105 protein-coding genes, 6 tRNA genes, 1 pseudogene and 2 riboswitches (2 of these 114 cut by a window edge) are annotated in these 115343 nt (G+C 53.1%); of the genes and pseudogenes, 52 read left to right on the top strand and 60 right to left on the bottom strand.

The genetic code is table 11. From position 1 onward, the window contains the following. Both ACZRKO_RS11480 and ACZRKO_RS11475 read left to right on the top strand, forming a co-directional pair. A protein-coding gene (locus ACZRKO_RS11480; protein WP_463737295.1) for a DUF1007 family protein crosses the window boundary here: on the top strand, positions 1-347 show its 3' portion. Its footprint begins 325 nt before the window's first position; the window shows 347 of its 672 coding nt (coding positions 326-672); its start codon lies off the left edge, out of view; it ends in the stop codon at positions 345-347. Beyond that, positions 338-1354, top strand: a complete 1017-nt coding sequence (locus ACZRKO_RS11475) for a nickel/cobalt transporter (protein WP_463737294.1) — start codon at positions 338-340, stop codon at positions 1352-1354. The genes ACZRKO_RS11480 and ACZRKO_RS11475 overlap by 10 nt, the downstream gene beginning before the upstream one ends. An 84-nt stretch (positions 1355-1438) precedes the next feature. Here the strand turns inward: ACZRKO_RS11475 and suhB are convergent, their stop codons facing one another. Then, positions 1439-2242 (bottom strand): inositol-1-monophosphatase, encoded by an 804-nt coding sequence (gene suhB, locus ACZRKO_RS11470; RefSeq protein WP_463737293.1) that lies wholly within the window; start codon positions 2240-2242, stop codon positions 1439-1441. Between the two features lie 127 nt (positions 2243-2369). Between suhB and trmJ the strand changes: the two genes are divergently transcribed. From trmJ to sseB, 5 genes are all read left to right on the top strand, one after another. Then, entirely contained in the window at positions 2370-3098 is a 729-nt protein-coding gene (gene trmJ / locus ACZRKO_RS11465; protein ID WP_463737292.1) for a tRNA (cytosine(32)/uridine(32)-2'-O)-methyltransferase TrmJ, read from the top strand. Between the two features lie 104 nt (positions 3099-3202). Then, positions 3203-3697: a Fe-S cluster assembly transcriptional regulator IscR gene (gene iscR, locus ACZRKO_RS11460; RefSeq protein ID WP_140470973.1), complete on the top strand. Its 495-nt coding sequence runs from the start codon at positions 3203-3205 to the stop codon at positions 3695-3697. A gap of 174 nt (positions 3698-3871) precedes the next feature. Beyond that, positions 3872-5041, top strand: coding sequence for an IscS subfamily cysteine desulfurase (locus ACZRKO_RS11455; RefSeq protein ID WP_463737291.1), 1170 nt, complete (start codon positions 3872-3874; stop codon positions 5039-5041). Positions 5042-5143: 102 nt separating this feature from the next. Beyond that, the gene (gene pepB, locus ACZRKO_RS11450; protein WP_463737290.1) at positions 5144-6454 is read left to right on the top strand and encodes an aminopeptidase PepB; all 1311 of its coding nucleotides are present in this window, start codon (positions 5144-5146) and stop codon (positions 6452-6454) included. 70 nt (positions 6455-6524) lie between these two features. Beyond that, positions 6525-7382, top strand: coding sequence for an enhanced serine sensitivity protein SseB (gene sseB, locus ACZRKO_RS11445; RefSeq protein WP_463737289.1), 858 nt, complete (start codon positions 6525-6527; stop codon positions 7380-7382). On the opposite strand, the gene ACZRKO_RS11440 is transcribed toward sseB, so the two are convergent. The 3 genes from ACZRKO_RS11440 to ACZRKO_RS11430 form a co-directional block, all read right to left on the bottom strand. Beyond that, positions 7365-8204, bottom strand: coding sequence for a MurR/RpiR family transcriptional regulator (locus ACZRKO_RS11440; RefSeq protein ID WP_463737288.1), 840 nt, complete (start codon positions 8202-8204; stop codon positions 7365-7367). The genes sseB and ACZRKO_RS11440 overlap by 18 nt on opposite strands. 104 nt (positions 8205-8308) lie before the next feature. After that, on the bottom strand, positions 8309-9697 hold the full coding sequence (locus tag ACZRKO_RS11435; RefSeq protein WP_463737287.1) for a 6-phospho-alpha-glucosidase: 1389 nt from the start codon (positions 9695-9697) through the stop codon (positions 8309-8311). Positions 9698-9719: 22 nt separating this feature from the next. Beyond that, entirely contained in the window at positions 9720-11297 is a 1578-nt protein-coding gene (locus ACZRKO_RS11430; protein ID WP_463737286.1) for a PTS transporter subunit EIIC, read from the bottom strand. A gap of 427 nt (positions 11298-11724) precedes the next feature. Between ACZRKO_RS11430 and ndk the strand changes: the two genes are divergently transcribed. From ndk to ACZRKO_RS11380, 10 genes are all read left to right on the top strand, one after another. Then, positions 11725-12150 (top strand): nucleoside-diphosphate kinase, encoded by a 426-nt coding sequence (gene ndk / locus ACZRKO_RS11425; RefSeq protein WP_463737285.1) that lies wholly within the window; start codon positions 11725-11727, stop codon positions 12148-12150. Between the two features lie 259 nt (positions 12151-12409). Next, a complete protein-coding gene (gene rlmN, locus ACZRKO_RS11420) occupies positions 12410-13618 on the top strand; it encodes a dual-specificity RNA methyltransferase RlmN (RefSeq protein ID WP_463737284.1) in 1209 nt (402 codons plus the stop codon). 112 nt (positions 13619-13730) lie between these two features. Beyond that, positions 13731-14492 (top strand): type IV pilus biogenesis/stability protein PilW, encoded by a 762-nt coding sequence (pilW, locus tag ACZRKO_RS11415; RefSeq protein ID WP_463737539.1) that lies wholly within the window; start codon positions 13731-13733, stop codon positions 14490-14492. Continuing rightward, entirely contained in the window at positions 14482-15474 is a 993-nt protein-coding gene (gene rodZ, locus ACZRKO_RS11410; RefSeq protein WP_463737283.1) for a cytoskeleton protein RodZ, read from the top strand. The genes pilW and rodZ overlap by 11 nt, the downstream gene beginning before the upstream one ends. A 41-nt stretch (positions 15475-15515) precedes the next feature. Beyond that, on the top strand, positions 15516-16637 hold the full coding sequence (ispG, locus tag ACZRKO_RS11405; RefSeq protein ID WP_463737282.1) for a flavodoxin-dependent (E)-4-hydroxy-3-methylbut-2-enyl-diphosphate synthase: 1122 nt from the start codon (positions 15516-15518) through the stop codon (positions 16635-16637). Positions 16638-16770: 133 nt separating this feature from the next. Further along, positions 16771-18045: a histidine--tRNA ligase gene (gene hisS, locus ACZRKO_RS11400; protein ID WP_463737281.1), complete on the top strand. Its 1275-nt coding sequence runs from the start codon at positions 16771-16773 to the stop codon at positions 18043-18045. Positions 18046-18058: 13 nt separating this feature from the next. After that, the gene (locus ACZRKO_RS11395; protein ID WP_463737280.1) at positions 18059-18679 is read left to right on the top strand and encodes a YfgM family protein; all 621 of its coding nucleotides are present in this window, start codon (positions 18059-18061) and stop codon (positions 18677-18679) included. Between the two features lie 11 nt (positions 18680-18690). After that, a complete protein-coding gene (bamB, locus tag ACZRKO_RS11390) occupies positions 18691-19872 on the top strand; it encodes an outer membrane protein assembly factor BamB (RefSeq protein WP_463737279.1) in 1182 nt (393 codons plus the stop codon). Positions 19873-20087: 215 nt separating this feature from the next. Beyond that, entirely contained in the window at positions 20088-21578 is a 1491-nt protein-coding gene (gene der, locus ACZRKO_RS11385; RefSeq protein WP_463737278.1) for a ribosome biogenesis GTPase Der, read from the top strand. Positions 21579-21656: 78 nt separating this feature from the next. Continuing rightward, positions 21657-21884: a zinc ribbon domain-containing protein gene (locus ACZRKO_RS11380; RefSeq protein ID WP_463737277.1), complete on the top strand. Its 228-nt coding sequence runs from the start codon at positions 21657-21659 to the stop codon at positions 21882-21884. On the opposite strand, the gene ACZRKO_RS11375 is transcribed toward ACZRKO_RS11380, so the two are convergent. From ACZRKO_RS11375 to ACZRKO_RS11365, 3 genes are all read right to left on the bottom strand, one after another. Then, the gene (locus ACZRKO_RS11375) at positions 21881-22213 is read right to left on the bottom strand and encodes a protealysin inhibitor emfourin (protein ID WP_463737276.1); all 333 of its coding nucleotides are present in this window, start codon (positions 22211-22213) and stop codon (positions 21881-21883) included. The two genes, ACZRKO_RS11380 and ACZRKO_RS11375, sit on opposite strands and share 4 nt — an antisense overlap. After that, the gene (locus ACZRKO_RS11370) at positions 22214-23248 is read right to left on the bottom strand and encodes a M4 family metallopeptidase (protein ID WP_463737275.1); all 1035 of its coding nucleotides are present in this window, start codon (positions 23246-23248) and stop codon (positions 22214-22216) included. 134 nt (positions 23249-23382) lie between these two features. After that, entirely contained in the window at positions 23383-24465 is a 1083-nt protein-coding gene (locus ACZRKO_RS11365) for a LacI family DNA-binding transcriptional regulator (protein ID WP_463737274.1), read from the bottom strand. A gap of 221 nt (positions 24466-24686) precedes the next feature. On the opposite strand from ACZRKO_RS11365, the gene ACZRKO_RS11360 reads away from it, so the two are divergent. Both ACZRKO_RS11360 and ACZRKO_RS11355 read left to right on the top strand, forming a co-directional pair. Then, the gene (locus tag ACZRKO_RS11360) at positions 24687-26000 is read left to right on the top strand and encodes an MFS transporter (RefSeq protein WP_463737273.1); all 1314 of its coding nucleotides are present in this window, start codon (positions 24687-24689) and stop codon (positions 25998-26000) included. Continuing rightward, positions 25997-28360: a glycoside hydrolase family 31 protein gene (locus ACZRKO_RS11355; protein WP_463737272.1), complete on the top strand. Its 2364-nt coding sequence runs from the start codon at positions 25997-25999 to the stop codon at positions 28358-28360. Before ACZRKO_RS11360 ends, ACZRKO_RS11355 begins: the two co-directional genes overlap by 4 nt. Before the next feature lie 78 nt (positions 28361-28438). Here ACZRKO_RS11355 and xseA read toward each other — a convergent pair whose 3' ends face one another. After that, complete coding sequence (xseA, locus tag ACZRKO_RS11350; RefSeq protein ID WP_463737271.1) at positions 28439-29815, bottom strand: exodeoxyribonuclease VII large subunit; 1377 nt, start codon at positions 29813-29815, stop codon at positions 28439-28441. A 169-nt stretch (positions 29816-29984) separates the two neighbouring features. Between xseA and guaB the strand changes: the two genes are divergently transcribed. Then, the gene (guaB, locus tag ACZRKO_RS11345; protein WP_463737270.1) at positions 29985-31448 is read left to right on the top strand and encodes an IMP dehydrogenase; all 1464 of its coding nucleotides are present in this window, start codon (positions 29985-29987) and stop codon (positions 31446-31448) included. Positions 31449-31556: 108 nt separating this feature from the next. Continuing rightward, positions 31557-33134, top strand: coding sequence for a glutamine-hydrolyzing GMP synthase (guaA, locus tag ACZRKO_RS11340; protein WP_463737269.1), 1578 nt, complete (start codon positions 31557-31559; stop codon positions 33132-33134). A 121-nt stretch (positions 33135-33255) separates the two neighbouring features. Here guaA and ACZRKO_RS11335 read toward each other — a convergent pair whose 3' ends face one another. Beyond that, the gene (locus ACZRKO_RS11335; RefSeq protein ID WP_463737268.1) at positions 33256-33927 is read right to left on the bottom strand and encodes a DUF3313 domain-containing protein; all 672 of its coding nucleotides are present in this window, start codon (positions 33925-33927) and stop codon (positions 33256-33258) included. Between the two features lie 560 nt (positions 33928-34487). Here ACZRKO_RS11335 and ACZRKO_RS11330 point away from each other — a divergent pair. From ACZRKO_RS11330 to ACZRKO_RS11310, 5 genes are all read left to right on the top strand, one after another. After that, positions 34488-34997: a sugar dehydrogenase complex small subunit gene (locus tag ACZRKO_RS11330; protein ID WP_463737267.1), complete on the top strand. Its 510-nt coding sequence runs from the start codon at positions 34488-34490 to the stop codon at positions 34995-34997. A gap of 17 nt (positions 34998-35014) precedes the next feature. Next, a complete protein-coding gene (locus ACZRKO_RS11325) occupies positions 35015-36622 on the top strand; it encodes a GMC family oxidoreductase (RefSeq protein WP_463737266.1) in 1608 nt (535 codons plus the stop codon). A gap of 26 nt (positions 36623-36648) precedes the next feature. Next, positions 36649-37887, top strand: coding sequence for a c-type cytochrome (locus tag ACZRKO_RS11320; protein WP_463737538.1), 1239 nt, complete (start codon positions 36649-36651; stop codon positions 37885-37887). A gap of 372 nt (positions 37888-38259) precedes the next feature. After that, positions 38260-39321, top strand: coding sequence for a VENN motif pre-toxin domain-containing protein (locus ACZRKO_RS11315; protein WP_463737265.1), 1062 nt, complete (start codon positions 38260-38262; stop codon positions 39319-39321). Then, complete coding sequence (locus ACZRKO_RS11310) at positions 39318-39812, top strand: hypothetical protein (RefSeq protein WP_463737264.1); 495 nt, start codon at positions 39318-39320, stop codon at positions 39810-39812. Before ACZRKO_RS11315 ends, ACZRKO_RS11310 begins: the two co-directional genes overlap by 4 nt. A gap of 41 nt (positions 39813-39853) precedes the next feature. Here ACZRKO_RS11310 and ACZRKO_RS11305 read toward each other — a convergent pair whose 3' ends face one another. Continuing rightward, a complete protein-coding gene (locus ACZRKO_RS11305) occupies positions 39854-40093 on the bottom strand; it encodes a SymE family type I addiction module toxin (RefSeq protein ID WP_463737263.1) in 240 nt (79 codons plus the stop codon). Between the two features lie 82 nt (positions 40094-40175). Further along, the gene (locus tag ACZRKO_RS11300) at positions 40176-40601 is read right to left on the bottom strand and encodes a helix-turn-helix transcriptional regulator (protein WP_463737262.1); all 426 of its coding nucleotides are present in this window, start codon (positions 40599-40601) and stop codon (positions 40176-40178) included. 438 nt (positions 40602-41039) lie between these two features. Between ACZRKO_RS11300 and ACZRKO_RS11295 the strand changes: the two are divergent. Next, positions 41040-41274, top strand: a pseudogene (locus ACZRKO_RS11295) (glycoside hydrolase family 10 protein); the annotation flags it as partial. Between the two features lie 201 nt (positions 41275-41475). Here the strand turns inward: ACZRKO_RS11295 and ACZRKO_RS11290 are convergent. Continuing rightward, a complete protein-coding gene (locus tag ACZRKO_RS11290) occupies positions 41476-41901 on the bottom strand; it encodes an N-acetyltransferase family protein (protein ID WP_463737261.1) in 426 nt (141 codons plus the stop codon). Between the two features lie 71 nt (positions 41902-41972). Further along, a riboswitch (TPP riboswitch) is annotated at positions 41973-42075 on the top strand. Positions 42076-42110: 35 nt separating this feature from the next. On the opposite strand from ACZRKO_RS11290, the gene thiM reads away from it, so the two are divergent. After that, positions 42111-42905 (top strand): hydroxyethylthiazole kinase, encoded by a 795-nt coding sequence (gene thiM / locus ACZRKO_RS11285; protein ID WP_463737260.1) that lies wholly within the window; start codon positions 42111-42113, stop codon positions 42903-42905. Next, positions 42902-43720, top strand: a complete 819-nt coding sequence (gene thiD, locus ACZRKO_RS11280) for a bifunctional hydroxymethylpyrimidine kinase/phosphomethylpyrimidine kinase (RefSeq protein ID WP_463737259.1) — start codon at positions 42902-42904, stop codon at positions 43718-43720. Before thiM ends, thiD begins: the two co-directional genes overlap by 4 nt. A 5-nt stretch (positions 43721-43725) precedes the next feature. Here thiD and ACZRKO_RS11275 read toward each other — a convergent pair whose 3' ends face one another. From ACZRKO_RS11275 to ACZRKO_RS11225, 11 genes are all read right to left on the bottom strand, one after another. Then, positions 43726-44604, bottom strand: a complete 879-nt coding sequence (locus ACZRKO_RS11275; RefSeq protein WP_463737258.1) for a hypothetical protein — start codon at positions 44602-44604, stop codon at positions 43726-43728. A 99-nt stretch (positions 44605-44703) separates the two neighbouring features. After that, positions 44704-45558 carry a tagatose bisphosphate family class II aldolase gene (locus ACZRKO_RS11270; protein ID WP_463737257.1) on the bottom strand — a complete coding sequence of 285 codons (855 nt, stop codon included), beginning with the start codon at positions 45556-45558 and terminating at the stop codon, positions 44704-44706. Between the two features lie 31 nt (positions 45559-45589). After that, positions 45590-46774: an SIS domain-containing protein gene (locus ACZRKO_RS11265; RefSeq protein WP_463737256.1), complete on the bottom strand. Its 1185-nt coding sequence runs from the start codon at positions 46772-46774 to the stop codon at positions 45590-45592. Continuing rightward, positions 46771-48072: a D-tagatose-bisphosphate aldolase, class II, non-catalytic subunit gene (locus tag ACZRKO_RS11260; protein WP_463737255.1), complete on the bottom strand. Its 1302-nt coding sequence runs from the start codon at positions 48070-48072 to the stop codon at positions 46771-46773. The genes ACZRKO_RS11265 and ACZRKO_RS11260 overlap by 4 nt, the downstream gene beginning before the upstream one ends. A 32-nt stretch (positions 48073-48104) precedes the next feature. After that, on the bottom strand, positions 48105-48875 hold the full coding sequence (gene agaR, locus ACZRKO_RS11255) for a transcriptional repressor AgaR (protein WP_463737254.1): 771 nt from the start codon (positions 48873-48875) through the stop codon (positions 48105-48107). 344 nt (positions 48876-49219) lie between these two features. Next, positions 49220-50128 (bottom strand): ROK family protein, encoded by a 909-nt coding sequence (locus ACZRKO_RS11250; RefSeq protein ID WP_463737253.1) that lies wholly within the window; start codon positions 50126-50128, stop codon positions 49220-49222. Positions 50129-50151: 23 nt separating this feature from the next. Next, positions 50152-51444 (bottom strand): Gfo/Idh/MocA family protein, encoded by a 1293-nt coding sequence (locus tag ACZRKO_RS11245; protein ID WP_463737252.1) that lies wholly within the window; start codon positions 51442-51444, stop codon positions 50152-50154. Between the two features lie 31 nt (positions 51445-51475). Beyond that, positions 51476-52597 (bottom strand): ABC transporter ATP-binding protein, encoded by a 1122-nt coding sequence (locus tag ACZRKO_RS11240; RefSeq protein ID WP_463737251.1) that lies wholly within the window; start codon positions 52595-52597, stop codon positions 51476-51478. 31 nt (positions 52598-52628) lie between these two features. Continuing rightward, positions 52629-53411: a carbohydrate ABC transporter permease gene (locus tag ACZRKO_RS11235; protein WP_463737537.1), complete on the bottom strand. Its 783-nt coding sequence runs from the start codon at positions 53409-53411 to the stop codon at positions 52629-52631. Between the two features lie 115 nt (positions 53412-53526). Continuing rightward, positions 53527-54501, bottom strand: a complete 975-nt coding sequence (locus ACZRKO_RS11230) for a carbohydrate ABC transporter permease (protein WP_463737250.1) — start codon at positions 54499-54501, stop codon at positions 53527-53529. A gap of 66 nt (positions 54502-54567) precedes the next feature. Beyond that, complete coding sequence (locus ACZRKO_RS11225; protein ID WP_463737249.1) at positions 54568-55848, bottom strand: ABC transporter substrate-binding protein; 1281 nt, start codon at positions 55846-55848, stop codon at positions 54568-54570. 493 nt (positions 55849-56341) lie between these two features. On the opposite strand from ACZRKO_RS11225, the gene ACZRKO_RS11220 reads away from it, so the two are divergent. After that, the gene (locus ACZRKO_RS11220) at positions 56342-58000 is read left to right on the top strand and encodes a DUF4091 domain-containing protein (RefSeq protein ID WP_463737248.1); all 1659 of its coding nucleotides are present in this window, start codon (positions 56342-56344) and stop codon (positions 57998-58000) included. A gap of 7 nt (positions 58001-58007) precedes the next feature. On the opposite strand, the gene ACZRKO_RS11215 is transcribed toward ACZRKO_RS11220, so the two are convergent. After that, positions 58008-58694 (bottom strand): GntR family transcriptional regulator, encoded by a 687-nt coding sequence (locus ACZRKO_RS11215; protein WP_463737247.1) that lies wholly within the window; start codon positions 58692-58694, stop codon positions 58008-58010. A 420-nt stretch (positions 58695-59114) separates the two neighbouring features. Here ACZRKO_RS11215 and ACZRKO_RS11210 point away from each other — a divergent pair, with 420 nt between their 5' ends. The 6 genes from ACZRKO_RS11210 (at position 59115) to ACZRKO_RS11185 (ending at position 66036) form a co-directional block, all read left to right on the top strand. After that, a complete protein-coding gene (locus ACZRKO_RS11210) occupies positions 59115-59294 on the top strand; it encodes a hypothetical protein (RefSeq protein WP_463737246.1) in 180 nt (59 codons plus the stop codon). A 238-nt stretch (positions 59295-59532) separates the two neighbouring features. Further along, positions 59533-60858 (top strand): PTS sugar transporter subunit IIC, encoded by a 1326-nt coding sequence (locus tag ACZRKO_RS11205; RefSeq protein WP_463737245.1) that lies wholly within the window; start codon positions 59533-59535, stop codon positions 60856-60858. Between the two features lie 33 nt (positions 60859-60891). Then, entirely contained in the window at positions 60892-61215 is a 324-nt protein-coding gene (locus tag ACZRKO_RS11200; RefSeq protein ID WP_463737536.1) for a PTS lactose/cellobiose transporter subunit IIA, read from the top strand. Between the two features lie 49 nt (positions 61216-61264). Further along, a complete protein-coding gene (locus ACZRKO_RS11195; protein ID WP_463737244.1) occupies positions 61265-62707 on the top strand; it encodes a glycoside hydrolase family 1 protein in 1443 nt (480 codons plus the stop codon). A gap of 161 nt (positions 62708-62868) precedes the next feature. Further along, the gene (locus ACZRKO_RS11190) at positions 62869-63897 is read left to right on the top strand and encodes a Ppx/GppA phosphatase family protein (protein WP_463737243.1); all 1029 of its coding nucleotides are present in this window, start codon (positions 62869-62871) and stop codon (positions 63895-63897) included. A gap of 60 nt (positions 63898-63957) precedes the next feature. After that, positions 63958-66036, top strand: coding sequence for a prolyl oligopeptidase family serine peptidase (locus tag ACZRKO_RS11185; RefSeq protein ID WP_463737242.1), 2079 nt, complete (start codon positions 63958-63960; stop codon positions 66034-66036). Positions 66037-66057: 21 nt separating this feature from the next. Here ACZRKO_RS11185 and ACZRKO_RS11180 read toward each other — a convergent pair whose 3' ends face one another. Then, positions 66058-67122 carry a LacI family DNA-binding transcriptional regulator gene (locus ACZRKO_RS11180; RefSeq protein WP_463737241.1) on the bottom strand — a complete coding sequence of 355 codons (1065 nt, stop codon included), beginning with the start codon at positions 67120-67122 and terminating at the stop codon, positions 66058-66060. Positions 67123-67403: 281 nt separating this feature from the next. Here ACZRKO_RS11180 and ACZRKO_RS11175 point away from each other — a divergent pair, with 281 nt between their 5' ends. From ACZRKO_RS11175 to cspE, 7 genes are all read left to right on the top strand, one after another. After that, entirely contained in the window at positions 67404-68579 is a 1176-nt protein-coding gene (locus ACZRKO_RS11175; protein ID WP_463737240.1) for a Gfo/Idh/MocA family protein, read from the top strand. A gap of 2 nt (positions 68580-68581) precedes the next feature. Further along, positions 68582-69649 carry a Gfo/Idh/MocA family protein gene (locus ACZRKO_RS11170; protein WP_463737239.1) on the top strand — a complete coding sequence of 356 codons (1068 nt, stop codon included), beginning with the start codon at positions 68582-68584 and terminating at the stop codon, positions 69647-69649. A gap of 14 nt (positions 69650-69663) precedes the next feature. Next, positions 69664-70686, top strand: coding sequence for a Gfo/Idh/MocA family protein (locus ACZRKO_RS11165; protein ID WP_463737238.1), 1023 nt, complete (start codon positions 69664-69666; stop codon positions 70684-70686). A gap of 40 nt (positions 70687-70726) precedes the next feature. Beyond that, the gene (locus tag ACZRKO_RS11160; protein WP_463737237.1) at positions 70727-72265 is read left to right on the top strand and encodes an MFS transporter; all 1539 of its coding nucleotides are present in this window, start codon (positions 70727-70729) and stop codon (positions 72263-72265) included. Between the two features lie 252 nt (positions 72266-72517). Continuing rightward, positions 72518-73648 (top strand): ABC transporter substrate-binding protein, encoded by a 1131-nt coding sequence (locus tag ACZRKO_RS11155; protein WP_463737236.1) that lies wholly within the window; start codon positions 72518-72520, stop codon positions 73646-73648. A 244-nt stretch (positions 73649-73892) separates the two neighbouring features. Continuing rightward, complete coding sequence (locus ACZRKO_RS11150; RefSeq protein WP_463737235.1) at positions 73893-74672, top strand: DUF2076 domain-containing protein; 780 nt, start codon at positions 73893-73895, stop codon at positions 74670-74672. A 168-nt stretch (positions 74673-74840) separates the two neighbouring features. Next, the gene (gene cspE, locus ACZRKO_RS11145; protein WP_463737234.1) at positions 74841-75050 is read left to right on the top strand and encodes a transcription antiterminator/RNA stability regulator CspE; all 210 of its coding nucleotides are present in this window, start codon (positions 74841-74843) and stop codon (positions 75048-75050) included. 79 nt (positions 75051-75129) lie between these two features. On the opposite strand, the gene ACZRKO_RS11140 is transcribed toward cspE, so the two are convergent. The 3 genes from ACZRKO_RS11140 to crcB form a co-directional block, all read right to left on the bottom strand. Further along, a complete protein-coding gene (locus tag ACZRKO_RS11140) occupies positions 75130-76326 on the bottom strand; it encodes a multidrug effflux MFS transporter (protein WP_463737233.1) in 1197 nt (398 codons plus the stop codon). Positions 76327-76365: 39 nt separating this feature from the next. Then, on the bottom strand, positions 76366-77019 hold the full coding sequence (locus ACZRKO_RS11135) for a TetR/AcrR family transcriptional regulator (RefSeq protein WP_463737232.1): 654 nt from the start codon (positions 77017-77019) through the stop codon (positions 76366-76368). A gap of 411 nt (positions 77020-77430) precedes the next feature. After that, a complete protein-coding gene (crcB, locus tag ACZRKO_RS11130) occupies positions 77431-77814 on the bottom strand; it encodes a fluoride efflux transporter CrcB (RefSeq protein ID WP_463737231.1) in 384 nt (127 codons plus the stop codon). 69 nt (positions 77815-77883) lie between these two features. Next, a riboswitch (Fluoride riboswitch) is annotated at positions 77884-77946 on the bottom strand. A 74-nt stretch (positions 77947-78020) separates the two neighbouring features. On the opposite strand from crcB, the gene ACZRKO_RS11125 reads away from it, so the two are divergent. Beyond that, positions 78021-78455, top strand: a complete 435-nt coding sequence (locus ACZRKO_RS11125; protein ID WP_463737230.1) for a GNAT family N-acetyltransferase — start codon at positions 78021-78023, stop codon at positions 78453-78455. 2 nt (positions 78456-78457) lie between these two features. Here the strand turns inward: ACZRKO_RS11125 and ACZRKO_RS11120 are convergent, their stop codons facing one another. Further along, positions 78458-79801 carry an aminotransferase class I/II-fold pyridoxal phosphate-dependent enzyme gene (locus ACZRKO_RS11120; protein ID WP_463737229.1) on the bottom strand — a complete coding sequence of 448 codons (1344 nt, stop codon included), beginning with the start codon at positions 79799-79801 and terminating at the stop codon, positions 78458-78460. Between the two features lie 178 nt (positions 79802-79979). On the opposite strand from ACZRKO_RS11120, the gene ACZRKO_RS11115 reads away from it, so the two are divergent. The 5 genes from ACZRKO_RS11115 to ACZRKO_RS11095 all read left to right on the top strand — a co-directional run bounded on the left by ACZRKO_RS11115 (position 79980) and on the right by ACZRKO_RS11095 (position 84675). Then, complete coding sequence (locus tag ACZRKO_RS11115) at positions 79980-80951, top strand: substrate-binding domain-containing protein (RefSeq protein ID WP_463737228.1); 972 nt, start codon at positions 79980-79982, stop codon at positions 80949-80951. Positions 80952-80966: 15 nt separating this feature from the next. Then, positions 80967-81767 carry a deaminated glutathione amidase gene (locus ACZRKO_RS11110; RefSeq protein WP_463737227.1) on the top strand — a complete coding sequence of 267 codons (801 nt, stop codon included), beginning with the start codon at positions 80967-80969 and terminating at the stop codon, positions 81765-81767. 237 nt (positions 81768-82004) lie between these two features. Beyond that, positions 82005-82913, top strand: a complete 909-nt coding sequence (locus ACZRKO_RS11105) for an ABC transporter substrate-binding protein (RefSeq protein ID WP_463737226.1) — start codon at positions 82005-82007, stop codon at positions 82911-82913. Further along, entirely contained in the window at positions 82910-83893 is a 984-nt protein-coding gene (locus ACZRKO_RS11100) for an amino acid ABC transporter permease (RefSeq protein ID WP_463737225.1), read from the top strand. The genes ACZRKO_RS11105 and ACZRKO_RS11100 overlap by 4 nt, the downstream gene beginning before the upstream one ends. Further along, positions 83890-84675 (top strand): amino acid ABC transporter ATP-binding protein, encoded by a 786-nt coding sequence (locus tag ACZRKO_RS11095; RefSeq protein ID WP_463737224.1) that lies wholly within the window; start codon positions 83890-83892, stop codon positions 84673-84675. Before ACZRKO_RS11100 ends, ACZRKO_RS11095 begins: the two co-directional genes overlap by 4 nt. Before the next feature lie 29 nt (positions 84676-84704). Here the strand turns inward: ACZRKO_RS11095 and ACZRKO_RS11090 are convergent, their stop codons facing one another. Then, the gene (locus tag ACZRKO_RS11090) at positions 84705-85769 is read right to left on the bottom strand and encodes a diguanylate cyclase (RefSeq protein ID WP_463737223.1); all 1065 of its coding nucleotides are present in this window, start codon (positions 85767-85769) and stop codon (positions 84705-84707) included. Between the two features lie 296 nt (positions 85770-86065). Between ACZRKO_RS11090 and tatA the strand changes: the two genes are divergently transcribed. Further along, positions 86066-86266: a Sec-independent protein translocase subunit TatA gene (tatA, locus tag ACZRKO_RS11085; protein WP_463737222.1), complete on the top strand. Its 201-nt coding sequence runs from the start codon at positions 86066-86068 to the stop codon at positions 86264-86266. 133 nt (positions 86267-86399) lie between these two features. Here the strand turns inward: tatA and lipA are convergent, their stop codons facing one another. The 13 genes from lipA to leuS form a co-directional block, all read right to left on the bottom strand. Continuing rightward, positions 86400-87365, bottom strand: a complete 966-nt coding sequence (gene lipA, locus ACZRKO_RS11080) for a lipoyl synthase (protein WP_463737221.1) — start codon at positions 87363-87365, stop codon at positions 86400-86402. A gap of 171 nt (positions 87366-87536) precedes the next feature. Continuing rightward, entirely contained in the window at positions 87537-88214 is a 678-nt protein-coding gene (lipB, locus tag ACZRKO_RS11075; RefSeq protein WP_463737220.1) for a lipoyl(octanoyl) transferase LipB, read from the bottom strand. Positions 88215-88296: 82 nt separating this feature from the next. After that, on the bottom strand, positions 88297-88560 hold the full coding sequence (gene ybeD / locus ACZRKO_RS11070) for a DUF493 family protein YbeD (RefSeq protein WP_095921148.1): 264 nt from the start codon (positions 88558-88560) through the stop codon (positions 88297-88299). 142 nt (positions 88561-88702) lie between these two features. Further along, positions 88703-89911 carry a D-alanyl-D-alanine carboxypeptidase DacA gene (gene dacA, locus ACZRKO_RS11065; RefSeq protein ID WP_463737219.1) on the bottom strand — a complete coding sequence of 403 codons (1209 nt, stop codon included), beginning with the start codon at positions 89909-89911 and terminating at the stop codon, positions 88703-88705. A gap of 176 nt (positions 89912-90087) precedes the next feature. After that, positions 90088-91182: an endolytic peptidoglycan transglycosylase RlpA gene (gene rlpA / locus ACZRKO_RS11060; RefSeq protein ID WP_463737218.1), complete on the bottom strand. Its 1095-nt coding sequence runs from the start codon at positions 91180-91182 to the stop codon at positions 90088-90090. Positions 91183-91191: 9 nt separating this feature from the next. Continuing rightward, positions 91192-92304 (bottom strand): peptidoglycan glycosyltransferase MrdB, encoded by a 1113-nt coding sequence (gene mrdB / locus ACZRKO_RS11055; RefSeq protein ID WP_463737217.1) that lies wholly within the window; start codon positions 92302-92304, stop codon positions 91192-91194. Between the two features lie 6 nt (positions 92305-92310). Next, complete coding sequence (gene mrdA, locus ACZRKO_RS11050; RefSeq protein ID WP_463737216.1) at positions 92311-94212, bottom strand: peptidoglycan DD-transpeptidase MrdA; 1902 nt, start codon at positions 94210-94212, stop codon at positions 92311-92313. A gap of 39 nt (positions 94213-94251) precedes the next feature. After that, complete coding sequence (rlmH, locus tag ACZRKO_RS11045) at positions 94252-94722, bottom strand: 23S rRNA (pseudouridine(1915)-N(3))-methyltransferase RlmH (protein WP_140470523.1); 471 nt, start codon at positions 94720-94722, stop codon at positions 94252-94254. 3 nt (positions 94723-94725) lie between these two features. After that, a complete protein-coding gene (rsfS, locus tag ACZRKO_RS11040) occupies positions 94726-95043 on the bottom strand; it encodes a ribosome silencing factor (RefSeq protein WP_463737215.1) in 318 nt (105 codons plus the stop codon). 215 nt (positions 95044-95258) lie between these two features. Further along, the gene (nadD, locus tag ACZRKO_RS11035; protein WP_463737214.1) at positions 95259-95924 is read right to left on the bottom strand and encodes a nicotinate-nucleotide adenylyltransferase; all 666 of its coding nucleotides are present in this window, start codon (positions 95922-95924) and stop codon (positions 95259-95261) included. A gap of 45 nt (positions 95925-95969) precedes the next feature. After that, positions 95970-97010 (bottom strand): DNA polymerase III subunit delta, encoded by a 1041-nt coding sequence (gene holA / locus ACZRKO_RS11030; RefSeq protein ID WP_463737213.1) that lies wholly within the window; start codon positions 97008-97010, stop codon positions 95970-95972. Then, positions 97007-97654, bottom strand: a complete 648-nt coding sequence (gene lptE, locus ACZRKO_RS11025; protein ID WP_463737212.1) for an LPS assembly lipoprotein LptE — start codon at positions 97652-97654, stop codon at positions 97007-97009. The genes holA and lptE overlap by 4 nt, the downstream gene beginning before the upstream one ends. A gap of 14 nt (positions 97655-97668) precedes the next feature. Beyond that, complete coding sequence (leuS, locus tag ACZRKO_RS11020; protein ID WP_463737211.1) at positions 97669-100251, bottom strand: leucine--tRNA ligase; 2583 nt, start codon at positions 100249-100251, stop codon at positions 97669-97671. A 271-nt stretch (positions 100252-100522) separates the two neighbouring features. Here leuS and ACZRKO_RS11015 point away from each other — a divergent pair, with 271 nt between their 5' ends. Then, positions 100523-101023: a zinc ribbon-containing protein gene (locus ACZRKO_RS11015; RefSeq protein ID WP_463737210.1), complete on the top strand. Its 501-nt coding sequence runs from the start codon at positions 100523-100525 to the stop codon at positions 101021-101023. Between the two features lie 66 nt (positions 101024-101089). Here the strand turns inward: ACZRKO_RS11015 and ACZRKO_RS11010 are convergent, their stop codons facing one another. The 9 genes from ACZRKO_RS11010 to miaB form a co-directional block, all read right to left on the bottom strand. After that, on the bottom strand, positions 101090-101815 hold the full coding sequence (locus ACZRKO_RS11010) for an amino acid ABC transporter ATP-binding protein (RefSeq protein ID WP_463737209.1): 726 nt from the start codon (positions 101813-101815) through the stop codon (positions 101090-101092). After that, on the bottom strand, positions 101812-102489 hold the full coding sequence (gene gltK, locus ACZRKO_RS11005) for a glutamate/aspartate ABC transporter permease GltK (protein WP_463737208.1): 678 nt from the start codon (positions 102487-102489) through the stop codon (positions 101812-101814). Before gltK ends, ACZRKO_RS11010 begins: the two co-directional genes overlap by 4 nt. A 2-nt stretch (positions 102490-102491) precedes the next feature. Continuing rightward, positions 102492-103232, bottom strand: coding sequence for an amino acid ABC transporter permease (locus ACZRKO_RS11000; RefSeq protein WP_140470514.1), 741 nt, complete (start codon positions 103230-103232; stop codon positions 102492-102494). Between the two features lie 200 nt (positions 103233-103432). After that, positions 103433-104329 (bottom strand): glutamate/aspartate ABC transporter substrate-binding protein, encoded by an 897-nt coding sequence (locus tag ACZRKO_RS10995; protein ID WP_463737207.1) that lies wholly within the window; start codon positions 104327-104329, stop codon positions 103433-103435. Positions 104330-104688: 359 nt separating this feature from the next. Continuing rightward, complete coding sequence (gene lnt, locus ACZRKO_RS10990; protein WP_463737206.1) at positions 104689-106224, bottom strand: apolipoprotein N-acyltransferase; 1536 nt, start codon at positions 106222-106224, stop codon at positions 104689-104691. 7 nt (positions 106225-106231) lie between these two features. Next, positions 106232-107110 carry a CNNM family magnesium/cobalt transport protein CorC gene (gene corC / locus ACZRKO_RS10985; protein ID WP_463737205.1) on the bottom strand — a complete coding sequence of 293 codons (879 nt, stop codon included), beginning with the start codon at positions 107108-107110 and terminating at the stop codon, positions 106232-106234. 85 nt (positions 107111-107195) lie between these two features. After that, positions 107196-107687, bottom strand: a complete 492-nt coding sequence (gene ybeY, locus ACZRKO_RS10980) for an rRNA maturation RNase YbeY (protein WP_463737204.1) — start codon at positions 107685-107687, stop codon at positions 107196-107198. Then, positions 107684-108760, bottom strand: coding sequence for a PhoH family protein (locus ACZRKO_RS10975; RefSeq protein ID WP_463737535.1), 1077 nt, complete (start codon positions 108758-108760; stop codon positions 107684-107686). Before ACZRKO_RS10975 ends, ybeY begins: the two co-directional genes overlap by 4 nt. Before the next feature lie 281 nt (positions 108761-109041). Then, the gene (miaB, locus tag ACZRKO_RS10970; protein ID WP_463737203.1) at positions 109042-110466 is read right to left on the bottom strand and encodes a tRNA (N6-isopentenyl adenosine(37)-C2)-methylthiotransferase MiaB; all 1425 of its coding nucleotides are present in this window, start codon (positions 110464-110466) and stop codon (positions 109042-109044) included. Positions 110467-110672: 206 nt separating this feature from the next. On the opposite strand from miaB, the gene ubiF reads away from it, so the two are divergent. Continuing rightward, the gene (gene ubiF, locus ACZRKO_RS10965; RefSeq protein WP_463737202.1) at positions 110673-111857 is read left to right on the top strand and encodes a 3-demethoxyubiquinol 3-hydroxylase; all 1185 of its coding nucleotides are present in this window, start codon (positions 110673-110675) and stop codon (positions 111855-111857) included. 98 nt (positions 111858-111955) lie between these two features. On the opposite strand, the gene ACZRKO_RS10960 is transcribed toward ubiF, so the two are convergent. The 8 genes from ACZRKO_RS10960 to ACZRKO_RS10925 all read right to left on the bottom strand — a co-directional run. After that, positions 111956-112030, bottom strand: a tRNA-Gln gene (locus ACZRKO_RS10960). A 40-nt stretch (positions 112031-112070) separates the two neighbouring features. After that, positions 112071-112147 (bottom strand) — tRNA-Met (locus tag ACZRKO_RS10955). Positions 112148-112230: 83 nt separating this feature from the next. Further along, positions 112231-112305 (bottom strand) — tRNA-Gln (locus ACZRKO_RS10950). 65 nt (positions 112306-112370) lie between these two features. After that, a tRNA-Gln gene (locus tag ACZRKO_RS10945) sits at positions 112371-112445 on the bottom strand. A gap of 24 nt (positions 112446-112469) precedes the next feature. Continuing rightward, positions 112470-112554, bottom strand: a tRNA-Leu gene (locus ACZRKO_RS10940). 8 nt (positions 112555-112562) lie between these two features. Beyond that, a tRNA-Met gene (locus ACZRKO_RS10935) sits at positions 112563-112639 on the bottom strand. A gap of 231 nt (positions 112640-112870) precedes the next feature. Then, complete coding sequence (gene asnB / locus ACZRKO_RS10930) at positions 112871-114532, bottom strand: asparagine synthase B (RefSeq protein ID WP_463737201.1); 1662 nt, start codon at positions 114530-114532, stop codon at positions 112871-112873. A gap of 329 nt (positions 114533-114861) precedes the next feature. Continuing rightward, a protein-coding gene (locus tag ACZRKO_RS10925) for an HAD-IIA family hydrolase (RefSeq protein ID WP_463737200.1) crosses the window boundary here: on the bottom strand, positions 114862-115343 show its 3' portion. 271 nt of this gene lie beyond the right edge of the window; only the last 482 of its 753 coding nucleotides appear in the window; its start codon lies beyond the right edge, outside the window; its stop codon occupies positions 114862-114864.

Genomic DNA, 115343 nt, shown 5'->3' with positions numbered 1-115343 from the left:
CGGTCAGATATCTGGATTTACCGAGTGAATATAAGCTGTCGCGCAAAGGCGATCAGGCGGTGCTGGAATTTGTGATGCCGCTGGCCATACCGCAGCCGCTAAGTGGAAAAGCGATGATTTTCTCTACGTTCGATCCGAGTTACTTCGTGGATATGACCTACAAAGACCAGAGTGCGTTACATCTGCCGCCTGAGCTGGCGAAATCGTGCAGTATCGCGCTTTTTACCCCGAAGCCTGATGCTTCGCTGCAAAGCTACGCGTTGTCTTTGGATAAGGCCGACGCGCCGCCGGAAGACATGGACTTAGGCCAGCAGTTTGCACAAAAGGTGACGTTACAATGTCAGTGAAGTTGAGTGAAAGCCCACGTCACTGGGCTTGGGATTTGTGGCCGCTGGTGGTTTTTTTGCTGCTGCTGGCCGCTGGTGGCGCATTGTTCTGGCAGTACTGGCCACGAATTTTGCTCAACAGCATTGTCTGGCAGAGGGAGCTGCATCAGGAACTGGCCGGGTTGTTGCAGCAGGTGAAAGCCCATCCGCAAAAAGCCGGGCTGACGCTGATGAGCTTCAGTCTGATTTACGGCATCGTCCACGCCATCGGGCCAGGGCATGGCAAAATTGTCATCACCACCTATCTGGCGACGCATCCTTCACGGCTGAAAAATAGTCTAAAACTGACATTTGCCTCGGCGGTGGTGCAGGGAGTGGTGGCGGTGTTACTGGTGACAGTGATGCTGGGAGTGCTTCAGCTTTCGTCGCGTCAACTGCATCAAAGCAGTTTCTGGCTGGAGCGGGGCAGTTTCATTCTGGTGATGCTGCTTGGCGTTTTGCTCTGCTGGCGGGCCATACGGCGTTGCTACCACACGCTAAAAAATCTCCCAGTCAGGTCAGGACTGTCGGTTCAGCGCCTGCGTCCGCTGGATGACAGTCATGTTCACAGCGATCACTGCGGTTGCGGGCATCAGCATTTGCCGACTGACCAGCAGTTGGAGGCGGGCAGCGACTGGCGCACGCAGGCGACCATTGTGCTGGCGATGGGGCTGCGGCCCTGTTCCGGCGCGATCATGGTGTTGCTGTTTTCCAAGGTGATTGACGTCTATTTTTGGGGGGTGATGTCAGCGCTGGTGATGGCGCTCGGCACCTCCATTACCGTATCGCTGATTGGTCTGCTGGTGTTTTACAGCCGGGCGATGGCGGTGAGACTCAGTGCGAAACGCACGCCTGCCGCATGGCAAACCGTGGCGTGGTCGGCTCTGGCACTGGCGGGTGGGGTGATTTTGCTGCTGACCGGTGTACTGCTTTACAGTACCAGCGCCGGGTCGGCTGGAGGAGGAATAGGTCCTTTTGGCCGCGGGTAAGTTGCACCCGGTGGACGCATTTCAGGCATAAAAAAACGGACGCTTTTGGCGTCCGTTTTTATTACTGAGTGGCAGGAAGCGAAATTAACGCTTCAGGGCTTCGCTCAGTTCATCACGCATGGTGTTAAGAATACCTTTCACGACGCGTGGATTACCGGCAACCACGTTACCAGAAGAGTAATGGTTGTGACCGCCAACAAAATCAGTCACTACGCCGCCAGATTCACGAACCAGCAGTTCGCCACCGGCGAAGTCCCACGGTTTCAGGCCGATTTCGAAGAAACCGTCAACGCGGCCTGCGGCTACGTAAGCCAGATCCAGCGCAGCAGAACCGGTACGGCGGAAGTCAGCGCATTCACCGAACAGTTTGCCGAGGATATTCATGTAGCTGTTAGCGTGTTGCTTCACTTTGAACGGGAAGCCGGTCGCCAGAATGGTGCCATCGAGATCTTTAGCGTTGGTACCGCGCAGACGGTAACCGTTGAGCTGTGCGCCCTGACCGCGGCTGGCGGTGAAGAGTTCGTTACGCATTGGATCGTAAACTACCGCAACTTCAGTGCGGCCTTTGATGCGCACGGCGATAGAAACAGCAAAGTGTGGGAGACGTTTAACGAAGTTGGTGGTGCCATCCAGTGGGTCGATAATCCATTGTACGTCTTTGTCTTCGCCCGCCAGCTCGCCACATTCTTCACTGATAATGGTGTGCTTAGGATATGACTTGCGAATAACGTCAATAATCATGTGTTCTGCATCGCGGTCTACGTTGGTAACAAAATCATTGGTACCTTTTTGTGTAGCTTCAACAGAATCAGGCGTTTCGTAATGTTTGGCAATCAGGTTACCGGCCTTGCGCGCAGCGCGCACGGCGATGGTGAGCATCGGATGCATGGATATCTTCCAACTAGGATGTTAAAGAACGGGAATACGGGAAACGGCGCGCAGTATAGCAGGGGTTCGTGAAATTGACTACCGTTGTGTTAAACTGTTGTGATTTCCCGCTACGCTCAGAGTCTGTATGCTGCACAATATCCGTATCGTTTTGGTTGAAACATCCCACACGGGCAATATGGGTTCCACCGCCCGCGCCATGAAAACCATGGGTTTATCGAACCTGTATCTGGTTAACCCGTTGGTTAAACCGGACTCTCAGGCCATCTCTTTATCCGCCGGTGCCAGTGATGTTATCGGTAATGCAAAAATTGTTGATACGCTTGACGAAGCGCTGGCTGGTTGCAGCCTGGTTGTCGGCACCAGCGCCCGTTCGCGCACCTTGCCGTGGCCGATGCTTGAGCCACGCGAGTGCGGCGAGATGAGCGCAAAAACGGCTGAAACCGCACCGGTCGCGCTGGTATTTGGCCGCGAACGCGTCGGGCTGACCAACGAAGAGCTGCAAAAATGTAACTACCATGTCTGCATTCCGGCTAACCCGGAGTACAGCTCGCTGAATCTGGCGATGGCCGTACAGATCATCGCCTATGAAGTGCGTGTTGCGCATCTGGCGTTGCTGGAAGCCGCGAAGCCGCAGATTCAGTATGAAGAAACGCCTTATCCATTGGTGGATGATCTTGAACGTTTCTATCAGCATCTTGAGCAAACCCTGCTGCAAACCGGCTTTATTCGTCCGGCACATCCGGGCCAGGTGATGAGCAAACTGCGCCGTCTGTTCACCCGGGCGCGCCCTGAATCTCAGGAGTTAAATATCCTGCGCGGCATTTTGACTTCCATCGATAAAGGCCCTAAATAATACTTGAGTAAATTACTAGGTTAAATAGTTGACTGTTTTACTCGGGAATGGCAGACTCGTTTGCATGTTCTACCCCATCGTATTCATCAACAGGTAACCATGCTATGAGACTGACATCCAAGGGTCGTTATGCCGTAACCGCTATGCTTGACGTGGCACTGCATTCACAGGAAGGTCCGGTACCTTTAGCCGATATCTCTGAACGCCAAGGCATCTCTCTTTCCTACCTTGAGCAGCTGTTCTCGCGTTTGCGTAAAAACGGTCTGGTCGCCAGCGTACGTGGTCCGGGTGGTGGTTATCTGTTGGGTAAAGACGCCGGTGAGATTGCTGTTGGTGCCGTGATCACCGCCGTTGATGAATCTGTCGATGCCACCCGCTGTCAGGGTAAAGAAGGCTGCCAGAATGGCGAACGTTGCCTGACTCACACCCTGTGGCGTGACCTGAGTGAACGCATCAGTGGCTTCCTCAACAACATTACGTTGGGTGAACTGGTGAATAACCAGGAGATTCTGGAAGTGGCCGACCGTCAGAACGGTGAACCGCGCCGCCAGACCAGCAGCCGCATTCTTGAAACGATCAACGTTAACCTGAGAGCCTGAGTGTCTTAACACTGACGGTTTTTAGCGTAACGAAGAAGGCTGCCATGGGCAGCCTTTTTTTTCATTTCAGCAACGGCACTATTTCCCTTTTAAGAATCGGTGAAGCCGTTTTAAACTACCCCCCGATTTTCACTCTTTTGTTCGCCCCAACGCGCAGTACGGAGCACGCCTGCCATGAAACTACCTATCTATCTGGATTATTCTGCCACCACTCCTGCCGATCCGCGGGTTGCGCAGGTGATGATGCAGTGTCTCACTTTCGACGGTACGTTTGGTAACCCGGCCTCCCGTTCACACCGTTTTGGCTGGCAGGCGGAGGAGGCGGTTGACGTCGCCCGCAACCAGATTGCTGAACTGATCAATGCCGATCCACGCGAAGTCGTGTTTACCTCCGGCGCAACCGAATCAGATAATTTGGCGATTAAAGGTGCCGCGCACGCCTACCGCAGCAAGGGCAAGCACATCATTACCAGCCAGACAGAACATAAAGCGGTGCTCGACACCTGTCTTCAGCTGGAGAAAGAAGGGTTCGACGTGACTTATTTGGCGCCAAACCCTGACGGATTTATCCCGCCTGCCGCCATTGAAGCCGCGTTGCGAGATGACACCATTCTGGTTTCCATCATGCATGTGAATAATGAGATCGGTGTGATCCAGGATATTGCCGCCATCGGCGCACTGTGCCGCAGTCGTGACATTATTTTTCACGTCGATGCGACCCAAAGCGTGGGTAAAGTGCCGATAGATCTTAACGAACTGCCGGTGGACCTGATGTCTTTTTCTGCCCATAAAATCTATGGCCCGAAAGGGATCGGCGGTTTGTATGTGCGTCGTAAGCCAAAAGTGCGTATTGAGGCGCAGATCCACGGCGGCGGTCATGAGCGCGGGATGCGTTCAGGTACACTGCCGGTGCATCAGATTGTCGGCATGGGGGAAGCTTTCCGTATCGCCAAAGAAGAAATGGCCGAAGAGGCACAACGTCTGCATACATTGCGTGACCGTTTGTGGCAAGGTATCGGGCAGCTGAAAGATGTGCATCTCAACGGTGCGCCAAAACATGCGGCCCCCAATATTCTTAACGTCAGTTTTGCTGACGTTGAAGGGGAGTCGCTGATTATGGCGCTCAAAGATTTGGCCGTCTCTTCCGGCTCGGCCTGTACTTCCGCCAGCCTCGAACCCTCATATGTTCTGCGGGCGTTAGGGCTGAGTGAAGAGCTGGCCCACAGTTCTCTCCGTTTCTCGCTCGGACGTTTCACAACCGCAGAAGAGATCGACTATGCTGTTGAACTGATTGTTAAATCGGTCAGCCGGTTACGAGAATTACCGCCCGTTTTTTCTTCTTAACAAAGATGCAGCTTGAAGTAAGACGGGTAGAACGTCAGGGCGTAAAGCCTGCCATTGAAGACAGAACTTTCATTGAGAATAAAAACAAGCAGGAGTGCAGTTATGAGTTCCGAAGTCACCACCAATGAAGTCATGCCCATTTTCATCTCTTCTCAGCCTGCCGACGCGCGCTGGGGCGAAAAAGCAACGTTAAGCACCAATGCAGAAGGCATGACTATCCACCTGATCGCAGGCGATGCGCTGACGGCAATTGCCCGTGCGGCACGCCGTATCGACGGTCAGGGTGTGAAAAACGTAAAACTGGCCGGCGATGGCTGGGATCTGGAAAACAGCTGGGCATTCTGGCAGGGCTTCCGCGGGCCAAAAGGCAGCCGCAACGTTGAGTGGGCTGAACTGTCAGCCGAAGATACTCAAACCCTGCAACAGCGTCTGAAAATCATCGACTGGGTGCGTGACACCATCAACCTTCCTGCCGAAGAGTTAGGGCCGGAGCAGCTGGCTACCCGCGCTGTAGATCTGATGTGCGAATTTGGCAATGGTCACGTGAACTATCGCATCACCAAAGGCGATGACCTGCGTCAGCAAAATTATGCCGGTCTGCATATCGTGGGCCGTGGTTCTGACCGTTCACCGGTGCTGCTGGCACTGGACTATAACCCAAGCGGCAACGCTGATGAGCCGGTTTACGCCTGCCTGGTGGGTAAAGGCATCACCTTTGATACCGGTGGCTACAGTCTGAAACCGAGTGCGGGTATGGATTCCATGAAAGCCGACATGGGCGGCGCAGCCACCCTGACCGGTGCGCTGGCATTGGCAGCGGCCAACGGCCTGACCAAACGTGTGAAACTCTACCTGTGCTGCGCGGACAACATGGTCAGCGGCAATGCACTGAAACTGGGTGACATCATTCGCTACCGTAACGGTAAAAGCGTCGAAGTGATGAACACTGACGCCGAAGGCCGTCTGGTTCTGGCTGATGGCCTGATTGACGCCTCTGAGCAAAACCCGGAATTGCTGATCGACGCAGCAACCCTGACCGGCGCGGCCAAAACCGCACTGGGCAATGAATACCACGCACTGTTCAGCTTTGATGATGAACTGGCGGCTGAGTTGCAAAACAGCGCTAAAGCCGAGCACGAACCGTTCTGGCGCCTGCCGCTGGAAGAGTTCCACCGTGCGCATCTGCCGTCCAATTTTGCGGACCTGAACAACATTGCTGGCCCGGCGCACACTGCGGGCGCAAGTACGGCGGCGGCGTTCCTGTCTCACTTCGTTAAGAACTATAAAAAGGGTTGGTTGCACATCGACTGCTCTGCGACCTACCGTAAAAGCCCTGCTGATCAGTGGTCTGCCGGTGCAACCGGTTTGGGCGTTCGTACCGTCGCTAACCTGTTGCTGGCGAAAGCCAAATAAATCTCTTTGTATGACAGAAAGACCACAACGGGGCACTGAAAAGTGCCCCGTTTTATCGGAGTGAAAGAACATGAGTGTCCCGCATGATCACCTGCCAGCGGCAGCCGCGGCTAACAATGAAAATGAACTTGAGCGCTTGCTGCGTCTGTCGGTGAAGGAAGCCGCGTACCGCCCGGCGTTCTATCAGGCTTTGCTAGAAGCGACGGTGTACGTGCTGGGTGATGCCGGTCAGGAAGAAGAGGGCGCTGGTGAGGTGGCGATCACAGCAGGCAGTGAACTGAATTTGCTGCATTGGGAAAAGCAGGACGGTACGTCGATTATCCCTCTGTTCTCGTCGCTGGAAGTGCTGGAGCGCGCCAGTGCCGGAGAAAGCCCGCAGGAGCAGGCTTTTGTGGCGCTTCCTGCCAGGGTTTTGTTTGAAATGACCCAGGGTGAGGAGCTGTTCCTCAATCCTAAATCCGAATATGGCAAAGAGTTCACGCCGAGCGAAATAACCCTGCTGCTCAACACAGGCGGGTTGAGTGCGCCTGCGGAACTGGTGCTGGATAAAGAGAGTCAGCTGATGATCGGCCAGCCGCCTGAGTATCCTTCAGCGATGATCGATGCCCTGACCACGCTGTTTAGCCAGAAGAAACCGGTGCGCCGGGCGTTTCTGGCATTGATCCACGATAAAGCGGCCGATGAGTTACCCAACCTGCTGGTCGGCGTAGAAGCCGACGGGACCGACGCCGAAGTGGACGCGCTGATCCGCGAGGCAGGCAATGTCGCCAGCGAAACCTCACCGGACGATCAGCCGGTCGATTTCTGCATCGTCTCCGAGAAAGAGCGCGGCATCAGCCATTACCTGATAAGCCACACCCAGCCGTTCTATCAGCGCAAGTGGGGAAGCTGGCTGCGTAATATTATTCCTTCATCCGGCAAAGCCTGAGCCTGTTGTGCCATCGCCTGACGTTGGGGCGATGGCCGCCAGAAGTAAGAGGTCGATAAGCAGGATCAGGTTGGATTCAAATGAGGTGATCTCTCCCGCATCCACGGCGTCGTTATCGGCGTCGTCAAATAACTGGAAGTTCAGATCGCTCAGCGGCCCCAGCGCATTCACTGACGCACGGGTAAACGAAACCACTCTCATCCCAATGCTGCGGGCTATTTTAGCTTTATCGAGGACTTGCGCGGTTTCGCCACTGCGCGAAATGGCGATAAACACCCGGTATTTCTGCGCATTGTTCAAAAATATCCCCCGGCTGTCCCCCACTCCAGACGACAAGGCCGTCTTACCGAGCAATTGTAATTTCTTGGCTAAATACCCGGCAAACAGATGAGAAAACCCGGTGCCGTACAGAAAAAAGCTCTCTTCCTGCTTCAGTAACCGAGCGAAAGCCTGCATTTTATTTGCGGTAACAAATTCGAAGCTGCGCTGATAATTGGCGACAAAACCATGGAAAGCCGCAGGAACCGCCGCATTAGGTGGCGAAGGTAGCTGCGTATGCAGCGTCGGGTTTTCGTTGAGCAGGTGGCGGATGTGAAAAAGCAGCTCGCTGAAACCACTGTATCCCAGCTTCTGGCATAGCCGCATCACGGTTGCGCTTGAGACAAATGTTGCTTGCGCAAGTTTGCGGACCGTCAGTTTATCTAACGCCTGATGGGCGGTTTTTTCCGCGCTGGAGTATTCGGTGATGTGCGATAAAACGCGGTATTCCGCACGGGTCAGGTTCTCGGCACGTTGGAGCAGTGAAGCAAGGCGGTTGTCCACAAACGGGCCCTCAGCAGGAAAGATGGGGCTATCCTAAAGCGGGCCCGAAGGGGTTTCAATAAACACTTTCATTGACTTACGTAAAGTGGAATACGCCGCGCAACTTACTGTGCAACGCCGTCAACAAACGCTTTTTTCAGTTTTGGCCAATACTCGCTATTGGCCTCAATCATGTCGTCCAAAATGGCTTTAGCGTGTTGCATGGTGGGCACGGTGCGGTTGAGCGTGAATGCTTGCAGCGCTTTTTCATAACTGCCTTCTAGGGTGGCTTCGACCAGCAGTTGTTCGCAGGCAAGCTGTTGTTCAATCAGGCCTTTATAGAACAGTGGGATTTTGCCAACCGTAATGGCTTCCGGCCCTTGCGACGTGATGTAAGCCGGGACTTCAACCATGGCGTCGTAAGGCAGATTGGCAATAGCGCCGCGGTTTTCAACCATCACCAGATGGCGCTGACGCAGGTCGAAGGCCAGCGAACGGGCCACGTCCACAATGAAGGCACCGTGCACGCCGACGTGGAAGGCGTCAGAGAGGATCCCGGTCTTTTTATATTCGGCGGCCGCCGCGAAGAGTTTTTTCTCCCGGCCATTCATCACTTCGTTGGCCCGCGTGTAGTCGGGATCCTGATGCTCAACAATCTGATTAGGCATCAGGTAATATTGCATATACGGATTCGGTAAATAGTCCGGGAAGTGTTCCATTAATGGCTGAATGTTACGCCAGGTTTTTACCCAGGAAGGGTCTGCATGTTGCGGGTCGGTTGCGGCCGCATCTTCCGTCAGCAGGCCAAATTTCGCCACATGTTTGCGCAGCTCAGGCATTCGGTCAACGCCGTCCACATAGGCATGGGTAAACCAGCCAAAATGATTGAGCCCAAAGTAGTTTACGGTAACCGCATCGCGATCGACGCCGAGAATCGCGGCGATATTGCGCATGGCGGCCACTGGCATGTCGCAAATATTCAGTACACGGGCGTCAGGGCGCAGACGGCGCACGCCTTCGGCCACAATGGCCGCAGGGTTGGAGTAATTGACAATCCAGGCCTTTTTATCCGCGTAACGTTCGACCAGATCGATCAGTTCTACCATAGGTAAAATGGTGCGCAAACCGTAAGCCAATCCCCCGGGGCCACAGGTTTCCTGGCCGACAACGCCGTGGCGTAAGGGGATCTTTTCATCCTGTTCACGCATTTTGTACTGGCCGACCCGCATCTGAGCAAAGACAAAGTGCGCGCCGCTGAATGCCACTTCCGGTTCGCTGGTGACGGTGAATTTGATGCTGTCACTGTGATCACGTATGACTTTTTCGACCACCGGTGCAATCACGTTTTGGCGTTCGCTGTCGATGTCATATAAACGAATTTCAGACAGGGGGAATTCAGCCAGTTTTACCATCAGGCTTTTGACGATACCGGGCGTGTAAGTACTGCCGCCACCGGCAATGGCCAGAATGAAAGGGCCTTGAGTTTGAACGTTGTTTTTCATAGGGTCAGTCATATCTGTTCCTCGTTTAGAATTTTTACAGTGCATTTTCTACGGCTTCGCGCATTTTTTTTACGTGCAGTCCGTAGACCACCTGAACATTATTTCCCTGCCGGATAACCCCTTTAGCACCGGTGTTCTTAAGCAGTTGCTCGTCAATGTTTTGGGTGTCGTATACCGTCACCCGTAGGCGGGTGTAACAGTTATCCACCACCTCTATATTCTGCTTCCCCCCAAGTCCGGCAATGATGCGTAACCCAAGATCCAGTGCCTCGCCGGCGACCTGCATGGCAGGTTTGGTATGAGAAGCGTGTTGCTGGTAATCCGCTTTAGAATAAAGACGGGTGTCGCTGTCATCCTCTTCGCGCCCCGGCGTTTTCATATCGAAATGCAGGATCATAAAGCGGAAGATAACGAAGTAGAGTACGGACATGATGAGCCCGACCAGGATGTACATCGGCCAGTTAGATTTCTCAGTCCCGAGTGGCAGGTTATAGAGCACAAAATCAATCAGGCCGTTGGCACCGATGGCGTGCACGCCGAGTAGGTAGAACAGCATCATGCCGACGCCCGTCAGCACAGAGTGTGTAACGAACAGCATAGGGGCGACGAACAGGAAGGAGAACTCCAGCGGCTCGGTCACGCCCAGTAAAAAGGAGGTCAGTGCGGCAGGGATCAGAATGGCTTTGGCCGCCGTCTTGCGCTCAGGTTTCGCGGTGACAATCATCGCAAGTGCGGCTGCCGTCAGGCCAAACATCTTGCTGATGCCGCGCGCGTCCCATACGACAGTAGCGCTCAACTGTTTCACCGCAGGGCAGGCCATTTCGGCGAAATAGATATTGCGCGCTCCCTGATACAGCGAACCACAGACTTCGCGGGAGCCGCCGAGCTCGGTATACAGGAAGGGGGTATAAATCAGATGGTGAAGCCCGGTCGGGATTAAAATCCGCTCAAGAAAACCGTAAATCAGCACGCCAACCGGACCTGCGCCGCGGATACCGTACGCCATTGCGCTGATACCGTGCTGAACAAACGGCCAGATTTCACTCATGACGAAACCGAATAAAATCGCCAGAGGAATACCGAGGATTGCGACGAAGCAGTGGCCAGAATAGATCGCCATGACGCCGTTAAACTGTTTGCCGGAATAGCGGTTATAAAGATAACCGGAGATTGCTCCCGTCAGAATGCCCGCGAACACGCCCATTTCCAGAACCTGAACACCAAGCACCAGATTCTGCCCCGACGCCCGCATCACATCCGCCGCCACCAGCTTGCCCTGCATCTGCAAGGTAATGTTCATGGCATTGATAAAAATGATAAAAATTACCAGACCGATCAGCGCGGCATAACCTTTGTCCCGCTTAGCAAGCCCGACCGGAATGCCCACGGCAAAAAGCAGCGCCAGATTGGCCAGAATAGCGACGGATGATTTCGCTACCAGTTGCCCCAAAGCCTGCACTGCAGGGTGGGCGAGGAAGGGCAGGTACTCCGTCAGATTCCCGTTACCAAACAGATTTCCCAGTGCGATAAACAGCCCGACGATCGGCAGGATTAATACGGGGCCGTAAAGTGACTTGCCAAAGTCTTGCAGCAGATTGACCGCTTTGTTCATAACATGCCCTCAAGGGTTATTTTTTGTGATTTAGATTGGGGACGTGATGTTGGCAACAGATGCATCGCCACAGGTACGGCATCAAAGCTAGCAGGATGGGAAACAGTAAACGAGTTATCTGATTGTTTTAAAAACAAATAACTGCAAAGGTTACATGTAACCTTTGACACTGTGACCGACTTAACATTTCGTCAGGACAAGGGGACGAAGAGATAAGGGCATGACGCGGAGTGTGAAGTTTTTAAGCGGTTCATTAAAAGCGCGGCGACTTTCGTGAAGGATGTGGCATAAGGACACATTTATTTAACGAAATGTTGTGATTCAGGTAGGCAATCTTAACTTCGCCCCCTATAATCTGCGCCATTTTACGGCAGGTATAACATTAAATTAACCGGCCCTACCTAGAAGAGTCAGCCAGAGGTTTTACATGACTATCCAACGTACTTTTTCCATCATCAAGCCAAACTCCGTAGCTAACAACGACATCGGCGCAATCTACGCGCGTTTCGAACGTGCTGGTTTCACCATCATCGCGTCTAAAATGCTGAAGCTGACTAAAGAGCAGGCTGAAGGTTTCTACGCTGAGCACAAAGGCCGTCCCTTCTTCGACGGTCTGGTTGAATTCATGACCTCTGGCCCGATCGTGGTTCAGGTTCTGGAAGGCGAAAATGCCGTTCAGCGTAACCGCGACATCATGGGCGCAACTAACCCGGACAACGCACTGGCCGGTACCCTGCGTGCTGACTTCGCTGACAGCTTCACTGCTAACGCCGTTCACGGTTCTGATGCGGTTGAATCAGCACAACGCGAAATCGCTTATTTCTTCACCGAAAGCGAAATCTGCCCGCGCTAAGATTTTTTGGCCGGGATTTTTGGAAGCATTCACCCACAGATACAATAAATATGTGGGTCTGGCCTTTCAAACATAGAAACCCTGCCCTAGAATTTGTACAATGTTGCGCCCCGAATGAGCCAGCCTCTTTGGGGCGTAAGTTTTTTTACGTGCACTAGTTAAAGTTAAAGCTATTGTTAAAAATGTATTGCAGGCTGCTTTTCATCAGCTCTGCACTTCCCTGATGCCATAACGTGTAACAACGAGGCCAATTCGTATTATGTTTGAATCAAACACGCCCGAGCAAGACTTGTCTGAACTGACTGCAGAACCCATTTCCCAAGCCGCTGATGCAGTGAAAACTGTTGAGCCTGCGGTTGCCAAAGTTAACCTTCTTGATCTTAACCGCAAACAGATGCGTGAGTTCTTTATCAACATGGGCGAGAAACCGTTCCGTGCTGATCAGGTCATGAAGTGGATGTACCATTATTGCAGCGATGATTTCGAGCAGATGACCGATATCAATCGGCCGCTGCGTGAAAAACTGGCCCGCGTTGCCGAAATTCGTGCGCCGGAAGTGGCTCTGGAACAGCGCTCCAGCGATGGCACCATTAAATGGGCTATCAAAGTGGGCGACCAGCAGGTCGAAACCGTGTATATCCCGGACGGCGACCGCGCCACGCTTTGCGTTTCCTCACAGGTCGGTTGTGCGCTGGAGTGCACCTTCTGCTCTACCGCTCAGCAAGGCTTCAACCGTAACCTGCGCGTGTCCGAGATCATCGGTCAGGTGTGGCGTGCGGCGAAAATTATTGGCGCGGCCAAAGTGACCGGTACGCGTCCTATCACCAACGTGGTGATGATGGGCATGGGCGAACCTCTGCTCAACCTGAACAACGTGGTTCCGGCCATGGAAATCATGCTTGATGATTTCGGTTTTGGTCTGTCCAAGCGCCGCGTAACGCTTTCTACATCCGGTGTAGTGCCTGCGTTGGATAAGTTGGGTGACATGATTGACGTGGCGCTGGCCATCTCCCTGCATGCGCCGAACGACACCATTCGTGACGAAATTGTCCCGATCAACCGCAAATACAACATCGATACTTTCCTGGCAGCCGTCGAGCGTTACATCAGTAAATCCAACGCCAATCAGGGCCGCGTGACAATCGAATACGTGATGCTGGACCATATCAATGATGGTACCGAGCATGCGCACGAGTTAGCTGAGCGCCTGAAAAATACGCCGTGTAAAATCAACTTGATCCCATGGAACCCGTTCCCCGGCGCGCCGTATGGCCGCAGCTCGAACAGCCGGATCGACCGTTTTTCCAAGGTATTAATGGATTATGGTTTTACCGTGATTGTGCGTAAAACCCGTGGTGATGATATTGATGCCGCCTGCGGTCAGCTGGCGGGCGAAGTTATCGACCGAACCAAGCGCGTTTTAAAGAAAAAGATGGCCGGTGAATCTATCGCCATCAAGGCAGTCTGAACGCAGTAATGTGCTGTTATGCCTTATGCTGCGTTTAACAGGGTGTAAGGCAAAAAGTTATGTTTTTTCTGAAGTCGGGCCGGTGACAGAATAAAGGGATTTACGCATGACGATGAAACGCAGATGGAGACGGGCGGTTGCGCTAAGCTTTACAGTTTGCCTGTTAGCAGGCTGTTCAGGTTCGAAACATGAGACTGAGCAGGCAACGGCGACCGGTGCTTCACAAACCCGTCTTGAGCTGGGTATGGCTTATTTGTCTCAGGGCAATATGGACGCTGCTAAGCAGAATTTACAGAAGGCCGCGGAGGGTGCACCGGATGATTACCGCACCCAGTTAGGCATGGCGCTTTACGAGCAAAAAATCGGCGATAACGCCGCCGCCCAAAGCCGTTATCAGCAGGCTTTGAAGCTGGCTCCGCAAAATGGAACCGTGCTGAATAATTACGGTGCGTTTTTGTGTAGTTTAGGGCAGTATGTACCGGCACAACAGCAGTTTAGCGCGGCTGTCAATGTCCCTGATTACGGTCAGGTGGCTGACAGTCTTGAAAACGCAGGCTACTGTTTTCTGAAGGCCAATCAGAATGAGGAAGCACGCGTGTTACTAAGTCGGGCATTAAAAATTGATCCTGATAAAGGCGCACCTTTGCTTGCTGAGGCAACCAGACAATTTGGTGAAGGGAAACGCGCGCAGGCGCAACTACTGTTAGATGTTTACCAACATGTTCTGCCAGCCAGTGCTGAAAGCCTCATGTTACAGATTCGATTCGCTGCGTCAGCAAGCAACCCGGTTAGCGTTCAGCGCTACGGTAAGCAACTGGCGCGAAGTTTTCCACAATCTCAACAGTACCAGCAGTTCTTAGCTAATGAATACTGAAGCCTCCCAAGAAAATAAAGCCACAATGACGACAGGCGCACGCCTGAGTCAAGCTCGTGAACAGCTGGGACTTACTCATCAGGCCGTTGCAGAACGCCTGTGTCTGAAAGTCTCGACTATTCGCCAAATTGAAGAAGAGACCACGCCGGCCGATCTCGCGCCGACGTTTTTGCGTGGTTACATCCGTTCTTACGCTAAATTAGTTCATGTTCCTGAAGACGAACTTTCAAGCATGATTGGCAAGCAAGCGCCAATAAAAGTGCCGAAAGTAGCCTCCATGCAAGGTTTCTCACTCGGCAAATCACGTAAGAAACGTGATGGCTGGCTGATGGGCTTTACCTGGTTGGTGGTGTTCGTGGTGATCGGTCTGACCGGTGCATGGTGGTGGCAAAACCATCAGGCACAGCAGCAAGAGATCTCCACGATGGCCGAACAGTCATCGGCACAGTTAAATCAGGATAACGGTCAGGGGCAGTCAATTGCCCTGAACAACGGTGACAACCCGAACTCGGCACCAACAGAAGGCGACCCTACTCAGGGGACGCCACCTGCTGATGACGTGAGCGGGGCGGTTCCGGCCCAGCCTACAAATTCAGTACCTGTAAATACCTCTGCGACGACGAATGCGCCGGCACCACCTGCCCAGCAAGCGCCTGTCGCGGTCTCTACCAGCCAACCTGCGGCTGAGAACGGTTTGCCAACAGCCAATGCGCAAACCGCTGCTGCGGGTGCTGACGCAAATGCCGTTGCGCTGACGTTCAAGTCAGATTGCTGGCTGCAGATTGACGATGCTTCTGGCAAAACCTTGTTCAGCGGCATGAAGAAGGGCGGTGAGTCCTTAAGCGTGAAAGGGACTGCCCCTTATAAACTGAAGATTGGTGCACCGGGTGCTGTAGAAATCCAGTTCCAGGGTAAGCCAGTTGATTTGAGCCGTTTTGTTAAATCAAGCCGTGTTGCGCGATTTACTCTGGCTGCCGAATAAGTCGGCGGCCCGTAAGTTTTTGCAACAAGGGAGAGTAAGTCATGCATAACCAAGCACCCATCATCCGTCGAAAATCAACCCGGATTTACGTCGGCAAGGTGCCAATCGGTGATGGTGCGCCGATTGCCGTGCAATCCATGACCAACACCCGTACGACTGATGTCGCTGCCACTGTAGCGCAAATTAAAGCGCTGGAACGTGTGGGTGTGGACATTGTGCGCGTGTCGGTTCCTACCATGGATGCCGCTGAAGCCTTCAAGCTCATTAAGCAGCAGGTCAATGTCCCGCTGGTCGCTGATATCCACTTTGACTACCGTATTGCGCTGCAGGTTGCGGAATATGGCGTGGACTGTCTGCGTATTAACCCAGGTAACATCGGTAATGAGTCCCGCATCCGCTCTGTGGTTGACTGCGCTCGCGACAAAAATATTCCCATCCGTATTGGCGTGAACGGCGGCTCGCTGGAGAAAGATATCCAGGAGAAGTACGGCGAACCTACGCCGGAAGCCCTGCTCGAATCTGCCATGCGTCACGTTGATATTCTCGACCGCCTCAACTTTGACCAGTTTAAAGTCAGCGTCAAAGCCTCGGATGTTTTCCTGGCGGTTGAGTCATATCGCCTGCTGGCTTCACGCATTGATCAGCCGCTGCATTTAGGGATCACCGAAGCCGGGGGTATGCGCAGTGGTTCTGTGAAATCAGCGATTGGCCTTGGCTTGCTATTGTCAGAAGGCATCGGTGATACGCTACGTATCTCACTGGCGGCCGATCCGGTTGAAGAAGTCAAAGTAGGTTTCGATATTTTAAAATCCCTGCGTATTCGCGCCCGTGGTATTAACTTCATTGCCTGCCCGACCTGTTCGCGTCAGGAGTTTGACGTTATCGGCACGGTCAATGCGTTGGAACAACGCCTTGAGGATCTGATCACGCCAATGGATATCTCCATTATCGGTTGTGTGGTCAATGGTCCAGGTGAAGCGCTGGTGTCCACTATCGGTGTGACCGGTGGGCATAACAAGAGCGGTTTTTACGAAGACGGCGTGCGTCAGAGAGAGCGCTTTGATAACGAAAAAATGATCGACCAGCTTGAGGCGAAGATCCGCGCCAAAGCGGCCATCATGGATGAGAGTAATCGTATCGTTATCAATCATCTTGAAAAGTAACATCGGTTGCGGGCGCGTTTAAGCCCCTGCATTATATTGAACCCGACAGTGCGGGAGTGGACTGCGCGTTGAACCGCATGGCCCAAAGCCCCTATAATCGGGTTCATTTTTTATAAAACGATAGAGAATTGACGTGGCGAAGAATATCCAGGCCATCCGTGGCATGAACGATTACCTGCCGGAAGATACCGCGCTGTGGCAGAAGATCGAAGGCATCCTTAAGCAGGTGCTGGGTAATTACGGATACAGTGAAATCCGTATGCCGATTGTAGAGCAGACCCCGTTATTTAAACGCGCCATTGGTGAAGTGACCGATGTTGTGGAAAAAGAGATGTACTCCTTCGAAGATCGCAACGGTGAAAGTCTGACGCTGCGCCCTGAAGGAACGGCTGGCTGCGTGCGCGCCGGCATCGAACATGGTCTGCTGTACAATCAGGAACAACGTCTGTGGTACATCGGTCCGATGTTCCGTTACGAACGCCCACAAAAAGGCCGCTATCGTCAGTTTAACCAGCTGGGTGTCGAAGTTTTTGGCCTGCAAGGCCCGGACATTGATGCTGAGTTAATCCTGCTGACCGCCCGCTGGTGGCGTGCTTTGGGGATTTCTGAGCATGTTGCGCTGGAGCTGAACTCTATCGGTTCTCTCCAAGCCCGTACGGATTACCGTGAAGCACTGGTGGCGTTTCTCGAGCAGCATAAAGACAAGCTGGACGAAGACTGTAAACGCCGCATGTATACCAATCCGCTGCGCGTTCTGGACTCTAAAAATCCTGACGTGCAGGCGTTGCTAAACGACGCACCGGAACTCGCTGATTACCTGGATCCTGAATCTAAAGAACACTTTGCTGGTCTTTGTGAACTTTTAGAGCAAGCAGGTATCCCATATACGGTAAATCAGCGCCTTGTTCGTGGTCTGGATTACTACAACCGCACTGTATTCGAATGGGTAACCACCAGCCTTGGCGCACAGGGCACCGTTTGTGGCGGTGGCCGTTATGATGGTCTGGTCGAACAGTTAGGTGGCCGCGCAACGCCTGCCGTGGGTTTTGCGATGGGTCTTGAACGTTTGGTGTTATTGGTTCAGGCAGTGAATTCTGATTTCAAAGCGTCTTCCACCGTGGATGCGTATGTGATTTCTTCGGGAGCGGGTACTCAGGGTGCTGCCATACAATTGGCTGAATCGCTGCGCGACACGCTGCCAGAATTAAAAGTGATGACTAACTACGGCGGTGGCAACTTCAAAAAACAGTTTGCCCGCGCTGACAAATGGGGAGCGCGTGTCGCTCTGGTATTAGGTGAAAACGAAGTCGCGGCCGGGCAGGTAGTCGTTAAAGACCTGCAAAGCGGTGAGCAAGAAACGCTGGCGCAAAGCGAACTCGCTGCGCGTCTGGCCTCGATGATAGGTTAAGGAGAAGGACCACGTGGAAGTCTATACCACTGAAAACGAACAGGTTGACGCCGTACGTCGTTTCTTTGCTGAAAATGGAAAGGCATTGGCGATAGGCGTTGTGCTGGGTATTGCTGCATTGGGTGGCTGGCGTTACTGGCAAACCCACCAAAGTTCAGAGATGACCGAAGCTTCCGTTGCCTTCCAGCAAGCCAATCAGGCAATGACGGATAAAAAAGCGCAAGGCGTTGAAGATCTTGAGAAGTTTGCCCAGAGCAATAGCAACAATTACGGCGTGTTTGCTGCGCTGCAGCTGGCTGACCATTTTGTTGAAGCCAAAGATTTTGCTAATGCCGAAAAGCAACTGATGCAGGCGCAGAGCCAGACGAAAGAAGAGAACCTGCTGTCGCTGGTTAACCTGCGTTTGGCGCGTGTCCAGATGCAACAAAACAAATTCGATGACGCCCTCAAAACGTTAGATGGCGTGAAGGGTGAAGGCTGGGCGGCACTGCAACAAGATGTTCGCGGTAATGTCCTGCTGGCGAAAGGCGATGCTAAAGGTGCTCGTGAAGCCTACAGCAAAGGTCTCGATTCTAAACCTTCTCAAACGCTGCAAAACATGCTGCGTATGAAATTGAACAACTTATCCAGCTAAGGGGAACCCCGATGCAATTGCGTAAAACACTCTTGGTAGGATGGGTTTCTGTTGCCCTGCTGAGTGGCTGTTCTTTGTTTAACAGCGAAGAAGATGTCGTCAAGATGTCCCCGTTGCCGAAAGTTGAAAATCAATTCACTCCGACGAAAGTCTGGAGCACCTCCGTCGGTGACGGTGTAGGCGATTACTACTCGCATCTGCGCCCGGCCTGGCAGGACAGCACTATTTACGCGGCCGACCGTTTTGGCATCGTGAAAGCACTGGATGCTGACAGCGGTAAAGAGAAGTGGAAAGTAAACCTGTCTGAAAAGACCGGCTTCTTCTCCAGCAACAACTCAGCACAGCTTTCCGGCGGTGTCACTGCTGCGGGTTCGCATGTCTATATCGGCAGCGAGCAGGCTATCGTTTATGCACTGAACAGCAGCGACGGTACCGTTGCGTGGCAGACCAAAGTTGCGGGCGAAGCACTTTCACGCCCGGTGGTCAGCGACGGACTGGTACTGGTTCACACCGGGAACGGTATGCTACAAGGGCTGAGCGAAGCTGACGGTACCATTCAGTGGACCGCTAACCTTGATATGCCAACGCTCTCTCTGCGTGGCGAATCTGCTCCAGCTACCGCATTTGGCGCTGCCATTGTTGGTGGTGATAGCGGTCGTGTAAGTGCAGTGTTGATGAAAGAAGGCCAGCTTATCTGGCAGCAACGTATTTCTCAGCCAAGCGGCGCGACTGAAATCGATCGTCTGAGCGATGTCGACACCACTCCGGTTATCGTTGATGGCGTAGTCTATGCGCTGGCTTACAACGGCAATTTGGTAGCGATGGATCTGCGTTCTGGCCAGGTTATGTGGAAACGTGATGTCGGTTCTATTAACGACTTTATCGTCGATGCGGGCCACATCTATATGGTTGATCAAGATGATCGTGTAATGGCACTTGATACACAGGGTGGCGTAAGCCTCTGGCGTCAAAGCGATTTATTGCACCGTAACCTGACAGCCCCAGTGCTGTATAATGGTTATATTGTGGTCGGTGATTCAGAAGGTTATCTGCACTGGATCAACACCACTGATGGTCGTTTTGTCGCACAACAGAAAGTTGACAGCTCCGGTTTCCTCGGCGCGCCAATTGTTGCAAGTGACAAACTGGTTATCCAGGCGAAAGGCGGTGAGGTTTACTCCTTCACCCGCTAATTTTGCTGACAGCAACTGGCCTTTGGTTGACGTTAACCGGGCTTAAAAACGGCTCCTGAATAGCTCAGGGGCCGTTTCGTATTCTGAAAACTGCGCAGGCGATTGCGAATGTTTGCGACGTAACAAATTGAATTATGGTGTTTTGCGGGTTTTCCCCGCGCTGTAACTCTTTATGATTTGCTATAACTTTTTGCTATAAAAACAGAGGCTTCAAAATGATACCTGTCGTCGCGCTGGTTGGGCGCCCGAATGTGGGTAAATCCACTTTATTTAACCGTTTGACCAAGACGCGTGATGCGTTGGTCGCGGATTTCCCGGGGCTAACGCGTGACCGCAAGTATGGTCGTGCTGAAATTGAGGGTAACGAATTCATCATCGTTGATACCGGCGGTATCGACGGTACAGAAGACGGCGTTGAAACCCGTATGGCAGGGCAGTCGCTGCTGGCTATCGAAGAAGCTGACATTGTGCTGTTCATGGTGGATGCACGCGCGGGCCTGATGCCTGCAGATCAGGGCATTGCCCAGCATCTTCGCAGCCGTGAAAAAGCCACCTTCCTGGTTGCTAATAAAACCGATGGTCTGGATCCGGACAGCGCCGTGGGTGATTTCTACGCGTTGGGTTTAGGCGAAGTCTACCCGATTGCGGCTTCTCATGGCCGTGGTGTCGCGCAGTTAATTGAGCACGTTCTGGTACCGTTCGTGGGTGCCAAACCAGAAGAAGTTGAGCTGACAGAAGAAGAAGCCAACGCCGCTTACTGGGCAGAGCAGGAAGCCGGTCTCGAAGAAGATGAGATCCCGGCCGACGTCGAAGATGATTTCGATCCACGTTCTTTACCGATCAAACTGGCTATTGTTGGGCGTCCGAACGTAGGTAAGTCAACGCTTACTAACCGTATTCTGGGCGAAGAGCGCGTCGTGGTTTACGACATGCCGGGTACCACCCGCGACAGTATTTATATCCCGATGGTGCGTGACGAGCGTGAATACGTTCTGATTGACACCGCCGGTGTGCGCAAACGCGGTAAAGTGACTGAAACCGTTGAGAAATTCTCGGTTATCAAAACCCTGCAAGCGATTGAAGATGCTAACGTGGTCATGCTGGTTATCGATGCCCGTGACGGCATCTCCGATCAGGATCTTTCACTGTTGGGCTTCATCCTCAATAGTGGGCGCTCACTGCTGATTGTAGTGAACAAATGGGATGGCATGAGCGAAGATGAACGCGCTCAGGTTAAAGACCAGCTGGACCTGCGTCTTGGTTTTGTCGACTTCGCACGTATTCACTTTATCTCTGCCCTGCACGGCAGCGGTGTGGGTAACTTGTTCGAATCCGTGATCGAAGCTTATACCTGCGCGACCACGCGAGTGAGTACTTCCATGCTGACCCGTATCATGCAGATGGCCGCTGACGATCACCAGCCACCGCTGGTTAACGGTCGCCGCGTGAAGCTGAAATATGCCCACGCCGGGGGTTATAACCCACCTATCGTGGTTATCCACGGTAATCAGGTGAAAGATCTGGCTGATTCCTACAAGCGCTATCTGATGAACTACTTCCGCCGCTCATTGAAAGTGATGGGGACACCGATCCGCATCCAGTTCAAAGAGGGTGAGAACCCGTATGAAGGCAAGAAAAACACGCTGTCGCCGCACCAGCAGCGTAAGCGCAGACGCCTTCTGCAGCATCTGAAGAATAAGTCGTAAAATCCGCAAGGTGCATGAAAATGCACCTTGTTTATTTATGCGAAACAATGATCCGAGCAAAATATGAGGAGCGATTTGATGGAAGCACATTGCCCGCAATGCGACCTGCCCATGCAATGGGTAAGCGGTCACTTTCACTGTGAGCCCTGCCATGCGGATTTCCAGCAAAGGGTATTATGCCCGGACTGCCAGAAACCCCTGCAAACGCTGAAAGCCTGCGGCGCGGTGGATTACTTCTGTCAGAACGAACATGGCATGGTTTCTAAAAAGCGTGTGCTGTTCAGCTACCTCCCTTACCGCGCCTAGTTATCAGGAGAGGCTGATTTCCACAGTTCGACCAGTTCTTCTGGGAGCTGGCTTTCGGGAATGATCAGCACCAGGCTGCCGGACTGACCGGATGCCGCGTACTGAATTTCCAGCCGGTAATAGCGCTTATCGCCGCGTCCAGCCTCTTCAGCGGGTTTAGCGTACGGTAGCGACTGATTAATCAGCTGGCAAATTTCACGGCGTTTATCGTCGCTCATTCCGGCCAGCGCCACGCGGCGCGGCCCGTTGAGTTTCGGAATAAACGCCATTCCACCTTCGCGGTACATCTCTATCACAGCACTGCTGTCCAGCGCGTCCAATGGTTTCATTCATATCACCCCAACGTGCTCCCAGGCTTCCCGCACTGCCTGCCCGACGGTGCTGTCAAAACGCTTTTCAGCATGGGCAATGGTTTTCTGGGCAAAGGTAGCAAAGTCGGCATCCTGCGGCAGTGACTTGTCGCACACCGTGTCATACCACGCGTATCCGGCCCGCTCCCAGGCGTTACCGCCCAGTTTAGTGGCCGCCAGATAAAAGGCGCGATTAGGGATGCCGGAATTTATGTGCACACCGCCGTTATCATCGCGGGTATTCACATAGCCTTTCATATCGGCAGGCTGCGGATCTTTGCCCAGCAGCGGGTCATCGTAGGCGGTACCGGGGTGGGACATTGAGCGCAGTCCGGTGCCATGAATTCCTTTTGCGAGTAAGCCCTCACCTATGATCCAGTCAGCCTTGTCAGCGGTCTGTTTCAGATGGAATTGCTTAACCAGCGAACCAAACACGTCAGACAGTGACTCATTCAGCGCGCCGGATTGCCCGCTGTAAACCAGACCGGCTTCGCTTTCGGTCACGCCGTGCGACAGTTCGTGTCCAACCACGTCGATGGCAATGGTAAAGCGGTTAAAAATCTCACCGTCGCCGTCGCCAAACACCATCTGTTGGCCGTTCCAGAAGGCGTTCTGATAGCCTTTGTCATAGTGAACGGTACCGAGCAGCGCCAGCCCTTTGTTGTCGAGAGAATTGCGCTGGTACGCCAACCAGAAGAAATCGTAAGTGACACCGAGATAGTCATAGGCTTCATCCACCGCAATATCACCGTTGCTGGGCTGATCTTCTTTGCGAACGGATTCGCCCGGCAGCGTGGTGGTATTTTTGGCATCATAAATATCCCGTTCCACCTGACCTGCTTTCGCCGTTTTCGTGGTGTCGGATTTGGCATAAGGCTTCGCCATCAGCGTGTTGACGTGTAACAGGGTCTGACGTGCGCATTGCTTTTGCGGTTCAGAGCCGCGTTCGATGATGCGGCTAAGCATGTAGGGCGGGATAACGCTGTTGTGACGTTTCGCTGAACGATGATTCATCGTGAATCTCCTTATCAGGAATCACCCGAAGGTGAAAGAAAGGTGTTCTGATTGTCTGATACTGAAAGGCGGCTAATGAATCGCCGTGTGATCAGTATAGGCGTGCTCTGCGTCATACTCCCTGAAGATAAGATTTATCTGTCCGGCTGCGGGTCATACAAATGGTGGGGATGCGGCACCGTCTTGCGTCCGGAGGCTTTTCTGACCGAGTTACGTACCACCAGTTTTCCCTGTAATAACTGCGCTGTGAAAGGCGCATCGGGGCGAAGCATTCGTCGTTGCAGCAGGGCGATTGCCTCAGCGCCCAGTTCGTCGCGCGGGACATGTACGGCAGTCAGCGGAACGTCGTGAATTTCTGCCAGATTAAATCCGTCGGTGCTGATGACGCTGATATCCACCGGCACGGATAACCCTCTTTGCGCCAGCGCCGCCATGACGCCCGATGCCATAAAATCCCCTCCGGCCAGAATCGCCGTCGGCAGCGGTTGTCCGGCGGGCAAAGCATCCAGAAAGTCCAGCAGCGCCCGTTCGCTCTCCTGCGCGCCAAATCCGGATGTATTCAGCAAATGCTGAGTATCACTGAAGGTCTGATGATGACGGGAGAAGGCCTGTCTGATACCAGTCAGGCGCAGTTCCATCGTATGACGGCGCAGACATTGCAGCGTGACGATCCGCGTATGTCCTTGCGAAAACAGATAATCGCAGGCGAAATCTCCCATTGTCTGATGGTCCGGGCTGACGCTGTCGAGGCGCATGTGGCGGTCATAGCAGTTGATCAGTACGCAAGGTTTGCCGATTTCAGCGGCGAGCTGGTGAATGTGTGGATCGTCGATACCGACCAGTAGCGCTGCTTCGGTCAGCGGATCGCTCATTTTGGCGATAAACAGCGCAGCATCCGCATTCTCCTCTTCCATCGCACAATAACGGACGCGGACTTCATGGTTGGCGGTCGTCGCCAAAACGCCCTGGATCACTTTGTAGTAAAAAATATCGCTGCGCACATCGAACGCGCGGGCAGGGGCAAAAATCATGATGTTATTGAGCATCAGCCTCCCAGCCGAAAGCCCGTTCAGAATGCCCTGTGATTTTGCGCACGCCAGAACCTTTTCGCGGGCCTTACTGCTGGTGTTGCTTTTTCCGGCCAGAACGCGCGAAACGGTGCTGATCGACAGCCCCGTTTGGTCGGCAATTTGCTGTATTTTCAGCTTTCCGTTCAAAGTGTGATCCCGTTCAAATTTGAAAATGAAAAAATTCTCACAAAATATAGAGGCCGTATTATCAGGCTTTATTGCCAGAAATTAGCGTCTCTAGGTTATAGCGTGAAAGTTCTTGCAAAGAATCACGTTCCGCTCACAAATCAGTCTGCTTACAGTCGTCGAGGGTACTCTACATAACACATCGCCAGCAGCCATCGGGCTGACCGGTGGGGAGAATATGCATGACGATTGAGATCAGTTCCGGCGCTGTCACGGCCGGTCGTCGTAAAATTAAAGCCTTACGCTGGTGGATGCTGGCGCTGTTTCTGCTCGGGGTAACGGTGAACTACATCACCCGCAACTCTTTGGGTTTACTGGCCGCCGAACTGAAAACCAGTTTGGGTATGACCACCGAACAATACTCCTACGTCGTCGCGGCGTTTCAGGCGGCCTACACCATATTCCAGCCATTGTGCGGCTGGCTGATTGACGTCATCGGGTTGAAGCTCGGTTTTCTGATCTGTGCGTCTATCTGGGCCGTGGTCTGTATGCTGCACGCCGGGGCTGGGAGTTGGGTTCAGCTGGCGATCCTGCGCTTCTTTATGGGCAGCGCTGAAGCGGCTGCCACACCGGCCAACGCCAAAGCCATCTCTGACTGGTTCCCGCGTAAAGAGCGTCCGGTGGCGGCAGGCTGGGCGGGGGTCGGTTTCTCTATTGGCGCGATGCTGGCTCCGCCTATCATTCTGGTCGCCCATCTCTCCTTTGGCTGGCGCGGCGCGTTTCTGTTCTGCGGCGTGCTGTCGATGCTCTGGGTTTTGCTGTGGTGGAAGTTTTACCACTCGCCGGAAACCCATCCCAATCTGAGCACGGAAGAGCTGGCGTTAATCCGTCAGGACAACGAGCCGCAACAGACGCGTCTGCCGTTTATCAAGTCGCTGAAAATTGTCTGCAAAAACAAGAAATTCTACGGCATCGCCATTCCTGCTTTTCTGGCTGAACCGGCGTGGGCTGTCTTCAGCTTCTGGGTGCCACTTTATCTCGCCAATGAGCGCGGGATGGATTTAAAACACATTGTCATGTTCGCCTGGCTCCCTTTCCTGGCGGCCGATCTCGGCAGTATCGCCAGCGGCTATCTCACTACGCTGTACCGCAAAGTGTTTGGTTGCACCCGAATTAATTCCATCGTTGCCAGTTCGGTCACCGGCGCATTCATGATGCTCTCGCTGGCGCTGGTGGCCGTCACCCAAAGTCCATACGCCGCGATTGCGCTGATCTCCATCGGCGGCTTCGGCCATCAGGTGATCTCCTGCATGTTGAGTGCGGTGGTGGTGGAAACCTTCGACAAGAATCAGGTAGCCACCGTCAACGGCATGAGAGGTTCATCGGCGTGGATCGCCAGCTTCTTGTTTTCACTGTTGATCGGCGCCGTTGCCGACAATATTGGGTTTAATCCGCTATTTATCGCAATGGGATTTTTTGACCTGATCGGGGCGGTATTCCTGATTGCCCTGATAGCAGAACGCCGCAGTCCGGCAGACAAAAGGAAAAGTGCATGAAAACGTTAAAACATTGGGTGCTGGCTGCGCAGGACGCGGCGGGCGTTGAGCTGCTGGTGGACGGGCAACATATTTTCTGCCTGCGCGTATTGGAGCAGGGCCTGTTCAGGGTGGTGATTAAACGCCGGGGTGAACTGGCACTCGACCGCACCTGGAGTATTGCCCCGGCAGAGGATGTGCCATGGGAAGGTCGTGACCGGTTGAGCAACGCCGGTTTCAGCCTGCCGGGCTTTACGCTCTTGCAGCAGGAAAATCAGTTGATGATCACCAGTGACAAACTGCGCGTCACCGTGCATCAGCCGCTGTGGTTAGAGTGGGAATACAAAAGCGCGCAGGGCGAATGGCTGCCGCTAGCCAGCGACCGTAAAACTGGCGCTTATATGCTGTCAGTAAAAGGCGACGGATCGGCGCATTATCAGCGCCGTCATGCCGGAGAAAATTATTACGGGCTAGGCGAAAAAGCCGGAGATCTCAACCGTACCGGCCGCCGCTTTGAAATGCGCAATCTCGATGCGATGGGCTATAACGCCGCGAGTACCGATCCGCTGTACAAACATATTCCCTTCACGCTGACCCGCCGTGATGACGTCAGCTTTGGCTTGTTCTACGACAATCTCAGCAATGTCTGGCTGGATCTCGGCAAAGAGCTTGATAATTACCATCTGCCATACCGCCGGTTTAGCGCGGAAGCGGGCGATCTCGATTACTACCTGTTCCTCGGCCCGACGGCGCTCGGCGTCACTAAGGCGCTGGTGCGCCTGACGGGTAAAACCACGTTTGGCCCGAAATGGAGCCTCGGTTACAGCGGTTCCACCATGTACTACACCGATGCGCCGGACGCCCAGCAGCAGCTGATGAAATTCATCCATCTGTGCAGCGAAAACCAGATCCCCTGTGACTCATTCCAGCTCTCGTCGGGATACACCTCGATTGGCAACAAACGTTACGTTTTCAACTGGAATTACGACAAAGTACCGCAGCCCAAGGCGATGTCACAGGCGTTTCTTGATGCGGGGATCCGTCTTGCCGCCAATATCAAACCCTGCCTGTTACAGGATCACCCGAAATACGCACAAGTGGCTAAAGAGGGGCTGTTTGTCCGCGATTCAGAAACGGATGCGCCGGAACGTTCGGTCTTCTGGGATGATGAAGGTTCGCATCTCGACTTCACTCATCCGGCGGCCGTGCGCTGGTGGCAAAATGGCGTGACCACGCAGTTGCTGGAGAACGGCATCGGCTCCACCTGGAATGACAACAACGAATATGAAGTGTGGGACAGCGACGCGCGCTGCCACGGATTTGGCAAATCCATTGCCATCAAACATATCCGTCCGGTGATGCCGCTGCTGATGATGCGCGCCTCGTTTGAAGCGCAGCAGAGATTCGCGCCGCAATCGAGGCCCTATCTGATTTCCCGTTCCGGTTGCGCCGGGATGCAGCGCTATGTGCAAACCTGGAGCGGCGACAACCGTACCAGCTGGCAAACGCTGCGCTACAACACCCGTATGGGACTCGGCATGAGTCTGTCCGGTTTGTATAACGTCGGGCACGATGTCGGCGGGTTCTCCGGCGACCGTCCGGATGAAGAGTTGTTTGTGCGCTGGGTGCAAAATGGCGTCATGCATCCACGCTTTACCATCCACTCCTGGAATGAAGACGGTACGGTTAATGAGCCGTGGATGTACGGTGAAAGTACCGCACTAATCCGTGAAGCCATCGCGTTGCGCTACCGCCTGCTGCCTTATTTCTACACGTTGCTGTGGCAGGCACACAGCGACGACGAACCGATGCTGCGTCCGACCTTCTTAGACCATGAGCATGACCCGAAAACCTTCGCAGAAACCGATGATTTCCTGCTGGGGCATAACCTGCTGGTGGCAAGCGTGGTAGAGCAGGGCCAGCGTCAGCGCGAGGTTTATCTGCCCGATAACGGCATAGGCTGGTGTGATTTTTACAGCGGGAAGTGGTTTGCAGGCGGGCAGAATATCACCCTCGATGCACCGTTGAACCGGTTGCCGTTGCTGGTCCGCGCCGGTGCCGCACTGCCGGTCTCCGGGCGTCTGGCCTATGTGGATGTGAATAAAGACACGCAGCGTGCACTGCATATTTTCCCGGCTCCGGCAGAGGGTTCGTCTTCAGGCATGTTGTTTGAAGACGACGGTGAAAGTCACGGCTGGAAAGCGGGGCGCGCTCTGTGGCTGAACTGGGAGATTGTCAGCAATGCGCAACGCATCGATATCACCTTCACTCAGCGGGGTGAATTTAAACCCGCGTGGAAAAGCCTGAGCATGGTGCTGCCGGAGGGGGAAGAGCGCGAAGTGTGGGTAAACGGGGAGCGGACTGAAAGTTATTCGATTTAATCGTAAACCGGGGCCGGGATCAGGCCCCTTTTACCGTACCGGTCATACTTCGATCCGCCAGTGCGTTGGCGGCTCGAATTATTTAGGCTGAGTACTTTTCCGCGTTTTCTTCTCAAGTTGAATTGACGTCACTTCACTTTCAATCCAGCCATCGGCCAGACGGGTTTTTAACGTGTCGCCCGGTGCGGTCTGGGTGGTTTTCTTTAACAGTTCACCTTTAGGTGTTGTCGTTACGCTATAGCCGCGCGCCAGTGTTGCCAGCGGGCTGACGGCTTCCAACTGGGCACAGGCGGTGCCAAAACGCTGGCGGCTGCCGGACAGCTGCGCGCTCAGCGCCTGTTGCAGGCGATACTGTAACTGCTGAATTTTCTGCTGAGCACGGTGAATACGCGGCTGCGGCTGCTGTTGATTCAGACGTTGTTGCAGACGATCGGTGCGGCGCAGCATCTGGCGTAGCTGGTTTTGCATCGCTTCATCCAGACGGCGGCGCAGTTTAAACAACGCCGTTTGCTGACGCGCCAGGCGCAGATGAGGGTGCTGCTGTTGCAGACGATGATTGAGCCGCGTAAACCGCTGCGTAAGCTGCGCGAGGTAGTAGTCCATCGCCATTTCGAGGCGCTGCTGCTGCGACTGAATCTGACGCAGCAGTTCCAGCTGATTGCGACTGATAAGCTCGGCGGCGGCCGAAGGCGTTGGCGCGCGGAGATCCGCCACAAAATCGGCAATGGTGACGTCGGTTTCATGGCCGACGGCACTGACAATCGGGATGGCACTTTTGAAGATTGCCCGCGCTACGCGTTCGTCGTTAAAACTCCACAAATCTTCCAGCGAACCGCCACCGCGCCCGACGATTAGCACGTCCACTTCCTGACGCGCATTGGCCAGTTCAATGGCTCGCACGATTTGCATCGGCGCATCTACGCCCTGTACAGCCGTCGGGTAGATGATCACCGGCAGCGACGGATCACGGCGTTTGAGTATGTTTAACACGTCATGCAGTGCGGCCCCGCTCGATGAGGTGATCACGCCAACGCATTTGGCCGGAGAGGGCAGAGGCTGCTTGAACTGCGCATCGAACAGCCCTTCGGCTGCCAGTTGCTGTTTCAGCAGATCGAATTTTTGCTGCAACAGACCGTCACCGGCTTCCTGCATACTTTCGGCAATCAGCTGATAATCACCACGCGGTTCGTACAACGTAATGGTGGCGCGCACCAGAACCTGCTGGCCGTTTTGCGGGCGGAAGGTTGTGCGGCGGTTGGTGTTGCGGAACATCGCGCATTTGACCTGCGCCCGGTCATCTTTCAGGGTGAAATACCAGTGACCGGAAGAAGGTTGGGAGAAGTTGGAGATCTCGCCTGAGAGCCATACCTGGCCCATTTCGTTCTCCAGCAACTGTCGGACCGTCTGATTGAGGCGGCTTACGGTAAAAATCGGTGGGGAAGAAGGTAGCGACATGTGATCCAGATCAAATTCAAAAACAGAGACTTAATCGAACGATACTACATGCACGAAACAGGTAATCAAGAAGTTTCTCAAAATAGTTCTGGTCGCAATGCCTGCTCACCTGTATACTCCCGCTGCAATATTTTCTCCTTTCCGCATCCACCTTGGTGAGATATTGCCCATGCTACGTATCGCAAAAGAAGCACTAACGTTCGACGACGTCCTCCTTGTACCAGCCCACTCCACAGTTCTGCCCAATACTGCCGATCTAAGCACCCAGTTGACCGCTAAAATCCGTCTGAATATCCCTATGCTGTCCGCAGCGATGGATACCGTGACTGAAGCGAATCTGGCGATTGCTCTCGCGCAGGAAGGCGGTCTGGGATTCATTCACAAGAACATGTCTATTGAACGTCAGGCCGAAGAAGTTCGCCGCGTTAAAAAGCATGAAAGCGGCGTGGTTGCTGACCCGAAAACGGTCACCCCTTCCACCACTCTGCGTCAGGTTAAAGAACTCACCCAAATTAACGGCTTTGCTGGCTACCCGGTTGTCACCGAGCAGAACGAACTGGTGGGTATTATTACCGGCCGTGACGTGCGCTTCGTGACCGATCTGGAACAGCCCGTGACCGCAGTGATGACCCCGAAAGAGCGTCTGGTGACGGTCAAAGAAGGCGAATCGCGCGAAATCGTTTTGCAGAAAATGCACGAAAAACGCGTTGAGAAAGCGCTGGTTGTTGACGCGCAATTCCACCTGCTCGGTATGATCACCGTTAAAGACTTCCAGAAAGCCGAACGTAAACCTAATGCCTGTAAAGATGAGCAGGGCAGCCTGCGCGTTGGTGCGGCGGTTGGCGCGGGTGAAGGCAACGAAGAACGTATCGACGCACTGGTTGCGGCGGGCGTTGACGTGCTGCTGATCGACTCCTCACACGGTCACTCCGAAGGCGTGCTGTCACGCATTCGTGCGACCCGTGCAAAATACCCGGATCTGCAAATTATCGGCGGCAACGTGGCGACCGGCGCAGGCGCGCTGGCACTGGTTGAAGCTGGCGTAAGCGCAGTGAAAGTCGGTATCGGTCCTGGCTCTATCTGTACCACTCGTATCGTGACCGGCGTGGGTGTACCACAAATCACCGCCGTCTCCGACGCTGTGGCAGCACTGGAAGGCACGGGTATTCCGGTTATTGCTGATGGTGGTATCCGCTTCTCTGGCGATATCGCCAAAGCTATCGCGGCGGGCGCAAGCTGTGTGATGGTCGGCGGAATGCTGGCAGGTACCGAAGAGTCTCCGGGTGAAATCGAGCTGTATCAGGGGCGTTCATTCAAATCTTACCGCGGCATGGGTTCTCTGGGCGCGATGTCCAAAGGCTCTTCTGACCGCTACTTCCAGAGCGATAACGCCGCTGACAAACTGGTACCGGAAGGTATCGAAGGTCGCGTGGCGTACAAAGGTCATCTGAAAGAGATTGTGCACCAACAAATGGGCGGTCTGCGTTCATGTATGGGGCTGACCGGCTGTGCTACCATCCTTGAGCTGCGCACCAAGGCTGAGTTTGTCCGCATCAGCGGTGCAGGGATTCAGGAAAGTCATGTCCACGATGTGACGATCACGAAAGAATCGCCGAATTACCGTATGGGTTGATAGTTTCCAAGACAGCGAGCCATGCGCTCGCTGTCTGCTTTTAAAGTACTAACGAAAATTTAACCTGTTGTTTTAACGCTTTTATTGCTTTCTGGAAAACGCCCCCTCATGAGCGAAAATATTCACAAGCACCGTATCCTGATCCTCGATTTCGGCTCCCAGTACACCCAACTTGTTGCGCGCCGCGTGCGTGAACTGGGTGTCTATTGCGAACTCTGGGCCTGGGACGTAACCGAAGCCCAAATCCGCGAATTCAACCCGAACGGGATCATCCTGTCCGGTGGCCCGGAAAGTACCACCGAGCATGATAGCCCGCGTGCGCCAGACTACGTCTTCGAAGCCGGTGTCCCGGTTTTGGGCGTCTGCTACGGCATGCAAACTATGGCCATGCAGTTAGGCGGCCATGTTGAAGGTTCCAACGAACGCGAATTTGGTTATGCGCAGGTTGAAGTTCAGACTGAGAGTGCCTTAATCCGCGACATTCAGGACGCCCTTAGTGAGAACGCCAAACCGCTGCTCGACGTCTGGATGAGCCACGGCGATAAAGTCACCGCCATCCCGTCCGATTTCGTGACCGTTGCCAGCACCGATACCTGTCCGTTCGCCATTATGGCCAACGAAGAAAAACGCTTCTACGGCGTACAGTTCCACCCGGAAGTGACGCATACCCGTCAGGGCCTGCGCATTCTGGAACGTTTCGTGATGGACATCTGCCAGTGCGAAGCGTTGTGGACACCGGCTAAAATCATCGAAGACGCCATTGAGCGCCTGCGCGTGCAGATCGGTGATGACCACGTGATCCTCGGCCTGTCCGGCGGCGTTGACTCCTCCGTCACCGCAATGCTGTTACACCGCGCCATCGGCAACCGCCTGACCTGCGTGTTTGTGGATAACGGCCTGCTGCGTCTTAACGAAGCGGATCAAGTGCTGGATATGTTCGGCGACCGTTTCGGTCTGAACATTGTTCACGTGGCTGCGGAAGAGCGTTTCCTGACTGCCCTGGCCGGTGTTGATGAGCCAGAAGCCAAACGTAAAATCATCGGGCGCGTATTCGTTGAAGTGTTCGACGAAGAAGCCTGCAAGCAGGATGCCGTTAAATGGCTGGCGCAGGGCACTATCTACCCTGACGTGATCGAATCTGCGGCCTCTGCCACCGGCAAAGCGCACGTGATCAAGTCACACCACAACGTGGGTGGCTTGCCGAAAGAAATGAAACTCGGTCTGGTTGAGCCACTCAAAGAGCTGTTCAAAGACGAAGTGCGTAAAATCGGTCTGGAACTCGGCCTGCCATACGACATGCTTTACCGTCACCCGTTCCCGGGCCCAGGTCTGGGCGTGCGCGTATTGGGCGAAGTGAAGAAAGAGTATTGCGACCTGCTGCGCCGCGCTGATGCCATCTTCATTGAAGAGCTGCATAAAGCCGACCTGTACAACAAAGTCAGCCAGGCCTTCACCGTCTTCCTGCCAGTGCGTTCCGTTGGTGTCATGGGCGATGGTCGTAAATACGACTGGGTGGTATCTCTGCGCGCAGTCGAAACTATTGATTTCATGACCGCGCACTGGGCGCACCTGCCGTACGATTTCCTCGGCCGCTGCTCCAACCGCATCATCAACGAAGTCGACGGTATTTCCCGTGTGGTGTATGACATCAGCGGTAAACCACCGGCGACGATCGAGTGGGAATGATCAGGAACACCCTGAGCTAAACCCAATAAAAAACCCGCTTCGGCGGGTTTTTTACATTTAGGATGGGCCATCCTGAAAACAAAAAGGCAACCCATTGAAGGCTGCCTTTATGACGGCGAATTTACTTCTGTGGTGCAGGGTTGAATTGCACAACGTCAGTGGCGAGGCTATCGACTACGCCTTTCAGATCATTCAGGGTGACTTTCTGAGTATCGTTAGAGACTTGTTTACCCATGCCTTTACGTACCACCTTCACGACTGTTTTGCCGGTACTTGAATCAATCAGTTCTGCTTCGAAATACAATTCGGTATCACGCGTACGGTGTCCGCTGGCAGTTTCTGCGCCGGCAACCACTAACGCGACCGGGATCACTTCATAGAATTGCAAACCTTCAGCTGACGTATTTGCACCGGTGATTGCGCCTTTAAAGATCAAAGTACGTGGACCAGGATGGTTGGTGATCGTCATACGCTGAGCAATCGCAGGCTTGATGCGGCTGTTCGCGTAATCCAGAACACCCTGCAAGGTCTGCTGATCAATCTGAGCCGTTGGCTGAGGCTTTGGATAGAACGTGATTGGCTGGTAATCAACGTAAGAGTAATCAGAGGCTTTAAAGGAAGGATCTACCCAGCGCAGCACGGTTTTACCTGACGGCGTTTTGGTTTCTTTCAGGCCAGAATAATCACCGAGGAAGCCCGAATATTTTTCTGGTTTAGTGATCTGGCTGGTACAACCGGCAAGCATCACCGCACCCGCGACCAGCGCTACCTGCAAAATTTTAGTTGTTTTCATTGGTACCCTTAAATGTGAGTGGCGTAATAAATTATGTATAGCACCGATACCGAAATTCACCCCTTCAAAACAGCAAAACGGTGAGATCCGCACAATAGCAAAATAAACCCTTGCCCCGTTCATCAACTTTTTATTTCTTTGATATAGAGACATAAAAAAAACATTGCCAGTTGTGACAGGCTTCGAAAAAAGCGATAAAGAAAGTTCGAGTTATTTATTTTATGATGTGAAATAAATTATTTTTATTCATCTTTTTGATTATTAAAGATTTAAATTTTCTCTGGCGATTCCTTTAGCACAAATTGAACCAATTCGACATATTATCCCTCATTATCGTGTTGTATCATGCCGACGTTTCTTTACATATCGGCTACTTTTATAACAACGATGCGCATAAAAAATCATTCCTCACGCATCGTTAAAGCCGGTAGGTAACACCGCGTACAACCATTGAATTGTGCACTTTACTCACCCTTCGGGGTGACAGCGTTGGTAAACAGGGCCGTGGCCCACGGATATCCGTTCATCCGGCAATACGCTGTTTTTTAGGAGAAAATGCAATGTCAGATACCCCTTCGAAGACGCTGCGCGTCAGCGGCGTTTCCCGTCGTCGCTTATTGGGATTTATCGGTGTCGGGCTGGTCAGCAGCCTGATGATGCCGGTTCCGCTCAAAGCCTTTGCTGCCGACGGCCAACCGTCTCCGGCAGATCTTGATAAATTTATGCGGGTTTCCCGCGCCCTGACCAGTAAACGCCATCTCAACCCGGTGATTGGTCAGCGTCTGTTTGGCGCCATTTTGCAGCATAAACCGGATGTGATGACGCAGCTGGCGTTGTTGCAAACGCTGCCTGCGGGCGCACCGTCGGGCTGGACTGCGCCGCAGCAGGATATTGCGCGTCTGATCCTGCAAGGCTGGTATTTGGGGCAGGTGGGGGAAGGGGCTGATATTGCCGTCGTAACTTATGAAAAAGCGCTGATGTTTGACGCGGTATCCGACGTTCTGGTGATCCGTTCTTACTGTACCAATCGTCCCGGATACTGGGCTGCCAAGCCTGATGTCGCGCTTTAATTAAGGAAAAATATAAAATGGCTGACACATTAAAAGCTGACGTCATCGTTATCGGCTCCGGCGTGGCCGGTGGCATCGTGGCGAATGAACTGGCGAAAGCCGGAAAGAATGTTTTGATCCTCGAAGCGGGCCCGCGCATGTCGCGCTGGGAGATCGTCGAGAACTTCCGTAATCAGGCTGATAAAACCGATAACATGAAGCCGTATCCGTCGACGGATTACGCGCCGCATCCGGAATCCAATCCGAGCAATAATTACCTGATTCAGAAAGGTGAGCACCCGTATGACGCGCAGTTTATCCGCGTCGTTGGCGGCACCACTTGGCACTGGGCGGCGTCCGCATGGCGCTTCCTGCCTAACGATTTCAAAATCAAATCGCTGTACGGCGTTGGCCGCGACTGGCCGATTGAGTACACCGAGCTGGAAAAGTGGTACTTCCGCGCCGAGCAGGAGCTGGGCGTGTGGGGGCCGAATAATGAAGAACTGGGTTCACCGCGCAGCGCACCGTATCCGATGGAGCCGCTGCCGCTCTCCTACAACGAGCAGCGTCTGAAAACGGTACTTAACCACAACGGTTACTATGTCGTGACCGAGCCGGTGGCGCGTAACAGCCGCCCGTACGATGGCCGCCCGACCTGCTGCGGTAATAACAACTGCATGCCGATCTGCCCGATTGGCGCCATGTATAATGGCATCACGCACGTTGAAAAAGCTGAGAAAAACGGCGCCGTTCTGCGTCCTGAATCCGTCGTCTACAAGCTGGAAGTGAACGACAAGCAGGAGATCACCGCCGCGCTGTTCAAAGACCCTCAGGGGAACGAGCACCGCGCGGAAGCGCAATACTTCGTGCTGGCCGCCAACGGTATCGAAATTCCCAAGCTGATGCTGATGTCTACTAACGACAAAAACCCGAAAGGCGTCGGTAACAGTTCTGATCAGGTTGGCCGCAACCTGATGGACCACCCGGGTGTTGGCGTTGAGTTTTATGCTAACGAAGCCCTGTGGCCCGGCCGCGGGCCGCAGGAGATGACTTCGATGGTCGGGTTCCGCGACGGTGATTTCCGTAAAGAGTACGCCGCGAAGAAAATCCACCTGTCGAACGTTTCACGTACGGATCAGGAAGCCGGACGGGCGTTGGCTCAGAAAGGTGAATTGATCCTCGGGCCGGATCTCGACAAACGCATCCGTGACCGTTCATCGCGTTATGTGCGCTTTGACAGCTTCCACGAAATCCTGCCGCATCTGGAAAACCGCATCATTCCGAGTGCCACAGAGAAAGACAAACTGGGCATTCCGAAACCGGAGTTCTACTACGCCATGGACGACTACGTGCGTAAAAGTGCCGAGCATACCTATAAAGTCTATGCCGATGCGGCGCGCCTGATGGGCGGCACTGAAATTACTTACTTCAAGGATTTCGCCAATAACAACCACATCACCGGCACCACCATTATGGGGCATGACCCGAAAGATTCGGTGGTAGATACGCAATGCCGTACCCATGACCACAAAAACCTGTTTATCGCCAGCAGCGCCGTGATGCCAACCGTAGGCTCGGTAAACTGTACTCTGACCATTGCGGCGCTCTCCCTGCGTATTGCCGACACGCTTAAGGCGGAGGTGTAATGATGAAAAAATTAACCCTTAGCCTGATGGCCGCTGCCGGTATGTTCAGCATGGCGGTTCACGCCGATGAGTCAGGCACTGACCTGATTAAACGCGGCGAATACCTCACTCAGGCTGCTGACTGCGTGGCTTGTCACACCACCAAAGACGGCAAGCCGTTTGCCGGTGGTCTGGCCTTCAAAACGCCGATGGGTACACTCTATTCGCCAAATATCACGGCGGATAAACAGACCGGTATCGGTGACTGGAGTGACGCCGATTTCCTGCGCGCCGTACATGAAGGCAAAAACAAAGAGGGGCAGCATCTTTATCCTGCTTTCCCTTATACCTCTTACACGCTGCTTAAGGATGACGACGTTAAAGCCATCAAAGCCTATCTGTTCAGCCTGCCACCGGTGCATCAGCCGAACCGCGAGAACGAGATGCCATTCCCGTTCAACCAGCGCTGGGGCATGTGGTTCTGGAATCTGGTGAATTTCGACAGTAAGCGTTTTGAGCCGGACACCAGCCAGTCAGCCGAATGGAATCAGGGTAAATATCTGGTCGAAGGGCTCGGCCACTGTGGGGAATGCCATACGCCGCGCAACATCACCATGGGCATGAAAGATGGCAAGCCTTACGCCGGAACTGAAGTGGACGGCTGGACTGCGTTTAACATTTCTTCTGACAAAAACGCCGGTATCGGCAGCTGGAGCAAAGGCGATATCGTGCAGTATCTGCGTTCCGGCCACGTCGGTGGCAAAGCGCAGGCCGCAGGTCCGATGGCAGAAGTGATCGAAAACAGTACGCGTCATCTTACCGATGCCGACCTGAACTCGATGGCGACCTACATCCAGACGCTGAAACCGCAGGCAGATGCGGATGTAACGAAGAGCCGTTCCGACTGGGGTCATGAAGCGACCAGCGTAGACAATCTGCGCGGCGTGCCGTTTAAAGACTCGCAGGAAACCGACGGTGCGCGTCTGTTCCTCGGCAACTGCGCCAGTTGCCACAGCTTCGGCGGGCAGGGCAGTCAGGACGGATATTACCCGTCGCTAATGAAAAACAGCGTCGTGGGCGCGAAAACGCCAAACAACCTGATCAACGTCATCCTGCACGGCGTATCGCGTAAAACCAACGATGGCGACGTGTTTATGCCAGGATTTGCCGACACGCTGAGCGACAAACAGATTGCCACGCTGAGCACCTACATGCTGGAAGAGTTTGGGGCTAAGCCCGCGTTAAATGTGAAAGAGAGCGATGTGAAGGATCTGCGCGGGGAGTGATCTCCGGCAGGATCATCACTTGCCAGTAAGGGGCGGGGTTAAGCGTTGCGGCGTTTAACTTCGCTTTTTTTATTTCATTTTTGAGTTTCAAGGTCAAACCTTGGGCTGGCCGCACACATGGGTAAAACTTGGGAAGTAGCCGACGGTGTAACGGTTATCTCTGAGCTGTCGATTTCTGATATCGAGTCATGTTCTTTTATGATCTCCGTCCACTTGAGCAAACACCTATTCTCCAAACCGAACATCATTCTGGAATCACCCTCGTAGCCGGGGGCTATATGAACCAGGCGCTGGCGGGTGCGGTCATTGCCTATTTACAAGGTGGTTCCGTGAGCCGGTGCGGCAGGCGGGGAACTGGCAGCCAAAGCCATTATGGAGGCATACTACCCGGGTCGTACGGCTGAAAGCCTGAGCAATACAGAAAAAAGTAATATCAGCGCCATCAGCACCCTGGCCGCAGGCCTCGCCGGAGGTGTAGCAGGAAACTCCACCAACGCCGCAGGCACCGGAGCAGTAAGTGGGAAGGTGGCGGTGGAGAATAACTCTTTGGCCGGTGATAAAGCCCGAGAGTCAGTTAAAGAAAGCAAAGAATACTGGAAAGAAAAAGTCAGGGAGACCATGGGCGAAAACCTGGGTTCCCAGATGACAAATGGTCTGATTAATTTTGCGGCTGAAACCGGTGACTTAGCCATGTTTGGCGGTGATGCGGGGTATGATCTTGCACTGGCACTGGGGACCTGTGCAACAGGAAATAGCTATTGTGGTCAGGCGCAAAGCGATTTAGCGAAGAAAGACGCCGCTGCCGCAGGTATGTTGAGTGCCATGATGAATGGCGATGCATGGGAAGGGATCAGTACTACAGTTGTGAAAGCCTGGAATGGCGATCAGAGGGCACTGGAGAATGTAGCCGGGATACTAACGGGAATAATGGTGCCTGCGAAAGCTCTGTCGCCTGGTGGTAAAGGTAGTTCGGTTGCTGAATCGACTGCAGCAAGAGGTACATCTTCGGAGACAGCATCATCCAAACCGGAATGGCTACAAAACGTTCAAGCAGGGAATAAATTCAACGCTGAACAGTCAAAGAACTACCCTTATAACGAAATGTATGTGAACAAGCCAGATGGTAGTGGCTATTATCGGGTAGATTCTTATAATCCAGCTACCGGTGAAATTGTTTCGCGGAAGTTTACTCAGTTCTCTGATATCACAGAGACAGCAGCAAATAATTACATCAGGGAAGCGGTGAATAAATATCCAGCTGGGGCAACGATTGCTAAAGTTCCATCTAGTGGTTCGTTAGCTGGGCGTCAATTAGAAGGGATAAATATTCTAGAGATCCCACCTCAAGCGAAACCGATACCACAATCAATACTTGATTCAGCTAAGAAGGCTAATGTGGTGATCCGTGATACTAGCGGTAAGGTATATAAATGAATCAGAATATTTTTTACTGTAAAAAATGGTCAGTTGGCTATAAAGAGCCGATAGATTTATTGAGTAAAGATGCTGCATATAAACTACATTCTCGGGGTGTTGAATACACGGTACTTGTTGGATCTGACACTAAACCGTCGTGTTTTATTCACGTAATAAAAGATAAAGGATGGGTTAGTGTTAGTTTTTTAGATGATGACTTAAAAGAGTATCTCTTATATAGCTTCAAATTATTGGATGATGATCGATTATTTTTATCAATGGCCGTTCATCGAGAGTTCGCAAAAAATGGTGAGCGTGGGGTTGGTATATTGAATCTATCAAGCGGAACCACCTACCTTTTCAATGAAGATGGTAATACGATAGTAAGGGAAGAAAGTTTCGAACCTCATATTTTAGAAGAGAGTCAAACGGTCACCGATGTCTCAGGTAACTATGATCACTTTCCTGAATTTGGTCATTACGAATCGTTAATTCGAATCGAAAGGTAATAAAAATATCCCGGCCACCTAAGCCGGGATATTTTTATCTGTCACTCAATCATAGGCTGGATAACCAGTTGCCCCTGTTCCACGGCCACTATAACCGGTGTATCGGTCCCAAACCCCGCCTCTTTTAGCCAGTCGCCCTTCAGGTGCAGGCTGGGATGGCGGTTGTAATAGGTGGTCATATGGGTTCTGCGGTCTTCGTGGCGAACGCTGACATAACCCACTTTATAACGGCGCTGTGTTTTGGAAATCGTTGAATCTGCATTACAATCTTGCTTAGCCATAGTAACTATCCTTATTAGTTGCTTGTGGTGAGCGGGCTGGCGGTGGTGAGACACCTTCAGCTCGCGTTCAAAAAATCTTCTTTTAGCTGTCCGTTCCTGTCTGCTGTGCCTGAGTAATCACGGTGTCTAGCATCTCTGAAACAAACTTCTGCTTACTCTTCGGTAACTGGCTAATTACCTGGATCTGTTGTTCCAGACGTGAGGCCGGGCCACGCTTGCGCGGTGACAATATCGTCTCTTCGCCCAGTAACCTTTCCAGAGAAACTGAGAGGATCTTCGCTACAGCGGGAAGTATCGATATCTGTATCCGTCTGCGACCTGCCTCCCATGACTGTACTGCCTGTTGTGAAACATTAAGCATCTGTGCCAGTTGCACCTGAGTCAGTCCGGCATCCTTGCGCAAGGCGGTGATCCGGTTGCCTAACTCAGTCATAAATATCTGTTCTTCACTGCTGATTGATGCGGCCATCGTGGGTTGTGTCCGTGTTACCTGTGACTTGATGACCATAATATACCTCCTGTTTTACATCTCACTGCTGTATGTACCACTCTCTGTGGTATATGCTTTCCGAGTTATTTTATCTGAAACCCTATTGGCAGGTTTTTTACAGGAGTTGAGTGATGGCCCGTTTCTCCGCCAATGAAATGAATGAGCTGAAACGATCTTTAAGCCTGGTAAGCCACTAAAATGACTACTGAGAAAACAACAATTGTCGTAGAAAAAATGGATCGCATGGCTACTTTATTAGAATTAGGTAGTTATGCAGAATGGTCAGCCATCAGCTCCACTTCTCCACAGACGGCCGTTTAGCCGTGATCACCTCAATAAACTCAAGGATCTGCTGTTGTTTGCGCCCCGAAAGCTTACAGATCTTCTTCTGCGTATGAATGAACTCCGGCTCTGGCGGCGGTAGGGGTAATGGCACTTCGGCTGTGAGCAACAGGCAAACCGACCCATACGCGTGCCTCTACATCGGTATTGCACTCTATAAGGTGGGCGACCCCTCTAAGAACGAACCCGACTGGATAATCAATGGCGGCGTACCGGAGCTAAAAAACAGCTCGATTTGAACCAATTCGTGTCACAAATTAACGGCACTACTCTGTTCCGGGAAAACTATCTCAACCAGCCTCAAACCCAAGAAGCCGTCAATTACCTTAAACAGCGCTGGGGAAACTAATCCTCCGTATTTAAAAATGCTTGACCGCAAATTTCGCGTATTTAAAAAGCCAGGACGACATTTTGCGGCTATAACAGCGGTAACTGAAACACGGCCATTGTGACCGGCGCCCACGACCTTGCATTTGAATTTGAAATTAGAAACATTTCCCTCAGCTTTCAAAAAGCTGAAACCCGGTTTTCTGGCCGCCCGCCAAGGGCATTATTTCTTTAAGAAATGAAAAAGATAGTAATCCCCTTTTGGGCTTTCGCCTTCGGCGATTATCTCCCACCCTTTGGCGAGGTAAAATCTCACTGAATTTTCACTTTTGATCAAACACTTCAGCGCGCCTTTTCCCGTAAACATTGCTTCGCTGGCATGAAGTAAAGCGCTGCCGACACCGGTCCCTTTGGCTTCGGGAGCGACAAACAGGTTATGCAGGAAATTTTCCTGAGTGAATATCGAGGCGAAGCCGACTAACTTACCGTCGCGCACGGCGACGATCACCGTTTCGCCAATTGTGGCGCGGTCAAAATCTTCGAGCTGTAAATCCTGCGTGTCCATCCACGTCCAGGTATCTTTGCGCGAGGCCAGATAGAGCGTGCGCAAAAAAGGCCGGTCGGCCTCCTCGTAAGGGCGTATCTGCAAGGCATTCTCTCCGTTGTTACAAACCTGTGAAGATTGTAGGTTGATCTTCGCGCCGCGCCCACCAATAATGCTCCCTTGACTCGGGGTGCCCCTTTTGCGCAAGCAAGGGCTGAGAACTTACCCGTATTACCTGATCTGGATTATGCCAGCGTAGGGAAGTCAGGTATCTCTCCCGATACCGCCTTCTTGAGCGCCGGTGGGGAGAAAATATGAATACCCGACCTGTCGATTTTTCTGCTGCACATGCGGCTACTGCGTTACAAAAACTCCGAAACTCCCATCCCTTAGTCCATTGCCTGACCAACGATGTGGTGCAGTCATTTACGGCTAACGTGCTGCTGGCCATTGGTGCGTCACCGGCGATGGTGGTGGACCCGACCGAAGCGGCGCAGTTTTCAGCGATAGCCGATGCGCTGCTGATCAACGTCGGTACGCTGACCGAACCCCATGCCGACGCCATGCTGGCCGCTGTTTATGCCGCTAATCAGGCTGGAAAACCTTGGGTGCTGGATCCGGTGGCCGTCGGTGGTCTGACCTTACGCACAGAATTTTGTCTCGAACTGATTCAACTCACACCCGCCGCTATCCGTGGCAACGCCTCCGAGATTCGTGCACTCAGCGGGATGAGCTCGACCGGGCGCGGCGTGGACAGCGGTGATGATTCGCTCTGTGCTTTACCGGCGGCTAAACAACTGGCGCAGCAAACCGGCGCAATTGTGGCGGTGACCGGTGAAATTGATTACGTCACCGACGGCGAACGCTGTCTGGCGGTGCGCGGTGGCGACGTACTGATGACCCGCGTGGTCGGCACCGGCTGCGCGCTGTCGGCGGTCGTCGCGGCGTTTGTTGCCCTGCCAGGCGACCGGCTGGAGAACGTGGCCGCGGCATGCCGGGTGATGTCCTGCGCCGGTGAACGGGCCTGCCAGCAGGCGCGCGGGCCGGGCAGTTTTACTCCGGCTTTCCTCGATAATCTTTATCTTCTCGATGGGGAGGCGCTGCAATGAAACGCATCAATGCACTGACGATTGCGGGGACTGATCCGAGCGGCGGTGCCGGGATTCAGGCAGACCTTAAAACCTTCTCCGCACTCGCCGCCTATGGCACCAGCGTCATCACTGCGCTGGTGGCGCAAAACACCCGTGGCGTGCAGTCGGTGTACAACATCGAACCTGCGTTTGTGGCGGCGCAGCTGGATTCGGTCCTGGGTGACGTACGTATCGACAGCGCGAAAATCGGCATGTTGGCCAACTCGGCAATTGTGGAAGCGGTGGCGGAGCGGCTCAGACATTATCAGCCGCCGTTTGTGGTGCTTGATACGGTGATGCTGGCAAAAAGCGGCGATCCGTTATTACAGCCCGACGCCGTCGAGGCGCTGCGGTGTTTGCTGTTGCCACAGGTGTCGATCATTACGCCGAACCTGCCGGAAGCCGCTGCGTTGCTGGCTTGCGACATGGCGCAGAATGAGCTGGAGATGCGTGAACAGGGCGAGGCGCTGCTGGCGATGGGGTGTGAAGCGGTGCTGATGAAGGGCGGGCATTTACCGGCGGATGAAAACCGTGAAAACGGCGAAAGCCCGGACTGGTTGTTTATGAAAGATTCCCGTCAGCGTTTCACCGCACCGCGCATCAACACCCGCCATACCCACGGTACCGGCTGTACGCTGTCGGCGGCGCTGGCAGCGCTGCGTCCGCGATATGATAATTGGCCGGACACGGTTCACGCCGCAAAACACTATTTACAGCAGGCGCTGATGCAGGCCGATTCCCTGGAGGTAGGAGAGGGAATTGGGCCGGTGCATCATTTCCATAGGTGGTGGTAAGCGAATTAAGCCCGGCTCTGTTTTTGCGAAAACGCCTCGCTGCAAAGTTCGGATTCAGCCTGCTGAAACAGCGTCAGCGCTTGCCTGATATGGGCTGCATCGAACGGGTTCAGCGGGTAGAATTTTTCCTCTTTGCGCGGTCGCAGTGAAAGGCGAATTTGGGTTGATGAGATGCGTTCAAACAGATAGCTCGCGATGTCGTCATTCTCTTCGTCACGCCAGGAGATAAGCAGGGCAGCGTGTTCACCGGTACGGCGGGCGAGAAAACGGTTGTGCGCCCACAGGCCTTCACAGTCGCCATCTTTTTGCAGTTTCTTGCCGCTAAACCAGTTGCTGTCGGCCAGGAACCACAACGCCTGCGGTGTGATGTCGCGCTGCATCTCCCGCCACAATGGCTGATTGTTTTCCATCTGCCAGCAGGCCATACCGAGATAATCGTTCAGCTCGCGCCAGTCATTTTCCAGCTGCTGTTTGAGTTCAGAGTCGAGAATATTGTGGAACTGCTGTAAGCCGCTGGCCTGTTCGCCGAGGCGGGTGTAACCGACCACCGACATGGTGCGCGGGCGGCGGCGGAAGGTCATCCACAGCAGGAATTTGGGAATACGAAATTTGATGGCTTGTACGCTGAGCTTATAGCGCTGGCCGCGCGACATCACCAGTCCATTGGAGGTGCCGCGTTTATCCTGATAATTACGCACCAATACGACGCTGTTCTGGCCCATCCAGCCGGTAACGTAATGTTCTTTTTCGCTTTCAGCAATATCCAGATCGCGGGCAATTTGTTCGATTTTCTCCACATCCAGCTGACCTAGAGAAAGCGCCTCATCGGCGCTGTAATAGCATTTCTTTGACGTAATGGATTGCAACGACGTAGCTGACGGCATAACTAAAATCCCACGGGAAGTACATGGTTTACAGCTTAGCCTAAGTTGTTATACAAATTTATGTCACGGCTAACATAAACCGCATTTATTTGTAAATGCTCACAGACGGCCTGCGCTGCCGCAGATGCGGATCTTCTCGGCCACCACTTCTTTCATGGCGATCTTACCGGGCACGATGTATTTGCGCGGATCGTTGGCGTCAGGGTTCTGGTTGAAATAGCTTTTTACGGCGTCGGCAAACGCGATCTTCAGTTCAGTCGCGACGTTAACTTTGCACACGCCCAGGCGGATCGCCCGCGCCACCATGGCTTCGGGAATGCCAGACGCACCGTGCAGCACCAGCGGGATATCCACGCAGTTGCGGATCTTCTCCAGCCGATCGAAGTCCAGCTTAGGTTCACCCTGATACAACCCGTGCGCCGAGCCAATCGCCACGGCCAGAGAATCGATGCCGGTCAGTTCGACAAATTCTCTGGCGGCCATCGGGTCGGTGAAGAAGCTGTCGGCGGAGTCCACCACCAGATCGTCTTCCTGACCGCCGAGCCGCCCCAGTTCGGCTTCGACGCTGGCACCATAGCGGTGACACAATTTGACCGCCTGCAACACGATGTCGATGTTCTGGCGAAACGGCAGGTGAGAACCGTCGATCATCACCGAGCGAATGCCCTGACGGACTTTGCCTTCGATATCTTCCATCTCTTCATGATGGTCCAGATGCAGTGCCAGAGGAAGATTATAGCGGCGCGCGGCGGCCTGGCAGATCTCTACCAGATAGTCGGTTCCGGCATAGGAGAAGGTGCCGGGTGTCCCGGCCATGATCACCGGAGACGCCATTTCGGCCGCGGTTTCTGCGACCACCTGCACGGTCTCCAGATTGTGTACGTTGAACGCCGGAACGGCGTAACCTTCGCGCTGGGCTTTTTTCAGCATTTCGCGATTTGAAACCAGATACATATGTACTCCCTGATATGGCGTTAGGTGGTTATCAAAGCGCTGCGGCACTGACCTGCATGGCTGGTTTGGAATAACGGTAAATCGTGACGCCTTTTACCACGCGGTTGACCTCACCGGTCGGGCACGGGTTGTCCGGCGTCAGGCCTTGCGCCAGCGAGGTTTCCATCGCCAGCATCTGCACAAACAGCAGGTAAGGGAACATCAGCCACAGGTCATCGCGGTCATCGTGCAGGGTCTGCACGCCGGCGAAATCATGGGGTTCACCGCTCAGGCCGACCATCTGCTGGGCCAGTCCGTCGCGTCTCAGTTCATGCCATAAATCGACATCGTACTGGCGTGCATAGCTGTCGCTGGAGAACATCAGCAGCACCAGTGTCTGGTCATCGACCATAAATTTTGGCCCGTGGCGCAGCCCCAGGGAGGAGTCGTAGCGGGTGACGATGCGCCCGGCGGTCAGTTCGAGCATTTTCAGTGACGCCTCTTCGGCCAGACCGGTAAAGCAACTGCCGCCGAGCGTGATGTAACGGCGAAAACCGCTGGTGGCCAGGGCTTTAACCTGCGGTTGCAGGCTTTCCCGCAGCTGATAGCAGCGTTCCACCATACGTTCGAGTGGCTCACGCGCGGCACTCAACGAGTGCGGGCCGAGCAGCAGCGCGGCGCTGAGCATCATGCAGCTGAAGCTCGAAGTCATGGCGAAGCTCTGATCATTCGAGCCTTCCGGCATCAGCAGCGCCAGCACGTTATCGCGGCCGTCGGCATAGTGCGCCAGCTGGCTGTCCGGGTTACACACCAGCATCAGGTGGTAGCACTCTGGCACCAGTTGATCCGCCAGCGCCACGCTCGCCACGCTTTCCGGGCTGTTACCCGAACGGGCAAAGGACACCAGCAGCGTCGGGCGTGAACGGTCTAAATACTGATGCGGGTTGGCGACGATATCCGTGGTGCCATAGGCCACCACGTCGCGTCCGGTCTGCTGGCGCAGCCACGGTGCAAGGGCACGACCGGCGAACGCCGAACTGCCCGCGCCGCACAGCACAATTTGCAGGCGCGGATTGTCCAGCAGCGGTTGCAGGAAAGGCTGCCACTGTGCGCTGTTGTCCGTCAGTTGCTGATGCAGGGCTCGCCATAAGTCGGGTTGCTGCCAGATCTCTTTGGCGGTGTGCAACGCGTTGTGCTGTTCCAGCCAGTCACTGCTGTAGGAAAAATAGTGGCTCATGATACGTGCTCCCTGGTAGCGGGCTGGCAGGCGTCGGCGTAATCGGCCAGCACTTCGCTGATTTTATGTAAAACCCAATCCTGCGGATCGGAGGAAAGCTGACCGGCGTTGATGGCGCGGGCCTGTTCGGGCAGATACTGGCTGAGCAGCGCTTGCGGAACCGGGTTCTTACGCAGGTTATCCAGCAGGCTGTCGACCGCCGCGCACACTTCCGGCAGCGGCCAGTAATAACGCACGCGATCGCTCAGGCTGTACTGGCGGTGCAGATGCTGCTGATGCGGTTTGCCAGGGTAGTAGCGGCGCCACTGTTCCGGGCGTTCGCACATCACCTGCTCCAGCGTGGAACACAGATGCGACGCCTGATGCTCACCCAGCCATTCGCGCTCAATGTGGTCGAGGGCAAACAGCGCTTCGCGCAGGGCGAAGGTCAGGGCCGGGCCAACCTTGAGAATGGCGAAGTGATCGCGTACCAGCTGGCGGTAAGCCAGCGGGGCCTGATAATCGGTGGAGTGGGCCTCATACACCATCGTTGGCCAGCTCTCGATAAAACGGGTCAACTGGCGGGCGCGTTCCGGCTGATAACGCTCGACGCTGTGGTTGTCGAACTCGACGCCTGGCTGCACCACGACGGCAATAACCCTAGGCCAGACGGCGGCCAGACCCTGTGCCATCCAGGCGCTGCGGTGCACGCCGAGCGTGGTTTCCACGGCGTCCGGCGTGGTGACATGCATACCTTCATCTTCAAGTGATTCCTGCGCACCGCCCGGTACCGGCACTTCGGTGCCAATCACGTATACCGGTGCTTCGCCGCCGTGCTGCTGCCAGCTTTTTTCTGCAATGGCGCACAGACGCGCGGCGCGGCGGGCCACTTCATCGTCACCGAGCGGAGTCGGGTCACCGGCGCAGGACATCGAACAGTCGAGGTGAATTTTGCGAAAACCGGCGGCGACGTAATCGGCAATCAGGGTGTCTGCCAGCAGCATGGCCTGTTCGGCGGGCTGATCCTGCCAGGCGTTCGGCCCAAGATGGTCACCACCGAGCCAGACGCGGTCGCGGGGTAAACCCAGCGCGTCCGCTTGTTGCCAGACCGCATCGCGGAACTGGTGCGGCTGCATGCCGGTATAACCGCCAAACTGGTTCACCTGATTGGAGGTCGCCTCGATGAGCACCGTGGTGTGCCGTTGCTGTGCCTGACGCAGCGCCGCTTCGATAACCCACGGATGCGCCGAACAGACGGAGAACACGCCCACCGGCTCGCCAGCTTTGTGGCGCTTTATCAGTTCAAGTAGTTGTTGCATAAAACAAACTCCTTATCAGATGGGTGATCGGCTCACCGGTCGGCGATGATCACTTCGACCCCTAAATCATGTAATGCCCGACGGTAGTCGTCGGGGATACGGCTGTCGGTGACCAGCTTGTTGATCTTGCCGATTTCGCAAATCATGCAAAAACTGGTACGGCCAAACTTGCTGGCGTCTGCCACGGCAATCACTTCTCGGGCGACGTCGCACATGGCGCGGTTTAACTGGGCTTCACCGGGGTTTGGCGTTGTGATACCGCTCACCAGGTCAAAGCCATCGACACCTAAAAACAGTTTGTCGAAGCGGTACTGGCGGATGTGCTGTTCAGCGGACGGGCCGTACAGCGACCAGGATTTACGCCGTACGCTGCCGCCAATCACCATCAGGTCCACCTGTTCATTGCTGGCTAATTCAAACGCGATATTTAGCGCGTTAGTCATCACCACCAGTTCCTGCTTTCCCTGTAACTGCGGCACCATCTGGCTGATGGTGGAGCCGGAATCGAGGATGATTGACTCGCCGTCGTTGACAAGCCGCGCCGCCGCGCAGGCGATGGTGTATTTCACGTCGCGGTTGATGCGGCCCTTGTCCTGCAACGGGCGGTCAAACACGAACTGTTTATTCAATTTGGCGCCGCCGTAGGCCCGCACCGCGCAACCGCTTTTTTCCAGATAACGTAGATCGTTGCGGATGGTCACGCTCGACACGTCATACTGCCCGCTGAGATCTTCCACCCGCACCGATCCCTCGCGACATAACTGGTCGATAATTAATTCCCGGCGTTTTAGCGTATTTATCATTGGCGCGTAATCCCCTCAACAGCATTGAACCTGTCGTTAAACATTTTTCGGCTGCTTTCGGTGTTTCGGCCTGAATTACAGCAAACGAAAAACCGAAAAGCAACGTTATTTTTTAAATAAATCCTTATATATCATAAAGTTAATTATGAATCTTGCTTTCGGTTCACCCCCAATCGAAAGGTGAGGCGAAAGCGTTGAAACCGTCAAAACCGTTATTTTTCAGCGCCTCTCAAACACCGCCTGAAGATTATTTCTGGCGGAACCGAAAGCCGCCTGATCCTGCTATTTCTTTTGTCTTTCACTTATTGGACGAATTAATTTTCGTATTTATTTTCCCGATCTCTTCAGTGCGCGTTTTGTTCCAACAGCGCCGCACCGCGCACGCCGCTGCTGTCACCAAATACCGGCGATAAAATGGCCGCCGGTTCACTGTTGGGGAACAACCAGGCGCGCATCGCTATCGGCAGCAGGCGGTAGAGTTCAGGCATATTCGATACGCCGCCGCCGAGTACAAACGCATCGACGTCGAGCATCAGTTGCAGGCTGGCGAGGGCGCTGGCGAGAATGTCGATATACATCCCGACCAGTCGCTGCGCGAGCGGATCACCCTGCCGGTAGCAGGCCAGCAGGTCCGGCACGCTGGTGGCGGGGTGGCGAAAGTGTTGGGCGAGCGCCATAAACCCGCGCCCGGAGACGTAGCGCTCGAAGCAGCCGGTCAATCCGCAACTGCAACGGAAAAGGGGCAGGTCATAGCGCTGAACCAACTGGGCGGAAATCGGGATATGTCCCCATTCTCCCGCCAGTCCATTTTTGCCTTTGTGCAGATGTTTATGCAGCACCAGCCCGCCACCCGCGCCGGTGCCGAGGATCACGCCGAAGACGATGTCGTGGCGCTGCGTCTGCTCGGTGCTGGCTTCTGACAGCGCAAAGCAGCGGCAGTCGTTTTCAATCGCCACTGGGCGGTTCAGCGTATTGGCAAGGTCTTCCGCCAGACAGTGACCGGTGATGCAGGGCACGTTCACCGACAGCTGTTTGCGGCTTACCGGGTCCGTCACGCCCGGCAGGCCAATGCCGATGCTGCCGCGGGTGTGCAGCGTCAAATCAGCCTGTGCTACCAGCGTTTTTACGCAGCTCAGAAACTGCTGGTAATCACCAGTCGGCGTACTGACCCGCTGACAAAACACCTGATTCAGCCGGTCGTCGTAGGCTGCCATCTCAATTTTGGTACCGCCGATATCAAATCCGTAGCGCATCGCTAATTCCCCACAATCAAAAGTCAGGCCGGATGAACGTTAACCACCGTGCCTTCACGGCGGGCGCGTTCGGCGGCAAACACCATCAGATGACTTTCCAGCGTTTCCTGCGGGCCGGAGAGGATCTGGCTGGCGTCGTTGCTGCGTACTGCATCGATGAAATGGGCCATCAGGTAGTAGTCACCGCCGCCGTGGCCGCCCATCGCGCTGTGCTGCGCCGGATCGCTGCTCTCGATATCATCGACGTCGTAGACCGTTTCACTGTCATCGACAAACGAGGTGATGCGGATAAAGCGCCCGTCGCCTTCCAACTGACCGTGGCTGCCGAATAGCTGGGTTTTGCGGTCCTCGTGGCGTGTAAAGGCGGTCATGGTGAAGGAGGCGGTTTTGCCTCCGGCAAACTGAATATTCACTACCTGATGGTCGACTACGTTGTTGTCACAGCGGTAAACACAGCGGCCATAAGGGCCGGTGCGCAAAGCATTGATCAGATTTTCCTGGCTCACGTCCGGCGTCAGCACCCGCAGGAATCCGGCGGTGGATTTATGCTGTTCGCCGAGGTAAATCTTTTTGGCGGAATAAGGGCAGGTGGCTTCGACGCCGCAATCAAGGCAGCGGTCAGCGGCACCCGCAGGCTGGTTTTCAGCGCGGAAGTGGCGCAGGCCTCCAAACGAACTGACCTGCTCGCACGGGGTGTCCATGATGTAGCGGATCCAGTCGATATCGTGGCAGGACTTCTGTAACAGCATGGAGGCGGAAAGCTGGTCATTGCGCCAGTTGCCGCGCACGAACGAGTGCGCCTGATGCCAGTAACCGACCGGCTCCAGATGCTGCATGCTGATCACGTCGCCAATCACTTTGTCGCGCAGCAGTTGCTTGAGTTTTTGCGTATAGCGGGTGTAGCGCAGCACGTGACCGACGGAGAAGATCACGCCCGCACGCAGGACGGCCTCGACAATGGCCTCACATTCACGGCTGTCCGGCGACAGCGGTTTTTCCAGCAGCATGTGATAACCCTGCGCGGCGAAGGCCAGCGCCGGTTCCAGATGCATGTTGTCCTGCGTGCAGATAAGCACCGCGTCGGCCAGTTTTCCGGCTGCTGCGGCGTCACGCCAGTCATGAAAGACGTTTTGAGGCGTAATGTTATGCTGCGCCACAAACTGCTGGCGGTAGGTGTCACGGGGTTCCGCCACCGCCACCACTTGCATAAGCTCCGGGTGAGCAAGGGCGAAGCGGGAATAGATCTCGCCGCGCGCACCGGCACCGGCTACCAACACGCGGACCGGTTTACGGTCAGAAATGTTCATGGAAGACATAGGGTTTCTCCACATTGCAAAGGATCAGAAATTAATGATGTTGTTTTAAGTTCAGCCCTGTTTCTTTGTCGAACAGGTGCGCGCGGTGTAAATCGAAATGCAGCCAGATCTGCTCGCCGAGCAGCGGGTCCCAGTCGTGGCGCGTGGCAACGCGGGTGATGAAGCGGTAACCGCCGATGTCGCAGTGCAGAAGCTCTTCGTTACCCATGCGCTCCACGGTCATGATGGTGGCCTGCACGGCGTTATCCGCGGGGCCCGCCACAATGCGCAGGTACTCCGGGCGGATACCCAAACAGACGTCGTTAAAGCTGTAGCTCAGCACCTGGTCGGTCAGCTCGGGCGTCAGGTTGAGCACCCCGTTATCACCCAGACGCAAGCTGACCGCGCCGTGGTCGCGCAGGAGGGGCAGGTCATGCAGGTTCATTGACGGGCTGCCGATGAATTCGGCGACGAATTTATTCGCTGGGTGGTGATACAGATTGACCGGTTTATCCACTTGCATGATCTCGCCACGGTTGAGCACACAAATGCGGTCGCCCATGGTCATCGCTTCGACCTGATCATGGGTGACGTAAATCATGGTGGCGCCGACGCCCTCACGCTTGAGCTGGTTGTGCAGATCGATCAGCTGGACGCGCATGGAGACGCGCAGTTTGGCGTCGAGGTTCGACAGCGGTTCATCGAACAGAAACACTTTCGGTTTGCGAACAATCGCCCGGCCGACCGCCACGCGCTGGCACTGGCCGCCGGAGAGCTGGCCCGGTTTACGTTGCAGTAAGTTGGTGATCTCCAGCTTTTCTGCCGCTTCGCGCACGCGGCGGTCAATTTCCTGTTTGTTCTCTTTGCCGATCAGGCTGAAGGCCATGTTTTTGTAGACGGTCATGTGCGGGTAAAGCGCGTAGTTTTGAAACACCATGGCGATGCCGCGATCTTTAGGCATGGTGTCGTTCACGCATTGGTTGTGAATAATAATCTCGCCTTCGCTGACGCTTTCCAGCCCGGCAATCATGCGCAGCAGGGTCGATTTCGCGCAGCCCGACGGCCCGACAAACACCATAAATTCGCCTTCACGGATATCCAGATCGATGCCGTGCAGGGCCTTAAAGCCGTTGGGATAGGTTTTTTCAACGCTGTGCAATTGAATTCCGGTCATAACAGATTCCTCAATGTTTAAGTACACAGGCTCAACTCTTCACGCCGGAACTGGCGATGCCCTGAATGAAATAGCGCTGGAAAAGGATGAACAGCATCAGCATTGGGATGATGGCCATCAGCGCGCCGGCCATCAGCATGGGATACTCCTCACCGGCGCGGCTGGAGAGCGATGCCAGCCCGACCGGCAGGGTCAGTTTGTTGCTGCTGGTATTGACGATCAGCGGCCACATCAGGTTATTCCAGCTCCACAGGCCGTTGATGATGATGCAGGCGACAATCCCAGGGCGGATGAGCGGCAGCATGATGCGCCAGAAGATGGTGAAGTGGTTGTAGCCATCCATCAGCGCGGCCTCTTCCATCTCTTTGGGCACCGCCATAAAGAACTGGCGCAGCAGGAAGGTGGCGTAAATACTGAAAATCCCCGGCAGGATCAGGCCGGTGAGGGTGTTGAGCAGGCCGAGTTTCTGCACCACGAGAAATTGCGGAATAAGAAACGCCTGACCCGGCACCATCAGAATCGAAATGCACAGCACGAACACCACGTTGCGGCCGCGAAAGTGCAGGCGGGCAAAACTGTAGGCCGCCATGGTGGCGATGATCATTTGCAGCGTGACGGTAAAAAAGGTCGAGAGAATCGAGTTGAGGTAAAAACCGGTGAACGGGATCTCATGCAGGATGCGCCCGTAAGCGGCGAAATCCGGATGAGTGGGCAGCATCTGTAACGGGATCTGGATACTTTCGGCCTGCGTTTTCAGCGAGGTGATCAGCATCCAGATAAAGGGCACTACCGACGCCAGGCTCGCGAGCACCATAAACAGATAAACCGCCCACTTCTGCACGTTGATCTTTTTGCGCGGCACAGTCCGCCCATCGGTGTGCGCGGGTGTGGCATTGCGGGTTTGCGAATAGGTTGTCATCCGGGGCTCCTTACGCCACTTTCAGCCGTTTGCCGATGGCCATTTGTACGAGGGTGATCAGCATCGTGACGATAAACAGCACCACGGTGATGGCGGACGCGTAGCCTTTCTGTTGCAGATAAAACGCATTTTTGTAGAACAGATAGGTGATGGTCATGGTGTCGCTTTCGACCATCGAGCGGTCAAACATCAGGAAGACCACGTCGAAGATTTGCAGCACTTCGATAAAGCTCATCACCGACACGAAGAACAGTGTCGGGACCATCATCGGCAGCGTCAGGCAGAAAAAGCGGCGCAGGGTGCTGATACCGTCTATGTCGGCGGCTTCATAGATAGATCGCGGAATGCTTTGCAGACCGGCCAGCAGGATGATGATTTTTAGCGCCAGCGACGACCAGATGATGATCACCGATACGCTGATGCGCACGATATCCGGGTCCGACAGCCAGCCAACCGCCGAGACGCCGAAAAAGTGCAGCAGATAGTTAATCAGCCCGAAATCTTTGTTGAACAGCCACTGCCAGACCATGGCGACCGCGGCAGGCATGGTGACGGCAGGTAGAAAAAGCAGGGTGCGGAACAGCGCTTTGCCGCGGATATTCTGGTTGAGGCCAATCGCCAGCAGCAGCGAGAGCGTCAGGCTGACCGGCACGCAGACCACCACGTAAAACAGCGTATTGGCGATGGCGGCGTAGAAATCGTCGTCACTGAACAGGTCGAGGTAGTTATTAACGTTGAAGGTGCTCCAGTTCATGAACTGGTCGAGATCGGTAAAGCTGTAGAAGATGTTTTGCAGGAAAGGGATGAAATAAAACACCAGCAGCCCGATCAGCAAAGGCAGCACCATTATCCAGCCCCAGAAACGTTCGGCGCGCTCAAGACGGGTGAGGGCCGGGCGGGCTGAGGTTTTAGTGGTCGGTTTAACGTCGGCGGCGCGGGTTTTTTGCTGCTTTACCGCAACGGAAACCGAATCTGCAAGCGACATGATGATGGTCCTCAGTCAGAGCAAAAAGCCGCTCAGATCAGACGGGACTGATCTGAGCGAAGGGGATTAGTTTTCCATCACGCGGGAGATTTTTTTCTCCGATTTGTCCATTTCTTGTTTGGCATCCGCACCCATGAAGATCCGTTTCAGGCTGGCAATCCACATGTTCTGCCATTTCGGTGTGTTGGTACCGGCAGTCGGGTAGGCTTTGGTGAATTCGAGGGTTTCAATGTACGGTGTGACATCGACATTTTTAATGTTGGCTGCCCAGGCTTTGGCGGCGGTTTTATTGGCCGGGATCACCGCTTTGGCGAGGATCTCCTGTGACGGTTCGGAGCTCATAAACTGAATGTAACGCCAGGCTTCGGCTTTATGACTGCCTTTGGAGGACATGGCGTAACCAAGACTGTGGGCCACGCCGGACTGGCGATCGATTTTCGGCATGATCACCACGCCGATGTGGTCGTTGATCAGCGGGTTGGCGGCAAACGGCGCGGCCAGCCACGAACCGGCATAGGCCATGGCAGCGCGGTTAGACTGGAAGATATTCTCGGTTTTCACTTCGCTCATCTGCTGCGCCGTTGGCAACTGACCCGCTTTCATCATTTCCTGCAACTGCTGATAAACCCAGATGGATTTGTCGTTGGCGATGTCGGTCGGCTTACCGTCGGTTGGCACCACGTTATTGCCGCTCTGATAGAGCAGGTTAAGGTAGCTGTCCTGACCGTCGCCGCTTAAGTCCATCACCAGCGGGAAGGTGTCGCCTTTCATGCCCGCTTTCAACTGACTGGCTTTGGCTTTCAGTTGATCCCAGGTCCAGTCGCTGGTCGGGTAGGCGACTTTGGCTTCATCGAACAGCTTTTTGTTGTACCAGACGGCAATGGAGTCAACGTCACGCGGAATAGCCAGTTGCTGTCCTTTATATTGGTAAGCTTTCACCGAACTGGCGACAATATTATTCATATCCAGTTTGCTCTTCTCAATATCGCTGTTTAACGGTTCTAATAAACCGTTTTTAGCGTATTGAATGAAATAGGGCATATTGATCCAAAATATATCTGGTGCGACGCCACCGGCCGCTGCGGCATCTAATTTCACGAAGTATTGCGCTGAGGGTGTTAACTCAATATCGATTTTTATATCCGGGTTTTCTTTTTCAAAATTCTTGGCAATTTCCTGTTCGGCGGCTAATTGGTTTTTATCCCATACGGCATAACGCAGCGTAACGGGATCGGCGGCCTGTACGGACAGGGAAAACAGGGCGGGTAATAATATCGCTGATGTGATCATGCTCCGGCGAAATGACGCCTGAGTAAGGAAAGAGGTGGTGCATTTTCTGAGTGACATTGACATCCCCTTGAGCGTTCGAAAAATAAACATTTGCGTAACGTTTAATCTTTCTATCCCCTAAATTTCAGTGTGTCAATACGGCCGCTTTTGCCCTAAATCAGTGCGAATGCCTTTCGTTGTTGTTAAAATCGAAAGGGGTAAAGTGAAAGTTGAAAGGTGATTTCTTGTTACTTTTTTATAACATTTACCCCTTCTCTTCCCTACTGACACGCGCTGTCAGCGGCTGATTTCGCGGGCTGGCAGAGGAAAAGCCCTGCACTATGATGGGGAATGGAAAAGCTTTTATTGTGCAGGCGGATAAATCTTTCATTTTTGTGATGCAAACAAACAAAAAAAAATGCCTTTCACTGTGAAAAGAGGCTGTCGTCCGCCGTTGGGATTTTTAGTGTCTGGTTTTATTCCCGGTGCCAGAGGGTGATTGTGTGTTTATTAAAAAAGTGTCAGGCTAAAAATTCATATTATTTCCTCAACCGATGCGAGTCTGACTATTATGCGCCTGACATTGTTATTCACTCACAGTCTGGAAAAGATATTTCATCAGAAAAACACACCTGAATTAACGTCAATAGAAAATCTTTCATTATTAAACAATGAAAGTCTCTCTTTTCAGTGCGTCTATTGTTTACATAAAGAGGATGATGAACCCCGGCGGCAATTACGGGTTTCCCTCAGCGGTGAACTGAGCGACTTTATTAGCGTGCGTCAGGTGCGTCATGTTCCCAGTCTTTTTCCCTGCTACCGCACCACCGACGATGATTATCTCACCACGGAGCCGGGGCTGTTTCCTGATCCGTTAATGCCGCTTACGGATAATACCTTCTTCGTCAACGGCGATTATTACGGCAGCTTGTGGCTGACGCTCAATCCGCGAAACGAAAGTTTACCTGCCGGTGAGACGTCGCTGAACTTACGGGTTTCCGACGTGATCAGCGGTGCCGTGCTCGGCAGTGTTGATCTGAACATTAACGTGCTGGCGCAGGCGTTGCCACCACAAACCCTGTTGCATACAGAATGGTTGCACGCTGACTGTCTGGCGGACGTTTATGGCATCGCGGTCTTTAGTGAGGCGTGGTGGCTGGCGGTGCGCAATTTTGTGCGCTGCGCGGTGAATAACGGCGTAAATATGTTGCTGACGCCGGTGTTTACGCCGCCGCTCGATACCGCCATTGGCGGCGAACGCACCACGGTGCAGCTGGTGGGCGTCACCCACACCGCAGGCGGTTATCAGTTTGATTTCAGCCTGCTGGCGCGCTGGGTCGAACTTTGTCAGCAGGAGGGCATCACCACATTTGAGATTTCACACCTGTTCACCCAGTGGGGCGCTAACCATGCGCCGAAAATTATGGTGAGCGGGGAGGGCGGCCTGACGCGTAAATTTGGCTGGGACACCGACGCCCACGGGCCGGAGTACCGTGAATTTCTGCACGCTTTTCTGCCCGCGCTGTGCGGCTGGCTGCGGAAACACGGGTTGGAAAAACACGCCTGGTTCCATATTTCTGACGAACCGAAAATGGCCGATATTGACGCCTATCGCCGCGCCAGTGAACTGATACGTCCGTTGATCGACGGTTTTCCGGTGCTGGATGCGCTGTCCGACTATGAGTTTTACCAGCAGGGATTGGTGCAGAACCCGGTCACTGCCAGCGATCACATCGAACCGTTTTTGGAGAACAAGGTGCCGGGTCTGTGGACCTACTACTGTTGCGTGCAGAAACAGGAGGTGTCGAACCGCTTCTTTGCGCAGCCCTCGCAGCGCAACCGCATTCTTGGCGTGCAGCTCTATCTCTATAACATCACGGGTTTTCTGCACTGGGGCTTTAACTTTTATAACAGCGGCCATTCGCTGGAGAAACTGGATCCGTTCGCCATCACCGACGGCCAGGGGGCGTTTCCGTCCGGCGATCTGTTTGTGGTCTATCCGGGTGAGGGGTTTATGCCGGTGGAGTCTTTACGGCTGATGGTGCTGCGTGAGGCATTACAGGATATGCGGGCGCTGCAATTGCTGGAGTCGCTGAGCAGCCGTCAGGAAGTGGAGCGCCTTATCGAACAGCTGGCCGGAATGCGCATCACCTTTAAACAGTATCCGCGTGATGCGCAGTTCCTACTCGAACTGCGCCATCAGGTGAATGCGCTTATCGCGCAGGTGTGATTTGGCGTTACTCGGCGTCGAACCAGTCGCTGTTTTGTTCGGCAATGGGCGTGATGGTGGAGATCATCTCTTGCAGATGGATACGGATGGCGCGTTCGGCGGCGTCCGGGTCATGGGCTTTTAGCGCGCCAAAGATATTGTCGTGCTGCTCGATCAGGCTTTCCGGCGGTGAGACTTTGCTCAGGGTCAGGAAGCGCACGCGGTCCATCGTGGCTTTGATGTGCTCGACGGTTTCCCATGCCAGACGGCAGTCGATGATCTGCGCAATGGTGCGGTGAAACTCGTCGTCCAGCAGCAGGAATTCCTGCGTTTGCTGGCTTTTCGCCGCCAGCCGCTGGCGTTGCAGGTTATGTTCCAGCAGCGCCAGGTCACTCGCGGTGGCGACCACGGCGGCGCGGCGCACAACGGCGGTTTCCACCGCTTCACGGATAAAACGTCCGTCGGCTACCCGTTTGGCGGAGATCTTCATCACGAAGGTGCCACGCTGAGGTAACACCTGCACCAGACCGGCTTCCGCCAGTTTAATGAAGGCTTCCCGTACCGGCTGGCGCGAAACGTTAAAGCGAGTAGAAATCTCTTTCTCTGACAGCAATGCCCCCGGTGCGATCACACAGGTGACGATGTCCTGACGCAGGGTGCGGTAAATCTGCTGATTTACCGGCACATTATTGAGAAATTCGTAGGGTTCCGTCATGGGCTAATTGACTTTTTCAGCGGCGAGAATGGTTCAATAGTACCATGACTTTTCTCAGGATTTTGAAAATGAACGCGGGTGTCGTAGAAAGCAGGGATAAAAAAAATCCCGCTCAAGGAGGGCGGGATGTCGTAATACGTTACGAGGGGATAGTCCAATGAGATGCAATGACCTATAGGGGAATAAGTGCTTGCACACTCATAATAACTCACGGTATTACACCGACAAGTACAACCTCCATTAATTTGACTTAAGAAAAGTTGTTCCGGAATTTTCCGAGCGAATCGAACAGGCAGTGAGCACTCTGTGATGGCTGGCCGGGAAGCGATGGCGCTGGTTATGTGGTGGATAAAGGCCTACCCTCTAAAGGTATTAATTGGGTACCCTGAAGTTAAGCGATTGTAAGTGTTAAGGATTGTTATGAGCGAAGTCGAAAGTTCGATCAGTATTGGTGATATTCTGACTGTTAAGAACGGCTCTACCCACGAGGTAACTGGCTTTGTGAAGAAAGGGGAAAGAATTTACCCGACAATCAAAACCGATCACGGCAATGCCAACTTTAGTCAGATCAAAGAAATCATCTCCGTCAGTAAAGGCTAACTATCGTTAGCTGAGCGCGACCATGGCCTGCTGCACAATGCGTGCCTGCGGGCTGTGTAATTTCCTCCTCCCTTTAGCCCCAATTCCTTAATAAATTCCAGATTTCTCCCTTTTAACACAGTATTTATGAAGCCAATCACAAAACGGTAACCGGTTTCTGAAACCGGTTGCAGTCTTGCGCTAACCGTTCAATATTTACCCGACGTGCTTACCATGCAATGTGCCATAGGGGAATTTTATGTCTCATGCCAGTGATGTGCTGTTCGGTATTATTGAAAATAAAATCAGCCCGATGGCGGGCAGAATATCCAGCCAGCGGCATATTATGGCGATCAGGGACGGGTTTATTTCCGCCATGCCATTTATGATTGTCGGCTCATTCCTGCTGGTTTTCGCTTATCCTCCTTTCTCGCCTGACAGTGGCTGGGCCTTTGCCCGCTGGTGGCTGGCGATGTCAGTGAAATATCAGGAAGTGATATTAACGCCCTACAATATGACCATGGGCATTATGTCGATTTATATCACCGCCGCCATTGCCTATAACCTCGCGGCCAGTTACAAACTCAACCCCTTTATGACCGCCATGTTATCGCTGATGTCTTTTATGCTGGTGGCGTCGCCGCAGGTGAATAAAACACTGCCAACGCTGGGGCTCGGCGGCGTGGGAATATTCACAGCTGTGCTGGTGGCGATATACACCACAGAATTAGCGCGGTTTTTAAAAGTCAGAAATATTGGTTTTAAATTACCGGATCAGGTGCCGCCGAAAATCAAACAGTCCTTCGATTTATTAATTCCAATTATGGCGGTGGTGCTGACGCTTTATCCGCTCAGCCTGTTTATTCAATATCAGTTCGACATGCTGCTACCGCAGGCGATCATGGCGCTGTTCGGGCCGATTATTTCCGCTGCCGATACCTTACCGGCCATTCTGATTGCGGTACTGATTTGTCATCTGCTGTGGTTCGCCGGAATTCACGGTGCGGTGATCATCAGCGGCATGTTGCAGGCATTTTGGTTAACCAATCTGGGGATCAATCAGGAATTGCTCACTTCCGGTCTGCCACCGGTGCATATTTTCATCGAGCCCTTCTGGCAGTTCTTTATTGTGATTGGCGGTTCCGGTTCTACCATGGGGCTGGTGTTGCTCTACCTGCGCAGCCGCTCGGCCCACCTGCGTTCTATCGGCAAACTGAGCCTGATCCCTGGTGTATTCAATATCAACGAACCGGTGATTTTCGGCTCGCCGATTGTCATGAACCCGACCCTGTTTATTCCGTTTATTACTGCGCCGCTGGTGAACGCCGTGATTGCCTATATCGCCACCCGTACCGACTGGGTGGGCAAGGTGATTTCCGTCGTGCCCTGGACGGCCCCGGCGCCGATTGGCGCGGCGTGGTCTACCGGCTGGGATCTGCGTGCCGCCGTGCTGGTGCTGATCCTCATCGCCATTTCGTCGGTAATTTACTATCCGTTCTTTAAAGCCTATGAAAAACAGCTGCTCGAACAGGAAAATCCGCAAGAGCAGGAAGAGAAACAGACGCTGACTCAGCCACAGGCCTGAGCCGCTAACGGGAGCAACACCATGGACACACAGATGGATATGGAAACAACGGTGATGGAGCTGATCATCTTTTCCGGAGAGTCCCGCTCATGCGCGATGGAAGCCTTACAGGCGGCGCGCAAAAAGGAGTGGCAGCAGGCTGAGGCGTTGCTGGTGCAGTCCACGCAGGCCGGTAAACGCGCCCATCAGATCCAGACCGAGCTGATTGGTGCCGATGAAGGCTGCGGCAAAATTCCGGTCAACCTGATCATGGTTCACGCGCAGGATCATCTGATGAACTCGATGCTGTGCCGCGAGATGGCCGAAGAAATGATCTACCTGCATAAGGAAATAGACAGTCTCAGGCAATCGCGCTAAGGCACTGAGCAACCGCTATCATTTTTATTAACCGTCAGGAGATAACTGGATGATTTACGCGAAGACCAAACCGTTCCCCGCCGATTTTTTGTGGGGGGCCTCCACGTCAGCTTACCAGGTTGAAGGCGCATGGAACGAGGAAGGCAAAGGCCCGTCGGTTATCGACATGGCAAGCTTCCCCGATAACATCAGCGACTTCAAAGTCACCAGCGACCATTACCATCATTTCAAACAAGACGTGGCCCTGTTTAAAGAGCTGGGGCTGAAAACCTACCGCTTCTCTATCGCCTGGAGTCGTCTTTTCCCTGACGGTGACGGAGAAATTAATCCGCAGGGTGTGGCGTTTTATAACCAGTTAATCGACGAGATTTGCAACGCAGGCATGGAGCCGCTGGTGACGCTGTACCACTTCGACTTGCCCTATGCGTTACAGCAGAAGGGCGGTTGGTCTGACCGCAAGACCGTCGATGCGTTTGAACGCTACGCGCGGACCGCATTTGAATTGTATGGTGACCGGGTCAAATACTGGCTGACCATCAATGAACAAAATATGATGATCCTCAAAGGCGATGTGATAGGCACGCTGGATCCGAATACAGAAAATCCGCAGAAAGCTCTGTATCAGCAGAATCACCACATGATGCTGGCGCAGGCCAAAGCCATGATCCTCTGCCACCGCTTATTGCCTCATGCGAAAATTGGCCCGGCACCGAATATCTCCTGTATTTATGCGGCCAGTTCCAAACCGGAAGACAATATTGCCGCGCACAATTATACGTCCATCCGCAACTGGCTGTATCTGGATCTCGCCTGTCACGGGCGTTACAACGCGGTGGTATGGAGTTTCCTGGAAGAAAAATCCCTGCTGCCGGAAATCTTACCGGGCGACATGGAGATCCTGTGCCAGGGTAAACCGGATTTCATTGCCTTCAACTATTACGCATCGACCACCGTTGCCGCCGATGTACCCAATAACCACTCCGGTGAGAAGAAAGATCCGCGTGCGGTGGAAGACCAGCAATTGGCCGGCGTGTACAAAAATGTCTATCTCGGCGTAGATAACCCGCATCTTGAGCACAATGAATTTGGCTGGTATATCGACCCTGTTGGTTTTCGCCTCACCTGCCGTCAAATATATGAACGCTATGCACTGCCGCTGATTATTACCGAAAACGGTCTGGGCGCATTCGATAAGCTGACGGCCGATAAAAAAGTGTATGACGATAACCGCATTCATTATCTGCGTATTCATATTGAGCAACTGAAACTGGCAATATCCGACGGCGTCGAACTCTTTGGTTATTGCCCGTGGTCTGCGATTGATTTAGTCAGTACGCACCAAGGCATCAGCAAACGCTACGGATTTATTTATGTGAACCGTGATGAGCATGACCTGAAAGATATGGCGCGTTACCGTAAGAAAAGTTTCTTCTGGTATCAGCGCGTGATTGCCAGCAATGGCGAGGATCTTAACGGCCATATTGAATACTAAAATTACTTAAACATGAAAAATAGAGGGTGGCGATGGTCACCCTTTTTCGTTATATAAGAGGGCTGGCCGCAGAAAATAGTGGGATTGCAGGCTAAAATACAGGGCTAATTTATAAGGCTATTTTTTCTTTAAAGACTTTTTTCGTTTCCGGGTAGGGATGAATGAACAAAATATTGCACAGCGTAATTGCCCTGAGCGTGGCCTGTTCCACGCTGGCTTTTTTACCCGCGCAGGCTCAGGCGAACCGTTGCATTGAGAACCGTGCCGGGATAGATATGGGATCCGGCAGCACCAAAATTCAGGTTACTGAAGTGAATATCTGCCAGAAAACGCTTGGGAAAGTACTGTATGAAGATCAGCGCCCGGTCGGGTTCAATGCAGACCTCGCAAAGTCCGGCAATAATCAGCTCAGTGAAGACATTCAGCAGCAAGGGCTGACCGCGCTTACCGAGATGGTCAATAAAGCCAACACGTTTAAACCGCAGCGTATTACCGGCGTGGCGACGGCGGTATTTCGCACGGCGTCCAATGGTCAGCAGGTGATTGACCGCTTTAACCAGCAGACGCACGTCCGCCTGAAGATCATTTCCCAGCAGCAGGAAGCGGAACTTGGTTTCCTCTCTGCCAAAGCCGCGCTGCACGAAAATAATCTCAATGATGAGGATTTGCTGGTCTGGGATATCGGCGGTGGCTCGATGCAGATGACCACTTACCGCCAGCAGCAGGGCGTGAAAACCGTCGATATTTATCAGGGAAAACTGGCCTCGGTGACGTTGAAAGATTTCATTACTGAGGTTTTACAGAATAAAGATCAGCAGGCCGACAGCACGCCGAACCCGATTGGTTCACTGCGTAATACCGTGCTGCGTTATGTGAATTTCTACGTGCGTACCCACGTCGGCGCGCAAATGAAACAGGACGCGCAGCACAAACGGGTGATTGGCATCGGTGGCGTGCACGGTTATTCGATCAGTGACCAGATTCATCCTGTAAACCCTACCTATACACTGGCAGATGTGCAGCGGGTGTCGAAAAACAATGTCTGGAAAGGGGATTCCGAACTGAAAGGCGAGTACCGTGCTACCGATGTCAGCAACTTGTTGCTGGTGGAAGGCTATATGCAGGCGCTGAAAATTCCACAAGTGACAGTGGTGAAAGCGAATCTGATTCAGGGCATTCTGTTGCAATAAGCCCTGATTAGCAAAAGCGAAACCGGAATTCTTACTTTATGACCCGCAGGAGCACCCATTATGTCATCTGAAAACAGTATCTTATCTGACCAGAACCCTGAGACTCAGGACGAATTTACCTGGCTAGAGGGTATCCGTGACCAGCCTGCGCTCGACTGGACGCAACAGCAAAACAGCCGGACAGTGAATCAATTCGCCAGCGGCGCTGATTTCGAACGAATCCGTCAGCAGGTGCTGACTGGCCTGAATTCGCCGGCACAGATCCCCGGTATCTCCAAATGCGGCAACCAGTGGTACAACTTCTGGCAGGATGAACAAAACCCGCACGGCCTGCTGCGCCGTACTACGTTGGATGAGTACCGCAAGGATGAACCGGAATGGGAAACTGTGCTGGACATCGATGCGCTCGGCAAAGCCGAAGAGCAGGAGTGGGTTTATCACGGTATCCAGATTCGCCACCCAGATTACCAGCGCGGCTTACTGCATCTCTCTCCGGACGGCGGTGACGCCGCAGTCATTCGTGAGTTTGATCTGCAAACGCTGGGTTTTATCACCGACGGCTTTAATTTACCTTCGGCCAAAAGCAGCGTGTCTTGGATAGATAACGATCATTTGTTTGTCGCTACCGATTTTGGTGAAGGCGCGCTGACCACTTCCGGCTATGCGCGCATTACTAAAATCTGGCAGCGTGGCACACCGCTTAGCGAGGCAAAAACCCAGTTTAGTGCCGAACATGACGATCTGGCGGTAATGGGTTTCCATGATGATTCGAAAGGGTATGAGCGTAATTTCGTTGGTCGTGTGATCGACTTTTACCGCAGTGAGGTCTATCTGCTTGATGCGCAATACGTCAGCCACAAAGTTGAACTGCCGCAGGATGCGAAATTCAACACATGGTGTGAATGGATGTTGATTCAGCCCTCCAGCCAGTGGGATATCGCCGGGCAGAGCTATCCTTCCGGCTCACTGCTGGCAACAAAGTTCGATGACTTTATGGCGGGCAACCGCCAAATGACGCCGCTGTTTATCCCTGGAGCAACCACGGCGCTCGGTGGATATTCGATGACCCGTGACTCTCTGATCCTCAGCGTTTCCGAGGATGTGGTGAACCGTCTGGAGATCCTGACGCCTCAGCCAGATGGCTGGCTGCGTGAGCCTTTTGGCAATGCGCCCGCGCTGAGTGACATCAGTGCCGGTGGTGTCGATGATGAGACTAATGACTATATGATGACGGTCAGCGGATTCCTGCAGCCTACCACGTTATATATTGGCAGCCTGGAACATAAAGAGCAGCTGCCCGAAATCCTCAAACAAGACCCGGCGCATTTCGATGCGATGAGCTATACGGTGAAGCAGCATTTTGCCCAGTCTGATGACGGCACTCGTGTTCCCTATTTCGTGGTGGCAAAAAAAGATTTGGAATACGACGGAAAGAATCCGACGCTGCTGTACGGCTACGGCGGTTTTGAAGTCTCTCTCGAACCTTATTATCTCGGCGTCAGCGGCCCGTCGTGGCTCGATCGCGGCGGCGTGTTTGTGCTTGCCAACATCCGTGGCGGCGGTGAGTATGGTCCGCGCTGGCATCAGGCGGCGCTAAAAGAGAAGCGTCTGCGTGCGTATGAAGACTTCGCCTCCGTTGCCAAAGCGCTGATCGCCAGTAACATCACCTCGGCGGCGCATCTGGCGGCGCAGGGCGGCAGCAACGGCGGCCTGCTGGTCGGCAATATGCTGACGCGCTACCCTGAGCTGTTCGGGGCGATAATTTGCGAAGTGCCGCTGCTGGATATGCAGCGCTATACGCAAATTTCGGCTGGCAGCTCGTGGATTGCTGAATATGGTGACCCGCAGAAGCCAGAAGAGTGGGCGTTTATGCGCGCGTTCTCACCGTATCATAATATTGATCCAGCCAAAAAATACCCGCCGGTCCTGTTTACCACTGCCACCAGCGATGACCGTGTTGGACCGGGTCATGCGCGTAAAATGGCGGCCAGGATGCAGGCGCTCGGTGTGCCGGATGTTTGGTTCTATGAAAATACGCAAGGCGGTCACAGCGCGGCGGCAGATAAGGCGCAGTCGGCGTTCAAGCACGCGATGGAAAGTGAATTTCTGCTGCGCTTTATCGGTTGTGATGGGCGCTGAAGTTTTATTAAATAAGGGATATCAGCCGGTTGGCTGCGAATAAAGTCCCTTACGTTTCCACTTCACATCGGCCACGGATTGGCCGGTGTGAAATTTCCCCTGTAAAAGCAAATTGAATTTTGCACCAGAGGCCCGCATCAGGCGGCTCTGTAGGATGTAGACGGCTTCCGTCCCCAGCTCGCGGCAGGGCAGATTGACGGCGGTAAAATCCATCGGGTAAAGATTTTTCATTTCATGCGCGAAATCCACACTCATCACCGAGATATCCTCTGGCACCTGAATGCCGTGCTCCCTCAGAACTTCAAGTGTCGCCTGTGCAATCGGGTCGCCGCCGCAAATAATCGCCGAAGGCAACGTTTCACGCTTATGCTCCCTGAGGTACTTTTCAATGATTTCTCTTGCCTGCTCTTTGCCGTTGCCTTTACTGACCAGCAAGTGCGTGGCCTCATCGAACGCAATGTGGTATTCGAGACAGGCGCGTTTGAAACCGTCCAGCCGCTGCATCATGGTTTCCCGCCGCAGATCGGTGAACAGTAAAACGGGGCGGTGGCCACGCTGAAAAAGGTAATTTGCCGCACTGTAGCCAATAGAGTAGTGATCGGCCGACACACAATCGAGCCGCATTTCGCTGTCTTTGGCGTTGATCATGACCACGGGTTTATTCGATTCCGCTGCCAGCCGGTAAAGCATTCCGTCATCAATGCCGATGATGATGATACCGTCCACCTCCGTCTGGCTGAGTGCCTGCATAAACACAGCAATATCCGGATTGTTAACCGCTAATGCACATTTACGCATGTGAATATCATAGCGGCCGACTTCAGTAATAATTTCCTGAATGGCCTCATAATAATAACGATCTTCATGTGGATTAAAGGCCGCCGGTGGCGCGCAAACTAATAGTGTGTTCATTAACAACCGGCTGGCCGGGATGTCACGCAAAATACCCATATTTCTTGCGTGGTTAAATACTTTTTCTTTTGCCTGTGGGCTGACGTTTGCTTTCCCCGCTAATACTCGCGACACGGTACTGGGAGAAAGCCCTGTTAACTCAGCAATTTGCCTTATTTTTAATTTCCCCGTCATTTTGTGATCAACGCCTCATTAGCATATGGACTTACTGTCACAGTTAATTGTTTGTAATTCATCAGCTATTCATCATCATAGCAAATAACAAACGCCACGCTGCAATTCCTGTCACAAATACCGGTTGTTGGAAAAAAATGCCATTACTATTCTCTCTGTAATAAGAATGAAATAAACAAATCACGAATTTATCCGCGCCAGTTTTAATGACGAATTAATTAAATATGTCATTAAATCAGCAAGGTGACGGCTGCCCATCGATGTAAATCAGGAACAAGATAATGCTGAAAATAGCGATCATTGGTACAGGTAATATTTCGCATAACCATATTCAGGGATATTTACAGTTTGCTGACCGTTGTCAGATTGTCGCGCTGGTCGATATTTACCCTGAGAAAGCTGAAGAGAAGAAACGGCACTACGGTCTGACGCAGGCGAAGGTGTACGCCAGCCATCAGGAGATTCTTAATGATCCTGATATCGGCGTGGTGGATATCTGCACGCCGCCGTATGTGCACGCGGAAATTTCAATTGATGCGCTCAAATCCGGCAAACACGTACTGTGCGAGAAGCCGATGGCGGCGTCATTGCAGGAGTGCGACGCGATGATCCGTGCGGCGCAGGAGAGCGGTAAAACGCTGTCAATTATTGCGCAGAATCGGTTTACCGACGCCTTCTGGCGGCTGAAAAAGGTTATTGATTCCGGTGAAGCAGGCAAAGTCTGCCACGCACAAGTGGATTCTTTCTGGTGGCGCGGCCATGCCTATTACGATTTATGGTGGCGCGGCACTTGGGAAAAGGAGGCGGGGGGCTGCACGCTCAATCACGCGGTTCATCACATTGATGCAATCCAGTGGATGCTCGGTTTTCCGTCTGAAGTGGTCTCGATGATCACCAACGCCGCGCACGATAACGCTGAAGTGGAAGACCTCTCGGCGGCGATTTTCAAATATGACTCCGGTGCGCTGACCCAGTTGACCGCGTCGGTGGTGCATCACGGCGAAGATCAGAAAATAGTGATTCAGGGGGAGAAGGCGCGTATTTCAGCGCCGTGGGATAAATTCGCCAGCATTTCTGCGCCGAATGGATTCCCGGTCGAGGCACGCGATACGGCGCGGGAAAGCCGCCTGGACGACCTTTATCAGTCGATCCCTAAATTGGCGTATACGCTGCACACCGGCCAGATCGACAATTTCCTCACCGCGCTCGAAAGCAACACCCCACCTTTGATCGACGGCGTTCAGGGGAAGCGATCGCTGGAGCTTATCGCCGCGATTTATAAATCCGCCATCACCCGCAGCATTGTGACGCTGCCGATCCTGCCGTCGGATCCGTTTTATCAGACCGGCGGGCTGGTGTCGCTGGCACCGCATTTTTATGAGAAATCCGCTTCAGTGGAAAACTTCGCTAATGAAGATGCGATCTCGCTCGGCAAAGACATGGATAAAGGAGCCTGAAGATGAGTAATAAAGACGGTATGAACTACGCGCCAGTAGGCAAACCGCAGCCGATGGTGAAGCCAGGTGAATTCGTGATCGCCGCTGCGGCACTGGATCACGGTCATATTTACGGGATGTGCAACGGTCTGATTGAAGCGGGTGCCAGCCTGAAATGGGTCTACGATCCGGATCCTGAAAAGGTGGCGAAATTTGTCAGTCAATATCCGCAGGTGGCGGTCGCTGATTCACTGGACGTTATTCTTGGCGATAAAGAAGTTCATCTGGTGGCTGGCGCGGGAGTTCCTAGTGAACGCTGCGCGCTGGGGCTGAAAGTAATGGACGCCGGTAAGGATTATTTTGTCGATAAAGCGCCGCTCACCACCTTGGACCAACTGGCCGCTGCGAAAGCCAAAGTGGCAGCGACGGGACGTAAATATGCGGTGTATTACAGCGAACGGCTGCACGTTGAAAGCGCGGTGTTTGCCGGACAGTTGGTGCAGGAAGGGGCGATCGGACGAGTGATCCAGACGCTCGGCACCGGACCGCATCGCGAGGGCGAAGGCCGCCCGGACTGGTTTTATAAGAGGGAAAAATTTGGCGGGATCCTGTGCGATATCGGCAGCCATCAGATCGAACAATTCCTGTTTTACACCGGCAACAGTAACGCCCGCGTCGTGGCCGCGCAGGCGCTGAATTTCAATCACCCGCAGTCACCGAATTTTGAAGATTTTGGCGACGCCATGCTCGAAGGTGACAACGGCGCACGCGGCTACTTCCGTTGCGACTGGTTTACGCCAAAAGGGCTGAGCGCCTGGGGCGACGGGCGGCTGACGCTTCTGGGCACCGAAGGTTATATCGAGATCCGTAAATACGTCGATATCACGCGTGGCGGGCAGGACGTGGTGTATCTGGTGAATCAGCGGGGCGAGTTCCGCTATCCGGTGTCAGGCAACGTCGGTTTCCCGTTCTTTGGCCAGTTGATCCTCGACTGTCTGCACCGTACGGAAAACGCCATGACGCAGGAACATGCGTTCAAAGCCGCCGAGCTGTGCGTGCGGGCGCAGTTACTGGCCAACGATACCCATTGAATCGGGAGCGGACCATGAAAACTCTCCAAGCTGCGGTGATCGGCTGCGGATCCATCCATACCTGCCATGTGGCAGCGATTGAGCATGACTCTGACAGCCAGTTGCGCGCCATCGCAGAAACCGATATCGCCAAAGGTCAGGCACTGGCGCAGCATTATGGTTGTGATTTTTATGCGGATTATCATGAGATGCTGCGGGATCCGTTCATCGACGTGGTGCATATCTGTCTGCCGCATCATTTGCATATGGAAGCGATTCTCGCCGCGCTGGCGGCGGGAAAACACGTGTTCACGGAAAAACCACTGGCACTCAATATCGGTGAAGTGCAGGTTCTGCGGCAGGCCGCTGAAAAGGCGCAGGGGCGGGTGGGAGTGTGTTATCAGAATCGCCTGAATCCTTCCAGCCAGAAAATCAAAGCGCTGCTGGACAGCGGGCAACTGGGCAACATGTTGAGCATTAAAGCGGTTCTGACCTGGTCACGCGGCGGAGCGTATTACACAGAAAGCTCGTGGCGCGGGCGTTTTGCTACCGAAGGCGGTAGCCTGCTGATCAATCAGGCCATTCACACGCTGGATCTCATGCAGTGGTTTGGCGGTGGTGTCCATGCGGTAAAAGGCGTCGTAGATAACCACTTTCTGACAGATGTTACTGAAAATGAAGACACCGCCATGGCGAGTCTCAAATTGGCAAACGGTGCACGTGGATTCTTTTATGCAACCAACTGTCACAGCACCGATTCGCCATTGTTGCTGGAAATTCATTGTGAAAAAGGAATGCTGCAACTGCATCACAATGCTTTGTGGCTGATTGAAGGCGAAAATAAAGCGCTGCTGGTTAGCGATAAAAGTCCGGCAGGCACAATTAAAAGCTATTGGGGCGACAGTCATCGCCAGGCAATTTCCAATTTTTATCACTCTGTTCGTCATCCTGAAGAAAAAAATTATATCTCTGTTTCACAGGCCGAGGTTTCTCTGAATATTGTCGGGGCTATTTATCGCTCCTCACAATCAGGGGGATGGATAATACTGGCTGACTAAATAATTTTCATAATAACTTTACCTTCGCGGGATAATAATAATGAAACCTACTGAACGCAGGGTTGGCTATGGCACAGCAATAGGCTATGGCGTAACCGACTTATTTGGTGGCGGTGCATTCGCCGTTATCGGTACCTGGCTTTTATTCTTCTATACCATGTATTGCGGGTTAACTGTTTTAGAAGCAGGATCTATTTTTGCTATCGCCCGTGTGATTGACGCTATATTAAGTCCGATCATGGGCTATATTACCGACCACTTTGGTAACACGTGGCTGGGTAAACGGTTTGGCCGCCGCCGGTTTTTCCTATTAATCAGCTCTCCGCTGATGTTCCTGTATGCGCTTGTCTGGGTAAAGGACATGGGCTACTGGTATTATCTCGGTACGTATTTGTCGATTGAATTACTTTCTGCGATGGTGCTGGTACCTTGGGAAACACTGGCTGCAGAGATGACAAACCGCTTCGGTGAACGCACCCGCCTAGCCGGTGTGCGCATGATCTGCTCGCAACTCGGGGGATTCCTTGCGGTATCTGTACCGGGTGTGATCATGATGTTTACCGGTAAAGATAATCCGATGACGTATACCTATACTGGCATGTTTTTCGCCACGGTATTTTGCATCGCCGTATTCACTACTTGGTTATGTACTTGGGAAGCAAAAGATGTGCGGGACCCCAATGAGCCTGACCCGGAAATGGAAACCGGTGGCAGCCTCTGGCATCATCTGAAAAGTCTGGTGTTGGATTTTATTTCGTCCTTTAATATCCGCATGTTCCGCCAGCACATCATTATTTACATTGCCTCATTCACTGCGATGGACGTATTTGGTGCTGTCTTTACCTATTATGTGGTCTATGGCCTGCATCAGGATGTGGGATCGGTTTCCGGTTATTTAAGTGTGGCCGCTTTTGTTTCTGTGCCATCAACGATTTTTTATATGATGGTGATGGAAAGATTGAATATTTCGCCCTCCGCCGCGTTGCGGATAGCATATGGGTGTATCTTCTTTGTGCTGGCGGCTCTGTTTTATATTTATATTACCAATGCAGCGGTGCCGTTAATTCTCTTTACCTCCATCTTCGTTATTTTAGGCTTTGGTCGTTCAGGGCTTTATTATATCCCGTGGAATATTTACAGCTTTATTCCCGACGTCGATGAAATAGTCACTAAAAAACGCCGCGAGGGGATTTTTGCTGGTGTGATGGTGTTTACCCGTAAAAGTACCGTTGCGATTGCCATTATGATTGTGGGACTGGTGCTTGAAGAAAACGGATTTGTGAAAGGGCAGGGCGCGCAACCGCTCAGCGCACTACACGCGATTATTGGACTGATGATCTTCGCCACCGGCGCATTGCTGGCGATCAGTTTCTATATGACCTTCAAATTCAAGCTGACGCGGGACTCGCATAAAATTCTGATCAAAGAAACCGCTCGCCTGAAGCTCGGCGGCAATCTGGCAGACTGTACGCCCGAGTGTCGTAAAGTTATCAAAGATTTGACCGGATATGAGTATCAGGAAGTGTGGGGAGGAAAGGCGACCAGAAAGGCGATTCGGGCTGAAATCGCCGCGGGCTAAGCCGCTGCCCTGACGAGCTGATAACCCGAAGTGAATCCAGCCCGGTTTAAGCGATTTGAGTCAATGCAGACATTCTCAAATTGCCAACCGGGCTGAACCACACCAATTTGAATTTATATTTCGACATGTTTTATCAACATTCTATGCCCAAAAAACATTGCTCTGCGAATCATTCATTGTTTATGATTCCATCATCATTTGATAATGGTTCTCAAAATCATTTTTGTTCAATTCTCATTGCCGGGTAAAAAAATGCTGAAGAATACCGCTCGCGTGCTTTCCGTGGCTGCCCTGATGGCTACCACTTTTGCCAGTTTCGCCACCACTTATCCGCTGAATGTCACTGACCTTGATGGTCAGAAACTGACGTTCAGCAAAGCGCCACAGCGCATTATTTTGCAGGATGGCCGCGATATTCTTTCGCTGGCGGTTCTCGACAAAGCTAACCCGTTCCAGCACGTAGTAGCATGGAATAATCTGTTGAAGAAAACCGACAGCGGTACGTGGGACATGCTGAAAGGCAAATGGCCTGATTCGGCCAAAATTCTGGATATGGGATTCAGCGACAAGGGGCAGGTTGATCTCGAAACGGTGATCGCGCAAAAACCAGACCTGATGGTGGCGCAGCTGCGGGCAAAAGATTCACTGAAAGAAGCCGGTGTTCTCGACAAACTCAGCGCGCTAAAGATCCCGGTGCTGTTTGTGGATTACGAACGTGACCCGGCTAAAAATACCGCGCCAAGCATTGAGCTGCTTGGCAAGGTGCTGAATCAGGAGAAAAATGCAGAGGCTTACAGTAAATTCTATAACGAGCACTATCAGCATATTCAGCAGGTCGTGGCATCGGTGAATCCGAAACCTAAGGTGTTTATCGAAGCCATCGCCGGGCGTTCTGACTCCTGCTGTTTCACGCACGGTGATTCAGGCTGGGGCAAACTGGTGAAAGCCGTCGGTGCCGATAATATCGGGAGTGATCTGCTGCCAGGGGCATCCGGTGATGTGTCGCTGGAAAAAGTCATCAGCATGAAGCCTGATGCTTACATTATGACCGGCTCTGCGCGTCCGGCTAACGGCAGCGTGTCACATATTCTGCCGCTGGGTTACGGTGCCGATCAGGCAAGCGTAGACCGCGAAGGTCAGGCGTTGCTGGCGCGTAACGGTATTGCGCAGATCTCTGCCGTGACGGATAAACGTGCCTACGGCGTTTATCACCAGTTCTATAACCATCCTTACAATATTGTCGGTATGGAATATCTGGCGAAGTTTATCTATCCACAGCAGTTTAAGGATCTGGATCCGGCCAAAACCTACCATGATCTGGTGCGTACCTACACCAACCTGCCGGACACTGCGTTCATTTTCGGCTGGTCTGAAGCGAAGTAAGCACCACGCTGATACCCTCTGTCTGCCTTCCCGGCGGACAGAGTTTTACTCACCTGTCGGTCCCTCCCGTTTTGTTCAGCCCACGTTATTTACCGCGATCACATTTGTTGACACTCGGTTAATTCATCCTGGTAACTATTTGGTTTAGTGTGATCGGTAGATTCCCGCATGGTGCGGGCTTTTGTGGTGTTTTTGTCCGCGAAAGCCCTGATGGCGGAGTAACACACATCGACAAGGTGAATTTATGCAATCCGAAGAACAGCGTTTAATCGAAGGTCTTTTTAGCCGTCTGCAACAGGCTGAGTCCGTAACGGCACCGCGTGATGCCGAGGCAGAACGTGTCATTCAGGCTTGTATCACTAAACAACCGTCGGCTCCGTATTATATGGCGCAGGCGATGATTATTCAGGAAGCCGCGCTGACTAAGCTCAATCAACAGGTCCAGGCACAGCAACAGCAAATCGAGCAATTGCAGGAACAGGCCAAAAATGCGCGCCCATCGAGCAGCGGGTTCCTGGCCGGATTGTTTGGCGGTGGCGCATCAGCGCAGAACACCTCACATGCTGCGCCACCGAATGGTTCTGGTAGTCAGCCTATTCCGGGCACAAGCGGGTGGGATAACCGCAATGCCCAGCCGCAGCAGTATCAGCAACAGCCTTACCAGCAACAAGCCGCGCCGCAGCAGGCAGCACCGCAACAGCCGGGATTCCTTGGTAGCGCTCTGCGCACCGCCGCAGGTGTTGCGGGGGGCGTGGTACTGGCCGATATGCTGACCGGCATGTTCCATCAGAGTCAGCCGCAGGAAATTGTGAACATTATTGAAGAGCCACCGGTGCAGAATCTGGATCCGAATGACACCAGTTTTCTCGGCAATAATGATTTCCAGCAGCAAAATTTCGACAGCGGTCAATCTGACTGGCAGGACGCCTCTCTGCGCGATAACAACGACAATGCCGGTTTTGGTTTCGGCGAGAATGACGACAGTTCAGATGATTTCAGCAATGACGACGACTCATTTTTCTGATTCTTTATGGTCTTTGAGTGGGTTTTTACAGTAGGAATTATCGTACAAAGCGTAAGAGTGAGAGGTTTATCGCTTATTGCAATCGGAATTCTGGACAAAAGCTGAATCTGTTGCTGTACTGTAATTGACACACGTTCTGTGCCGTTCATTCACGTAAAGGTAAGTTAGATGTCTAAGATTACAGGTAGCGTTAAGTGGTTCAATGAATCTAAAGGTTTTGGTTTCATTACCCCTGAAGATGGCAGCAAAGATGTTTTTGTTCATTTCTCTGCTATTGCCAGCAGCGGTTTCAAAACCCTCGCTGAAGGCCAACGTGTTGAGTTCGAAATCACACAGGGCGCTAAAGGTCCATCGGCTGCTGACGTTAAACCTATTTAACTCTCGCCAAATTTTGAAAAACCCGCTGATGCGGGTTTTTTTTGTGCTGTATTTTTGTGATGCGGTGAAGGCCGGTCACTTATTCAGAGGCTGAGTGTTTACGCACCAGTGTGATAAACAGCGTTATGGCGATGGCGTAACAGCCGAGGATGGTCAGCCCCATTGACAGCGCCGATGTGCCACCCAGCCCGCTTATCGGCACGCTAACCGACCCCAGCGCGAACATACATACCCCAATCAGCGCCGATGCGCTGCCTGCATTTTTTCCCTGGCTCTGCATCGCTAGTGAACCTGCATTCGGCCCGACAATACCGATAGTGATCACCGAAAAGAACAGCGGCACCAGCAGCATAATCAGCGGTGCGTGCAGACTGGCGGCCAGCACCAGCGAGAGGGAACCCACCGCGGCGACGCACAAACCGATTTTGACCAGCGCCAGTTCGCCCCATCTGCGGCTCAGACGCGTGGAAACTTGTGCGGCAATGACCAGGCCGACGCCGTTAGCGGCAAAGCACAGGCTGAACATCTGCGGGCTGAGGTGATAGATCTGCTGTAAAACAAAAGGCGATGCGCCGATGTAGGCGAACATGCCGGCCATCGTAAAGCCCTGCGTCAGGCACAGACCCATAAACTGCCGGTCTTGCATCAACCTGCCAATTGAACGCACCATCACCATCACACCGCCTTGAGAACGTCGCTCAGCGGGCAACGTTTCGTGCAGTTTCAGGGCAGAGAAACTAAACAGCAGAACAGAAATTACCGCCAGTGCGCCAAATATTCCCCGCCAGCTCATAAAGTTCAGCAGGCCACCGCCCAATACCGGCGCGACAATCGGCGCGAGCCCGTTCACCAGCATCAGCAGCGCAAAAAAGCGGGTGAGTTCATGTCCGTTATATAAATCGCGGGCGACGGCGCGTGACAGCACCGCGCCACCGGCACCGGCCAGACCCTGCAGAAGACGGGCGGCGATCAGCTGGTCAATGTCTGGGGCGATTGCACACCACACGGACGCGGCGAGCAACAGCGCCAGCGACCAGAGCAGGGGACGGATGCGCCCATATTTGTCACTCAGCGGGCCAAAAATCAGCTGCCCGAGGCCGAGCCCTAATAAACCGGCGGTAAGGCTCAGCTGACTGGCGGCGGTGGTGGTGTCGAGTTCGACGGCCATCTGGGGCAGTGCCGGTAAATAAAGGTCGGTACACAGCGGGCCAAGTGCCGCGAGGGAACCCAGTACCAGGACATAGCCTAGGCGTTTTTCTGTCAGGTGATTGCTCATTATTATGTCTGTTTCCGGTGGTTTTTTTGAATGCGGTGGTTACGTCTGCGATGACGGAGTGACAGGGTTAAACAGCTGGCTGAACAGCTGGTCGTAAAGGGCATCGAGCTTGTTGGGATCAGCGTGCAGGGTCGTCAGGCGACGAAACGCAGTGCCTTCGCAAATGACGGCCATCATTTCTACTCTGGCAGTGAGCTCGCTGTCCGACAGGTGCGGAGAGTTTCTTGCCAGCATGGCTTTGGCTTCATTGAACAACTCTCTTTCTGCATCACGCCAAATCCGCTCTACCACCGGGTTGCGGGTGGCTTCGGCAGCCACTTCCAGTCTCAGGGCATGGTCGATGTCCATCTGCTCCTGACTCAGTTCAGGACAATCGGTGTGCGTAAGTTCAAGGGCGGGACCGCCCAGACGTCGGTGAGCGAGGTTCCCGGCCATTTCACGCAGGTTATGGACGTTGCCCGTGATCAGACGGATTTTCTTAAAAACGATACGCCGCACGATCTCTTCGATAATCGCGTCTTTATTGGCGAAGTAACGGTAAATTTGGCCCACGCTGAGCTGCGACATTTTGGCTATTTCAGCCATGCCTGCCCCATGAAACCCGTGTTTACGAAAGCAAAGACGCGAAGCGGCGATGATCTGATCGCGTCTGGCGCAGATGCGCTGTTCTTTATTGCCCTGAGGGTGAAGCATCAGCGTTTTGACAACCTGAGGTTATGCGTTACACATTGGGTGCGAACGTTCGTTCTCAAGTATAAGGGGGGAAATGCGGGAGGTAAATGTGAAAACGCAGCGTAGCCCGGTAAGGCTTACGCTGTGCGGGCCAGCCAGTCAAAGAGAGAGCATCAGCTCGTGAAATAGGCGTGCAGGAAAGCGGCAGCGGTAAGCACACACAGCGTTACAAGCAGCATTTCGGTAAAGGTTTTAGGCATTGAGAACATAGCAGGCTCCTGGAGATTCACGATATATGCCAGAAGTATGAAGTTCTAAAATGAAGGAAACATTAAGACGATGAGAAAATTCGCGGAAAATGGCGGAGTTATCTCACAAAATAAGATAATGACGGTGCCTTTGTCATAAAAAAGGCACCGACATCCTTTAAATTCAGTGTGCGGTAAACCAGCTCACCAGCATAAAGGCCAGCAGCGTCATGGCCAGCGATCCCGCCAGGTTCAGGAACATGTTCAGCAACGCGCCGGCAAAGCGCCCATCCTGCAACATGTACACTACTTCCAGCGAGAAGGTGGAGAAGGTGGTCAGACCGCCGCAGAAACCGGTGGTCAGTAACAGTTTCCATACCGGATCAAGGTGGGTCAGACGGCTGAAAATAGCGATGCCAAGTCCGATGATAAAGGCACCGACCAGATTGACCGTCAACGTACCGACGGGCAGAACAGGGGTCATCCCGTTCATTTTCATGCTGACATACCAACGGGCAACGCTGCCCAGACCGCCGCCAATAAATACTGCAAGGAGTGTGTTAAACATAAAAGCCTTTCGTAAGATTGAGTAGGTATTCAGAAAGGTCCCGGCGCCATGCTACGAATCTCTCAATGAGATTGTGTAGACATCATTAGCCGGTAAAGGCGGTTTCGGAGGAATGTCATCTCCATCGGGTGCCCGAGAATTTTACACGGCCGGGGCCACAATTTGTAGCGCTCCGGACAAACGTCAGAAGTTATTAAGGAAACCAGATGTTAATACGTGATGCAGTGGCCGGAGATGCGGCGAGGGTTAGCCAGTTACTGGCGGATCTGGACTATCCGGCTTCTGAGGCTGAAGTGGCGCAGCGCATAGTGTCTATGGCGGCCAATCCTGACAGCCGCTTGCTGGTGGCTGAGGAGCAAGGAGAAGCGCTCGGCTTTATTTCCCTGCACTTTATCCCGCAAATTGCGCTGGCGGGTGAGTTTTGCCGCATCAGCTATTTGTGTGTCAGCAGCAACAGCCGCGGTGGCGGCATTGGTCAGCAACTGGTGGATGAAGCCGAACGTTTGTCACTGGCGCGTGGCTGCGACCGGATGGAGGTCCACAGCCATACGCGCCGGGTGAGGGCGCACCAGTTTTATGATCGCGCCGGTTATGAAGATTCACCGAAATACCTGATCAAAAAGCTCAAGCAGGGCCACTAACTTCAGCCAAGGGCCAGCACGATCGCGTCGGCGATAATATCGACCTGTTCCGCCTTCAGCTGCGACGTACTGACGCGGATAAACTGCCCAGGTCCGATGCGGCTGCGTTCTCCGGGCAGAACGGCAATCCCCCGCGCTGCCAGCGTCACCAAAGCAAACTGCTCGGACGGCACCGGGATCAGCATCGCCAACCCGTCACGGTGAGGAATGTTCACGCCGCGAATTTTCAGTGCATCCGACAGCGCCTTGCGACGTTGTGCATACACGCGTTTGGCGTGCTCAATACTTTCCTGTGTTTTTTCGTCGTTAATCAGATACGCCAGCGCCTGCTGCAAAATGCGGCTCGACCAGCCTGCACCGAAATTGCGGAAGGATTTGATCTGTTTGATCAAATCCTCCGAACCTGAGATCACCCCCAGCCGCAGATCCGGCCCGTACGCTTTGGAATAAGAGCGGACATGAATGGTACGCTGCGGCAGCACGCTGCCCATGCTGAGCGGCTTTTCGCACGACAGCTGGCCAATGCCATCATCTTCGAAGATCAGCGTATTACTGTGGCTGAGGATCTCCGCCAGCACCGCGTAACGTTCCGCATTCAGCGCATGGCCGCAGTGCGAATGAGTGCGTGGCTGATAGATGAACGCAGATGGTTTTCTCGCCAGCGCCATCTGCAATGATTCGGGGATCGGCCCGAACTCATCACATTTCACCGGCAGAACCTGCGCCCCCAGATTGTCGAGTATATCCAGCAGGCGGGTGGCGGTCGGGTCTTCAATCGCCACGACCGAGCCCTGCATCAGCAGGGTCTGCAACGTTAGGTTCATGCCATCAAAGCCGCCATCCGCCGCCATAAAGGCTCCTGCCTGATACGGCCAGCTGGGTTTGACGGCGTCGAGAAGCGCTGGTGCGATGGCTTCGCGTTGATAGCTGTTGAGGTTATCGGCAGTCACACCAGCCTGAAGTGCGGCGTGCAGATCGGGCAACAGGGCCGGATCCGGTGATGACAGCGCCAGATCGGCAATAATGTGATCGCCAAAGTTACCGATTTTCTCAAACCGCGCCGGGCGGGGGGAGAGTGTATCGCCGCACACCCAGACGCCGTTGCGCCCGCGCCCGGCAATCACTTTCTGACGGCGCAGCTGGCCCCATGCAGCCGAGACCGTCGCCGGGCTGACGCCGAGCGCCTGCGCAAGTTCACGTACCGCCGGTAAATGAGTGCCAATCTCAATCATCCCTGAGCGGATCATCGCCGCAGTTTCAAGTGCAATGCCCCGCATCGAACGGTCCTGCAGATGGCCTGCAAACCAGTCAGCATCCAGCGTTTTTACCAGCAGACTTTCACTCATTTTTCGCCTTTTGTTCAGTAACAAAGATTCTATTGTACATATTAATTTATGCTATTAGTATCAAACTTAGTCAATCGAGGCGATAAAATAATCACATTGGCATCAGTGTGATCGTCAGTGGTCAATGACATGTTGTTTTTTTGATATTTTTATTTTGCAGATCCATAAGGGGAACGCTGTGGCAATCACCATCAGACTGGCAGTCCGGGACTGGGATTACTTTACGCCGCTGGCCCTGGGCGATGTAAAACCGGAAGGATTTACGCTTGAGATTGACCGCGTCGGCACGCTGGTCAGCGACCTTGCCATCAGTGACCGTTACGATGCCGGCGAAGTCTCATTCAGCCGTTATGCGCAGGGGCGCGCCAGAGGTGAAGACGACCTTTTGGCTATTCCACACTTCCTGATGCGTGGTTTTCGTCAGCGCTGCATTATCACACGTGATGACAGTCCGCTGACCGAGCTGTCGCAGCTGGCCGGTAAACGCATCGGGCTGACCGGCTGGCAGGATTCCGGCAATACCTGGACCCGTACGCTACTGGCGCTAGAAGGCGTGGGTATAGACGATGCCAACTGGTACGTTGGCCGCCTGACGGCCGAGCATCCGATTGTTGACCGTCTGGCCGGTTTTGGCCGCGCCGGACGCATCGAGTCGGTGCCGCAAGAGCGCCCGATGATGGAACTGCTGCAGGAAGGCTGGCTGGACGCGGTCTTCACGCCGTTTATGCCGGAAGGTTTCTTTAAACCGGATTCCGGTTTCCGCCAGTTTCAGCCCGATTTCCGCCAGGCCGAACTGACTTACTTTAATAAGGTGGGTTACGTACCGGGTATTCATCTGCTGGCGATTAAACCGGCGCTGGCTGAAGCGCACCCCTGGTTGCCGCAGGCACTGAGTGACGTGATTGAACGTTCTTATCAGGTCTGGATGGATAAACGTGCGAAATATGCCGATACCACACCGTGGCTGCTTGATGACCTGCGTCGCACGGTCATTGATTTACCGGCAGACTGGAATGCAAACGGGTACCTTGCCAACAAGAAAATGATCGAAGATTTTGCCGAAGAGTTGCACCGGCAGAACCTGACAGCCCAGCGCCTGAGCGCGGCGGAACTTTTCCCGCAATTTGCCGCTGAGCCTGCCAGTCACTGACCCTGAGGAATGAACATGAAAGTCGCATTAGGACAGTTCGCCGTTGCCAAAGAGTGGCAGGCCAATGCCGAAACCTGTTTGTCGCTGATGGCGGCATCGCAGCAGGCTGGTGTCGATCTGCTGGTCTTGCCGGAAGGCATTCTGGCGCGGGATATCACCGACCCTGATTTGGTACTCAAAGCGGCACAGCCGCTCGATGGCCCCTTTGTTAGCCAGTTACTGGCGGCGAGTGTCGGCAACCAGATGACCACCATGATGAGTGTACACACCCCTGCGCCTGAAGGCCGCGCGTGGAATGTACTGATTTCGATTCGCAACGGCGAGATCATTTCCGAGTACCGTAAGCTGCATTTATATGACGCGTTCTCGATGCAGGAATCCAAAAACGTCACGGCAGGTAAAGAGGTTCCGCCGCTGGTCGAGGTGGCCGGGTTTAAAGTCGGTCTGATGACCTGTTATGACGTGCGTTTCCCTGAGCTGGCTCGCCGGCTGGTGCTCGACGGTGCAGAAGTGCTGGTACTGCCGGCTGCCTGGGTAAAAGGGCCACTTAAAGAGATGCACTGGGAAGTCCTGGTTACCGCCCGCGCGCTGGAAAATACCGCTTATATGGTGGCAGTCGGCGAGTGCGGTGAGCGCAATATCGGTAACAGCATGGTGGTTGACCCGCTTGGTGTGGCGATTGCACGCGCCGCCGAAGCTCCGGCGCTGGTATTTGCCCAATTGGATAAAGACCGTCTGGTGCATGCACGTAACGTATTGCCGGTGCTGGAAAATCGCTGTTTTGATATTCCGCAACTGCGCAGCGATAAGTTTTGATTTACCCGCAGACCGGTCCTCAACGGCCTGCAATGCAGTAGAAATAACGCGCGAACAACACCAGGGAGCGCGGCAGTAAACACCCAGATCATCGCCGGATCTGCAAGTGTCCCTATTATCAGGCGTGTTAAAACCATAAGACATAATCAACACCAGGGAAGGTGTTAACAAAAACAAAATAATTCTCATGAGTCTTTTCACAACATCCAGACCCACTTTCAGACAGAGGAAATAGAGATGATGGCAAAACAATTACGTCAGGTTGCGGTACTGACGGCTGCAATACTTTCAATACTCTCAACCAGCGCTTTTGCCGTTGAAAGCGTCGCGATCCCGGCTCAGACAATGGACCCGGCACTGCACGCAAAATTACCGGCTGAAATCCAAAAATCCGGCGTAATGACGTCGGTGAATAACGGCTCGTTTCCTCCTTATGAAATTGTGACGGGCAATAACTCCCTCGACGGTGCCAGCGCTGATCTCTCCAATGCGCTGGCGGGTGTGCTGGGCGTGAAAATTGAACATGCTTCCGTCAGCGGTTTGTCCGGAATTTTAAGCGGTATGGCCGCAGGGCGCTATCAGATGGGGATCGGCCCGATTGGGGATTACCCGGACCGCCAGGCGAAGAATGACTTTGTCGATTTCGTCAAAGAGTTCGTGGTGTTTGCCGTGCACAAAGGCAATCCGCAAAAGATCAATTCGCTGGACGACACCTGCGGTAAGCGCATCGCAGTGATGGCCGGTGGTTCGGCAGAACAGGTGATCCGCAAGCAATCAGAGGTCTGTGTGAAAGACGGTAAACCGGCGGTGACCGTACAATCCTATTCTGACCAGCCCACCTCAATTCTGGCCGTGCGCTCGAACCGTTCTGATGCCTTCTTCTCTTCGCAGGCACCGCTGACCTATTTCGTCGAGAAAGCCAACGGCCAGTTGGAGCTGACAGGCACCGGCAAAGCCAATGGTTTTGGCGATATTTTCCAGGGCACCGTGGTACCAAAAGATTCTGCCGTACGTGATGCGATTCTGGCGGGTTATCAGAAGCTGTTTGATAACGGCACTTACGCGATCATCATGAAAAAATGGGGTCTGGAAGAGAACATGATCGCCGCGCCGGGGATCAATCTGGCGAAGGCTCAGCCTCAATGACGGACAAAACGTATAGTTCACGGCCGGTGAGCAAGGACGACTATACGCCGGATCCACGCCGTAACGTGGAGTTCTCCCACGCGCCCCGTAGCTACGGACGCTGGGTGGCCTGGATAGTCGTGGTGTTGATCGCTGCCGATGTCATCTGGAATGTCGCCCGTAATCCTAACTTTGAGTGGCACGTTGTGGCGCAGTGGTTTACCGAAGCCACGGTGATTAAGGGGCTTGGCGTGACGCTCGGCCTTACCGTGGTATCAATGCTGCTGGGTGTCTTTCTGGGGCTGATGCTGGCGATTGCCCGGCTATCGCAAAGTATGCTGTTGCGCCGCCTGTCAGGCATGTTTATCTGGTTCTTCCGGGGAACGCCGCTGCTGGTGCAGTTGCTGTTCTGGTACAACATGTCGACTCTGTTCCCGCGCGTGGTCATTGGCATTCCTTTTGGCCCAGAGTACATGAGCTGGAACACGAATGATCTGATCACTCCACTGACGGCAGCGATTGCCGGTCTGGCGCTGAATGAAGCGGCATATATGGCGGAGATCATCCGCGCCGGCTTACTTTCGGTCGATAACGGTCAGGCGGAAACCGCGCAGGCCTTCGGCATGAGCCGTGGCCGTGCGTTGCGACGGATCATCATTCCGCAGGCGATGCGGGCGATCATCCCTCCGACCGGTAATCAGCTGATCAGCATGATCAAAGCGACGTCGCTGGTTAGCGTGATCGCGATGGGGGATCTGCTCTACTCGGTGCAAACCATTTATAACCGCACATTCGAAGTGGTACCGATGCTGATGGTGGCGGTGATCTGGTATTTGCTGATCACTTCAGTGCTCAATGTCGGTCAGTCGGCTATCGAACGTTATTACTCCCGTGGCACGCGCCGTTCAGGTTCAGCGACGAAACGCCGTCAGGTCTCTGGTGAGGAGAAAACGATCCCGATTGTCAGCCAGCCGGGCGTCGCCCAAAAGGAGGATCTATGAGTCAGCAAGATAACGGCGAACAGTCACCTCTGGTCGTGGCGCGCAATGTGCATAAAAGTTATGGCGATAATGAAGTACTCAAGGGCATCGATCTGGACGTCAGACCGAGCGAAGTGGTGGTGATCCTCGGGCCGTCAGGCTCCGGAAAATCGACGTTTCTGCGCTGTATCAACCATCTGGAAGATATCGATCGGGGGTCGATTATGGTCGGTGGCCAGCAGATTGGTTATGAGCTGCGCGGCAGCCGTTTGCATAAACTGCCGGAAAGGGCGATTGCCCGCCAGAGACGTGATATCGGCATGGTGTTCCAGCAGTTCAACCTGTATCCGCATATGACGGTGTTGCAGAATATTGTCGAAGCGCCGATTGGCGTGCATAAAGAGAGCCGCCTGGCGGCAGAAAAGTATGCGCGTGAGCTGCTGGAAAAGGTCGGACTGAGCGATAAAGCCGATGCTTATCCGCGCCATCTTTCCGGTGGACAGCAGCAGCGGGTAGCGATTGCCCGCGCGCTGGCGGTGAAGCCTAAGCTGATGCTGTTTGATGAGCCGACTTCAGCACTGGATCCGGAGCTGGTGGGCGAGGTTCTGGCCACGATGCGGGATTTGGCCCAGCAGGGGCTGACAATGATTGTCGTCACCCATGAGATCGGCTTTGCCAAGGAAGCCGCAGACCGCGTGGTGTTCATGGACCGTGGTTATGTGGTAGAGCAGGGCGCGGCAGATGAAGTATTGGTGAATCCGCAGCACCCGCGAACACAGGCGTTTCTCAGCCGGTTTATCTGAACGTTGCGGGCGGGCGGGAAGAAGGGCGGTCAGACCCGTGCTTCTATCCTGTTTCGCCCGCCGTTTTTGGCTTTATACAGCGCGGTGTCAGCCGCATTCAGCCACTGTGCGGCACTCTCCTGATCTTCCCGACACTCGGCAATGCCTGCACTGATTTGTACCCGCAGGTCAGGGTGGTGCGGGAAAAGATCGTTGTCCAGCCGGCTTTGCAGCCGCTCCATTGCTTTCTGTGCCTGTTCCGCCGTGCTGTGAGGCAAAATGGCAGCAAATTCATCGCCGCCGTAGCGGCCAATAATGTCAGCAGCACGCATGGTCTGCTGTAACTCCTGCGCCAGGAGTATAATTGCCTGATCGCCGACATTGTGGCCGTAGTTATCGTTGATCTCTTTGAAGTGATCGATATCGATGAGCACCAGCGTGGTCTTATGGTGATAACGGCGATGGCTCTCGATTTCATTATCCAGCAGTGATTCCCAGTGGCGGCGGTTGTATAAACCGGTCAGCCCGTCGCGAACGCTGATTTGCATAATGGCCTGTTTGTGCTCAGCCAATTTTCTGGATGTCCGAAACGTGACATTACCCAGAAAGATCGGGTAAATCACAATCATCGGCAGACAGAGATAGAGCTGGAGCGGCGTGGTTTCTGGCCGGAAAGGCACATCAGCTAGCAGGAGGACCGCGAGTGCGACAGCTGCCTGAGCAATAATGCATTTGAAGAATAGGGTTTTTCCCCCGGCGGCAATGTTATTCATGCCCATCATGGAGACGATAACGGCTGAGGGCAGGGCATTAAATCCCATCAGCGCCAGCCACGCGCCGCCGAAAATGGCATCGATCTGCAGGTTGCGGATCTCGGTTCTAAACGGATGACTGGCGCGGGTTGCCATCATATAGGCGACATGTGGCCAGATAAAACCGTTGAAAAACAGCAGCAGCCAGACGACAGGATGGGTGTGGTGGGTAATAAGGACGGATGCCACGCAGATGCTCCCCATACCCAACCCGAGAATGCGGGGGAAATAGGTGCGTTTCGCAAATCTCAGGCCGGAATGGTGAACATCACTGACCAGAGTGGTTTTGAGCGTTTTTGGCATCGGATCTCATTACTGTTCGGGGCCGCGGAGCGCTACCCGATTAGGCGGTAAACTGATTTTCCAGTAAATGCTTTATGAGTTTCTCATAGAGGCACATAATAGCTCAGTCTGTTCATAATGCGCACAGATTAGATCGTGCCGCGATCAATTCTGTTACATATTTTGGTTGTATTCGCGTCATTATTATTTCTAAATAACCCTATTAGTTTTGGTTATTTATTTTATAAATCTGTTTGTAAAAAGTGCCGGTCATCCGTACCGGTGACTGTTTCGCAATCCGTGAAAAGAAGGTGTGTATGGAAGGTTTAAGCATTACTAAATTGTTGGTCGTGGGTGTTTTGATTGTGCTGCTGTTCGGTACCAGCAAACTGCGCTCACTGGGCGGTGATCTGGGCGCTGCGCTGCGTGGCTTCAAAAAAGCCATGAGCGATGAGCCTAGTCCAGCGGCAAAGACTGATGCCACGCCTGTCGAAACACGCGTAGAACACAAAGACTGATTTGCGGGCGGACTGCGGTCCGCTTTCTGCCTCTTTACTGTGTGTTTGTTTATTGCGTAAAAATAAAACGGCTGCTCTTACGGGCAACCGTTTTTGTCATTTCTGGCGTTTGAAAGGTAACAAGGTGTAACCCTTATTTAACTTCCAAGCCTTTGGCTTGCAGATCGGCGTGATATGAAGAACGTACGAAAGGTCCGCAGGCGGCATGGGTAAAGCCCATCGCCATCGCTTCTGCTTTCATCTCATCAAACTCTTCCGGGCTCACATAGCGCTGAACCGGCAGGTGGTGACGGCTTGGCTGTAAATACTGGCCGAGGGTCAGCATTGTCACACCGTGGCGGCGCAGGTCGCGCATCACTTCTACGATTTCCGCGTTGGTTTCACCCAGACCCACCATCAGACCCGATTTCGTCGGGATATCAGGGTGCGCTTCTTTGAAACGTTGAAGCAAGGTCAGTGACCACTCATAGTTTGCGCCCGGGCGAACCTGACGGTAAACGCGCGGTACATTTTCCAGATTGTGGTTGAAAACATCTGGCGGCGTCGCGGTGAGGATATCCAGCGCGCGATCCATACGGCCACGGAAATCAGGCACCAGCGTCTCAATTTTAATGGTCGGGTTCTTTTCACGGATAGCGGCGATACAGTCGGCAAAGTGCTGTGCACCTCCGTCGCGCAGGTCATCGCGGTCAACAGAGGTGATCACCACGTAGCGCAGGCCCATATCGGCGATGGTCTGTGCCAGCTTTTGCGGTTCGTTCATGTCCGGCGCTGTCGGGCGTCCGTGGGCAACGTCACAGAACGGGCAACGGCGGGTACAAATCGCGCCGAGGATCATAAAGGTCGCGGTGCCGTGGTTGAAGCATTCGGACAAGTTAGGGCAGGCGGCTTCTTCACAAACGGAGTGCAGGCCATTTTTACGCAGCGCGGCTTTAATGCCCTGAATTCGGGTCGAATCGGCCGGAAGTTTGATTTTCATCCATGCCGGCTTACGTAACATTTCCTGCCGGTCAGTGACCACGGTTTTCACCGGGATTAACGCCATCTTATCTGCATCGCGGTACTTAACGCCGCGTTCCATCTGAATCGGTTTACTCATAAGCTTGCAGGTTCCAGGTTCGTCTCTCGTAATTCGAGTTTTCAGGACATTCAATGAACGGGCTGATTTATCAAAAAAATTAGAAATATTGCAGAAATTATAACACTGATGCCGCTCACTATTCAGCCCCCTGAAGTGCTCATAAGCAACAAAGTGTACATATTTTTAACATCAGTAAGCGTCGGCTTTCCACGGCAGATAATCAACCTGCTGATAATTCAATAAGTTATTGAATGATTTCACCAGCACTGGCATAACGTCATTAACGGAAATTCCTGGTTTTTCCTGGCTGACCTGCGTCATTTGCAGACCGGCATAGCCGCAGGGATTGATGCGCAGGAAGGGTTCGAGATCCATATTGATGTTGAGCGCGAGGCCATGCAACGAGCAGCCTTTACGGATACGCAGACCCAGAGAGCAGATTTTTTTGTGGTTAACGTAGACACCGGGGGCATCCGCGCGCGGATATGCCTCGATAGCGAAATGGGCCAGCGTATCGACAACGGTCTGTTCAATCGCTGTCACTAACTGGCGAACGCCCATTTTCTTGCGTTTCAGATCAACCATCACGTACATCACCTGCTGTCCGGGACCGTGATAGGTCACCTGGCCGCCGCGATCGCTTTGGATAACCGGAATATCACCCGGAAGCAGTACGTGTTCCGCTTTGCCTGCCTGACCCTGAGTGAACACCTTCTGATGCTCAACCAGCCAGATTTCGTCCTGTGTTTCAGCCGTGCGGGTGTCGGTGAACAAATGCATCGCGCGGGATACCGGTTCGTAAGGCTGGAGGCCCAGCTGACGTAACACAATACGTTGTTGCAGTTTATCTTGTTGCACAGCAGCCATCGCCATTTAGAAAGAGGGAGGGGGCAGAAATAGTAACGCAGTGCCAAACCGGCACTGCGCTATTCAGATCTTGAGCAAAGGTTTACAGCACCATGCGGACAATTTCGATGTTACCCAATTCGTCGTACAGGGTTTCGACCTGATCGATATGGGTCGCGGTGATCGTAATTGAAACGGAGTGATAATTCCCTTTACTGCTCGGTTTTACCTGAGGATTGTAGTCGCCAGGTGCATGGCGTTGCACGACTTCCACAACCTGATCAACTAACTCGGGTTGTGCCAGGCCCATTACTTTATAAGTAAAGGTGCATGGGAATTCGAGCAGTTCGTTAAGTTTGGTTTTCATGTGCACTCCAGCGTGTTTAACAGCATATTGATAAAATTATAACTCCCGCCAGAGCGGGAGTTATAAAATTTGATGGCAATATTCTTTGTATCAAAGTTATTACCTATCAAATGGGGGCATAACCGGCGATTTCAAGCCCGGCTTAGCCGAACCAATGATGGAACATCAGTTTGATGTAATCGACGATACGGCCAAAGAAACCGCCTTCTTTGACTTCATTCAGCACCACCAATGGGCGCTCGTCAATGGTTTTGCCATCCAGCTGGAAGTTGATTGAACCAACTACCTGATTTTTCTGTAAAGGTGCATGCAGCTCAGGGCTGTTGAGCACATAGCTGGCTTTGAGATCTTTCATACGTCCGCGCGGAATGGTCAGATAAGCGTCTTTATCTACGCCCAGCGCCACGCGGTCAGTGTCACCAAACCAGACCGGCTCTGAGGCGAACTCTTTACCGGCTTTCAGTGGTGAAACGGTTTCGAAGAAACGGAAGCCCCAGGTCAGCAGTTTTTTACTTTCAACTTCACGGCCTTTATACGTATGACCGCCCATCACCGCCGAGATCAGACGCATCTGGCCTTCGGTCGCTGATGCCACCAGGTTGTAACCGGCGGATTCAGTGTGGCCGGTTTTGATGCCATCGACGTTCATGCTGGAATCCCACAACAGACCGTTGCGGTTCATCTGGCGGATGTTGTTGAAGGTGAACTCTTTCTCTTTATAGGTCGCGTATTCGTCCGGTACGTCGCGGATCAATGCCTGACCAATTAACGCCATATCGCGTGCAGAGCTGAACTGTCCTGCGGCATCAAGACCGTGTACGGTGCCGAAATGGGTATTTTTCAGACCCAGCGCGTTAACATAGTTGTTCATCAGGCCAACGAAAGCGTCCTGGCTGCCGGCGACATAATCCGCCATTGCCACACAGGCATCGTTACCTGATTGCAAAATAATGCCGCGGTTCAACTCGGAAACCGGCACGCGATCACCCGGCTTGAGGAACATCAGAGAGGAGCCTTTGAACACCGGATTGCCCGTCGCCCATGCATCCTGACCGACGGTAACCATATCGTTAGGCGAGATTTTACCGGCTTTGATAGACTGACCGATGACGTAGCTGGTCATCATTTTGGTCAGGCTGGCAGGATCGCGGCGCGCGTCAGCATTCATTTCTGCCAGCACTTTGCCTGAGTTGTAATCGATCAGGACGTAGGCTTCGGCATCAATTTGCGGAACACCAGGGATCATCGTCTTTAAGTTAACATCGTCGGCATAGGCGGACGCTGCGCAGAGGCTCAGGGCTGTGCCAAAAGCGAGGCTTTTGACTAAAAGTGGGGTAGTTACAAGTTTCATGAGGGGACAGCAACATCCGTAGAAGTAAGTTAAAAACGTGCCGCACTATAGCAGAATCGACATATTCAGACATCTGCCATTACTGCGACTTGAAGGTGTTTACCCTTTTTTACCTTTTAAAGGCAACTTGCAGAAACGGGGCCGAAGCCCCGTTCAGGAAACCGTTTTTGCTGAAATTACAGCGCTGAAACAACGAAAGATTGCTGCTGCGCTTCGCTGGCGAGACGCTGTTTTAGCTGGTCAGCCTGCTGGCGAGTCAATGGCCCAAGCTGAACTCGGTACATCCCGCCGTTCGGCTGAACTTTACCCGGCACTGAGAATTTCTGACTCAGACTTTTCTGCCAAAGGGCGGCGTTTTGCGGATTACTCAGCGCGCCAACCTGCACCATGTAACTGCCACCGGCGGTAGACGCAGAGGCCGAAGCCGCATGTGCCCCGGGCGCCGCGACTGCGACCGGTGCGGCTGGCTCATCTTTTTCCAGGATGCCCTGCGGTACTGCAGACGGCGCTTTCAGAAAGCCACCGCCCGTGGCGCCAACGCTGGTGGAGGTGGCGATCGCCTGTGCTGATGTGGTGGTATCCTCGCCGTTGCTCAGTGTGCTGTTGTCAATCGGATGCGCGTTGACGCTGGTATCCGGCGGGGTGTTTTGCACCGGCGTTCCCATACCACTGGCGCCTAAATCAGGGCGACCAGGCAGAGCGTAGGACTGTTTGGCCACGGTGGTACCCATGGTGCCGGGACCAGACAGAGAACCGTCCGGTGCAACATTGATAAAGTCGATTCGCACTTTAGTGCTGTTGGTCAGATTCAGACGATCGGCCGCTGCCTGTGACAGGTCGATAATTTTGCCTGGGACATACGGACCACGGTCATTAACGCGAACAACCAACATACGCCCCGTCGCCATGTTGGTGACGCGCACGTAGCTTGGGATCGGCAGTGTCGGGTGGGCGGCGGTCATGGCGTTAGGGTCGAATTCCTCACCAATCGCGGTGGTATTGCCGCCGTTTTCCTGGCCGTACCAGGCTGCCTGCCCTACCTGTGAGAAGTTAGACGGGTCTTTGATAATTTTATAGGTTTTACCGTTAACGGTGTAATCCTGGCTGGTGCCCGGATTATAAGGTTCGTAACGCGGGTCAGCCCCACCAATTTCCACCACAGGGCCGTTATAGGCCTGTTGCGGTGCAGCTTGCTGTGGTTGCGTATCGTCAGTCGCACAACCACTTAACAGCAACCCAATAATGACAGCTCCAAGCCACTCCTTACGCATTGCTCACCTCTATAAATTTTTTGACAACATTTTTCGATGAGTATGTATCGACATGACGATACCAAACCCTGCCATTAGAACAATGAGTGCTGAGCCCCCATAGCTGACCAGTGGCAAAGGTACCCCAACCACCGGGACAATACCACTGACCATGCCGATGTTAACAAACACATAAACGAATAAAATTAACATCAGACCTCCGGCCATAACGCGGCCAAAGGTGGTTTGTGCGTGGGAGGCAATGACCAGACCGCGCATGATGAGGCACAAGTAGAGCCCGAGCAACACCAGAACGCCAATCAGTCCAAGCTCTTCCGCCAGCACGGCAAAAATAAAGTCGGTATGCCGTTCGGGCAGGAATTCAAGCTGAGATTGGGTGCCGTGCAGCCAGCCCTTGCCGGATAGCCCGCCAGAACCAATGGCGATTTTGGACTGGATAATATGGTATCCGGCCCCGAGCGGATCGCTTTCCGGATCGAGCAGCATCATGACGCGGTCGCGCTGGTAGTCGTGCATCAGGAAGAACCACAGGATCGGGATAAAGGCCGCAACAAGCAGGGCGGCGACGGCAATAAGTTTCCAGCTCATTCCGGAGAGGAACAGCACAAACAAACCGGAGGCGGCAATCAAAATCGAGGTGCCGAGATCGGGCTGTGCGGCGACCAGCAACGTAGGAATAAAGATCAGAGCCAGCGCGATGGCGGTATTTTTCAGAGAAGGCGGGCAGACGTCGCGGTTGATGAAGCGTGCCACCATCAGCGGTACGGCGATTTTCGCCAACTCTGACGGCTGGAAGCGTACTACGCCCAGATCCAGCCAGCGCTGCGCGCCTTTACTGATAGTACCGAAGGCATCCACCAGCACCAGCAGCAGCACGCAGAACAGATACAAATAGGGCGCCCAGCTTTCATAGACGCGTGGCGGAATTTGCGCCATCACCAGCATGATGATTAACCCCATCACGATCTGGCCGATTTTACGCTCCATCATGCCGACATCCTGACCGCTGGCGCTCCACATCACGAAGGCGCTATAGGCAAGCAGTGCCAGCACTATCAGAAGCAGGGTAATGTCGATGTGCATTTTCGACCACAACGACCCTTTTTGTTGGCTTTCAGTCATGATTGGTTAATCACCTTCGGTTCCCGGCGGCGGTGCATCAGCCGGTAATTGTGTCGTGTTATCGCCCAACAAAATATGGTCGAGTATCTGGCGGGTAATGGTACCCACAGCAGGACCGGCCCCACCATTTTCAAGAATAACGGCGACGGCAACCGTCGGGCTATTGAATGGCGCAAAGGCAGTCATCAATTTATGGTCGCGCAGATGTTCGGCTATCTTATGCGCATTATAGATTTCATTGGCTTTCAAACCGTAAACTTGTGCGGTACCTGATTTCGCCGCAGCTTTATAAGGCGCATCCGCGAAGCTCTTGCGGGCCGTACCGTTTGGCCGGTTGGCTACGCCGTACATCCCGTCTTTAGCGATTTCCCAATAGCCGGAGTGAATGTCGCCAATCTGCGTCTTATCCTGCTGCACATAAGGTACCAGTTTGCCGTCAACCCGTGTGCTGAGCAGAAGATGCGGCGTTTTAACATCACCGTCGTTGATCAGTGTGGTCATGGCTTTCATGATCTGAATGGGTGTTGCGGTCCAGTAACCCTGTCCGATACCCACCGGAATGGTGTCACCCTGATACCAGGGTTTTTTGAAGCGTTTGAATTTCCAGTCGCGGTTCGGCATGTTACCGCTGCGCTCTTCGGAGAGATCGATACCGGAATAATGGCCGTAGCCAAATTTCTCCATCCACTCTGACAGACGGTCAATACCCAGATCATAGGCGACCTGATAGAAGAAGGTATCGGCAGATTCTTCCAGTGCTTTGGTGACATTCAGACGACCGTGGCCCCAGTGTTTCCAGTCACGGAAACGTTTTTCTGAGCCCGGTAATTGCCACCAGCCAGGGTCAAACAGCGACGTACTTTTCGTGATAACGCCAGCCGTTAATGCGGAGACGGCAATATAAGGCTTTACCGTGGAAGCCGGGGGATACACACCCTGCGTGGCGCGGTTGATCAGCGGCTTGTTCGGATCTTCGAGCAACGTGCTGTAATCTTTACTCGAAATGCCGTCAACGAATAGGTTGGGATCATAGCTTGGGTTGGACACCAGCGCCCGGATGCTGCCGTCGCGTGGGTCGGAAACCACCACCGCCGAGCGGCTGCCCGTCAGTAACTCTTCAATATAGGTTTGCAGCGGTAAATCGATGGTCAGATAAATATCTTTACCCGCCTGCGGGGCTTCTTCGTGGAGCTGGCGGATCACGCGGCCACGGTTGTTGACCTCAACTTCTTCATAACCGGTTTTGCCGTGCAGGGTATCTTCGTAATAACGCTCAATGCCCAGCTTGCCAATGTCATGCGTCGCCGCATAGTTTGCCAGTATGCCGTCTTTATCCAGACGCTCGACGTCGCGGTCGTTGATTTTCGACACATAGCCAATTACATGGGTGAGGGCGGAACCATAGGGATAATAACGGCGCTGATAGCCTTTGACTTCAACGCCGGGAAAATTGAACTGGTTGACGGCAAAACGGGCGACCTGAACTTCAGTCAGGGCAGTTTTGACGGCAATGGAAGTGAAACGGCGCGAACGTTTACGCTCTTTCTGGAAATTATCGATATCTTCCGGGGTTAAATCGACAATCGGTTTGAGCCCTTCAAGCGTCGCCTGAAGGTTATCGACTTTTTCCGGCATCAGTTCGAGCTGATAAATGGTACGGTTCAGCGCCAGCGGCGTGCCGTTGCGATCATAAATGATGCCACGGCTGGGGGCGATAGGCACCAGCTTGATGCGGTTGTCGTTGGAACGGGTTTGGTAATCCTGAAAGCGGACAATCTGTAAATTATACAGATTGAATGCCAGAACACCGCTGAGTAGCAGAATACCGACGAACGCCACCAGTGCACGGCGCACAAAGAGGGCTGATTCAGCCGTATAGTCGCGAAAAGGGTTACGATCTATTTTCATCCCACTACTTAATTCATGTTGCTGACATTCACCAGCCGGTTATTCCCGGTGGTATGGATGATTTGTGGTAATACTCCATGCGCGGTAAAGGCTTTCCGCTACCAGTACCCGCACCAGAGGGTGTGGCAAGGTCAGCGGAGAGAGCGACCAGCTCTGCTCTGCTGCGGCTTTACACGCCGGTGCTAACCCTTCAGGACCCCCGATCAACAGGCTGACATTGCGGCCATCCTGTTTCCAGCGCTCAAGCTGTTGGGCAAGCTGTGGGGTTTCCCACGGTGTCCCCGGAATATCCAGGGTCACAATACGATTGCCTTTCCCGACAGCCGCCAACATCTGCTCGCCCTCTTTTTCAAGAATGCGTTTGATATCCGCGTTTTTACCCCGCTTGCCGGCCGTCACTTCGACCAGCTCAAAGGGCATGTCTTTCGGAAAACGGTTTAAATAATCGTTAAATCCGGTCTGAACCCAGTCGGGCATTTTCGTTCCGACAGCGACGAGTTGCAATTTCACGTCTTAAGCCCAGAGTTTCTCAAGCTCATACAACTGGCGGCTCTCTTCCTGCATGACGTGAACAATCACTTCACCCAGATCGACAACCACCCAATCAGCTTCATTAATACCTTTAACGCCCATGGCATCGAGGCCAACGGCTTTCACTTCTTCAACCAGATGCCCGGCGATAGACATCACGTGGCGGCTGGAAGTACCGGTGCAGATGATCATGCAGTCAGTAATGCTGGATTTACCGATAACATCAATGGCAATGATGTCTTGTGCTTTCAGGTCATCGATTTTATCGATAACAAATTCTTGGAGCGCTTTACCTTGCAAAGGTTCCCCCTGGGGATGTTGAAACAGGTTTGCTTGATGAAAACCTTCTGCTGCAAGGGCGCAAACGCGGCGTGCAGAAGAGGGCTTTCAAAAAAGAGTGTAGGTCGAAATGCGGGATTAATGCTGAAAATGACGGGTAATCAATGAATTACATTCGTTATTGTCACAGCTCTGCCGCAAGCCGAAATTAAGCGGCGCAGTATACCACGCGTTAGCTATACAAGGTACAGACCCTGCGAATCGATATAGCGCTCAACGGTGGCGGGCAGGAGCGTTGCGCAGCTTTTTCCATCCCGCAGACGCTGGCGGATTTGCGTCGCCGAGATATCCAGCAGGGGCGTATTCGCCTGATAAATCACGCCGCAGGGCAGCTGCCGCAGTTCTGCCGGGTCGGTCGCCCGATGTTTATCATACCAGCGCTGTAATTGCGGGGTGTCGAGACGCTCTGAATAACCGGGGCGTGCCATGACCAGCAAATGACAAAAATTCAGTAACTCTTCCCAGCGGTGCCACTTGTGCAATGAAAGCAATGAATCCTGGCCGATGATAAACGCCAGCGGGCGTTGTGCGCCATGTTCTTTACGTAACGTTTCAAGTGTCACGATGGTGTAGGACGGGTTATCCACGGCGAGTTCCCGTGAATCGACTGAAAACAGAGGGTTATCTTGTACAGCCAGCTCCACCATTTTCAGCCGCTGCTGCGCCGACGCCTGAGGCTGAGGACGATGCGGTGGCACATTGTTGGGGAGCAAGATGACCTGATCCAGCAAAGTTTCTTTGGCTAACTGTTCTACCGGACGCAAATGACCAAAATGAATAGGGTCAAAAGTGCCGCCAAACAGGGCAATCAAAGAGCGATCCGAAGGGGTATTCAAAGCCATCAGTGCGTTCCTGAGTCAGTACTTATCGGTGGCGATCTTTTGCTTTCAAAAGTCGCGAGTATCAATAAAGCTTTCAGGCAGAGGTTTTCCGCACAGCAGCATAGAAAGGCTTTCAAGCTCAGGCCAGATGGATTGACCGTAGTCCTGTTTTAGCGTGATTTCCATCTTTGTCAGTAAATGAACGGCCTGTTGTAACTGGCGCAGTGAGAGCCGTTGCAGTGCCTGCGTCACCATCGTGCGCCTGTTCTGCCAGACTTTGTACTGGTCAAACAGGGTGCGTAGAGGAGTGCTGTCCATCTTACGTTTGAGATTGAGCAGCATCAGCAATTCGCGTTGCAGGGTGCGTAAGAGGATCACGGGTTCGCTGTCTTCCTGCTGCAACTGGCGCAAAATATGCCATGCGCGCTTGCTCTTTCCTGCTAACAGCGCATCCAGCCAGTGGAATGGCGTGAAGTGGGCGGCATCGTTAACGGCTTCTTCAACCCGCAAAAGAGTCAGTTTGCCGTCAGGATAAAGCAGTGACAGGCGTTCAAGTGACTGCGCCAGCGCCAGCAAATTGCCTTCGTAGCAGTAACACAACAGCTGATTCGCGGGTTCATCAAGTTCAAGCGATAACTCTTTGGCGCGCTTGGCCACCCAGCGGGGAAGTTGCGCCTGTTCGGGCGTCTGACAACTGACAAACACACCGCGATCGCTCAGTGCTTTAAACCAGCCACTGTTCTCCTGTGCCTTAGTCAGCTTTGTGCCACGCAGGAGAAGTAAAATATCGTCGTGTAACAAGGTGGTGAGCTTAACCAGCTGTTCACCCATCGGGGCTGGCGGGCCGTTTTCAGGCAGGATCAGCAGCAGGGTTTGACGGGTGGCGAACAGACTTAATGCCTGACAGATGCTGAAAATCGCATCCCATTCGGTATGGGCATCAAGGGTAAAAGTATAGTGTTCTTCAAAGGCGGCAGTCTGGGCTGCTTTACGGACGCTGTCCTGACTTTCCTGGAGCAGCAGCGGATCGTTTCCGCATAACAGATAACAGGCGCGCAGCCCCTCACGGAGCTGCGCGGCAAGTTGTTCAGGATAAAGTCGAATCATTGAGCGAACGGGTTGGCCGGTTTAGAGGTCACCGTTTTGCTGTCGGATACACTTGTCCCGTTTTCCACGGCCATTTCATTGGCAGAGGATTTCGTGGTGATGACAACCGGCGTGCTATCAACCGCGCTTGCTTCCAGTTTCTCTTGTTCTGCAGCACGCACGGTCAGAAGTTTACGGATCAACTGCTGAGCGGCTTGCTGGCGCATCTCTTCAGTAATGATGTCCTGTTCGTTATCTTTCGCCAGCGCCGTTAACGGGTTGTCGAAGAAGGAACGGAACACTTTTACCTGCAGAGGATAGAGGTCTTTTCCCGGCAACAACACCTGAGCAGACACCACTAAATCCATCTGGTATTCGGCGGTTTTACCGTCCTGGAAGATTGACGCCGTACTTTGCCCTGAGCTTTCGCCCAGAATACGCAGTGACGGAATATCTTTACGCTTCGGATCATCAACAATGGTCACACCGTTAAGACGCAGCTGCGTACGGATATTACGTGTCAACGGCCCGTAAGGGTCGGAACTGTCGAGGACGATGGTTTTCATCTGGTCAGGCACGTTAGTTACACCACGCAGGTGGAACCCACAGCCGGACGTTATCAGAACCGCCACACCCAGTAACAGTATCACAATACGATGTCGCACAACTCCTCCTTGACTCAACCTATAACCAGGTTAAGCAGTTTGCCCGGAACGTAGATTACTTTACGTACAGTAACTCCATCCAGATATTTAGCGACCAGGTGTTCCTGCGCTGCGCGTTCACGCACGAATTCTTCAGTAGAATCCGCTGGTACAGTGATTTTTCCGCGCACTTTACCATTGACCTGGACCACGACCAGCTTGGAGTCTTCTACCATGGCCTGTTCGTCAGCCTGCGGCCATGGTGCAGTATCAACGTCGCCGGCGCCACCCAGAGTCTGCCACAAACTGAAGCAGATATGTGGAGTGAATGGATAAAGCATACGCACCACCGCGAGCAGGGCTTCCTGCAACAGGGCGCGATCTTGTTCGCTCTCCTGCGGAGCACGGCCCAGCTTGTTCATCAGTTCCATCACGGCCGCGATGGCGGTATTGAAGGTCTGACGACGGCCGATATCATCGGTGACTTTTGCGATCGTTTTGTGCAGATCACGACGAAGACCTTTCTGTGCTTCAGTCAGTGAGGCCACGTCCAGAGCAACAGTGGCGCCTTTTTCTGAATGTTCAAATGCCAGTTTCCAGACACGTTTCAGGAAGCGGTTTGCCCCTTCAACGCCAGATTCCTGCCACTCCAGCGTCATTTCTGCCGGTGAAGCGAACATCATGAACAGACGCACGGTATCCGCACCGTATTTTTCGACCATGATTTGCGGGTCGATGCCGTTGTTTTTCGACTTCGACATCTTGCTCATACCGGCGTAAACCAGCTCACGGCCTTGCGGGTCGTTGGCCTTCACGATACGGCCTTTCTCATCACGCTCAACGGTAGCATCGACCGGGGAAACCCAGACGCGCTCACCGCTGTTGCCGGTGTAATAGAAGGCATCAGCCAGAACCATACCCTGACACAGCAGGCGTTTGGCGGGTTCATCGGAATTCACCAGACCCGCGTCGCGCATCAGCTTGTGGAAGAAGCGGAAATACATCAGGTGCATGATAGCGTGTTCGATACCGCCAACGTATTGGTCAACCGGTAGCCAGTAGTTTGCCGCCGCCGGGTCCAGCATACCCTCGTCGTATTGCGGACAGGTGTAACGCGCGTAGTACCAGGAAGACTCCATAAAGGTGTCGAAGGTATCTGTTTCACGCAGACCCGGCATACCGTTCACGGTGGTTTTTGCCCACTCAGGATCGGCTTTGATTGGGCTGGTAATCCCGTCCATCACGACATCTTCCGGCAGGATAACTGGCAGTTGATCTTCTGGCGTTGGGATAACGGTGCCATCTTCCAAGGTGATCATTGGAATTGGCGCACCCCAGTAACGCTGACGGGAAACACCCCAGTCGCGCAGACGGTAGTTAACTTTGCGCTGGCCTACGCCGAGGCTGACCAGTTTATCGGCGATAGCATTGAAGCCTTGCTCATACGTCAGGCCATCAAATTCACCGGAGTTATACAGTGTGCCTTTTTCCAGCAGCGCCTCTGAGGTGACATCGGCTTCGGTGCTATCACCATTGAGAATGACCGGATTGATTGGCAGGCTGTATTTGGTGGCAAATTCCCAGTCGCGCTGGTCATGGGCCGGAACGGCCATCACTGCGCCTGTGCCGTACTCCATCAGAACAAAGTTCGCGACCCAAATTGGGACTTTCTTGCTTGTCAGTGGATGAATAGCAAACAGGCCGGTAGGCATACCCTTTTTCTCCATCGTTGCCATTTCAGCTTCGGCAACTTTGGTATTACGGCATTCATCGATGAAATCAGCCAGCGCAGGCTGTGTGGCAGCGGCCTGAAGGGACAAAGGATGTCCTGCAGCAACGGCAACGTAAGTCGCGCCCATGAAGGTATCAGGACGCGTGGTGTACACAGTCACTTTCTCTTCGCTGTTCTCGACGTCAAACGTGATCTCTACGCCTTCGGAACGGCCAATCCAGTTACGCTGCATGGTTTTGACCTGCTCAGGCCAGCTTTCCAGCGTGTCCAGATCGTTAAGCAGTTGATCGGCGTAGGCGGTGATTTTAATGAACCACTGTGGGATCTCTTTGCGTTCAACTTTGGTGTCACAGCGCCAGCAGCAGCCGTCGATCACCTGTTCGTTCGCCAGAACGGTAAGGTCATGCGGACACCAGTTCACCGCAGAGGTCTTCTTATAAACCATGCCTTTTTCGTAAAGCTTGGTGAAGAACCACTGTTCCCAGCGATAGTAATCAGGCTGACAGGTCGCCAGTTCGCGATCCCAGTCGTAGCCGAAGCCCAGCAATTTCAGCTGGTTCTTCATGTATTCAATGTTTTCGTAAGTCCACGGCGCAGGGGCTGTGTTGTTTTTCACTGCCGCGCCTTCCGCCGGCAAACCAAATGCATCCCAGCCAATCGGCTGTAGAACGTTTTTGCCGAGCATACGCTGGTAGCGTGAGATCACATCGCCAATGGTGTAGTTACGCACGTGGCCCATATGCAGGCGGCCTGACGGATAGGGCAGCATGGAGAGACAGTAATACTTCTCTTTTCCAGGTTGCTCGGTAACTTTGAAGGTCTGCTTCTCTTGCCAGTGAAGCTGAACCTGTGTCTCTATGTCTTCTGGGCGGTATTGCTCTTGCATGGCGGCCGGTGGTCCTGTGAGTGAAAAACAGCTACGCCTGTAGCTCAAATAGTTTTAATCAAAAGATCCGCATAGCATAGCTGATAAGCGCCTGAGGCAACAACACCAAGCACGCTGTGAAGCGGGTTTTCTGCTTCATGGGGCGTGATTATTCTTAAAGTGCGAGGCACCTCGGGATATTGTCCGTACTGGATCAGTGATTTACGACTAAAATAGAGTCAGTAGCAGAAAGCGTTAAGTCGGTTAAATGTTGTATTGCTGAGGGGAATTTATGAACAATGTTGCGCAGTATTATCGTCAGTTAGTGACATCATTAACTGAACGTTTGCAAAACGGCGAACGTGATATCGATGTCCTGGTTCAGGATGCCCGCGCTACGCTGGAAAGGGAAGGGAAGCTGACCGACCTGCAAATTGAACAGTTAACCTATTCGGTACGTCGTGATCTCCACGAATTTTCCCGCCACTATACGGCTAATCAGCAGGCGGAGCCGGTTGACGATACCGAAGATGACAGCGTATTTCTGCGCATCATCAAAGAGAGTTTGTGGAAAGAGTTGGCTGATATGACCGACAAAACTCAGCTCGAGTGGAAAGAGGTCTTTAAAGACGTAAACCACCACGGTATTTACCATAGCGGTGAAGTTGTGGGTCTTGGGAATCTGGTGTGTGAAAAATGCCACTTTACGCTTGCGGTCTATACGCCGGAGATCCTTTCAAAATGTCCTGAGTGTGGCGAAACGGAGTTCAGCCGAAAAGCATTTGAACCTTGATTAAAACAGAAGCCGCCAGTCAATGGCGGCTTTATCATTCGATGCGTGAATGTCGTATCGCGATAATCAGTGCAGGATTTTCGCCAGGAAGTCTCGGGCGCGGTCAGATTCAGGATTATTGAAGAAGTCGTCTTTATTGCGGTCTTCGACAATTTTACCTTCATCCATGAAAATCACCCGGTTAGCCACCTTGCGCGCGAAGCCCATTTCGTGGGTCACCACCATCATGGTCATACCTTCGTTGGCCAGTTCCACCATAACGTCCAGAACTTCATTGATCATTTCCGGATCAAGCGCTGAGGTCGGTTCATCAAACAGCATTGCGATGGGGTCCATGCACAACGCTCGGGCGATAGCGACACGCTGCTGCTGGCCGCCTGACAGCTGACCGGGGAATTTATTGGCATGGGCAGACAACCCTACGCGTTCGAGCAGTTTCAGTCCTTTATCTTTCGCGGCAGCTTTGTCGCGCTTGAGCACTTTCACCTGCGCCAGCGTCAGATTCTCAATGATCGACAGATGCGGGAACAGTTCGAAATGCTGGAACACCATACCGACTTTCGCACGCAACTGCGCCAGATTGGTTTTTTTGTTATTGACCGGCGTCCCGTTAACCAGAATTTCCCCTTTCTGAATCCGTTCAAGACCGTTAACGGTTTTAATCAGCGTTGACTTACCTGACCCTGATGGGCCGCAAACCACCACAACTTCACCTTTTTTAACTTCGGTGCTGCAATCGGTCAGCACCTGGAAGTGCCCATACCACTTAGAAACATTTTTCAGTGAAATCATGAAACGGTCCTTTTCTTCAAATAGCGCACCAGCAAGGAAGCGGAAAGGCTGATAACAAAGTAGATAAGTCCTGCAAACAGCACCATCTCAACCAGCGTACCGTCACGGTCGCCGATGTTGGAGGCGCTGCGGAAGAAGTCAGCGAGGCCGAGAACGAAGACCAGTGAAGTATCCTGGAACAAGACGATGGCCTGAGTCAGCAACAGTGGCACCATGGCGCGGAACGCCTGCGGTAAAATCACCAGCTTCATCGACTGCCACTGTGTCATGCCTAGCGCCAGCGCCGCGGAAGATTGTCCCCGTGCGATGCTGATGATCCCGGCACGAATAATTTCGGAATAGTAAGCCGCCTCAAACAGCGCAAAGGCCACCATGGCGGAAATCAGGCGGATATCGGTTTTGGGTGACAGCCCCAGCACCTTTTGCAGGAAACTTGGCACAATCAGGTAAAACCACAGCAGCACCATGACCAGCGGAACGGCGCGAAACAAATTCACATACGCGGCAGCAAACCAGCTGATGGGCTTGAATGTGGACAAGCGCATCACGGCCAGCAGGGTGCCCCACAGAATACCGAACACAATCGCGATACCGGTAATTTGCAGCGTGATCAGCATTCCCTGCCATAAGTAGGGCAGGCCGGGGCCAATCGAACTCCAGTCAAAATCATGCATGATTATTTACCTCCCATGTTGCCCGGCAGGCGGACTTTGCGTTCTACAAAATGCATCAGCAGCATGATCACCGCATTGATGATGACGTAGGCGACGGTAATGGCAGTAAATGATTCATACGCATGAGCAGAATAATCCAGCAATTTCCCGGCTTGCGCGGCCATATCAACCAGACCGATGGTTGAGGCAATCGCCGAGTTTTTCACCAGGTTAACCATCTCAGATGTCATTGGCGGCACGATGACGCGGTAAGCGTTTGGCAGCAGCACGTAGCGGTAGGTCTGAGGCAGCGTCAGCCCCATCGCCAGACCGGCGTTGCGCTGTCCGCTTGGCAATGACTGAATCGCGGCGCGTACCTGTTCACAAACGCGGGCGGCGGTAAACAGGCCAAGGCAGATAACGGATGAGGAGAAGAACTGCACGTTCGGCGCCAGCTCAGATTTAAACCACATGCCGATGTTTTCCGGCAGCAGTTCAGGCACCACCAGATACCAGATAAAGAATTGCACAATCAGCGGTACGTTACGGAACAGTTCAACGTAACAGGTACCGATGCCGGAGAGAAAACGGTTGGGGACGGTACGCAGGATACCGAACAGAGAGCCGACGAAGAAAGCGATGATCCAGGCACAAATCGACAGTGCGACGGTGACCTGAAATCCATTCCAAATCCAGCCCAGGTAGGTGGTATTACCAAAGGGGGCTTGTTGCAAAAAGATGCCCCAGTTCCAATCTATTGACATAAAAACTCCATAACGCGGGTAATAAACTACCCCTTGAGTGATGACGTAACCAACACACGGGTGAGTGACGGAAAAATGCGGGGTGGGGAACGACCACCCCGCATCCGGTCTGTCTGCCCTTTCGGACCATCATCACGAGCTGGTGGGCCAGCTCTTATACTTGATACTTCTCTTGGTTATACCTGTCTGTCGGGTATTTCTTACAGTGCTTTGTCGTTTGGTGTTTTGAACAGGGCTTTCATGTCGTCTGACAATTCAAAGTTCATGTTCAGGTTTTTCGGAGGAATGGGCTGTTTGAACCAGGTTTCAAACCACTTGGTCGCTTCGCCGGAGGTCTGCTCTTTCACGATGGTCTCGTCAACCAGCGTTTTAAAGCCAGCGTCGTCTTTACGCATCATGCAACCGTAAGCTTCTTTGGATTGCGGTGTGCCGACAATCACCCAGTCATCCGGTTTTTTGGCTTTCGCTCGTTCACCAGCCAGCAGGGCATCATCCATCATAAAGGCAACGGCCCGGCCCGTTTCCAGAGTACGGAACGAGTCACCGTGGTCTTTAGCACTGATGATGCGCAGATCCAGTTTTTTCTCTTCGTTCAATTTGTTCAGCAGAACTTCAGAGGTGGTGCCTGACGTGACGACCACGGTCTTGCCTTTCAGATTATCGAAATCTTTAATGTCTGAGCCTTTTTTCACCAGCAGACGCGTACCGATGACGAAAATGGTGTCAGAGAAAGCGGCTTGCTGCTGACGTTCCAGGTTGTTGGTGGTGGAACCGCACTCGAAATCGTAAGTCCCGTTTTGCAGTAAAGGAATACGGTTTTGGGAAGTGATTGGCATCATCTTCACTTGCAGATTAGGCATATTCAGCTTTTTCTTCACCGCTTCAACGATGGCGTTGGAGTAATCCTGAGAGTAGCCCACCACTTTTTGTTCGTTGTTGTAGTAAGAAAATGGCACAGAAGATTCGCGGTGACCAACGACGATAACGCCGTTATCTTTGATTTTTTTCAGGGTACCGGTCAGGTCTTCTGCATGGGCTACGCTACTTGCTGCCAGACTTGCCAGCAGTACCGATAACGCCAATTTGCGCATTTGCATGGTCCAACTCCTTTGCTGTCATTAAGGATCCAAACGGATGGATCAGGAAGCACTTATAGGTCGTAAAGTATTTAGCTACTCAATTTACCTGATTCGAAAATAGCTGAATGTGAAGATAATGAAACTACAATGTTTCTTTTTTGAGACAAGACGCGCACCAATTCAAAGCAATAAAACATCGCTGCACCACATTGGGGGCTGTTTTTTAAGCGATGTGTTCCAAAATGATGCATCGTGTCAGCAAAAATAAGTAAACAGATAACTTTCAATTAGATGTAGCAAGATGCGTGCCACTGGCTGAATTTTTGACATAAAAAAACGGGCGCCGTTAAGCGCCCGTTGTCAGGAGTTTGCCAGGTTTATTTCAGCCTGCGTTGCCGATTAAGGGTTAGCGCAATACCGGCCATCACGAGGGTGATAAACCAGGTAGGCCACCAGCCAAAGTGGGCATAAGGCGTCACGCCGGTGGTCGGTGTAACTTCCACGTTCAGCACCTGACGGGTGAATTGCGGGATCTGGGCAATGATGTCGCCATTGGCATCCACGGCAGCTGTCACACCGTTGTTGGTGCTGCGCAACAGTGGACGACCGAGTTCCAGTGCACGCATCCGTGCCATCTGGAAGTGCTGCCACGGCCCGATGGAGTGCCCGAACCAAGCGTCGTTGGAGATGGTCAGCAGGAAATTGGTATCCGGACGCATATTGTCGCGCACCTGCTCTCCGAAGACGATCTCATAGCAAATCGCGGTCGTCAGATTCAGACCACTGACCTGCAGCGGCTTCTGAATATAATCACCGCGGCTCAGCCCTGACATCGGTAAATCAAAGAACGGGGCCAGCGGGCGCAGGATGGATTCCAGCGGGACAAATTCGCCGAACGGCACCAGATGGTATTTATCAAAGCGGTTGCTGTCCGGGTAGCGGTATTGTTTTTCGCCCCCCAGCACAATGGCGCTGTTGTAAACGTGCATGTATTCACTGGTACGGCGTGCGTCAATAATGCCCGTCACTAACTGTGTGCCTTTCGACCTGTACAGGTCATCCATCATGGTCAGGAACTGTTGCTGTTCAGATTCGATATCTGAAATGGCTGATTCCGGCCAGATAATCATCTTGGCCTTACCGAGATAGGGGCGGCTGAGGTCCATGTAGGTTTGCAGTGCGCTGGTCAGCGATTTAGGATCCCACTTCATTGACTGTTCAATGTTGCCCTGCACCAGTGCTACATCTACCTTTTTATCTTCCTGCGGCTGATACCAGTGCACATAGCGCAGCGACCAGGGTAACAGCAGCAACACCAGTGCAATGACCGCTGGCACTTTACGACGCTGATACACGGCATAAACCAGCAGGCCGCTGATGGAGGTCATGAGCAGTGTGATGCTGTCTACGCCGGCAATCGGGGCAAGGCCTTTAAGGGGACCATCAATCTGGCTGTAGCCAAACTGTAACCATGGGAAGCCGGTCAGTACCCAGCCACGCAGAAACTCCGTGACTTGCCACAGAGCCGGAGCGGCCAGCGCCAGTTTCCACCAGGTGGTTTGTGGCCACAGGCGGCTGAGCAAACCAGCAAACACCATGGTGTAAAGGGAGAGATAACAGGCCAGCAGTGCCACTAAAAACAGATTGATGGCTTCCGGCATACCGCCAAAGGTGGCGATACTGACATAGACCCAGTTGACGCCGCTACCGAACAACCCCAGGCCCCAGCAAAAGCCAATCCAGGCAGACTGACCGGGACGACGATCGAGCGTCAGCGCCAGTAGGCCGAACAGGGAAACAAGGGCGGCTGGCCAGTAATCGTAAGGTGAGAAGGAGAGTGTGCCACAGGCACCGAATAAGAGCGCCAGCAGGGCGCGAACCCGCTGGCGTTGGTATAAAGAGGCAATTGCCATGGAGTAATTATTCTTCCAGTATCGGTTGCGGCGCGTCGTCCGGTATTTTTACGTGAACCTGAATAATACGTCGGCTGTCGGCCATCGCAACTTTGAACAGGTAACCGTCGATTTCGATGGTTTCACCACGCGCTGGTAAATGGCCGAATGACTGCATCACCAGACCACCAATCGTATCGACTTCGTCGTCACTGTAGTTAGTCTGGAAAATTTCGTTAAAATCTTCGATGGGTGCCAGAGCGCGGACGGTGTAGGTGTGACGGCTGAGCTGACGGATATCAAGATCTTCCGCTTCGTCATACTCGTCGTCAATTTCACCGACGATCAGTTCAAGGATATCTTCGATAGTCACCAAACCGGAAACTCCGCCGAACTCGTCGACGACGATAGCCATATGGTAACGCTGCGAGCGGAACTCCTTCAGCATGCGGTCAACACGCTTGCTTTCAGGAACCACTACGGCAGTTCTCAGCACTTTATCAATGCTGAATGGCTCGGAAGCTGTGCGCATAAATGGCAGCAGATCCTTGGCCATCAGGATGCCTTCAATATGGTCCTTATCCTCGCTGATCACCGGGAAGCGGGAGTGTGCGGATTCGATGATGACATCGAGGCACTCTTCCAGCGGCTGATTACGTTTTAGCGTGATCATTTGCGAACGCGGGATCATGATGTCGCGAACCCGCTGCTCGGCGATATCCATCACGCCTTCCAGCATGTCACGGGTATCGGGATCGATCAGGTCGTTCTGTTCGGAATCACGGATCAGCTCAACCAGATCGCCACGGTTTTTTGGTTCACCGTGAAACAATTGGCTAAGAATAAGGGAAAAGAAGCCCTTCTTGGGACTGGGGCTGTCACTATTTTGTGAATGGTCATCGCTCATGGCGTTTGGTTAAGTTTACTCATAGTAAGGGAAACAATAATCAGCAAAACGGGCCACCCGCCGTGGGGCAGGTGAGGCGTTATGACTAATCTCGTATGTCGTCTTTTTCGTTATCTTCGATGAAAATATACGGATCCGGATAACCCAGACTTTGCATAATGTCGATCTCGATAGACTCCATTTCATCGGCTTCTTCATCGACGATGTGGTCATACCCTAGCAGATGCAGACTGCCGTGAACAACCATATGCGCCCAATGTGCCAGCAGGACTTTCTGTTGCTCCTGAGCTTCTTTTTCAACCACCTGACGGCAGATGACCAGATCGCCCAGCAGCGGCAACTCCATGCCCGGAGGTGCTTCGAACGGGAAGGATAACACGTTGGTAGATTTGTCTTTACCACGATAGGTCATATTCAGTTCGTGACTTTCGGCATCATCAACAATACGGATGGTGACTTCTGACTCTTCCTGAAACTGTGGCAGGACGACATCCAGCCATTTCTGGAAATCACTTTCAGCCGGTAAACCGCCGCTGTTTTCACATGCAATTTGTAAATCGAGAATAACCTGACTCATTGACTAACCTGTTGGGACGACGGCTGATGGGATTCATGGCGGCGCTGCTCTGTAACGGCATCGCGGCGTTTCTGGTCTTCTTCTTCCCAGGCTTCATAAGCAACCACAATGCGTGCAACCACCGGATGGCGGACTACGTCTTCGCTGTGGAAGAAGTTAAAACTGAGCTCTTCGACAGAAGAGAGCACTTCGATGGCATGACGAAGGCCGGATTTCTGATGGCGTGGCAGGTCGATTTGCGTGACATCACCGGTTATCACCGCTTTGGAATTAAAGCCGATACGGGTCAGGAACATTTTCATCTGCTCAATCGAGGTATTCTGGCTTTCATCCAAAATAATAAAAGCGTCGTTGAGCGTACGCCCGCGCATATAGGCCAGCGGCGCAACTTCGATCACATTGCGTTCAATCAGCTTCTCCACCTTCTCGAAACCTAACATTTCGAACAGCGCATCATACAGTGGACGCAAATACGGGTCGACCTTCTGGCTGAGATCGCCTGGCAGAAAGCCCAGTTTCTCACCGGCTTCCACGGCAGGGCGGGTCAACAGAATGCGACGTACTTCCTGACGTTCCAGTGCATCGACAGCAGCCGCCACCGCCAGATAGGTTTTACCGGTACCGGCCGGGCCGATCCCAAAGGTAATATCGTGGTCGAAAATATTGGCAACGTACTGCGCCTGATTCGGTGTGCGGGGCTTAACCATGCCGCGTTTGGTTTTGATGATCACCGACTTGCCGTAATCAGGTACGCTTTCAGCTGTCTGCTCAAGTACGCGACTTTCTTTAATGGCCAGATGAATGGCTTCGGGATCGATGTCCTGCGTTTCGCCGCGCACTGGCGCGGTATCCACGTATAAATTACGCAGAATATTGATGGCCGCGTTGACCGGCAGGTTCTTACCGACCAGTTTAAAAGCGTTCTCACGGCGATTGATTTCGACACCCAACCGGCGCTCAAGTTGTTTAATGTTTTCATCAAACGGCCCGCACAGGCTCAGCAAACGCTGGTTGTCTTCGGGCTCAAGCAAAATCTCTTGTGTTACAACGTTCAAACTCATCCTCTGGGCCACTCGGGACCTGTTCATGTGCCTGACATTTTTGCTTGCGCGTCTCGTAAAAAACCGACGCCAAGCTCACCATACCTTGGTTAATAATACATGCCGTTGGCAAAATATGCCTTGTTACCCGTAGAAGCGGGTACAACCTTAGTGACAATATGCGGTCTGTCTCGAAAAATTAAACCGTGTTGAAGGCCACGTTGGCGACTTTTCTGCCGAGCGAGGGCGAACGGCAAAAAGAAGCAGGACGCCAAGGCGCCCTGCGGATGAACTGGCTAAGTCAATCGACGGTATCAGGGTTGGTAAATGCCGACGCCAATGTCATTCTCTTTACGGGTGCGGGCAATTACCGACTCCGGTGATTCATGCAGGCGCATCGCCATTTGCTCCTCGGTGCGAACCAAAACACCGCGCAGAGAGTTGGTGTAGACATCAACAATGTCGACATCTACAAATTTGCCGATCATGTCCGGCGTGCCTTCGAAGTTCACCACCCGGTTGCATTCGGTTCGGCCAGTCAGTTCCATCACGCTTTTGCGCGACGTTCCTTCTACCAGAATACGCTGCACGGTACCCAGAGTGGCGCGGCTGAAACGTACCACTTGCTGCGCAATACGGTCCTGCAAAATCTGTAAGCGCTGTTTCTTCTCTTGCAGGCTGACGTCGTCAACCATGTCTGCCGCCGGTGTGCCAGGGCGGGAAGAGTAGATGAAACTGAAGCTCACATCGTAGTTAATCTCAGCAATCAGCCTCATGGTTTTTTCGAAGTCTTCATGGGTCTCTCCGGGGAAACCAATAATAAAATCAGAACTCATGTGGATATCAGGGCGCACCGCGCGCAGCTTGCGGATGATCGCTTTGTATTCCAATACCGTATGCGGACGTTTCATCATCGTCAGAATGCGGTCAGAACCGCTCTGGATCGGCAGATGCAGGAAGTTAACCAGTTCAGGCGTGTCTTCATAGACTGCAATGATGTCATCGGTGAATTCGACCGGATGGCTGGTGGTAAAACGGATGCGGTCGATACCGTCTATGGCTGCCACCAGACGTAATAGCTCGGCAAAACGACAAATGCCGCCGTCATAGGTCGCTCCACGGTAAGCATTGACGTTCTGGCCCAGCAGGTTGACTTCACGCACACCTTGCGCGGCCAGTTGCGCTATCTCAAACAGTACGTCATCGCTCGGGCGGCTGACTTCTTCACCGCGGGTGTAAGGAACAACGCAGAAGCTGCAGTATTTGTTACAGCCTTCCATGACCGACACAAAGGCCGTCGGGCCATCAGCGCGGGGTTCCGGCAGGCGGTCAAATTTCTCAATTTCAGGGAAGCTGATATCCACGATAGGACTTTTGGTGCCACGTACATGGTTGATCATTTCAGGCAGGCGATGCAGCGTTTGCGGGCCAAAAACCACATCGACGCACGGCGCACGCTGGCGCAGCATCTCCCCCTCCTGTGAGGCCACGCAGCCACCGACGCCAATGATCACATTCGGGTTTTTCTTTTTAAGTAATTTCCAGTGACCGAGCAAACTGAACACTTTTTCCTGGGCTTTTTCACGAATAGAACAGGTATTTAGCAGCAGGATATCGGCTTCTTCCGCGACGTCAGTCAGCTGGTAACCATGGGTACTTTCGAGCAGGTCAGCCATTTTGGATGAGTCATACTCATTCATCTGGCAGCCCCAGGTTTTAATGTGCAGTTTTTTGGTCATCGGCTTGTCATTACTCAATGCGGGTCAGAAACGTGGAATTTGAGTCCGTTCTGCAGGGCAATATCAGGAGCAGAGCGGAGGCGACGTTAAGCAAGTATAGTGTAAACCCTCACAAAGAGGGTGACCAGTAGCAGCTTAGGCCCTGATTGCGGTGCAAAAATCCGGTACACTTTGCGCAGTGATTTCCATTATCAAGCCGGATGAAAATGAATAACTCTGAAAAATCCTTTGATGCGGTCGTGGTTGGTGGCGGCATGGTGGGCGCAGCGGCGGCGCTGGGTCTGGCGCAACGCGGTTTTAGCGTGGCCCTGATTGAAAATGAAAGCCCGGCTGAATTTGACGCCGCGGCACCGGTCGATTTACGTATCTCGGCCATCGGCTGCGCGTCGGTACGTTTTCTGCAAAAACTCGGTGCCTGGCCCGCCGTTGAAAAGAGGCGTTCAACGCCTTACCGGCGGCTGGAAACCTGGGAAAATGAAGGCTCCAAGGTCATTTTCGATGCGGCCTCATTAGGCCTGCCTGAGTTAGGTTTCATGGTGGAAAATCGAGTTTTACAACTGGCGCTGTGGCAACAATTTGCTGCCTTGCCTAATCTCACCCGTTTTTGCCCGTCGAAATTACGTCATCTGCTTTCGCATGAAGATAAGAGCTGGTCATTGCAGTTAACGACCGGCGAAGTGATCAACACGCAGTTAGTGGTGGCAGCGGACGGAGCCAACTCATTGGTGCGTCAGTTGGCGGGAATTGGTGTGGATGGCTGGCAATACCGTCAGAACTGTATGCTGATCAACGTTGAGACTTCATCGCCCGATCAGGACACCACCTGGCAACAGTTCTTTCCGTCCGGCCCGCGCGCCTTCCTGCCGCTGTCTGGCAACAACGCGTCGCTGGTGTGGTACGACAGCCCGCAGCGCATTCGTTACCTGCAATCGCTGAGTATGCAGCAACTGAGTGTTGAAGTGATGAAAGCATTTCCCCTGCGTCTTGGTGAGGTGAAAGCGATCTCCGCTGGGGCTTTCCCGCTGGTGCGCCGGCATGCGCAAAAGTATGTACTACCGGGTCTGGCCCTGGTGGGAGACGCGGCGCACACCATCAATCCGTTAGCGGGGCAGGGCGTGAATCTCGGGTACCGTGATGTTGAGGCTCTGCTGGATGTGCTGGCGAAAGCCCGTGACCGTGATGAATCCTGGAGTGATGAACGCGTGCTGTTACGCTATCAGCGCCAGCGTCGTCTGGATAACCTGCTGATGCAAAGTGGCATGGATCTGTTCTACACCGCGTTCAGCAATGATTTAGCGCCAGTAAAAGTTCTGCGTAATTTGGCGCTGATGACGGCACAAAGGGCTGGAGCATTAAAAACGAAAGCATTGAAATATGCATTAGGGATTTAGTGATGTGGGGCTGGCTGGAAAATTTCGGTCAGCCTATCCTGGAAATAATGTGAATACTCAGAATAGCAAAAGGCCCGCCTAAGCGGGCCTTTCTAATGTGGCTGGGGTGCCAGGATTCGAACCTGGGTATGCTGGTATCAGAAACCAGAGCCTTACCGCTTGGCGACACCCCAAAAGTACAACGTAAATCTAAACACTCATCAGACAATAAAATGGTGGCTACGACGGGATTTGAACCTGTGACCCCATCATTATGAGTGATGTGCTCTAACCAGCTGAGCTACGTAGCCAAATTTTACTGACTTACTGCAAAACTACAAGCATAAATTAACTAATTTAATAATTAATTTCAAGCGCTTATCAATAAGAAGTATGGCTGGGGTACCTGGATTCGAACCAGGGTATGCTGGTATCAAAAACCAGTGCCTTACCGCTTGGCGATACCCCAACAGTACAACTACTTCAAACTGGATTTTCTTTACCCACCTGTCAGAAACAGAAAGATGAAGAAAATGGCTGGGGTACCAGGATTCGAACCTGGGAATGCTGGTATCAAAAACCAGTGCCTTACCGCTTGGCGATACCCCAACTGCGCTTACCGATGTCTGGAAATGGTGCGGGAGGCGAGACTTGAACTCGCACACCTTGCGGCGCTAGAACCTAAATCTAGTGCGTCTACCAATTTCGCCACTCCCGCAAAAAAGATGGTGGCTACGACGGGATTCGAACCTGTGACCCCATCATTATGAGTGATGTGCTCTAACCAACTGAGCTACGTAGCCATCTTTTTTTCGCGCTACCTTCATCGGCGTTGCGGGGCGCATTATGCGGAGTTGACCGTTTTGCGTCAACCTCTTTTTTGACGAAAAAGCCCCGAGAGCTTTCATTTGTCTGGCTTATAACCAGTGTGGTGATAAATTCAGCAAAACACATTATTTTAATGGACTTTAGTCACGAAAAAACGGGCCTGAAAAGGCCCGCTAATGAATTCAAATCCTATGACTTATTGCGCTTTAATAAGCTGACTGATGCACTCCCACAGCACGGCCTGAAGGATCATTCATGTTCTTGAAGGACTCATCCCACTCGATAGCCTTAGCAGAAGAACACGCCACTGACGGGCCGCCAGGTACGCATTCGGCAGCACTTGGAACCGGGAATAATTCTTCGAAAATGGTACGGTATAAGTACGCTTCTTTTGAGCTTGGGGTGTTATACGGGAAGCGGAAATGTGCCGTTTCGAGCTGTTGGTCAGTAATTTGCTGTCCAGCGACCTCTTTTAAGGTGTCAATCCAGCTGTAACCTACGCCATCAGAGAACTGTTCTTTTTGACGCCACGCGACGCTGTGCGGCAGATAGGATTCAAAACATTCTCGCAGGATATGTTTTTCCATTTTGCCGTTGCCACACATCTTGTCTTTCGGGTTAAGGCGCATCGCGACGTCGAGGAATTTTTTATCCAGGAACGGAACGCGGGCTTCCACGCCCCAGGCAGACATTGCTTTGTTAGCGCGTGCGCAGTCATACATGTGCAACGCCAGCAGTTTACGCACGGTCTCTTCGTGGAACTCTTTGGCATTTGGCGCTTTATGGAAGTAAAGGTAACCCCCCAGGACTTCGTCAGCCCCTTCGCCAGACAACACCATTTTAATGCCCATCGCTTTGATTTTACGTGACATTAAATACATCGGCGTCGAGGCGCGGATGGTGGTGACGTCGTAAGTCTCGATGTGATAGATCACGTCACGAATTGCGTCCAGACCTTCCTGAACGGTGAAGTGAATTTCATGATGCACGGTACCCAGATGCGTGGCGACTTCCTGCGCAGCTTTCAGGTCGGGCGAACCCACCAGACCCACGGCAAAGGAGTGCAGTTGTGGCCACCAGGCTTCGCTCTGGTCTTTATCTTCAATGCGGCGACCGGCGAATTTCTTGGTGATGGCAGAAATCACAGAAGAATCAAGCCCGCCTGACAGCAGCACGCCGTAAGGCACGTCAGACATCAGGTGGCTTTTGACTGCCTCTTCCAGCGCATCTTTAAGCGCTTTGGCATCGGTCACATTGTCTTTAACGTTATCGTAGTCAAACCAGTCGCGATGGTAATATTCGTGGATCTCCCCGTCTTGGCTCCACAGGTAACTGCCGGCCGGAAACTCTTTGATGTTACGGCAGACAGGCACCAGCGCTTTCATCTCTGACGCCACGTACATGTTGCCGTGTTCATCGTGACCATAATAAAGGGGGATGATGCCGAGATGGTCACGGCCAATCATGTAGGCGTCTTTTTCTGTGTCATACAGGATGAAAGCAAACATGCCCTGTAGTTCATCGAGGAATGCCGGGCCTTTTTCCTGATAAAGCGCGAGGATCACTTCACAATCAGATTCGGTCTGGAATTCGTAGCGATCGCCCAACTCAGCACGCAGTGCCTGATGGTTGTAGATTTCACCGTTGACGGCCAGAACATGTGTGTGCGCGGCGTTGTACAGCGGCTGTGCGCCGTTGTTGACGTCAACAATCGAAAGACGTTCGTGGCACAGAATGGCTCTATCGCTGGCATAAACGCCGGACCAGTCCGGGCCGCGATGGCGCATCAGGCGCGATAACTCCAGCGCTTTTTTGCGCAGTTCAATCGAGTCTGTCTTGATATCGAGTACACCGAAAATTGAACACATATCTTTTTCTCCTAACCAATTTTTTCAGAACTTCATTTTGTTGTGTTTGCTAAGCGCTTTGCCGATTTCTCATTAAAGGTTCGGTTTCGCTGCGTTGTTGATTAAGAAAATGCGATAAAACCACCATAGTGTGCAAGTGCTTTAACGTTCTAATGAAAAATAGTTTGTCGGCAGGGTAAGGTCTTTGATGGATTATCAGTTTGATGGGGATTTTATTGTTGAATATTCAATTTTATTGGCAAATCCGAAGGGGGCGTAATTTCAGTGGCTGCAGAATTCGAGCGGAAGGAATAGATAGTCTGGCGGGGAGCCAGACTATCTGCGACGTGTTAGATGATGTCGATATCGGCAACGGAAGGGTAAATCCAGCTGGGACGGAAAGGCATTTCCTCAACGTCGTTCAGCGTAGAAACTCCGGATAGCACCAGAATAGTGTCCAGTCCTGCCTGGAAACCGGCAAGAATATCCGTGCGCAGGTTATCGCCAACGATCACCGTCTCTTCCGAATGAGCCTGCATTTTATTCAGTGCTGATCGGATGATCCACGGGCTTGGTTTACCCACATAGAAAGGTTTTCGGCCAGTGATTTTTTCAATCGGAGCGCAAAGCGCGCCACAGGCTGGCGAGAAACCGTGGCCGTGGCTGTCCGGGTTGGTGGCTATAAAGCGCGCGCCGTTGGCAATAAAAAAGGCCGCCTTATGAATCATGTCCCAGTTATAAGAGCGCGTTTCACCAACGATCACGAAATCAGGGTTGATATCGGTAATAGTGAAACCGGCTTTATACAGTTCGTGGATCAACGCGCCTTCGC

Source organism: Ewingella sp. C233 (genome assembly GCF_055407225.1).
The sequence above is the reverse complement of the archived record's forward strand: the minus strand, read 5'-3'. Positions and strand labels throughout refer to the sequence as shown.

Excerpts from the sequence above, each read along its gene's own strand:
- sseB (WP_463737289.1), top strand. The coding sequence starts at position 6,525 with ATGAGTGTCCCGCATGATCACCTGCCAGCGGCAGCCGCGGCTAACAAT.
- mrdA (WP_463737216.1), bottom strand. The coding sequence starts at position 94,212 with ATGAAAATAGATCGTAACCCTTTTCGCGACTATACGGCTGAATCAGCC.
- rlpA (WP_463737218.1), bottom strand. The coding sequence starts at position 91,182 with ATGCGTAAGGAGTGGCTTGGAGCTGTCATTATTGGGTTGCTGTTAAGT.
- ACZRKO_RS11360 (WP_463737273.1), top strand. The coding sequence starts at position 24,687 with ATGACGATTGAGATCAGTTCCGGCGCTGTCACGGCCGGTCGTCGTAAA.
- agaR (WP_463737254.1), bottom strand. The coding sequence starts at position 48,875 with ATGATAAATACGCTAAAACGCCGGGAATTAATTATCGACCAGTTATGT.
- ACZRKO_RS11090 (WP_463737223.1), bottom strand. The coding sequence starts at position 85,769 with ATGCCAAAAACGCTCAAAACCACTCTGGTCAGTGATGTTCACCATTCC.
- ACZRKO_RS11170 (WP_463737239.1), top strand. The coding sequence starts at position 68,582 with ATGAGTAATAAAGACGGTATGAACTACGCGCCAGTAGGCAAACCGCAG.
- rodZ (WP_463737283.1), top strand. The coding sequence starts at position 14,482 with ATGAATACTGAAGCCTCCCAAGAAAATAAAGCCACAATGACGACAGGC.
- ACZRKO_RS11120 (WP_463737229.1), bottom strand. The coding sequence starts at position 79,801 with ATGAGTGAAAGTCTGCTGGTAAAAACGCTGGATGCTGACTGGTTTGCA.
- ACZRKO_RS11260 (WP_463737255.1), bottom strand. The coding sequence starts at position 48,072 with ATGCAACAACTACTTGAACTGATAAAGCGCCACAAAGCTGGCGAGCCG.
- ACZRKO_RS11475 (WP_463737294.1), top strand. The coding sequence starts at position 338 with ATGTCAGTGAAGTTGAGTGAAAGCCCACGTCACTGGGCTTGGGATTTG.
- ACZRKO_RS10995 (WP_463737207.1), bottom strand. The coding sequence starts at position 104,329 with ATGCAAATGCGCAAATTGGCGTTATCGGTACTGCTGGCAAGTCTGGCA.
- ACZRKO_RS11215 (WP_463737247.1), bottom strand. The coding sequence starts at position 58,694 with ATGACGGAACCCTACGAATTTCTCAATAATGTGCCGGTAAATCAGCAG.
- leuS (WP_463737211.1), bottom strand. The coding sequence starts at position 100,251 with ATGCAAGAGCAATACCGCCCAGAAGACATAGAGACACAGGTTCAGCTT.
- ACZRKO_RS11310 (WP_463737264.1), top strand. The coding sequence starts at position 39,318 with ATGAATCAGAATATTTTTTACTGTAAAAAATGGTCAGTTGGCTATAAA.
- ACZRKO_RS11225 (WP_463737249.1), bottom strand. The coding sequence starts at position 55,848 with ATGTCACTCAGAAAATGCACCACCTCTTTCCTTACTCAGGCGTCATTT.
- ACZRKO_RS11455 (WP_463737291.1), top strand. The coding sequence starts at position 3,872 with ATGAAACTACCTATCTATCTGGATTATTCTGCCACCACTCCTGCCGAT.
- ACZRKO_RS11185 (WP_463737242.1), top strand. The coding sequence starts at position 63,958 with ATGTCATCTGAAAACAGTATCTTATCTGACCAGAACCCTGAGACTCAG.
- ACZRKO_RS11220 (WP_463737248.1), top strand. The coding sequence starts at position 56,342 with ATGCGCCTGACATTGTTATTCACTCACAGTCTGGAAAAGATATTTCAT.
- ACZRKO_RS11265 (WP_463737256.1), bottom strand. The coding sequence starts at position 46,774 with ATGAGCCACTATTTTTCCTACAGCAGTGACTGGCTGGAACAGCACAAC.
- ACZRKO_RS11380 (WP_463737277.1), top strand. The coding sequence starts at position 21,657 with ATGGAAGCACATTGCCCGCAATGCGACCTGCCCATGCAATGGGTAAGC.
- ACZRKO_RS11190 (WP_463737243.1), top strand. The coding sequence starts at position 62,869 with ATGAACAAAATATTGCACAGCGTAATTGCCCTGAGCGTGGCCTGTTCC.
- ACZRKO_RS11095 (WP_463737224.1), top strand. The coding sequence starts at position 83,890 with ATGAGTCAGCAAGATAACGGCGAACAGTCACCTCTGGTCGTGGCGCGC.
- ACZRKO_RS11315 (WP_463737265.1), top strand. The coding sequence starts at position 38,260 with ATGGAGGCATACTACCCGGGTCGTACGGCTGAAAGCCTGAGCAATACA.
- guaA (WP_463737269.1), top strand. The coding sequence starts at position 31,557 with ATGAGCGAAAATATTCACAAGCACCGTATCCTGATCCTCGATTTCGGC.
- mrdB (WP_463737217.1), bottom strand. The coding sequence starts at position 92,304 with ATGACTGAAAGCCAACAAAAAGGGTCGTTGTGGTCGAAAATGCACATC.
- tatA (WP_463737222.1), top strand. The coding sequence starts at position 86,066 with ATGGAAGGTTTAAGCATTACTAAATTGTTGGTCGTGGGTGTTTTGATT.
- nadD (WP_463737214.1), bottom strand. The coding sequence starts at position 95,924 with ATGGCTTTGAATACCCCTTCGGATCGCTCTTTGATTGCCCTGTTTGGC.
- lipA (WP_463737221.1), bottom strand. The coding sequence starts at position 87,365 with ATGAGTAAACCGATTCAGATGGAACGCGGCGTTAAGTACCGCGATGCA.
- ACZRKO_RS11135 (WP_463737232.1), bottom strand. The coding sequence starts at position 77,019 with ATGCTTCACCCTCAGGGCAATAAAGAACAGCGCATCTGCGCCAGACGC.
- ACZRKO_RS11165 (WP_463737238.1), top strand. The coding sequence starts at position 69,664 with ATGAAAACTCTCCAAGCTGCGGTGATCGGCTGCGGATCCATCCATACC.
- ACZRKO_RS11140 (WP_463737233.1), bottom strand. The coding sequence starts at position 76,326 with ATGAGCAATCACCTGACAGAAAAACGCCTAGGCTATGTCCTGGTACTG.
- ACZRKO_RS11370 (WP_463737275.1), bottom strand. The coding sequence starts at position 23,248 with ATGAATCATCGTTCAGCGAAACGTCACAACAGCGTTATCCCGCCCTAC.
- pepB (WP_463737290.1), top strand. The coding sequence starts at position 5,144 with ATGAGTTCCGAAGTCACCACCAATGAAGTCATGCCCATTTTCATCTCT.
- der (WP_463737278.1), top strand. The coding sequence starts at position 20,088 with ATGATACCTGTCGTCGCGCTGGTTGGGCGCCCGAATGTGGGTAAATCC.
- ACZRKO_RS11230 (WP_463737250.1), bottom strand. The coding sequence starts at position 54,501 with ATGTCGCTTGCAGATTCGGTTTCCGTTGCGGTAAAGCAGCAAAAAACC.
- ACZRKO_RS11300 (WP_463737262.1), bottom strand. The coding sequence starts at position 40,601 with ATGGTCATCAAGTCACAGGTAACACGGACACAACCCACGATGGCCGCA.
- ubiF (WP_463737202.1), top strand. The coding sequence starts at position 110,673 with ATGAATAACTCTGAAAAATCCTTTGATGCGGTCGTGGTTGGTGGCGGC.
- rlmN (WP_463737284.1), top strand. The coding sequence starts at position 12,410 with ATGTTTGAATCAAACACGCCCGAGCAAGACTTGTCTGAACTGACTGCA.
- ACZRKO_RS11305 (WP_463737263.1), bottom strand. The coding sequence starts at position 40,093 with ATGGCTAAGCAAGATTGTAATGCAGATTCAACGATTTCCAAAACACAG.
- lipB (WP_463737220.1), bottom strand. The coding sequence starts at position 88,214 with ATGGCTGCTGTGCAACAAGATAAACTGCAACAACGTATTGTGTTACGT.
- gltK (WP_463737208.1), bottom strand. The coding sequence starts at position 102,489 with ATGCATGATTTTGACTGGAGTTCGATTGGCCCCGGCCTGCCCTACTTA.
- asnB (WP_463737201.1), bottom strand. The coding sequence starts at position 114,532 with ATGTGTTCAATTTTCGGTGTACTCGATATCAAGACAGACTCGATTGAA.
- trmJ (WP_463737292.1), top strand. The coding sequence starts at position 2,370 with ATGCTGCACAATATCCGTATCGTTTTGGTTGAAACATCCCACACGGGC.
- thiD (WP_463737259.1), top strand. The coding sequence starts at position 42,902 with ATGAAACGCATCAATGCACTGACGATTGCGGGGACTGATCCGAGCGGC.
- ACZRKO_RS11195 (WP_463737244.1), top strand. The coding sequence starts at position 61,265 with ATGATTTACGCGAAGACCAAACCGTTCCCCGCCGATTTTTTGTGGGGG.
- corC (WP_463737205.1), bottom strand. The coding sequence starts at position 107,110 with ATGAGCGATGACCATTCACAAAATAGTGACAGCCCCAGTCCCAAGAAG.
- ACZRKO_RS11210 (WP_463737246.1), top strand. The coding sequence starts at position 59,115 with ATGAGCGAAGTCGAAAGTTCGATCAGTATTGGTGATATTCTGACTGTT.
- ACZRKO_RS11325 (WP_463737266.1), top strand. The coding sequence starts at position 35,015 with ATGGCTGACACATTAAAAGCTGACGTCATCGTTATCGGCTCCGGCGTG.
- ACZRKO_RS11200 (WP_463737536.1), top strand. The coding sequence starts at position 60,892 with ATGGATATGGAAACAACGGTGATGGAGCTGATCATCTTTTCCGGAGAG.
- bamB (WP_463737279.1), top strand. The coding sequence starts at position 18,691 with ATGCAATTGCGTAAAACACTCTTGGTAGGATGGGTTTCTGTTGCCCTG.
- pilW (WP_463737539.1), top strand. The coding sequence starts at position 13,731 with ATGAAACGCAGATGGAGACGGGCGGTTGCGCTAAGCTTTACAGTTTGC.
- ACZRKO_RS11250 (WP_463737253.1), bottom strand. The coding sequence starts at position 50,128 with ATGCGCTACGGATTTGATATCGGCGGTACCAAAATTGAGATGGCAGCC.
- ACZRKO_RS11430 (WP_463737286.1), bottom strand. The coding sequence starts at position 11,297 with ATGAACAAAGCGGTCAATCTGCTGCAAGACTTTGGCAAGTCACTTTAC.
- crcB (WP_463737231.1), bottom strand. The coding sequence starts at position 77,814 with ATGTTTAACACACTCCTTGCAGTATTTATTGGCGGCGGTCTGGGCAGC.
- ACZRKO_RS11235 (WP_463737537.1), bottom strand. The coding sequence starts at position 53,411 with ATGGTGCTCGCGAGCCTGGCGTCGGTAGTGCCCTTTATCTGGATGCTG.
- ybeY (WP_463737204.1), bottom strand. The coding sequence starts at position 107,687 with ATGAGTCAGGTTATTCTCGATTTACAAATTGCATGTGAAAACAGCGGC.
- ACZRKO_RS11010 (WP_463737209.1), bottom strand. The coding sequence starts at position 101,815 with ATGATTTCACTGAAAAATGTTTCTAAGTGGTATGGGCACTTCCAGGTG.
- ACZRKO_RS11435 (WP_463737287.1), bottom strand. The coding sequence starts at position 9,697 with ATGACTGACCCTATGAAAAACAACGTTCAAACTCAAGGCCCTTTCATT.
- ACZRKO_RS11240 (WP_463737251.1), bottom strand. The coding sequence starts at position 52,597 with ATGACCGGAATTCAATTGCACAGCGTTGAAAAAACCTATCCCAACGGC.
- suhB (WP_463737293.1), bottom strand. The coding sequence starts at position 2,242 with ATGCATCCGATGCTCACCATCGCCGTGCGCGCTGCGCGCAAGGCCGGT.
- ACZRKO_RS11275 (WP_463737258.1), bottom strand. The coding sequence starts at position 44,604 with ATGCCGTCAGCTACGTCGTTGCAATCCATTACGTCAAAGAAATGCTAT.
- ACZRKO_RS11125 (WP_463737230.1), top strand. The coding sequence starts at position 78,021 with ATGTTAATACGTGATGCAGTGGCCGGAGATGCGGCGAGGGTTAGCCAG.
- xseA (WP_463737271.1), bottom strand. The coding sequence starts at position 29,815 with ATGTCGCTACCTTCTTCCCCACCGATTTTTACCGTAAGCCGCCTCAAT.
- ACZRKO_RS11150 (WP_463737235.1), top strand. The coding sequence starts at position 73,893 with ATGCAATCCGAAGAACAGCGTTTAATCGAAGGTCTTTTTAGCCGTCTG.
- iscR (WP_140470973.1), top strand. The coding sequence starts at position 3,203 with ATGAGACTGACATCCAAGGGTCGTTATGCCGTAACCGCTATGCTTGAC.
- holA (WP_463737213.1), bottom strand. The coding sequence starts at position 97,010 with ATGATTCGACTTTATCCTGAACAACTTGCCGCGCAGCTCCGTGAGGGG.
- cspE (WP_463737234.1), top strand. The coding sequence starts at position 74,841 with ATGTCTAAGATTACAGGTAGCGTTAAGTGGTTCAATGAATCTAAAGGT.
- ACZRKO_RS11330 (WP_463737267.1), top strand. The coding sequence starts at position 34,488 with ATGTCAGATACCCCTTCGAAGACGCTGCGCGTCAGCGGCGTTTCCCGT.
- dacA (WP_463737219.1), bottom strand. The coding sequence starts at position 89,911 with ATGAAACTTGTAACTACCCCACTTTTAGTCAAAAGCCTCGCTTTTGGC.
- ACZRKO_RS11175 (WP_463737240.1), top strand. The coding sequence starts at position 67,404 with ATGCTGAAAATAGCGATCATTGGTACAGGTAATATTTCGCATAACCAT.
- ACZRKO_RS11160 (WP_463737237.1), top strand. The coding sequence starts at position 70,727 with ATGAAACCTACTGAACGCAGGGTTGGCTATGGCACAGCAATAGGCTAT.
- ACZRKO_RS11205 (WP_463737245.1), top strand. The coding sequence starts at position 59,533 with ATGTCTCATGCCAGTGATGTGCTGTTCGGTATTATTGAAAATAAAATC.
- ACZRKO_RS11155 (WP_463737236.1), top strand. The coding sequence starts at position 72,518 with ATGCTGAAGAATACCGCTCGCGTGCTTTCCGTGGCTGCCCTGATGGCT.
- ybeD (WP_095921148.1), bottom strand. The coding sequence starts at position 88,560 with ATGAAAACCAAACTTAACGAACTGCTCGAATTCCCATGCACCTTTACT.
- ACZRKO_RS11100 (WP_463737225.1), top strand. The coding sequence starts at position 82,910 with ATGACGGACAAAACGTATAGTTCACGGCCGGTGAGCAAGGACGACTAT.
- guaB (WP_463737270.1), top strand. The coding sequence starts at position 29,985 with ATGCTACGTATCGCAAAAGAAGCACTAACGTTCGACGACGTCCTCCTT.
- ACZRKO_RS11180 (WP_463737241.1), bottom strand. The coding sequence starts at position 67,122 with ATGACGGGGAAATTAAAAATAAGGCAAATTGCTGAGTTAACAGGGCTT.
- ACZRKO_RS11015 (WP_463737210.1), top strand. The coding sequence starts at position 100,523 with ATGAACAATGTTGCGCAGTATTATCGTCAGTTAGTGACATCATTAACT.
- ACZRKO_RS11110 (WP_463737227.1), top strand. The coding sequence starts at position 80,967 with ATGAAAGTCGCATTAGGACAGTTCGCCGTTGCCAAAGAGTGGCAGGCC.
- lnt (WP_463737206.1), bottom strand. The coding sequence starts at position 106,224 with ATGGCAATTGCCTCTTTATACCAACGCCAGCGGGTTCGCGCCCTGCTG.
- ACZRKO_RS11355 (WP_463737272.1), top strand. The coding sequence starts at position 25,997 with ATGAAAACGTTAAAACATTGGGTGCTGGCTGCGCAGGACGCGGCGGGC.
- ACZRKO_RS11320 (WP_463737538.1), top strand. The coding sequence starts at position 36,649 with ATGGCCGCTGCCGGTATGTTCAGCATGGCGGTTCACGCCGATGAGTCA.
- ndk (WP_463737285.1), top strand. The coding sequence starts at position 11,725 with ATGACTATCCAACGTACTTTTTCCATCATCAAGCCAAACTCCGTAGCT.
- ACZRKO_RS11270 (WP_463737257.1), bottom strand. The coding sequence starts at position 45,558 with ATGTATCTGGTTTCAAATCGCGAAATGCTGAAAAAAGCCCAGCGCGAA.
- ACZRKO_RS11000 (WP_140470514.1), bottom strand. The coding sequence starts at position 103,232 with ATGTCAATAGATTGGAACTGGGGCATCTTTTTGCAACAAGCCCCCTTT.
- ACZRKO_RS11375 (WP_463737276.1), bottom strand. The coding sequence starts at position 22,213 with ATGAAACCATTGGACGCGCTGGACAGCAGTGCTGTGATAGAGATGTAC.
- ACZRKO_RS11245 (WP_463737252.1), bottom strand. The coding sequence starts at position 51,444 with ATGTCTTCCATGAACATTTCTGACCGTAAACCGGTCCGCGTGTTGGTA.
- ispG (WP_463737282.1), top strand. The coding sequence starts at position 15,516 with ATGCATAACCAAGCACCCATCATCCGTCGAAAATCAACCCGGATTTAC.
- thiM (WP_463737260.1), top strand. The coding sequence starts at position 42,111 with ATGAATACCCGACCTGTCGATTTTTCTGCTGCACATGCGGCTACTGCG.
- ACZRKO_RS11105 (WP_463737226.1), top strand. The coding sequence starts at position 82,005 with ATGATGGCAAAACAATTACGTCAGGTTGCGGTACTGACGGCTGCAATA.
- ACZRKO_RS11335 (WP_463737268.1), bottom strand. The coding sequence starts at position 33,927 with ATGAAAACAACTAAAATTTTGCAGGTAGCGCTGGTCGCGGGTGCGGTG.
- miaB (WP_463737203.1), bottom strand. The coding sequence starts at position 110,466 with ATGACCAAAAAACTGCACATTAAAACCTGGGGCTGCCAGATGAATGAG.